This is a genomic window from Gammaproteobacteria bacterium, from assembly GCA_021648145.1.
Taxonomy (GTDB): domain Bacteria; phylum Pseudomonadota; class Gammaproteobacteria; order JAADGQ01; family JAADGQ01; genus S141-38.
Map to the genome: position 1 here is coordinate 1 of JAKITI010000011.1, position 110,153 is coordinate 110,153.

At 45.1% G+C, this 110,153-nt stretch carries 97 protein-coding genes, 1 tRNA gene, 1 other RNA gene and 2 pseudogenes; 86 read left to right on the forward strand and 15 right to left on the reverse strand.

Translation table 11 applies throughout. From position 1 onward, the window contains the following. The 4 genes and pseudogenes from L3J70_08205 to L3J70_08220 all read left to right on the forward strand — a co-directional run. A partial coding sequence (locus L3J70_08205; protein ID MCF6236333.1) for an ATP-binding cassette domain-containing protein occupies positions 1–356 on the forward strand: 356 nt, incomplete at its 5' end. A gap of 166 nt (positions 357–522) precedes the next feature. Continuing rightward, entirely contained in the window at positions 523–1,410 is an 888-nt protein-coding gene (locus L3J70_08210; protein MCF6236334.1) for a hypothetical protein, read from the forward strand. Between the two features lie 115 nt (positions 1,411–1,525). Next, on the forward strand, positions 1,526–1,819 hold the full coding sequence (locus L3J70_08215) for a transposase (GenBank protein ID MCF6236335.1): 294 nt from the start codon (positions 1,526–1,528) through the stop codon (positions 1,817–1,819). Between the two features lie 233 nt (positions 1,820–2,052). After that, a pseudogene (locus L3J70_08220) lies at positions 2,053–3,298 on the forward strand (IS256 family transposase). A 92-nt stretch (positions 3,299–3,390) separates the two neighbouring features. Here the strand turns inward: L3J70_08220 and L3J70_08225 are convergent. Together L3J70_08225 and L3J70_08230 are read right to left on the reverse strand one after the other, a co-directional pair. Beyond that, positions 3,391–4,452 carry a DUF4325 domain-containing protein gene (locus L3J70_08225; protein MCF6236336.1) on the reverse strand — a complete coding sequence of 354 codons (1,062 nt, stop codon included), beginning with the start codon at positions 4,450–4,452 and terminating at the stop codon, positions 3,391–3,393. A 464-nt stretch (positions 4,453–4,916) separates the two neighbouring features. Beyond that, a complete protein-coding gene (locus tag L3J70_08230; protein ID MCF6236337.1) occupies positions 4,917–7,406 on the reverse strand; it encodes a multicopper oxidase family protein in 2,490 nt (829 codons plus the stop codon). A gap of 316 nt (positions 7,407–7,722) precedes the next feature. Here L3J70_08230 and L3J70_08235 point away from each other — a divergent pair, with 316 nt between their 5' ends. The 20 genes from L3J70_08235 to L3J70_08330 all read left to right on the forward strand — a co-directional run bounded on the left by L3J70_08235 (position 7,723) and on the right by L3J70_08330 (position 22,537). Next, complete coding sequence (locus tag L3J70_08235) at positions 7,723–8,328, forward strand: DUF2231 domain-containing protein (GenBank protein MCF6236338.1); 606 nt, start codon at positions 7,723–7,725, stop codon at positions 8,326–8,328. A 130-nt stretch (positions 8,329–8,458) separates the two neighbouring features. Beyond that, entirely contained in the window at positions 8,459–8,998 is a 540-nt protein-coding gene (locus L3J70_08240) for an isoprenylcysteine carboxylmethyltransferase family protein (protein ID MCF6236339.1), read from the forward strand. 65 nt (positions 8,999–9,063) lie between these two features. Next, positions 9,064–9,354 carry a YHS domain-containing protein gene (locus L3J70_08245; GenBank protein ID MCF6236340.1) on the forward strand — a complete coding sequence of 97 codons (291 nt, stop codon included), beginning with the start codon at positions 9,064–9,066 and terminating at the stop codon, positions 9,352–9,354. Next, the gene (locus L3J70_08250) at positions 9,351–9,626 is read left to right on the forward strand and encodes a DUF5676 family membrane protein (protein MCF6236341.1); all 276 of its coding nucleotides are present in this window, start codon (positions 9,351–9,353) and stop codon (positions 9,624–9,626) included. Before L3J70_08245 ends, L3J70_08250 begins: the two co-directional genes overlap by 4 nt. An 8-nt stretch (positions 9,627–9,634) precedes the next feature. Further along, positions 9,635–11,098 (forward strand): cyclopropane-fatty-acyl-phospholipid synthase family protein, encoded by a 1,464-nt coding sequence (locus L3J70_08255; protein MCF6236342.1) that lies wholly within the window; start codon positions 9,635–9,637, stop codon positions 11,096–11,098. Beyond that, the gene (locus L3J70_08260; protein MCF6236343.1) at positions 11,091–12,341 is read left to right on the forward strand and encodes a hypothetical protein; all 1,251 of its coding nucleotides are present in this window, start codon (positions 11,091–11,093) and stop codon (positions 12,339–12,341) included. The genes L3J70_08255 and L3J70_08260 overlap by 8 nt, the downstream gene beginning before the upstream one ends. A gap of 28 nt (positions 12,342–12,369) precedes the next feature. Next, a complete protein-coding gene (locus L3J70_08265; GenBank protein MCF6236344.1) occupies positions 12,370–12,660 on the forward strand; it encodes a cytochrome c in 291 nt (96 codons plus the stop codon). A gap of 241 nt (positions 12,661–12,901) precedes the next feature. Next, on the forward strand, positions 12,902–13,327 hold the full coding sequence (locus L3J70_08270) for a hypothetical protein (protein ID MCF6236345.1): 426 nt from the start codon (positions 12,902–12,904) through the stop codon (positions 13,325–13,327). Continuing rightward, positions 13,314–13,901 (forward strand): 2-oxoacid:acceptor oxidoreductase family protein, encoded by a 588-nt coding sequence (locus tag L3J70_08275; GenBank protein MCF6236346.1) that lies wholly within the window; start codon positions 13,314–13,316, stop codon positions 13,899–13,901. The genes L3J70_08270 and L3J70_08275 overlap by 14 nt, the downstream gene beginning before the upstream one ends. Positions 13,902–13,945: 44 nt before the next feature. Then, positions 13,946–15,091 carry a pyruvate ferredoxin oxidoreductase gene (gene porA / locus L3J70_08280; protein ID MCF6236347.1) on the forward strand — a complete coding sequence of 382 codons (1,146 nt, stop codon included), beginning with the start codon at positions 13,946–13,948 and terminating at the stop codon, positions 15,089–15,091. Then, positions 15,084–16,061, forward strand: a complete 978-nt coding sequence (locus tag L3J70_08285; protein ID MCF6236348.1) for a thiamine pyrophosphate-dependent enzyme — start codon at positions 15,084–15,086, stop codon at positions 16,059–16,061. Before porA ends, L3J70_08285 begins: the two co-directional genes overlap by 8 nt. Next, positions 16,054–17,658, forward strand: a complete 1,605-nt coding sequence (locus L3J70_08290) for an FAD-dependent oxidoreductase (GenBank protein ID MCF6236349.1) — start codon at positions 16,054–16,056, stop codon at positions 17,656–17,658. The genes L3J70_08285 and L3J70_08290 overlap by 8 nt, the downstream gene beginning before the upstream one ends. Positions 17,659–17,710: 52 nt before the next feature. Beyond that, the gene (locus L3J70_08295) at positions 17,711–17,818 is read left to right on the forward strand and encodes a DUF2933 domain-containing protein (protein ID MCF6236350.1); all 108 of its coding nucleotides are present in this window, start codon (positions 17,711–17,713) and stop codon (positions 17,816–17,818) included. Between the two features lie 15 nt (positions 17,819–17,833). Then, positions 17,834–18,967: an NAD(P)/FAD-dependent oxidoreductase gene (locus L3J70_08300; protein ID MCF6236351.1), complete on the forward strand. Its 1,134-nt coding sequence runs from the start codon at positions 17,834–17,836 to the stop codon at positions 18,965–18,967. Between the two features lie 15 nt (positions 18,968–18,982). Further along, positions 18,983–19,333 (forward strand): P-II family nitrogen regulator, encoded by a 351-nt coding sequence (locus tag L3J70_08305; GenBank protein ID MCF6236352.1) that lies wholly within the window; start codon positions 18,983–18,985, stop codon positions 19,331–19,333. Then, positions 19,330–19,956, forward strand: coding sequence for a CBS domain-containing protein (locus tag L3J70_08310; GenBank protein MCF6236353.1), 627 nt, complete (start codon positions 19,330–19,332; stop codon positions 19,954–19,956). Before L3J70_08305 ends, L3J70_08310 begins: the two co-directional genes overlap by 4 nt. Before the next feature lie 25 nt (positions 19,957–19,981). Beyond that, complete coding sequence (locus tag L3J70_08315; GenBank protein ID MCF6236354.1) at positions 19,982–20,635, forward strand: methyltransferase domain-containing protein; 654 nt, start codon at positions 19,982–19,984, stop codon at positions 20,633–20,635. A 3-nt stretch (positions 20,636–20,638) separates the two neighbouring features. After that, positions 20,639–21,565, forward strand: coding sequence for a patatin-like phospholipase family protein (locus L3J70_08320; GenBank protein MCF6236355.1), 927 nt, complete (start codon positions 20,639–20,641; stop codon positions 21,563–21,565). A gap of 55 nt (positions 21,566–21,620) precedes the next feature. After that, positions 21,621–21,824, forward strand: a complete 204-nt coding sequence (locus tag L3J70_08325; protein ID MCF6236356.1) for a Na+/H+ antiporter NhaA — start codon at positions 21,621–21,623, stop codon at positions 21,822–21,824. A gap of 5 nt (positions 21,825–21,829) precedes the next feature. Continuing rightward, positions 21,830–22,537 carry a lycopene cyclase domain-containing protein gene (locus L3J70_08330; GenBank protein MCF6236357.1) on the forward strand — a complete coding sequence of 236 codons (708 nt, stop codon included), beginning with the start codon at positions 21,830–21,832 and terminating at the stop codon, positions 22,535–22,537. A gap of 45 nt (positions 22,538–22,582) precedes the next feature. Here the strand turns inward: L3J70_08330 and L3J70_08335 are convergent, their stop codons facing one another. Together L3J70_08335 and L3J70_08340 are read right to left on the reverse strand one after the other, a co-directional pair. Beyond that, positions 22,583–24,997, reverse strand: coding sequence for a fatty acid cis/trans isomerase (locus L3J70_08335; GenBank protein ID MCF6236358.1), 2,415 nt, complete (start codon positions 24,995–24,997; stop codon positions 22,583–22,585). Between the two features lie 10 nt (positions 24,998–25,007). Then, complete coding sequence (locus tag L3J70_08340; GenBank protein ID MCF6236359.1) at positions 25,008–26,366, reverse strand: DASS family sodium-coupled anion symporter; 1,359 nt, start codon at positions 26,364–26,366, stop codon at positions 25,008–25,010. A gap of 194 nt (positions 26,367–26,560) precedes the next feature. On the opposite strand from L3J70_08340, the gene L3J70_08345 reads away from it, so the two are divergent. Next, the gene (locus L3J70_08345; protein MCF6236360.1) at positions 26,561–27,745 is read left to right on the forward strand and encodes a hypothetical protein; all 1,185 of its coding nucleotides are present in this window, start codon (positions 26,561–26,563) and stop codon (positions 27,743–27,745) included. 3 nt (positions 27,746–27,748) lie between these two features. Here L3J70_08345 and L3J70_08350 read toward each other — a convergent pair whose 3' ends face one another. Then, the gene (locus L3J70_08350; GenBank protein MCF6236361.1) at positions 27,749–28,579 is read right to left on the reverse strand and encodes a zinc-dependent peptidase; all 831 of its coding nucleotides are present in this window, start codon (positions 28,577–28,579) and stop codon (positions 27,749–27,751) included. Between the two features lie 316 nt (positions 28,580–28,895). Between L3J70_08350 and L3J70_08355 the strand changes: the two genes are divergently transcribed. The 12 genes from L3J70_08355 to L3J70_08410 all read left to right on the forward strand — a co-directional run bounded on the left by L3J70_08355 (position 28,896) and on the right by L3J70_08410 (position 44,127). After that, entirely contained in the window at positions 28,896–30,581 is a 1,686-nt protein-coding gene (locus tag L3J70_08355; protein MCF6236362.1) for a copper resistance system multicopper oxidase, read from the forward strand. A gap of 34 nt (positions 30,582–30,615) precedes the next feature. Beyond that, positions 30,616–31,518 (forward strand): copper resistance protein B, encoded by a 903-nt coding sequence (locus L3J70_08360; protein MCF6236363.1) that lies wholly within the window; start codon positions 30,616–30,618, stop codon positions 31,516–31,518. A gap of 26 nt (positions 31,519–31,544) precedes the next feature. Beyond that, positions 31,545–32,033: a hypothetical protein gene (locus L3J70_08365; protein ID MCF6236364.1), complete on the forward strand. Its 489-nt coding sequence runs from the start codon at positions 31,545–31,547 to the stop codon at positions 32,031–32,033. Positions 32,034–32,109: 76 nt separating this feature from the next. Next, a complete protein-coding gene (locus tag L3J70_08370) occupies positions 32,110–32,520 on the forward strand; it encodes a MerR family transcriptional regulator (protein MCF6236365.1) in 411 nt (136 codons plus the stop codon). A gap of 31 nt (positions 32,521–32,551) precedes the next feature. After that, positions 32,552–35,128, forward strand: a complete 2,577-nt coding sequence (locus L3J70_08375) for a heavy metal translocating P-type ATPase (protein ID MCF6236366.1) — start codon at positions 32,552–32,554, stop codon at positions 35,126–35,128. 79 nt (positions 35,129–35,207) lie between these two features. After that, positions 35,208–35,648 carry a hypothetical protein gene (locus L3J70_08380; protein MCF6236367.1) on the forward strand — a complete coding sequence of 147 codons (441 nt, stop codon included), beginning with the start codon at positions 35,208–35,210 and terminating at the stop codon, positions 35,646–35,648. Positions 35,649–35,897: 249 nt separating this feature from the next. After that, positions 35,898–40,001, forward strand: coding sequence for a hypothetical protein (locus L3J70_08385; GenBank protein MCF6236368.1), 4,104 nt, complete (start codon positions 35,898–35,900; stop codon positions 39,999–40,001). Positions 40,002–40,113: 112 nt separating this feature from the next. Beyond that, positions 40,114–40,896: an inositol-1-monophosphatase gene (gene suhB / locus L3J70_08390; protein ID MCF6236369.1), complete on the forward strand. Its 783-nt coding sequence runs from the start codon at positions 40,114–40,116 to the stop codon at positions 40,894–40,896. Between the two features lie 50 nt (positions 40,897–40,946). Beyond that, positions 40,947–41,909, forward strand: a complete 963-nt coding sequence (locus L3J70_08395) for a paraslipin (GenBank protein MCF6236370.1) — start codon at positions 40,947–40,949, stop codon at positions 41,907–41,909. Next, complete coding sequence (locus tag L3J70_08400; GenBank protein ID MCF6236371.1) at positions 41,906–42,391, forward strand: NfeD family protein; 486 nt, start codon at positions 41,906–41,908, stop codon at positions 42,389–42,391. Before L3J70_08395 ends, L3J70_08400 begins: the two co-directional genes overlap by 4 nt. Positions 42,392–42,458: 67 nt before the next feature. Next, complete coding sequence (locus L3J70_08405) at positions 42,459–43,736, forward strand: DEAD/DEAH box helicase (protein ID MCF6236372.1); 1,278 nt, start codon at positions 42,459–42,461, stop codon at positions 43,734–43,736. Positions 43,737–43,866: 130 nt separating this feature from the next. Continuing rightward, entirely contained in the window at positions 43,867–44,127 is a 261-nt protein-coding gene (locus L3J70_08410) for an RNA-binding protein (protein ID MCF6236373.1), read from the forward strand. Positions 44,128–44,174: 47 nt separating this feature from the next. On the opposite strand, the gene L3J70_08415 is transcribed toward L3J70_08410, so the two are convergent. Genes L3J70_08415 through L3J70_08430 form a run of 4 tightly spaced genes read right to left on the reverse strand, consistent with a single transcriptional unit; the run spans position 44,175 to position 47,524 of the window. Further along, the gene (locus L3J70_08415; protein MCF6236374.1) at positions 44,175–45,467 is read right to left on the reverse strand and encodes an ATP-binding protein; all 1,293 of its coding nucleotides are present in this window, start codon (positions 45,465–45,467) and stop codon (positions 44,175–44,177) included. After that, entirely contained in the window at positions 45,460–46,170 is a 711-nt protein-coding gene (locus tag L3J70_08420; GenBank protein ID MCF6236375.1) for a response regulator transcription factor, read from the reverse strand. The genes L3J70_08415 and L3J70_08420 overlap by 8 nt, the downstream gene beginning before the upstream one ends. A 5-nt stretch (positions 46,171–46,175) precedes the next feature. Then, complete coding sequence (locus L3J70_08425) at positions 46,176–46,583, reverse strand: DUF3019 domain-containing protein (GenBank protein MCF6236376.1); 408 nt, start codon at positions 46,581–46,583, stop codon at positions 46,176–46,178. Positions 46,584–46,585: 2 nt separating this feature from the next. Further along, positions 46,586–47,524 carry a MipA/OmpV family protein gene (locus L3J70_08430; protein ID MCF6236377.1) on the reverse strand — a complete coding sequence of 313 codons (939 nt, stop codon included), beginning with the start codon at positions 47,522–47,524 and terminating at the stop codon, positions 46,586–46,588. Between the two features lie 285 nt (positions 47,525–47,809). Here L3J70_08430 and L3J70_08435 point away from each other — a divergent pair, with 285 nt between their 5' ends. Beyond that, the gene (locus tag L3J70_08435; protein MCF6236378.1) at positions 47,810–49,723 is read left to right on the forward strand and encodes a hypothetical protein; all 1,914 of its coding nucleotides are present in this window, start codon (positions 47,810–47,812) and stop codon (positions 49,721–49,723) included. A gap of 48 nt (positions 49,724–49,771) precedes the next feature. Here L3J70_08435 and nfo read toward each other — a convergent pair whose 3' ends face one another. Continuing rightward, on the reverse strand, positions 49,772–50,623 hold the full coding sequence (gene nfo / locus L3J70_08440; protein MCF6236379.1) for a deoxyribonuclease IV: 852 nt from the start codon (positions 50,621–50,623) through the stop codon (positions 49,772–49,774). A gap of 276 nt (positions 50,624–50,899) precedes the next feature. On the opposite strand from nfo, the gene L3J70_08445 reads away from it, so the two are divergent. From L3J70_08445 to L3J70_08605, 33 genes are all read left to right on the forward strand, one after another. Further along, positions 50,900–51,736 carry a cytochrome c3 family protein gene (locus L3J70_08445; GenBank protein MCF6236380.1) on the forward strand — a complete coding sequence of 279 codons (837 nt, stop codon included), beginning with the start codon at positions 50,900–50,902 and terminating at the stop codon, positions 51,734–51,736. Positions 51,737–51,763: 27 nt separating this feature from the next. Next, entirely contained in the window at positions 51,764–52,729 is a 966-nt protein-coding gene (locus L3J70_08450) for a peptidylprolyl isomerase (GenBank protein MCF6236381.1), read from the forward strand. A gap of 8 nt (positions 52,730–52,737) precedes the next feature. Then, positions 52,738–54,534: a hypothetical protein gene (locus tag L3J70_08455; protein MCF6236382.1), complete on the forward strand. Its 1,797-nt coding sequence runs from the start codon at positions 52,738–52,740 to the stop codon at positions 54,532–54,534. Between the two features lie 266 nt (positions 54,535–54,800). Beyond that, positions 54,801–55,157, forward strand: coding sequence for a hypothetical protein (locus tag L3J70_08460; protein MCF6236383.1), 357 nt, complete (start codon positions 54,801–54,803; stop codon positions 55,155–55,157). Between the two features lie 11 nt (positions 55,158–55,168). Further along, complete coding sequence (locus L3J70_08465; protein MCF6236384.1) at positions 55,169–55,828, forward strand: cytochrome c, class I; 660 nt, start codon at positions 55,169–55,171, stop codon at positions 55,826–55,828. Positions 55,829–55,996: 168 nt separating this feature from the next. After that, complete coding sequence (locus L3J70_08470; GenBank protein MCF6236385.1) at positions 55,997–57,454, forward strand: hypothetical protein; 1,458 nt, start codon at positions 55,997–55,999, stop codon at positions 57,452–57,454. Positions 57,455–57,500: 46 nt separating this feature from the next. Next, positions 57,501–58,115: a cytochrome c3 family protein gene (locus tag L3J70_08475; GenBank protein MCF6236386.1), complete on the forward strand. Its 615-nt coding sequence runs from the start codon at positions 57,501–57,503 to the stop codon at positions 58,113–58,115. Then, complete coding sequence (locus L3J70_08480; protein ID MCF6236387.1) at positions 58,076–59,200, forward strand: hypothetical protein; 1,125 nt, start codon at positions 58,076–58,078, stop codon at positions 59,198–59,200. The genes L3J70_08475 and L3J70_08480 overlap by 40 nt, the downstream gene beginning before the upstream one ends. After that, positions 59,200–60,294, forward strand: coding sequence for an SMP-30/gluconolactonase/LRE family protein (locus L3J70_08485; GenBank protein MCF6236388.1), 1,095 nt, complete (start codon positions 59,200–59,202; stop codon positions 60,292–60,294). The genes L3J70_08480 and L3J70_08485 overlap by 1 nt, the downstream gene beginning before the upstream one ends. Positions 60,295–60,330: 36 nt before the next feature. Then, complete coding sequence (locus L3J70_08490) at positions 60,331–62,940, forward strand: cytochrome c3 family protein (GenBank protein ID MCF6236389.1); 2,610 nt, start codon at positions 60,331–60,333, stop codon at positions 62,938–62,940. Next, positions 62,937–63,893 carry a cytochrome c biogenesis protein ResB gene (locus L3J70_08495; GenBank protein MCF6236390.1) on the forward strand — a complete coding sequence of 319 codons (957 nt, stop codon included), beginning with the start codon at positions 62,937–62,939 and terminating at the stop codon, positions 63,891–63,893. The genes L3J70_08490 and L3J70_08495 overlap by 4 nt, the downstream gene beginning before the upstream one ends. Beyond that, a complete protein-coding gene (ccsA, locus tag L3J70_08500; GenBank protein MCF6236391.1) occupies positions 63,890–64,729 on the forward strand; it encodes a cytochrome c biogenesis protein CcsA in 840 nt (279 codons plus the stop codon). Before L3J70_08495 ends, ccsA begins: the two co-directional genes overlap by 4 nt. A gap of 4 nt (positions 64,730–64,733) precedes the next feature. Then, positions 64,734–65,384 carry a tetratricopeptide repeat protein gene (locus L3J70_08505; protein MCF6236392.1) on the forward strand — a complete coding sequence of 217 codons (651 nt, stop codon included), beginning with the start codon at positions 64,734–64,736 and terminating at the stop codon, positions 65,382–65,384. Between the two features lie 53 nt (positions 65,385–65,437). Further along, positions 65,438–66,481: a type IV pilus twitching motility protein PilT gene (locus tag L3J70_08510; GenBank protein MCF6236393.1), complete on the forward strand. Its 1,044-nt coding sequence runs from the start codon at positions 65,438–65,440 to the stop codon at positions 66,479–66,481. 49 nt (positions 66,482–66,530) lie between these two features. Further along, complete coding sequence (locus tag L3J70_08515) at positions 66,531–67,808, forward strand: diguanylate cyclase (GenBank protein ID MCF6236394.1); 1,278 nt, start codon at positions 66,531–66,533, stop codon at positions 67,806–67,808. Positions 67,809–67,831: 23 nt separating this feature from the next. Beyond that, on the forward strand, positions 67,832–69,043 hold the full coding sequence (locus tag L3J70_08520; GenBank protein ID MCF6236395.1) for a diguanylate cyclase: 1,212 nt from the start codon (positions 67,832–67,834) through the stop codon (positions 69,041–69,043). A 60-nt stretch (positions 69,044–69,103) separates the two neighbouring features. After that, positions 69,104–69,445: a hypothetical protein gene (locus L3J70_08525; protein MCF6236396.1), complete on the forward strand. Its 342-nt coding sequence runs from the start codon at positions 69,104–69,106 to the stop codon at positions 69,443–69,445. 67 nt (positions 69,446–69,512) lie between these two features. Then, entirely contained in the window at positions 69,513–70,532 is a 1,020-nt protein-coding gene (queA, locus tag L3J70_08530) for a tRNA preQ1(34) S-adenosylmethionine ribosyltransferase-isomerase QueA (GenBank protein ID MCF6236397.1), read from the forward strand. A 15-nt stretch (positions 70,533–70,547) separates the two neighbouring features. Then, a complete protein-coding gene (gene tgt, locus L3J70_08535) occupies positions 70,548–71,663 on the forward strand; it encodes a tRNA guanosine(34) transglycosylase Tgt (GenBank protein ID MCF6236398.1) in 1,116 nt (371 codons plus the stop codon). An 87-nt stretch (positions 71,664–71,750) separates the two neighbouring features. Further along, positions 71,751–72,098 (forward strand): preprotein translocase subunit YajC, encoded by a 348-nt coding sequence (gene yajC / locus L3J70_08540; GenBank protein ID MCF6236399.1) that lies wholly within the window; start codon positions 71,751–71,753, stop codon positions 72,096–72,098. 63 nt (positions 72,099–72,161) lie between these two features. After that, positions 72,162–74,018, forward strand: a complete 1,857-nt coding sequence (secD, locus tag L3J70_08545) for a protein translocase subunit SecD (protein ID MCF6236400.1) — start codon at positions 72,162–72,164, stop codon at positions 74,016–74,018. Positions 74,019–74,037: 19 nt separating this feature from the next. After that, positions 74,038–74,973 carry a protein translocase subunit SecF gene (gene secF, locus L3J70_08550; GenBank protein MCF6236401.1) on the forward strand — a complete coding sequence of 312 codons (936 nt, stop codon included), beginning with the start codon at positions 74,038–74,040 and terminating at the stop codon, positions 74,971–74,973. A gap of 88 nt (positions 74,974–75,061) precedes the next feature. Continuing rightward, a complete protein-coding gene (locus L3J70_08555) occupies positions 75,062–76,315 on the forward strand; it encodes a YncE family protein (protein MCF6236402.1) in 1,254 nt (417 codons plus the stop codon). Positions 76,316–76,347: 32 nt separating this feature from the next. Next, positions 76,348–77,736 carry an OmpA family protein gene (locus L3J70_08560; GenBank protein MCF6236403.1) on the forward strand — a complete coding sequence of 463 codons (1,389 nt, stop codon included), beginning with the start codon at positions 76,348–76,350 and terminating at the stop codon, positions 77,734–77,736. 76 nt (positions 77,737–77,812) lie between these two features. After that, complete coding sequence (locus L3J70_08565; protein MCF6236404.1) at positions 77,813–78,610, forward strand: DUF481 domain-containing protein; 798 nt, start codon at positions 77,813–77,815, stop codon at positions 78,608–78,610. Positions 78,611–78,702: 92 nt separating this feature from the next. After that, positions 78,703–82,569, forward strand: a complete 3,867-nt coding sequence (hrpA, locus tag L3J70_08570; GenBank protein ID MCF6236405.1) for an ATP-dependent RNA helicase HrpA — start codon at positions 78,703–78,705, stop codon at positions 82,567–82,569. A 54-nt stretch (positions 82,570–82,623) separates the two neighbouring features. Next, positions 82,624–82,699 (forward strand) — tRNA-Lys (locus L3J70_08575). Positions 82,700–82,880: 181 nt separating this feature from the next. After that, positions 82,881–84,251, forward strand: a complete 1,371-nt coding sequence (locus L3J70_08580; GenBank protein MCF6236406.1) for an insulinase family protein — start codon at positions 82,881–82,883, stop codon at positions 84,249–84,251. Positions 84,252–84,340: 89 nt separating this feature from the next. Then, complete coding sequence (locus L3J70_08585) at positions 84,341–85,636, forward strand: insulinase family protein (GenBank protein MCF6236407.1); 1,296 nt, start codon at positions 84,341–84,343, stop codon at positions 85,634–85,636. Beyond that, complete coding sequence (rsmD, locus tag L3J70_08590) at positions 85,623–86,201, forward strand: 16S rRNA (guanine(966)-N(2))-methyltransferase RsmD (protein MCF6236408.1); 579 nt, start codon at positions 85,623–85,625, stop codon at positions 86,199–86,201. Before L3J70_08585 ends, rsmD begins: the two co-directional genes overlap by 14 nt. A 15-nt stretch (positions 86,202–86,216) precedes the next feature. Continuing rightward, the gene (coaD, locus tag L3J70_08595; GenBank protein ID MCF6236409.1) at positions 86,217–86,720 is read left to right on the forward strand and encodes a pantetheine-phosphate adenylyltransferase; all 504 of its coding nucleotides are present in this window, start codon (positions 86,217–86,219) and stop codon (positions 86,718–86,720) included. A gap of 3 nt (positions 86,721–86,723) precedes the next feature. Beyond that, positions 86,724–86,975, forward strand: coding sequence for a YfhL family 4Fe-4S dicluster ferredoxin (locus L3J70_08600; protein ID MCF6236410.1), 252 nt, complete (start codon positions 86,724–86,726; stop codon positions 86,973–86,975). 6 nt (positions 86,976–86,981) lie between these two features. Then, a complete protein-coding gene (locus L3J70_08605; protein ID MCF6236411.1) occupies positions 86,982–88,727 on the forward strand; it encodes a gamma-glutamyltransferase family protein in 1,746 nt (581 codons plus the stop codon). Here the strand turns inward: L3J70_08605 and L3J70_08610 are convergent. Both L3J70_08610 and aqpZ read right to left on the reverse strand, forming a co-directional pair. Continuing rightward, positions 88,724–88,930: a zinc-finger domain-containing protein gene (locus L3J70_08610; protein MCF6236412.1), complete on the reverse strand. Its 207-nt coding sequence runs from the start codon at positions 88,928–88,930 to the stop codon at positions 88,724–88,726. The genes L3J70_08605 and L3J70_08610 overlap by 4 nt on opposite strands. 168 nt (positions 88,931–89,098) lie before the next feature. Then, on the reverse strand, positions 89,099–89,812 hold the full coding sequence (gene aqpZ / locus L3J70_08615; GenBank protein ID MCF6236413.1) for an aquaporin Z: 714 nt from the start codon (positions 89,810–89,812) through the stop codon (positions 89,099–89,101). A gap of 237 nt (positions 89,813–90,049) precedes the next feature. Between aqpZ and L3J70_08620 the strand changes: the two genes are divergently transcribed. The 14 genes and pseudogenes from L3J70_08620 to L3J70_08685 all read left to right on the forward strand — a co-directional run bounded on the left by L3J70_08620 (position 90,050) and on the right by L3J70_08685 (position 105,936). Continuing rightward, positions 90,050–91,051, forward strand: a complete 1,002-nt coding sequence (locus L3J70_08620; protein ID MCF6236414.1) for an extracellular solute-binding protein — start codon at positions 90,050–90,052, stop codon at positions 91,049–91,051. Positions 91,052–91,076: 25 nt separating this feature from the next. Beyond that, positions 91,077–92,639: an iron ABC transporter permease gene (locus L3J70_08625; GenBank protein MCF6236415.1), complete on the forward strand. Its 1,563-nt coding sequence runs from the start codon at positions 91,077–91,079 to the stop codon at positions 92,637–92,639. Positions 92,640–92,684: 45 nt separating this feature from the next. Then, positions 92,685–93,056: RNase P RNA component class A (rnpB, locus tag L3J70_08630), an RNA gene on the forward strand. A gap of 458 nt (positions 93,057–93,514) precedes the next feature. Continuing rightward, positions 93,515–94,642 (forward strand): photosynthetic protein synthase I, encoded by a 1,128-nt coding sequence (locus tag L3J70_08635; protein ID MCF6236416.1) that lies wholly within the window; start codon positions 93,515–93,517, stop codon positions 94,640–94,642. A gap of 89 nt (positions 94,643–94,731) precedes the next feature. Continuing rightward, entirely contained in the window at positions 94,732–95,823 is a 1,092-nt protein-coding gene (locus L3J70_08640; GenBank protein ID MCF6236417.1) for a cytochrome-c peroxidase, read from the forward strand. Then, on the forward strand, positions 95,820–96,395 hold the full coding sequence (locus L3J70_08645) for an arsenate reductase (azurin) small subunit (protein MCF6236418.1): 576 nt from the start codon (positions 95,820–95,822) through the stop codon (positions 96,393–96,395). Before L3J70_08640 ends, L3J70_08645 begins: the two co-directional genes overlap by 4 nt. Positions 96,396–96,408: 13 nt before the next feature. Next, entirely contained in the window at positions 96,409–99,117 is a 2,709-nt protein-coding gene (locus L3J70_08650; protein ID MCF6236419.1) for an arsenate reductase (azurin) large subunit, read from the forward strand. A gap of 80 nt (positions 99,118–99,197) precedes the next feature. Continuing rightward, positions 99,198–99,344 (forward strand): annotated as a pseudogene (gene tatA, locus L3J70_08655) (twin-arginine translocase TatA/TatE family subunit). Positions 99,345–99,431: 87 nt separating this feature from the next. After that, entirely contained in the window at positions 99,432–99,737 is a 306-nt protein-coding gene (gene tatB, locus L3J70_08660) for a Sec-independent protein translocase protein TatB (protein ID MCF6236420.1), read from the forward strand. Positions 99,738–99,760: 23 nt separating this feature from the next. Then, the gene (locus L3J70_08665) at positions 99,761–101,032 is read left to right on the forward strand and encodes an aspartate aminotransferase family protein (protein ID MCF6236421.1); all 1,272 of its coding nucleotides are present in this window, start codon (positions 99,761–99,763) and stop codon (positions 101,030–101,032) included. Between the two features lie 272 nt (positions 101,033–101,304). After that, positions 101,305–102,177, forward strand: a complete 873-nt coding sequence (locus tag L3J70_08670) for a hypothetical protein (GenBank protein MCF6236422.1) — start codon at positions 101,305–101,307, stop codon at positions 102,175–102,177. 48 nt (positions 102,178–102,225) lie between these two features. Beyond that, entirely contained in the window at positions 102,226–104,097 is a 1,872-nt protein-coding gene (locus L3J70_08675) for a peptide-binding protein (GenBank protein ID MCF6236423.1), read from the forward strand. Between the two features lie 32 nt (positions 104,098–104,129). Next, the gene (locus tag L3J70_08680) at positions 104,130–104,960 is read left to right on the forward strand and encodes an N-acetylmuramoyl-L-alanine amidase (protein MCF6236424.1); all 831 of its coding nucleotides are present in this window, start codon (positions 104,130–104,132) and stop codon (positions 104,958–104,960) included. 7 nt (positions 104,961–104,967) lie between these two features. Then, positions 104,968–105,936, forward strand: coding sequence for a phosphotransferase (locus L3J70_08685; GenBank protein ID MCF6236425.1), 969 nt, complete (start codon positions 104,968–104,970; stop codon positions 105,934–105,936). Here L3J70_08685 and L3J70_08690 read toward each other — a convergent pair. Genes L3J70_08690 through L3J70_08700 form a run of 3 tightly spaced genes read right to left on the reverse strand, consistent with a single transcriptional unit; the run spans position 105,901 to position 109,189 of the window. Next, on the reverse strand, positions 105,901–107,184 hold the full coding sequence (locus L3J70_08690; protein ID MCF6236426.1) for a VTT domain-containing protein: 1,284 nt from the start codon (positions 107,182–107,184) through the stop codon (positions 105,901–105,903). The two genes, L3J70_08685 and L3J70_08690, sit on opposite strands and share 36 nt — an antisense overlap. Before the next feature lie 6 nt (positions 107,185–107,190). After that, on the reverse strand, positions 107,191–108,519 hold the full coding sequence (locus L3J70_08695) for a TolC family outer membrane protein (protein ID MCF6236427.1): 1,329 nt from the start codon (positions 108,517–108,519) through the stop codon (positions 107,191–107,193). Between the two features lie 13 nt (positions 108,520–108,532). Beyond that, the gene (locus L3J70_08700; GenBank protein ID MCF6236428.1) at positions 108,533–109,189 is read right to left on the reverse strand and encodes a protein-L-isoaspartate O-methyltransferase; all 657 of its coding nucleotides are present in this window, start codon (positions 109,187–109,189) and stop codon (positions 108,533–108,535) included. A 222-nt stretch (positions 109,190–109,411) separates the two neighbouring features. Here L3J70_08700 and L3J70_08705 point away from each other — a divergent pair, with 222 nt between their 5' ends. After that, positions 109,412–109,651 (forward strand): helix-turn-helix transcriptional regulator, encoded by a 240-nt coding sequence (locus tag L3J70_08705; GenBank protein MCF6236429.1) that lies wholly within the window; start codon positions 109,412–109,414, stop codon positions 109,649–109,651. The last annotated feature ends 502 nt before the right edge of the window (positions 109,652–110,153 follow it).

Consider the following 110,153-nt stretch of genomic DNA (forward strand, 5'->3'; position numbering starts at 1 on the left):
TACCTCAAGGAATTAATACCATATTAGGGCAAGATGGTAAGCTGCTTAGTGGCGGGCAGAGGCAGCGCATTGGTATCGCACGAGCGCTTTACCATGATACAAAAGTATTGGTGCTTGATGAACCAACAAGTGCGCTTGATATTCATTCAGAGCATGATTTTATGCAATGTTTGAATGATCTTAAACATAAATATTTAATTATTTTAATATCGCATAGTCCTTCTGCAATAAAGTTGTCAGATAACATATATTTAATGGATGCTGGTAAATTAAAAGCAAATGGAAGTTATGGCAAGTTAATGGGCAACTCTCCTAGTTTTTTCGAAATGATGAATAAAGCAGACAGTAGTTTATAGTCTTGATTGTGATGTTTTGAACACTTTTAACTTTTGGTGCTTGTAAAATCTGTAATTATAATTTAGGTTGTATTAATAGTTCTGTATTGGCTTCAATTCCTTTGCGCAAAGTCTCACTTTTAAATGGGCGACTTTCCTTGAGGGGCTTTATTAATAAGGATTTGTCATGATGAAATTTATATCGATTTTTTTTGTAGCAGTGGGCATGTGCCTAATAACTTTGAACTCATTCGCAGCTACAAAGCTAGTTAATCCAGAGTGGGAGTTTTTCGATGATTTTGAGGGAGCTAGTGATAGCAGTTTTTGGAGTAATCCGGGTACTTCCTTAAATTATGGCGTAAACCGCCCCAGTGCAGATAGCAAAGTATTAGAAATGAAGTTTATACCTAACAGTGAAGGCGGCGGTGATTCTTGGTCAGAATATGACTTTGAACTTGGTATTCAAGCTGTTCAGGTAGAAGTTAGCTTTAAAATGTTCACGCCTAGCGATTACGTACCTGTTGAAAATAACGATAAGTTCTTTTATTTGTTTTCTGGTAAATACGGTCACTCTTATGCAAATATTGTTGTCAACAGCGAGGGGTGGGGGTCGGCATTGGGTGCAATGCCATCAATTAATGTGGGTGTTGACCAAAAGAACTTTGGACATTTCATGGTCTCAAAAGCAGAAAGGTTGCCTGTATGGAAAACAAGAGAAGGTAAGTGGTCAAACATTCAAATATTTTTAGAATTAGCTACTGAAGAAGGTGATTATGGCTATTATGAAATTTTTAAAGATGGTGTGCTATTAACCGCAACCTATTCTAAAAATTTAATCACCCCCTACAGTAGTGCTCCGGATTCTGATAAATTAATTAAATATTCTCAAATGGGCAATTTTATTGACCAAGGCACCTTGTTGGGTTGGGCGAACGGTGCATCTAATGGTGGTTTTCGTGTCGATACCAACTTTCTGATTGATGACTTTAGAATCCGTGCTAATTCTAAGCATGGTGAAGTAGAAGGAGCAGATAAAATTCCTCCAGGCAAAGTAAAAAATATAATAATCAAATAATACCGGTAGGATTTTTTATTGTTTTTCCTTAAATTAGGCTCTAGTTCTTATTAATATAATTGTAGTGGTCTAATAGAACAGAACACATTAATGAGAGACAATTAAGAGTCTAACATTGAGGTGTTTCGGATGGGATAAAAAAGAGACGTACAGCAAAGAGTTTAAAGAAGAAGCAGTAGCGCTGGTGCATGATCAAGGGTGTTCGGTTACGGATGCAGCAAAATCATTGGGTATTGCCTCGAATATTCTCTATCGCTGGAAACAGAATATTGAAGATAAGAAGCAGGGTGAAGATGAACGTGAAGAGCTCAAAAGCTTGCATAAAGAATTTACGAATGGAGAAAGAAATACTACTTGCGCCCTGTGGGTAAAAAAGGCCAGCGCCTTCTTTGCGAAAGAAATGAAATAAAGTATGGCTTCATTCAAGCACAAGAAGGCTTTCCGATTAAGACGCTTGCTAGGTGATGGAAGTGCGCCCATCTGGTTATTACACCTGGATAAAATGCCCAGCCGTACTGATTTCAGCCGATGATCTGCGGTTATACCGGAGGTATGATCATTTCTGGTGTATGAGGAAAAGAAGTAGCAGCGTATCCTGTTGATTGATCTTGACGGATCAACAACCAACAAGGATTACACTGCATGACTGATAGTAATGTTTCCCAACTGCATAAACCAGAACCGATTGACGTTTGTGCAACATGTATTAAAGCAAGGTGCGCAGCAGCTACTTGCGAAGGCAATAGAGGCTGAAGTTCAACTGCTCCTTGAAAGCAATCGTTCATTAACAAGTGATGACGGTAAAGCGGGTTTAGTACGCAATGGCTACTTGCCAGAGCGCACCATTCAAACCGGCCTTGGTGACATCACCGTGAAGATTCCTAAGGTGCGAGACCGAACAGGGCGAGGTGTAAAGTTCAATAGCTCACTGGTGCCGCCCTATTTGAAGCGCAGCCAAACGATTGAAGAGTTTTTGCCTTGGTTATATTTACGCGGCATCTCTACCGGTGACTTTAGTGAATCGCTTAAGCACTTATTAGGCGACCAAGCCAAAGGGCTATCTGCGGGCACCATTAGCCGATTAAAAGCGACCTGGGAAGATGACTTCATACTTTGGCAAAAGCGTGACTTGAGTAAAAAGCGTTACGTTTATGTTTGGGCTGACGACGTTTATTGCAACGTCCGCATGGACGATAAGATTTGCCTGCTGGTGATCATAGGCTCCGATGAGGCGGGTAATAAAGAGCTTATCGCCGTCAGCGACGGCTATAGGGAGTCCGAAGCAAGTTGGTCTGATGTGTTGCTGGACTTAAAGCAACGCGGGCTAAAATCAGACCCTAAAGTCGCTGTTGGTGATGGCGCGTTAGGCTTCTGGAAAGCGGTAGCTAAATACTGGCCAGAAACGAAAGGGCAGCGATGCTGGGTGCATAAAACGGCCAACGTATTGGCAAAACTACCGAAGGCCATACAGCCAAAAGTGAAAGCCTTGTTGCATGAGATTTGGTTGTCGGAAACAAAGGATCAGGCCAACAGTGCGATGGATGATTGCATTTTTCGGTATGAAGCCAAGTATCCAAAGGCCACAAAATGCCTGGAAAAAGATAGAGCAGCCTTGCTCACCTTTTATGATTACCCCGCCGAGCACTGGGGGCATTTGCGGACATCGAACCCCATTGAGTCCGTGTTCGCCACAGTAAGGCTGAGAACAACAAAAAGTAAAAACTGTGGTAGTCGAGCTACCACATTAGCGATGGTATTAAAGCTAATGGAGACCGCTCAAAAGCGCTGGCACAGATTACGAGGGTATAGTTTACTAGCGGATGTTATTACTGGGGTGAAATTCAGTGATGGCATCAAACAAGAACAACAGGATCGTGATGCTGCTTGATGACCCATACACCAGATTTGACTATAGCTCCTATTTTTACACTGGGCTTGTTCAACAAACGGTTCAGATTTGCGGCTTCGCGCGATCTAACCTTATTCGTTAGATTTATTTTTTAAATCAAGCGCTGAAATTGCTTTATTAACCATTCGTTTTACATCATTTGTCATATTGACAGGTGTAAGAATTATTTCTGAATGTCTTTGAGCATACACTCTAAAAATTTCATCAGCAAATGCTTGGCCAACCGCTTTTACTTCCGCAAAATCAAAGATTACGTTCTCAAATTTTTCTACCCTAGTTAGCACCCTCTTAGCTTGCGACCTAGATACAAGTTTTTCATTTTTGTACTGTGCTAACCTAACGGGTACTACTGTTTTATTAAACTTAAAGTCTTCTGGTCCTTCTGTGTATTCAGAAAATACATTTTGTATTTCTCGTTTAGAGTTTCGTTTAATCACCATAAAAACCATAGTTCCAATTGTCTCTATAGGTATATCAGAATCCAAAAGATAATCATATTCATCAGTATGGTCATGGCTAAATTCAATTCCCTTTGAATCAATATCAAACTTATCAAATACTCTAGACGTAAAAAATATACCTTCACCAGTATGGTTATCTGGATCAGTAGTTAACTTACCTTTTGATAGTTCTAGTAGCGCTTGCCTTTCGTCCGACAAATTACATAATCTTTTAATTCGTTTAAAAATCCCTTCTCCATTGTCTATAACGATGATTATTATGTGATCTTTTCCTCTTAAAACCGTTATGTATACTGTTGTGCCACCAGAATGATCAATAACATTATTAACCATTTCAGTAAAACCGTAGTGACATATATCAACTAAGTTTTCTGAAAGTTCTTCAAATATAAACGAATAGTAATCTCTCCAAATTTTATCTTCAGCTACATCATCATTTAATGTGAATGAGGATCTAACTTCTCGCACGTCACCAAGAAAATACTTTTTTCCTTTGCCTATCCCTGTAGATGATATCCAATCACCCTTTTCTAATCGTTTGATATGACTATTTACTGCTTGGGGGGTAATCGAGAATGTCTTTGCAATATGTTTTGATATGTCATTTGGATGATATTTTATATCTCGGAGAATTTGTTGCCTTATTCTCTCACCTCTTTCTTTATTATTCACAGCTTGTCCTTTAAGAAACTAACTTTCTTAAAGGATAGCGGTATTTTTCTTAAATGACAATAGAATTATTTCAAAAAGTGACATGGAGTAAGTTGCTGGGTAATGGGTCGAATTTGTAGTTATTCTGTATAATCTGAATTTATGACCTGTTATCAAGAAATAAGTTGCCCAAAGTGCAGCAGTATAAAAATCACAAGATCTGGGACGAATGGTAAAGGAAAGCAACGTTACTATTGTCGTAATTCAGAGTGTAAAACTAAAACATTCATGCTTAACAACAAATTCGACCGCCACCAAATAGATAATTCTTTAGGAATATCTGAACAAGTTTGCTAATGAAACTCCTAGTATCCAGAAGGCTTTGGACTCCGATCCATTGGTCGCATACTAAGTCTGTAGTATTAAGAGAGAGCAACATCAATTGATGTTGCTTTCTTGCTTTTTAATATTGGTTTTTCAGTGATCTATTGTACTTCAAACGTCCCCATCATGCCTGCATCTTCATGCTCCAAAATATGGCAATGATACATGTATTTACCTTTGTTGATGATCGGGTCAAAGCGACCGATAAAGCGCACAGTTTCACCAGGTTGCACCAGTACCGTATCTTTCCAGCCCAAATCCACGCCGCTGGCTGGAGTGTTGTCACGATCCAGTATTTGCCATTGAATTGCGTGAGCATGGAAAGGGTGAGCCATGGGGGATGTGTTACTGATTGCCCAGATTTCAGTGGCCCCTTCTTTGACCAACTCATCAACTCGATCCATATCAAAGGTTTTGTCATTGATGAGGAAAGTCATGCCGCCGCCATTCATATTACCCATGCCCATAGACATGACGAAGTTGCGCTGCTCAGTCGCATCGGCTTCTGTTAAACGGGTATGAATTTCAGCAGTTTCAGGTAGGCGGTCATAAAGTGTGATTTCATCGCTAGCTTCTGTGGTGATATCAAAGCGCATGATGTCAAAACGCTGACCATTACGCATCATATCAGCCATTCCATCCATGTTTTCCATACCACCAGACCCCATATCACCAGATCCCATACCACCAGAGTTATGAACCATGCGTGTCATACCTCCCATGTTATTTCCACCCATACCCATCATCTGATTACCGTTAAATTTACGACTGACTAGCATCACTTTGTCATCAACGCTATAGGCACCAAAATCAATAACAATTTCAGCGCGTTCAGCCGCACCTAGTAACACATGGTCAGTTTCTACAGGCTCAGGCAACAGACCACCATCGGTGCCGACAACATGGAATTTTGCACCATTGCTCAGAGCGATATCCATGGTTCTGGCATTGGAGGTGTTATAGATTCTGAAGCGATATTGGCGACTTTCAACAGCAAGTTTTGGTAATTCAATGCCATTGACCAGTACAACATCACCAAGATTGCCATCTTCATCTTCGTTACGTGTTTTGTAGGCCAGTTCACGCACGCCGCCATTGTCCTCTTTAAATCGACGATCCTGGATTAATAGTGGAATATCATAATCACCCGCTGGTAACTGTTTGTCGGTTTCCAGTTTGCGACTGATTTCATCATCAATTAAAAACAGGCCAGCCAGGCCGAAATAAACCTGTTCGGCTGTTTTTTCGTGAGGGTGAGGGTGAAACCAGAGTGAGGCCGCAGGCTGGTTGATCGTAAAGCTATAAGTGCGCGACTCATTGGCAGCGATAGGAAAGTCTGGGCCTCCATCCTCTTCACCCGGTATTTTGAAACCATGCCAGTGAATGGTGGTCTCCTCATCAAGATTGTTGGTGATAGGCAAGGTCATTTTATCACCACGGCTGGCTCGAATAACAGGAGGCAGCTCTTTCCCGTTATAACGCAGCATAGGGGTTGTCCAGCTTTCGCCTGGTGTCCTCACGGGCACCTGAACATTAGGTTCTGGATTAAGCGTATATGTGCCAAAGGCATCATCAGGGTTGCCATCTTCATCAGTCATCACAGACAAGTGAATAAAGTCGGGCAAGTTGGTGGCGATCAGGTTGGCGGCGGTCTCTTCGGTGGCATCGTTGCTCTGTTGTTGCATCTGCTCAAATGGGGCTAAATCCATTCCCATATTTTCGAGCTCAGCTTTTTCATCATCGCTGATGTTACCCGCCATAAAACGATCCATAGTGTTGTTAAACAGTTTGGCGCGAGCCTGGTAGTAGCTATTTTTTTGGTCGTGTGTTTTGAGTTCAATAACACGGCCATCTCGGTCAGTGATCTGGAGTGGCCTATCGTTTTGCTGGCCATCAAGCTTGCCATCTTCTAAGTCCATGACCCGTGTATCAATCAGCTCAAATATTTGCCCTGGTTTAAGGTTCATGCTTTGGGCTTCATAGGAAAAACTGATCGCACGGTTACGTGCCAGTGCTTCTTTTTGATTGGCGGGCAGGGTCGAAGTCAAATTCCCGGTGCGTAAAATTTCGTCACCAGAGCTGACGGGAAGGGGCGTTGTTCCATCAATTAACTTGGCCTGGATGAGCGTGCTGGATTTCTGGATTGCATCACGGATCTCTCCACCTTTGGCCAACTCTTGTTTAACCATTTTTGCCAGCAAGGTGGTTTCGGGTGTCATGGCAATGTGCTGTTTGCCTTTAATGATGCTGTTTAGTTCTTCGGTTGTGAATACCGTCATCAGCCCCGTTGTGGCATTGGGGTTGACGGTTTCACCTGAGGCTTCATCGGTATAGCTTCCCCCCAGACTTTCAATGAAAACAACTTTGCCTTCCAGATCAGGAATTTCCATCTGAAACAGGCCTGCGTTACTGCCGCCACTGGCTAAAACAGTGCCATTCGTGTCAGTCATGCGAATAGTTGCATTATCAATGGGGCCTTTAAATACACTGCCTGATAAGGTTTGGGCTTGACTACCATCACCACCACAACCTGCCAAAGTGGTGAGTGCAATACTCACACTGAGAGCTAAAACTGTTTTTTTTATTTTCATTGATCACTCCTGTTTTAATTGAAAAATATTCCGTGTAGAGAGTTCTAAGCATAGTGACGAAGTTTTGAGTGGTTGACAAGTGTGTGATGGTGAAAAAATTTCAGGTCATGCTGAAGTATATAGTTGACTATTTTGGTTATTTATTTCTCAGATAAAATCAGAGCACATTACAAAACTGTAATGCAAGTGTCACTTGATGGACAGGTGTCAGCCGTTACTCTTTAACTAATTGGTGCGGTTGATCGTCACTCTTTTGCGTCACAACTAGCATAGATAAAAAAATGAACGGCCTATTTATTAAACCAAGGAGCACTAAATGCCTGAAATAATTCCTAATTTGCACCCCATATTTGTCCACTTTACGGTGGCTTTGTTGTCACTGTCTGTTGGGCTTTTTGTTGTAACACTATTTGTTAAGTCACCACTGAAAGAGCAATGGCAAACGGTTGCTCGTTGGACGTTGTGGTTTGGTGCAGGAATTACGATTATTACTGGCCTTACAGGTCTTGAAGCTTATAACACGGTGGCTCATGACACTCCTTCCCATCTGGCGATGACCGATCACCGTAATTGGGCAGTGGTCACCATTGTACTGTTTCTGGTGTTGGCTTCATGGTCTATCTTATGGATACGCAAAGGCAAACATTTAGGCGCTGCCTTTGTGGTGTGTATGGTCATCGCAGGCGGTATTTTAGGCTCTACTGCATGGCATGGAGGTGAGTTAGTTTATCGCTACGGTCTCGGCGTGATGTCACTGCCTCAATCTGAAGGTGAAGGCCATTCTCATTCACACGGAGAAGGTGGCGGGCATGGGCATGGCGGGGATCAAGCCGCTGACCATGATGATGGAATGATGGATTTTGGTGGCATGGATGAAATGATAATGGAAGGTGAAAGTGATGGCCATGATCACGCACATTGATTAGAGGTGAAAAATGCTTGACCTATGTGTCGCACTCAGGCTTTACGCTTATGCAGGAGAAGCGTAAATTTGGTGGGCTACGCCAATAAAGAGGAGTTAACCCACCCTATATTTTAGAGGAGAGTTAAACATGCACGGTGGAGACGAATATGCTTACGGCATGTGGATAGTGGCGGCTTTTAACGTTGGGCTATTTCTCTTTTTTATGCTGAGCTTTCTCAAGCCGAGAGGCAGTCAGGAGTGGCGCGGTATGGGTGTCGTGGGCGCTTTTCTGGTGGCTCTCTTCGCCGAGATGTATGGTTTTCCTTTGACCATCTATCTGCTGACGGGGTGGCTGGGCGATGCTTATCCGGCTCTGCAACCCTTCAATCACAAACTAGGTCACCTTTGGGTGGTGGTGTTCGGTGGTTCAACCATGGCATGGGTAATTGTGATGGCTTTGAGTTTAGTATTTATGCTCATGGGATATGTGCTGCTTTCAAAAGGCTGGACACAAATTCACGCCGCTCGCGGTGGCTTGGTGACCGACGGCATCTACTCCTATGCGCGTCATCCGCAATATACAGGATTGATCCTGGTTATTATTGGCTTTCTGGTGAAGTGTATAACGAATATGTGCGCAAAACACCGGCGTTCTTTCCGCCTCTCAAACAATGGAAGGCGTTTCTGACGGTAGAAGTTCATGAAAAAAATATTCAGTAGCAAGTATTTTGGAATTCAAACAGGAGGTGACGTATGGAAGGCTTAGGTTCGTTTCTGATTTTTGCGGTTCTGTTTTATCTCTTGATGCGTTATGGCTGCGGAGCTCACATGATGCATGGTCATGGTAGCCATGGTGATTCTCATGACGATGGCAAAGGTGCCAAATACATTGATCCCGTTTGTGATAAAGAAGTCGAGACCGAGCAGGGTTACGGCAAAATGTACCAAGAGACGCTCTATCGTTTTTGCTCCAGAAAGTGTCTTGATAAGTTTGATGCCGATCCTGAGCTTTACCTCAATAAAGAACGAGGAGAAATATCATGACATGTAATCATCATAAACAGGGCATTTCATTGTTGGGTGTAGGCCACGCCACCAGCCTGTTACTGGCGATCAGTTTTTTACTCTGCGTCGGTTTCGATCTATTTTTTCCAGAGCATGCAATGTACGAAACCTGGCAAAAATTGCTGCCCGGTTTTGAGTGGATTAGCTGGAAAAGCCTTTTTTTAGGATTGATTGAAGCCTACGGCTACGGCTGGTTTTTCGCTCTGATCTGGGTGCCTATTTATAACTTCGTTGTGCTTCGTGGCGGGTAAGAGAAACATTGCGATGGATAACACTGTGGCTTTCAGGAGGTGCGTGGAAAGCACAAATTTGCCGTAAACGGCTTATTGAAGGAGTACTGAGAATGATGCAGAAAAAAGCAATAAAAAAAGAGTTTTCAGAGCATTCGTTAAATATTGACCTGGATACCCTGGATGACGCGGAGATTGTTGCGGCACGGGAAATCCTGCAGCGTTTCCTGGCAGGCTATGATGGGTCGGTTGCGGTGCGCCTGTGGAGTGGTGAGCGCATCTACGGCGATGTCAATGCGCCTTGCACAGTGGTTATCCACCAGCCGTCGGTGCTGCGCCACCTGGTGTTGCACCAGGATCTGATTCGCCTTGCTGAGTCCTATATGGCTGGAGATCTGGATGTGGAAGGTGATATGGAGAGTCTGTTTGACCTGACGCAACATGCCCGTGAACTGCATTTTTCCTGGCCGGACAAATGGCGGGTGCTACTACAGGCATTGCGGTTGCCAAAGCATCGGATGTCAGGCTCTCTTGTCGTTCGGGATAAAAAAGCAGCGCAACACCGCAATACCAAAGAGAGTATCGCTTACCACTATGATGTCAGCAATGACTTTTATCGTCTGTGGCTGGATCCTGAGATGGTCTATTCATGCGCCTATTTTCGTGACCCCGATCAAACACTGGCCAATGCCCAGCAGGATAAACTGGATCATATCTGCCGCAAACTGCGCCTGAAGCCAGGCCAGCAGCTGCTCGATATCGGTTGTGGCTGGGGCGCTCTGGCGATCTGGGCTGCACGCCATTATGACGTGCAGGTGCATGGCATCACCCTGAGTGAGCAGCAATACCGTTATGCCATTGAGCGGGTGCGTAATGAGGGGATGGAAGAGCAGGTTCGTATTGAACTGCGTGATTACCGCGACCTGCCCGAAGAGGCCGGTTACGATCGAATTGTCAGTGTGGGCATGTTTGAGCACATCGGGGTAGCCAATTTTCCACGCTATTTCAATACCGTCAAGCGTGTACTCAAGTCGGGCGGGCTGTTTCTCAATCACGGTATTACTAATGATACCGGATGGCAGGATACGCCGATCACCCGTTTCATGAATCGTTATGTCTTTCCTGATGGTGAACTGGCGCGTATCAGCGATGTACAGGATGCCATGGAGCAGGCCGGTTTCGAGATCATTGACGTGGAAGGGCTGCGTCGCCACTACGCCCTGACTCTGCGTCACTGGGTAGAGGCTCTGGAGAAATATCGTGAACAGGCAGTAGCAATGGTGGGCGAAGCTACCTACCGGATTTGGCGTCTGTACATGGCGGGTTGCGCCTATTACTTTGAAGAGGGCAGCACCAACGTTTATCAGGTATTGGCTGGTTCTGTTCATCAGCCATTGGCCACACCGCTGCGGCGCGATGATCTTTACAAAAAGGGTTGTGTAAAAAAAACGTGTGAATGTGATGACAGCAAGGAGAAAAGTAGTGATGGATAAAAAATGTATTTGTCAGGAGACTCAACGCCATTTTCTCAATTTGGCGTTTAATCGACTCAGGTTGGAAGAGACGCAGCGCGAGCTATTGCTCTCTTCGTTCAGGGAGACACGGGTGACGATACCGGTGACCTTGCGTCATAACGGCGAAAGCAGACTGCACACCTTTCAGGGTTACCGTGTGCAACACAACCATGCACGTGGGCCGTTCAAAGGCGGCCTGCGTTTTCATCCCGATGTCAATATGGGAGAAATACAGGCACTGGCACAGTTGATGACCTGGAAGACAGCATTGGTGGATATCCCCTTCGGTGGTGCTAAAGGCGGCATTGCTGTTGACCCCGGACAGTTGAACGAGACCGAGCTGGAAGAGCTTACCAAACGTTTTTGTCAGAAGCTGGCACCCATCATCGGTGTACATGACGACATCCCTGCACCTGATATCGGTACGAACCCCCAGGTCATGGCGTGGATACTGGATGAATACAGCAAAACCCACGGTTACAGAACGGCCGTTGTCACGGGGAAACCTGTAGAACTGGGCGGTTGCGCTGGACGGTTAGAGGCCACTGGCCACGGTGTCGCTCACCTGACCGATAAAGCGGCGGCAGAGATGTCACTGACACCTGAGCAGAGCCGAGTCGTTATTCAGGGTTTTGGCAATGTCGGTTCCCATGCGGCCATCACCTTGGCGAATAAGGGCTATAAAATCATTGCACTCTCCGATGTTCATGGCGGAGTCTATTCCGAGAAAGGGATTGATATCAGCCTCGCGTTGGCGCATTTGCATGAAACGGGTGCGCTTTCAGGCTTGGCAGGCACTTCGCCCGTCAGTAACGACGAACTGCTTGAACTGCCCTGTGAAATTCTGATTCCTGCCGCACTGGAAGCCACCATCACCTGTGATAATGCCGATGCCATCCAGGCCAAATTGGTTGTGGAGGCGGCCAATATGCCGGTGACACATCGGGCTAATGATCAGTTGCTACAGCGTGGTATCACCGTCGTGCCGGATCTGCTGGCTAACGTGGGCGGCGTGCTGGCCTCTTATTATGAGTGGGTACAAAACCTTCAGCAATTTCCGTGGGAACGGGAATTGGTGTTGAGCCGTTTGGAAAAACGACTCTCCAGCACCTACGATACTGTGCGTGATCTGGCACAAGAACAACAAATTGATATGCGTAGCGCGGCTTACGAACTGGCGATCAAACGGGTTGAACGAGCGATTCGATTGCGAGGATTTTAAATTCAATTTAAACAAAGAGGAATCCAGTATGACTAACAATCAGAACAGATTATTTTTTATTGCTCTATTTTTTGCTCCAGCACTCGCAGTCTCTGCTGCTGAGCAGCCAGATGCAGAACAACTTTTCAAACAGAAGTGTTCTCTCTGCCACGCCATTGACAAAAAAAAGCTGGGGCCCGCAATCAATACCATGAGCAACAACGAGGAAGTCTTACGTCAAATCACCACCAAGGGCAAAAACGCTATGCCTGCTTATGAAGATAAACTGACTGGCGCGCAGATAGATGCGTTAGTTGAATATCTGTTAGCAAACCAATGAGATATTAGATGTCATCACAGCAGTGTAAAAATAGCGAGTCATGTTCAGGTGTTTGGTGTCGTTTTCGCGATGGTCAACCAGAATATCTGGTGCGCCATTACTGGTGGGCTTATCTATGGCGCTGGGGTGTCTGGTTTTTTGATCATCAACCGATCATTAACGCCATTCTTTTTGGCCAGTACAAAACACTCTCCCATCGGGCGCTGCGTGATTGGAGGAGTATGAAGGTCTCATCAAACCGATGTTCGACGAACGCTGTGTGGCGTGTCACAGTGCGGGTTCTGGTTTACAGATTCCTGATCTCTCCACCTACGAAGGGGTCAAGCAGGTGGCCAATGTTGATACCGGCATCTCGTTGCATAGCTTGATGAAGGTGTCACATATCCACCTGTTTGGTATCGCCTTGGTTGCGCTTGGTATTGGCTTGGTATTTCGCTTCGCCCTGCTACCGGCATGGTTCCAGTACACTCTGACCTTGTTACCATTTATCGCTATTTTTGTCGATATTTCCGCCTGGTTTCTCACCAAGTGGGATCCGACTTACGCTTATACCGTGATTTTCGCCGGGGGTCTGCTGGGGCTGTCGTGGGCGTTACAAATTCTCATTTCACTCTATCAAATCTGGTTTTTGCGTTGTCGTGTGGAGGTTTCAAGTGAAGAACAGTGAGACCACAATTGCCGATTTCCACGAAATTCGCTTACACGGTCGCGGTGGTCAAGGCACCGTCTCCGCTGCTGCGTTGTTGGCGCTGGCGGCGTTTGAAGATGGCTTTGAAAGTCAGGCATTTCCTAAGTTTGGTTCTGAACGGCGTGGTGCGCCGGTAGAAGCCTATGTGCGCATTAGCCGTGCTGTTATTCGCGCCCATAATCAGGTCTACAAACCCGATGCGGTGGTGATTCAAGATGCCGGTCTGCTGCGCTCAGAGCCGTTGCTACAGGGATTAAATCTGGGTGGGCTTATTGTATTGAACGCCGCTGAAAAGCCAGCAGATACTGATAACGGTTTTCGCTGGGTCTGTCTACCCGCCAGCCAGATTGGTGAGCGCCATATTGGCCGCCCGTTACCCAATACTGTTTTATTGGGTGCGTTGGCGGCAGCGACAGAATGGGTGAGTCTGGCGGCACTGGAGCAGGCGATAAACAACCATCTAGCAAGCAAAGGCGAGGCAGTCGTGAAAGCGAATATCGACGCGGTACGTGAAGGTTATCAATTCGTGGCAGAGCCGGAGGGGGTTACATGAAACAGCTATTAGAGGGTTCACAAGCCGTGGCCGAGGCGGTGCGTTTGTGTCAGCCGCAGGTGGTGGCGGCCTATCCCATCACCCCTCAGACCCACATCATTGAACGGCTAGCGCAGCATGTGGCTGATGGCGAATTGAAGGCCGAGTTCATCAATGCCGAAAGTGAGTTCGGTGCTGCTTCTATTGTTCTGGGGGCAGTCGCTGCCGGAGCGAGATCGTTTACTGCCACTGCTTCACAAGGTCTGCTGCTAATGACCGAAGTGCTCTACAACATTGCTGGTTTACGTCTGCCGGTAGTGATGGTCTGTGCCAATCGGGCAGTGGGTGCGCCGATCAATATTTTTAGTGACCATCAAGATAGCATGTCGGTGCGTGATGCCGGTTGGGTTCAGCTCTATGTCGAAACCAATCAGGAGGCTGTGGATACCTTGATTCAAGCCTATCGCATTGCCGAGGCGTGCGGTCTGCCGGTGATGGTTTGCATGGATGGCTTTTTACTGACGCATACTTTTGAGCCAGTGGACCTGCCAACACAAGCGATGGTGGATAATTTTCTTCCATCATTCCAATTTTCCCGCACCCTTGACCCGACCCGTCCAATGACATTGGGTGGCGCTAGCGAAGCGGATAATTTTCAGGAATATCGTGCCGCCCAGCAGAGCGCGATGGAAGATGCCGCGCCAGTGATCGAAGCATTTGATGCGGAATTTAACGAGCAGTTTGGCCGATCACATGGCGGTTTGCTTCAGCCCTACCAACTGGATGGGGCAGAGACGGTGTTACTGGGCATGGGTTCTTTGATGGGCGCGGTGTGTGATGTGGTTGATAAGCTGCGCGACCAAGGTCAGGCGGTGGGTGCGCTACGCCTACGTTGTTTTCGCCCTTTTCCGGTGCAAGCTTTGGTCGAACATCTGGGCGGTGCGAAACGAATTATCGTGCTGGAGAAAGCGATCAGTATCGGTGCAGGCGGTATCGTGGCTGCCGAGCTGCGAGCCGCTTTGCATCAAGCGGGCATCATGACACCCGTGGAGAGTGTGATTGGTGGTCTGGGTGGGCGTGATTTGACCCCGGATGTGATCGAAGCACTGTTTCAGGAATCGAGCATAAATGAGGTAGGTACAACGTTTCAGTTTGCGCCCGACCACGTATCCCTCCCTCAGAAAAATATGGAGGCCACGAACAATGGATAATCGCGATTCCTTTCGTCACAACGTCCTCACCTCCGGCCATCGCGCCTGCTCCGGTTGTGGTGAAGCGATGGCGGCACGCATGGTCAGTGATCTGATCGGTCCCGATGCGATCTACATCAATGCTACTGGCTGTCTGCAAGTCTTCACGACCCATAACCAACAGTCCGCCTGGCAGGCACCGTGGATTCACTCGGTATTTGCCAATGCGGCCGCCGTGGCTTCGGGCGTTGAAGCGGCTCTGCGTATCAAGGGCAAGAGTACGCCAGTGGTGGTGCAGGCTGGAGACGGCGGTACTTTTGATATCGGTTTGCAATGCCTCTCCGGCATGATTGAACGTGGCCACGATGTGCTTTTTGTCTGCTACGACAACGAGGCTTATATGAATACCGGCGTACAGCGTTCTGGCTCCACGCCCCATGCGGTGCGCACCAGCACCTCACCACCGGGGCAGTTTAGCCAAGGTAAGAAGGAGATTAAAAAAGATGTGATCTCCATTATCGCGGCTCACAACATGCCTTACGCAGCCACAGCAACGATTGCCTACTTTCCTGATCTTAAAGCCAAAGTCGAGAAGGCGATGCGCATTAAGGGGCCACGCTTTCTTCAAATTTTATCACCCTGCCCGTTGGGCTGGGTGCATGACAGCGCGCTGTCGGTAAGCGTCGCGCGGCTGGCGGTGGAGACGGGACTATTTCCATTAGTGGAGCTGGAACACGGTGAACTCACCGGCGTGATGCGCCTGGCCGAGCAGAAACCCGTGGAGGAATATTTACGCCCACAGGGACGTTTCAAACATCTGTTTGCTAACAAAGCGGGCGCGGTGGAACTGCGCCACCTGCAAGCGCTGGCCGATGCGCGTATTCACCGTTACGGCCTGCTTGATGCCGATACGCAATGGGATACCGAGACGGCGATGCAGAGTGAACGCAATGGCCGAGGTGGTTACTGGGAGGAGAGGGAACATGGCTAATCTCGAAATCGAACCGGGTAGTAGTACCGCTTATCACACCGGTGACTGGCGTACCCAGCAGCCTGTCTACCTCGATAAATGGCCGCCCTGCAGTCAGGTCTGTCCTGCTTCTGAAGATATTCAGGCTTGGCTGGCGCTGGCGAGTGAAAAGCAGTGGCAAGCCGCCTGGCGCAAGCTCACCGAGCGCAATCCGTTTCCGTCGACCATGGGGCGTATCTGTTATCACGCCTGTGAATCGGCTTGTAATCGAAAGCATCTCGATAGTGCGGTCAACATCCATGCGATGGAGCGTTATCTTGGCGACATGGCGATTGCTCAGGGTTGGCGGCATGAATCGATGGACGCTCAACCCCAAACACAGCGCGTGGCGATTGTGGGTGCAGGCCCGGCGGGTCTCTCTTGCGCCTTTCAACTGGCGCGGCACGGCTATTCGGTCACTATTTTCGACGCGCAAGATGCGCCTGGCGGCACATTGCATAGCGCCGTGCCGGATTACCGTCTGCCCAAGTCGGTGTTAGCAAAAGAGATCAATGCGATTCTCGATCTGGGAATCACACTGCGCCTTAATACCCGTGTCAATGAAGACGAGCTGCGCGATCAATTTGATCTGGTTTTTATCGCCATCGGCACGCAGCAGCCGCGTCAATATCGTGGAGACAACTCTAACCACAGCGTCATGAGTGGTCTTGATTTTCTGAGTCGCCTCAATCGTGGCGAGCCGGTATCACTGCCCAAACAGGTCGCGATCATCGGCGGTGGTAATACTGCTATTGATGTGGCGCGTTGCGTTCGTCGTCTGGGAGCCAATGCCGTGGTGGTTTGCGCGCAAGACCCGCACGCCAGTCATCACCGCGAGTTGGGTACAGAAATGCCCGCTTCATTAACCGAGGTCATCGAGGCAGAGGCCGAAGGGGTTCAGTTGATTTACCGTGTCGGCGTGCGCCATTTGGTGCGTAGTGGCGAGCATTTGTCAGGCGTTGAAATCGCCCACGTGGAGCATGTGCATGACCGGCAGGGTAATTTTAACCCCAAGTTTTTTGATGGTACGGAAGAGTTTATCGCTGCCGGTCTGGTGGTCTTTGCCATTGGTCAGGAGGTGGATTGGCAGGGATTGGAGGGGTTGAGCCAAGCTAACGAATCAGAACGTGTTTGGTTTGGTGGTGATGCGGTGAGTAAGTCAAAGCTGGCTGTCACCGCCGTGGGTAGTGGTTATCAGGCTGCGATGTCGATGATGGCGAATTTAAGGGAAGAGGCACCCGTTCATAAGGATCATAAAAAGGCAAAAATTACTTATCGACAAATGCAGTTGCATTACTACTCCAAGCAACCGCGTCGCGAAGGTGAAACCCGAGAACAGCGGTTTGATGGCTTTAACGAAGTTGTTACTGGGCTGGCTGACGATGATGCAGTGCAGGAGGCAAAGCGCTGCCTGAGTTGTGGTGTCTGTTTTGAGTGTGACAACTGCTGGCACTTCTGCCCTGATGCGGCAGTGATTAAAAAAGAGGGCGGTTATACCATTGATTACGACTACTGCAAGGGGTGTGGGATTTGTGCGCAGGAGTGCCCGTGTGGGCACATTGATATGGAAAAAATATGAGCAGAATTTTTAATTTTACACACCAGCTAAAGCTCTTCAGAGGAGAGATATTATGGAATGGTTAGCGGCAAACTGGTTAATACTTTTGTTAGTGGCGTGTTGTGTGGCGATGATGGCTTTTATGCACGGTGGGCACAATAAATCAGACGATGATAAATAAACGGGGGTTTATTTAATGAAACACTCTAAAGCACCCGTAGAAATCGCTGGTGCTGGTCCAGCCGGATTGGCTGCGGCAATTACCTTGGCCCATGCGGGTCGCCAGGTGGTGGTGCATGAAACGCACAAAGAGGTGGGCCACCGTTTCGGCGGTGATTTCCAGGGGCTGGAAAACTGGACCACCGAAGAAGATGTACTCAAAGTGTTCGAATCTTTGGGTTTAACGACAGATTTTACCGCCATGCCCGGCCGCAACGGCACGGCGTTTGACCCTGCCCGAAATGCCTATGAGATCAAAAGTGATGAACCTCTTTTTTATCTCATCGAACGCGGCTCTGACTCCGGCACACTCGATAGCGCGTTATTGCAGCAAGCGCAATCTTTGGGGGTGGAGGTGCGTTTTAATAGCCGCCTGCGCCACATGGCGGGTGAGGGCATCCTTGCCGCTGGGCCGCGTGCCGCCGATGCCATCGCCGTCGGCTATCACTTTGAGACGAATATGGTGGATGGTTACTGGGTCATTTGTGACGATGAACTCGCGCCACAGGGCTACGCTTATCTATTGGTCATGAACGGCAAGGGTACCGTCAAAAGCTGTATGTTTTCCGGTTTTAAACAGGAGAAAATTTACGTAAAACGAACCATAGAGGCGTTTGAAAAGTTGGTTGGTCTGGAGATGAAAAACCCCAAGCCCCACGGCGGCAGCGGCAATTTTTATATTCCGGCCAGTGCTTACAGCGGTTCTCACCCGCGAGTAGGTGAGCAGGCCGGCTTTCAGGATACGCTGTGGGGTTTTGGTATGCGGCTGGCGATTCACTCTGGTGTATTGGCAGCGCGAAGTCTATTAAATGGAGAAAACTACGACACCCTCTGGCAGCGAGAGCTGCGACCACAGATGCAGACCTCAGTGGTCAACCGCGCCTTTTTTTCCTTGCTGGGTAATCGTGGTTACGGCTGGTTTTTACGCAATCACCTCGCCAAACCAAGTTTGCGTCAGTCACTGCGAAGCCAGTATCAGCCTTCATTGTTTAAACGTCTGCTTGGCCCCTGGGCTAATCGCCGCTTTGAAAGTCGTCGCAAAGATATCACCTGTGATCACATCGATTGCCACTGCATCTGGTGTCGAGGCAAGTGTTGTGATCATGAATAACCTGGAGAAAATACAATGAACTATCGAAAAGTAACGGCAATATTTCGCGTTGAATTATTGGAAAAAGTAGAACGAAAATTACAGGATTTTGGGGTTAAAGGTCTCAGTGTTACCAAGGTAAAAGGTTACGGTGAATACGCCGATTTTTATGCCAAGGACTGGCTGACAGATTATGCACGCATCGAACTTTTTACTGAGGTATGCGATGCCGAAGCTATTGCAAAAGAAATTATGGATGCTGCCAGTCTTGATATGGAAGGCGATGGCATTGTTGCGATACTGCCAGTGGAGAAGCTTTATCGCATCAGAACCAAGGCGGAGGTGGATAGATTGCCTCCTTGTGATAAAAATGAAATTAAACCATGACATTTCATATACAAGGGCTGAGTGCCCATGAACAGATGCCACTGAATGAAGTCTTTAAAAAATCGGGTGTTGAGAAAACGGCAGCGGTGACTCCTGTGCGGTCTTTTGATGAAAAAGAGCATCGTGAGCACGCTGGAGAACAGAGTGGTGCGGAGGCTTATCAATCCATCAGTGAGTTGCCGCAGGCCACTGACGTTGTAGTGGCCGAGAAAGTTATGCGTTCACCAGTGGTGACTTTATCCTCTCAGGCTGTCGTTGCCGATGCCTTGGTGTTATTCCAGGAGAAACAGATTCGTCACCTGCCTATCGTTTCGTCTGCAGGTGAATTGCTTGGTATGGTGTCAGAACGGGATGTGTTGCGCCACCTAAGTGGTGTAACAGAAAATTATCAACAACAGGTATCACATAATAATAGTAGAAATGCACGAATAGGCGAGTTGATGAAATTGCCGGTATTGACGGCCAGTGTTGATACAGATATTCGCTACGTTGCCCGCCTGTTTGTTGAGCAGCGTATCGGGGCGCTGCCGATTGTCACAGATGGTGAGTTAAAGGGCATTATCACCCGCAGCGATGTGTTGAGTGCTGTGATGCGTCATTTTGTATTGGAGTTGTGGGCGTAATGGGTATGCCTTGCGGTCGATGGTTATGAAACATACTGGTTTGAAAAATGATCATGAAAACCCTGTGCAAAAAGAGTACGCCCATTTGGCAGAGGAATATGATGAGAGGTGGCACTTTTATGTTGAAGCAACGCTCAAACAGACATTGAAACGTGTTGATCTTCAGGCGGGGGAACGTTTGCTTGATATTGGCTGTGGCACAGGTGCGCTGCTGGCGGCGCTGGAAAAGCGCCACCCCAATGCTATTTTGGCAGGAGTTGACCCAACTCGGGGTATGCTTGATCTCGCTGAGAAACGCTTGTCGAAAAAAGTTCATATAGAGCAAAGTTGGGCTGAAAAATTGCCATTTGAAGATGAGGCATTTGATGTCATTGTCTCTTGTAGCATGTTTCACTATATTCGCGAACCGATGGTGGCGCTCAAAGAGATGATGCGCGTCTTGAAACCGGCAGGAAGTTTGGTGATTACTGATTGGTGTGGTGATTATATGCTCTGTAAAATATATGGCCTGTTTCTTCGGGTTTTTAATAAAGCCCATTTCAAAACATATGGAAAAAAAGAGTGTTACAAGCTTCTGTTTTTGTCAGAGTTTGATGATATAAAAATTGATCGCTACAAAATCAACTGGTTCTGGGGGATGATGACAGCAACAGCGAGCAAGAGAGTAATCGTAGGCTGATTGATGGCAAAGACAAAGAAAATTGGTGTGGTGTTGAGTTCCGGGGGAGGGCGAGGAGTGTTCGCTCATACCGGTTTTTTGCTTGCATTGGAACAAATGGGTATAGAAATCGGTGCTATTGCTGGTTGCAGCGCGGGTGCTCTGGTGGGCGGTGTCTATGCCAGTGGTACTGATCTACAGCAATGGGCGGAGCGTCTTGCCAGTGTAGAGACACGGGAGTATTGGACTCCCGACTCATGGTCGCGTTTTATTTGGCAGATGGCAGTGCACAAGGGGAGGGGTTACACGGGTATTTCAGGGAGCAGTGCGGCCATTGATTTCATCCGTAATAACCTCGCCACACAGACCTTCGAAACCTGCCCAATTCCGTTTTATTCCCTTGCGACCAATCTAACGCAAGGCAGTAAAACCCTTTTTTCGTCAGGCGACTTGGCACCTCGTATTATGGCCAGTGCCGCCATGCCGGTGCTGTATCGTCCAGTGGAAATCGACGGAGAGTTGTTCAGTGATGGTGCGACCATCGAATTGGCTTCGACCGAAGCGATCTGTTGCCGCCACAAACTTGATGCCTTGATCGTTCACCACGCATCAGTGTGTCGTGAAGGATCGGAAGGGATGGCTCATGCGTTGCAACAACCGTGGTCATTGGTAGAAATTCTCTATCTATTACTTTATCGCAAACGCCCTTGGTATCTGAGCGATAAAGCAATTGATTTTCGTCAATGTCGGTGTGGTTGTGGTGCGCCAGTTGTGGTAATTGAGCCCGACCTTCCTGAAATTACCTGGCCGCTCAGTAAGGGCGGGGCACAGGTGCAGATGGCTGCCAAACAGCAGGCTGAAGCGTTGCTGGAACCCTATTTACCTATCACTGGCAGCACGACCCATAAATTACGCACGCTGTTTACTCCATGGCGGCACTGTGATCCTTAGGAGGTTATATATGATTAAAATGACTTTTTTTCTATTTCTTTAGGTTGGTAGCGTGATGTTGTCTGGTTGTGATATGCCGCCGATTACCGGTATTGGTTTTACCATGAGCCTTTTTATTACCTTATTGGCTTTTGTTGATGCTGAGTTATTAGCGGAGGCACGTCTTTCCATTATTGTGGGTTCACTCATGTCGGCGGCGGTCGGAATGTTTGTGTTATACCGAAGTTGTGATAATTATTCTAAGAAAAAAGAGAGATAAATATGATGTCTGATCAATATGTCTGGTTACTCTGGTCGAGTGCATTTCTGATTCCCTGGGGGCTGGTCTATTGGCGCTTTCCTGCTCAGCGGCGGGCGATGCTGTGGGCAAGCTTGTTTACTATGCCGTTTGGTTTGACTGAACCGCTGTTTGTGCCGGAATACTGGATGCCACCGAGTCTGTTTGATCTGGCCGAGAATACCGGCTTTGATATCGAAAGCCTGATTTTCTGTTTTGGAATTGGGGGCATTGGTTCGGTATTTTATAATCTTCTGAGTAAAAAGGTTCCTCAAGCTGTGGGGGGCTGTGTGCGTCATCACGGTCAGCATCGTTACCATTACCTCGCTCTCTCAGCACCGTTTATTGTTTTTATTGCACTTTATTACTTTCCCTGGAATCCGATTTACCCCTCTATTCTCGCCATGTTTGCGGGAGCGTGGGCAACGATGCGTTGTCGGCCAGACCTGAAACGAAAAACCTGGATCGGTGGTCTGCTGTTTTTGGTCTATTACGCAATCTTTTTGGCAGGTCTGGAGTGGAGTGCGCCAGGTTATATTGATCGTGTCTGGAACATGGAAGTGTTGTCAGGTGTCACGGTGTGGTTTATGCCGATTGAAGAGTTGCTGTTTGCCATCGGCTTTGGTATGTACTGGTCTGGAGTTTATGAGCACTTTACCTGGCGAAAATTGATGGATAGCGATCAGGGTAAATGAATAGCTTTCGGACTCCCAGGGGCTGATCTATTAGCGTTTTCCTGCTCAGCGATTATGATAACGATTCAAATCAAACAATCCCGCCTGAACAAGTTTGTTCTTTGCTGATTCACCCTGAAACCAATCGGCCATCTGCCAGAATTCAGGGTTTGTTCGCCTCACGCCATAGCGATCAACAAACTTCTTATAGTCCGCCTGATTACGAATAGCCGCACAATGTTTGGCAAATTCATCAATCTCGGATAAGGCGACCGAAAAAAAGAAATTGGGATAGGAACCCTCCAGCCACTTCACTACGGTCATTGAATCAGAGTCAATATCAGCGCGGTTGCGCTCATGTTCATCGGCTAGAAAAGAGGTGACATTTTTATAAGCTTTATTGCGGATCAATGTATAGCCAAAATCTTCTTTCGGCTGATCCATTTTGATTCGTACAAAAGCAACATCAGGAAATGTTTCCAGGTTTTTCCCTTGTAGTTTCGCAATTTTCACCATTGCAATACCTGTCTTTATTCGTGCATCTTTTGCTACGTTTTCTTCACACCTGAGACGACCGCAACGGTTCATTGCCTCTGCCTGTTGCTCCACAGTTGCGAGCCTGGCTTTAATATTTTGATACAACTCCTGTTGAGGGTTATCAGTCTGATAGTCAGTCACTGACTCGGTGCTTAACCACGCTTGTGGCGCAGAAAATAGCTCATCAATCGTGCTGCGCTGTCCCACATACCAAGAGTCACGTATCGCCTTGCGCCGACTGGCTGGGAGAAAAGCGAGAAAATAATCCTCTCCTTCCATGCGCAAAAAGTCCATATAGATTCGGGTACTCATTCGATGGCCCAAGTTGCCATAAACATCAAACCCGGCGACCAGTAGATAATGAATACGCTCAAACAGCGGATAATCAATCACCCAGGCAGTTTCCGGCTCACTCCCTACCAAACCGTATGTCACCGAGCCACTGTCAAAGTGCCTGAAAACGGTCAGCGCAGCATTGGGGTTTTTACCATCACCGTCCCAAATAAAATTCATCGCATGATCCAGATCGTGAGTACCAACAGTCTTGAACCAATCCTGTTTTTTCTCCATGTAGCGCCGCTGACCTTTCCAGTAGTCTGTCCAAATACGCAGTAATTCCAGGTTACTGCCGCCATCAGAAGGCACTTGAAGTTCGTCCGCCATCTCATCAATGAACTGAGCGCTATTAGTCATCACCAGCTGGTTTGGGTCAAAAAACATGATCCAAAAACGATCTTCAATTACATCCAGTGCAATCTGCCCACGGCAAACCGGCCCTTTGATAAACCCTTCAATAAAAAAATGTGCATCGTCTAACAAAAATCGGTAACGTGATGTTGTCGGTATCGCAGCAAATGTTTTGAATGGATTGGCCGCCATCTTCGGCTCATAAGAAGGCAGTTGAGTCACCTCATAATCCACTGCAAAAAAAAGTTCACGATAACGCTGCATACGCTGCTTTGAAAACTCATAGACGATATGATTTTTGGCTACGATAGAGGGCTGGTATATCAAAAGGCGGTAATAAAAAGGTGCAGTGCCGGGGTCATCATAGGGACGCAAAGTCGGGATTTCATCAATCGTTTCACCCGCTGGCGTGGTGGAACGCACTAAACGATAAAATTCCCGCACAGGTGATCCTGAAAAATGGATATGGGCATGAAACAGGTGTTCATACAGGTAGCGGCTCACCAGCCGCTGCTTGTTGGACGGTTGGTTTAAAAAATCCTCCCACTCTTTTATCTGTGGTAGCACTGTAATCGAAGGGGTTGCAGGCGCTGAGGTCGGTGAACCCTGAGCTAGCCAGGAGACCAAAGTTCGGTACTCTTTCTCTGAAAGATTGGGCATCGCATAGGGCATACCCCACAGCGGATTTTTCTGGGAAAACTCATCAATTTCTTCCAGCGTTGGGCAACTCTCCTCCCGATCAAGCCCAAGAGTAAAACTTTCTGGCAGTTGATCTTGATTCGGTTGCGGGTGCTGTTGTTTTAAACGCAAAAGATGGTACAGCACTGAATTTTTTAAATTGTTTTCTGGCGTTTGTTCAGCCTCATTCAGCACTGGAGTAAATCCACGCACACGCCACTGGTCTGTTGTTTTGGCATCAATATACAGACGTGTCGGCTCCATGGTAGTCATACGTTTAGGTTCGTAGATACGCTCTTCATTGGCACCGCGCTGCAAACCTTCAATAGAAGAGAGTTTCAATTGACAAGGCGCATCGTAACAACCGTGGCAAACCACACAGCGTCGTTCCAAAATAGGTTTGACCTGTTGCTCATACTTCACCGGACCATTCAGCAACGCCGATGCTGAAGCCAGTTCAAGATCGTTATCCATCAAGTGCGGGGCTTGCTGTGTAGCGTAAGCAAAAATAGCGGACAACAAGGTCACCAATAAAATAATCTGGAACCGTTTGTTAATGACCCACTTTATGATGTTCATAGGGGTGATTTTAACCTAAAGAAAACACCCACGGTAAAAATCTAACAATAAAAAGTGTGATTAATAGACTGCCAAGAATGTTCAATAAAAATCCTGTTTTAGCCATCTGCTGGATCGTTACAAACCGGCTGCTGTAAACAATGGCATTCGGTGGTGTCGCAACGGGCAACATAAAGGCACATGACGCAGATATAGCAACGGTGGCCATAAGATACATCGGCGGTAACTGCATGACTTCAGACAATCCCACCATGATTGGAATTAATAGACTGGCTGTTGCCGTATTGGATGTGACTTCGGTTAGAAAAATGACCAAAAGTGACACGGCCAATATGATGAATAGGATATTCACATCTGCCAGAAAATTTAACTGGCCTCCAATCCAGGTCGTTAAACCTGTTTCACTAAAACCTGAGGCCAGCGCAAAACCACCTCCAAACAGAAGCAAAATATCCCACGGTAATTTTTTTGCGGTATCCCAATCCATTAATCGTGTTGATCGGTTTTTAGCGGGAATGATAAATAGTAGAATGGCCCCAAAGATGGCAATCGTTGAGTCTTTGATCTGTTTGAAGAATTCAATGTCAATTAAGCCTCGGGCGATCCATGCCAGCGCCACCAAAATAAACACTCCAAGTATTTTTTTCTCTTCAGGTGTTATTTGGCCTAACTTGGCAAGCTCATCTTTGATTACGGCCTTGTCCAGTGGCTTGATGTGAATATGTTCTTTTTTTTGCAAGTAACACAGGTAGACCCAGGTCAATGCCAGAAAAATCAAAGATAGAGGCAGTGCAAACACAAGCCAGTCAAAAAAACTGATACTAATATTGAGTTGCTGCTCAAGCACACCTGCAAGTATCGCGTTAGGTGGCGTTCCGATCAAAGTAGAAACACCACCGATTGAGGCGGAATAAGCAACACCTAACATCAACGTCATACCAAAAATAGACTCTCCTGATTCATCAATCTTTTTTATGACGGCAACAACAACGGGGATCATCATCAGTGTCGTTGCTGTATTTGACACCCACATTGATAACAGTGCCGTCGCCAACATGAACCCCAGCAATATTCTTTTCTGGCTGTTACCGACAATGGAAATCACATACAGGGCAATGCGTTTATGCAGATTCCATCGCTCAAAACAGAGCGCGATAATAAAACCACCCAGAAAAAGAAAGATAATATGATTGGCATAATTACTGGTGACTTGATGAACACTCATCACATCAAATGTTGGGAACAGGGCGATGGGTATCAAAGCTGTGATGGGAATAGGGACGGGCTCTGTCACCCACCAGACGGCCATTAGAGTAGCAATCGCCGCAACATGCAAAGCAGCAGGTGTGAGTGACTCTGATGTGGGCATAAATGAGATCACTAGGAATAATAGTATCCCACCGAAAAATCCCATGTTTTGTCGTGATTGCAGTAAATGTTTCATTTTTATGTTGTTTTTAGGATAGACATACAAGTCACCCCATTAAAGTACAAATAGCATTCCGGCAAGAAGGTGGCTTATACTTTCCGCCCTTCCAGGAACCCAATAAAAGGACAGGGAATATGCCCCCAAAACTACCGTGTAGCGATTCTGTTTGCAAGCTAAAAACAGATCACGTACCCGTGGGCCAGATTATCCCTGCAATGAGCACTCCGTTGGCTTCAATTTTTGGCAGCGGCTTTCTTGTTGTTGTCCCCGTTTTGGCCAGCGCCGTAGGGCCTTATGCGCTACTGGCAATGATCGTCGTCGCGTTTATCGCCTTTTTGGTGGGCAGCATCGTCAGGCACAATATACTTTGTGCGGAACCTGTATTGGCGAGAGGAAGCAATTCAGTCACACTCTTTGCAGAAAAACTCTCTTCTTTTGCGCTTGTCGCAGCTTATGTGGTTTCGGTCTGTTTATATATTCATATCCTCTCTTCGTTTGTATTGGCCAGCTTTGATTTAGACACGGCCTTTAATAAAAATCTGATGACCACGCTCATTATTGGTGTAATTACCGTCATTGGTCTTTTTGGCGGCCTAAAACCTTTGGAGAAACTTGAGCGTTGGGCACTCTATGTGACCATCGTTATCCTCGGACTGTTGCTTTTTATGTTTGCAGCTTATGACTTCAATCAATACATCACACTCAAACAATTCACACTGCCAGAAATTCCTGATCGAACGGCCTGGGAAGTGATTACCATCATTGCAGGTACACTTATTATCGTTCAGGGGTTTGAGACCACCCGTTATCTGGGTGAGGAGTTTGATGCAGCAACTCGTATCGAAGCCTCTCGTTGGTCGCAATATTTTTCCCTCGGTATTTACGTGCTTTTTGTTGCCTTGGCACTCCCGATTGTATCGGCACTCAATGGTGTTTATGACGACAACAGCCTGATTACTCTGGCAGCGACAGCATCCCTGCTGCTCCCCATTCCTTTGATTATTGCAGCAGGCATGTCGCAGTTCTCAGCCGCTGTGGCTGATACGCTGGCTGCGGCGGCGAATCTAAAAGAGACCACCCAGCAACGCATCAGTACACGCTGGGGTTATCTGTTCGTCGGCGTGGCTGCGATGCTTCTGGCCTGGACGAGTTCTACGTTCGAAATCATCGCGCTGGCATCACGGGCATTTGCTTTTTATTATCTGTTGCAATGTATTGTCGCTTTTTCGGTTTGTAACAATACCAGTAAGCGTATTTTATTCGTTTTTATCGGCGCTATTTTAGCGTTTGTTCTGATTTTTGCAGTGCCTGCGGGTTGATCTTTATAAGAGCTTAGAAATAGACCCTTCGTTATCAAAATCGCTAAGGTTTTTCTGTTTTTGGCGAGCGAGCGGGTCTTGGCGATAAAATTGTACCAACTGTTGGTATACCTCGGGGCAGTGGTGATTAAGAATGGTTGGTGCGGCAAAAAAATATTCGCTGACGACGGCAAAAAACTCGGCGGGTGTTGTGGCTGCATAAGCGTTAATACGTGTTCGATGGTGGTGGGCGACCTGCTGGCGTAAAACGTCGTAAGCAGTGCTGAGTACGTCTGCCCACTGTTTGATTTTCATTGTCGGGTGAAGTGGCGGCAGGCCATCGGCGCTGCCATCCAGCATGTCGAGCTTGTGTGCGAACTCATGTATCACCACGTTATGTCCTAGGTGGGGTGCATGTAGATCGTGTTCAATATCCTCCCAGGAGAGAATCACCGGGCCACGTAACCAGGCTTCTCCACTCAAGGTGTTCATTTCGTTTGAACTCAACCCGTTGGGGTCAATATTGTTATGGCTGACACGAAAAGCACCCGGATAGATAATCACCTCAACCCAATTGCTGTAGTAGTTCAGCCCAAGTTTCAAAATGGGCAGTGCGGCCTGAGCCGCGATCACGACAAGCATCTCATCGGTGAGTTTAAAGCCGCGCGCACCGTTGATTGCTTTGTGATAAAGAAACAGCGTGGCTAACCTTCGCAATCGAGCCTTTTCTACCGAACTCAGGTCGTGTAGAAGTGCGGCTTTGCGAAGCGATTTTTTCCACAAAGAGTAGGGGATTGAGTGGTGCTTGAGGGTATGACGAGTACGCTGACGTTTAACCCATTTTATTATATTCATAGCAATCTTTTGTGTGAATAGGGCTTGACATATGTGTAACCCATAGCTGTTACGCTGCAAATTTAAACTTGAGTGATCAATATCATATATCTGAAGAGGTGACTACCATGACAAAGAAAAAGAGTCCATCTGGAAAAAAGGCACAAGCTGAAACAATGTCGATGCCAGGCTTGCGGCAAGTAAAACTATGGCCTGATTATTGCCGTGACCGTTCCTAAGTACATTACAAAATTGTAATGCAATGGTCACATGATAGACATAGATCAAGCGTTATTCTCTAAGCTTAAATATTTAGAGAGTGAGGCTCATGAAAGCAATGAAACATTCGACTCCAGAGTCGCTGGCACTTCCCAATTTACCGCGCCGACAATTTGTACAAGGTCTTGCTGCAGGTGGGGCTTTGCTGGGTTTGTCTACATGGTTAAAACCCGCTTGGGCCGAGCAATCTAATGCGACAACAACGGGTGCAGCACCGATACTGAGTGGCACCGAGTTTGATCTCACAATTACGGAGATGCCGGTTAATTTTACGGGCAGCCCTCGTATGGCAACAACGATTAACGGCTCAATCCCTGCACCGACCTTGCGTTGGCGTGAGGGTGAAACGGTGACCATTCGTGTCACCAATCGCATGAGCGTATCGACTTCAATACACTGGCACGGAATTCTCTTGCCATATCAGATGGATGGTGTGCCGGGTATCAGTTTTCCAGGTATTGCACCCGGGGAAACGTTTACTTATCGTTTTAAAGTGGAACAGTATGGAACATATTGGTATCACTCCCATTCAGGATTTCAGGAACAAACTGGAATGTATGGCGCCATTATTATTGATCCGGCAGCAGGTGATTCTATTCATGCTGACCGTGATCATGTGGTCGTGCTTTCTGACTGGACGGATGAAGACCCAATGGCCGTTTTCAAAAAGTTGAAAAAACAGAGCGATTATTACAATTTCAATGAGCCGACGGTGGTCGATTTTTTTCGTGATGTCTCCTCTGACGGATTTGCCAGCGCAATGAAAAAGAGGCACATGTGGAATAAAATGCGGATGAGTCCCACCGATCTGGCGGATGTCTCTGCTTACACCTACACCTACCTCATGAATGGAATGACTCCGGCGGGTAACTGGACAGGTCTATTCAAACCTGGCGAACGGGTTCGACTACGTTTCATCAGTGCTGGCACCCAAAGTTACTTTGATGTACGCATACCTGGCTTGAAGATGACGGTGGTGCATGTAGACGGGCAAGATGTTGAGCCGATAACGGTAGACGAATTCCGTTGCGGACCGGGTGAAACCTACGATGTAATAGTGACTCCTGAGGATGAGGCCTACACCATCTTTTCACAATCTACGGAACGCACCGGATATGCGCGTGGCACCTTGGCGACTAAAGCGGGTCTTAGCGCAGCAGTGCCGGAGGTCGATGAGCCACAGTGGTTAGGCATGGCCGATATGAGCGGTGGCATGGCCGCTGTCGCGGTACGTCATGCTAAAACAGAATATGGCCCCAGTGTTGATATGCGGGTCGACAAGCCGCGCACCAACCTGGATGACCCGGGTATTGGTTTGCGGAATAATGGTCGCCGAGTGCTGACCTACGCTGATCTGCACACCATTGGTGGGCCACTCGATCCGCGTGGAGCGGAGCGAGAAATTGAACTGCATCTCACCGGTAATATGGAACGTTACGCCTGGTCTATTGATGGTTTATCGTTTGGTCAGTCAACCCCTATTCATTTTCGCCATAACGAACGTCTGCGAGTGATCTTGCACAATGACACCATGATGGCTCACCCGATGCATCTGCACGGCATGTGGAGTGAGCTGGAATCTCCCAACGGTGAGTTTATGGCACGCCGTCATACCATAAGTGTGCAACCGGCGCAGCGTATCAGCTTTCTGGTCACTGCCGATGCTCTTGGCCGCTGGGCATGGCATTGCCACCTGCTTTACCACATGTATGCGGGAATGTTCCGTGAAGTGGTGGTGAAGTGAATTCGGGATTAACGAAGAGATTAAGGTGAGCAAAATGAGCAGAACATTGATATTGATTATTACAGTATTGGCAGTCGGTAGCAGTGCTTCATCCGTGTGGGCGGCGGGTGAAAGCATGCGGGAAAATACAGGAATGGAAATGGGTAGTGGAGTGAATCATGGTGCTATGCCAGGAATGGATCATGGCAAAAATTCAGGTATGGCAATGGGTAAGATGCAAGGTGGATCGGCCCCAGACGATGCTCGTGATCCCCATGCCTATTCCGGTGGACTCGATTTTGCTCCGATGCGACCCTACCTTGCAGATGAAAGCAACTTTGGATCGTTGTTGGTTGATCGGCTTGAGGCAGTGCGTAACTCAGGTGACAACAGTATGGCCTACGATATGCAGGCTTGGTTTGGGCGTGATTTTAATCGAGCTGTGCTCAAGCTTGAAGGTGAATATGCTGATGGTGCGTTTGAAGAGGTGAGTACCGAATTGTTATGGGGTCATGCTGTTGCAACGTTTTGGGATCTGCAACTTGGTTTGCGCCATGATAGTGGTGCAGGCTCGGATCAAAGCTGGTTGGCCTTCGGCTTTCAGGGCTTGGCTCCCTACTGGTTTGAGCTGGATGTCACTGCATATCTGGGTGAGGGTGGCCGCAGTGCATTGGGATTTGAAGCTGAGTACGAACTGTTATTTACCCAAAAACTGATTCTGCAACCCCGCCTGGAAATGGCTGTTTACGGCAAGGAGAGTCCAGAGCTTGCGCTGGGTTCCGGCCTTTCTGATATGACGGCAGGCCTGCGGTTGCGTTACGAAATACGCCGCGAATTTGCGCCCTATATCGGCATTGAACGGGCAGTACAGTTTGGTGATACTAAAGATTACGCCAGAATCGCAGGACAATCTCAGAGTGATACACGATTCGTCGCTGGAGTGCGCTTTTGGTTTTGATCGTTAGAAAGAGAGGAGGTGAGGTGATGACAGAACTGAGTGATATTTGCCCCGTGTGTGGTATGGCAGTGAATGTTGAAGTGCCAGTACTGGAGCATCACAAAATGCACTTTTATTTCTGCTCGACGCAATGCAGAGAAACATTTGCAGTGCACCCGAGCCTGTATAGCTCCAAAGCGGGAAAAGAGAAAAATGTAGTTTTAAAGCAACGAACGATGTCTGTCTCCGAACCATTGTCTGATGAGGTGACTGAGCTGCTCATACCCTATTTAATGGAAGTAATGGGTGTGAAAAAAGTGACTGTAGAGGGCGGCAAAGTAAATATTATCTACGATCTGTTGCAGGTGACAGAGCTGCAAATAGAAAAGGTGTTGGTCGATGTTGGTGTTGAGCTGGGGAGTGGTTGGTTGGAGCGCCTGTGTCGTGCCTGGGTGCATAACAGTGAAGAAAACGAGCTGGAAAATCTGGCTCCAGCGGCCGCACCTTGTTGTAATAAGCCACCACCACGAATTTGAGATAAAGAGTTGACCTACGTGCAACACATAGGGTTTACACTCAGGATTATATAGGCGTAAAGCGATTGATGAGGTGATGAATATGCTAACGGTCAGTGAGCTATCAAAAGTAGCAAAAATAACACCCGATGCGGTACGTCACTATGTGCGCATCGGCCTTTTAACGCCATCACGTGATCCGGCTAACAGCTATAAACTTTTTAGTGATTATGATATTAAAAAAGCAAAATTCATTTACCGTGCCAAAGGGCTTGGTTTTTCGTTGCGAGATATCAAAACTATTTTTGATCACAGCAGTGATGGGCAATCACCTTGTCCAGCCGTGCGAGAGATGATTCAGCGACGCATCAATGACAATAGTGATAAGTTGCTTGAATTGAACAAATTACAACAGCGCATGGGCGATGCCTTGGGAAAATGGAAATCAATGCCTAATGGCGAACCTGATGGTGAGGCGATCTGCTACCTGATCGAATCTATAGAGTGAAATTTTTAACTAATTGCAAAGGATGAGAGTTATGAAAAATGATCCGGTATGCGGAATGAGTGTGACGGAAGAGTCAAAATATCATGTCGAACATCAGGGGCAGCGCTACCACTTTTGCAGTGAGGGTTGTTTGAATAAGTTTTCAGCCTCTCCAGAGCAATACTTGACGCAACAGAAGAGTGAAGAGAAAGACGGCGGCTGTTGCAGTAGCAAAAAAGCCACCGCTACGGAACCTGCGACAAAGGCGCACAGTTGCTGCGGTGGTGGAAAAGCGGCGGCATCGCCACAATCAAAACAGGAGAAAAAATCTGATAGCTGCTGTGGTAGTGGCAAACAGCATGGCCATCACGCGGCAAAAACATCCGACCAGCCCGTGGATGAATCAGGCATCTACACCTGCCCCATGCACCCAGAAGTCGAGCAACAAGGCCCAGGCAGTTGCCCCAAGTGCGGTATGGCGCTGGAACCGAAGGGGGTGCCGCTTGTCGCCACTAAAACACAATACACCTGTCCCATGCATCCTGAAATCATTCAGGATCAGCCCGGTTCCTGCCCCAAATGTGGCATGGCACTGGAGGCCATGACGGTAGAGGTGGAAGAGGACACCAGTGAGCTGGATTACATGAGCCGTCGTTTCTGGATCAGTGCGATTTTTGCCATTCCGGTTTTTTTCAGCGCCATGGCCGCCGAGTTCTGGCCTGAGGCGATGGCCGAGTTGATCGACCCCAACCTGCGCCAGTGGATTGAAATGTTTTTATCCGCGCCGGTGGTGATCTGGGGCGGCTGGATATTTTACGTGCGTGCTATTCAGTCGGTGGTGACCCGCAACCTTAATATGTTTACTCTGATTGGACTCGGCGTCTCGGTGGCCTGGACCTACAGTGTTATTGCCACGGTTTTCCCCGGCATTTTCCCTCCAGAGGTTTTCAATGCGGTGGGTGTTGTACCTGCCTATTTTGAGGCCGCTGCGGTCATTACCGTGTTGATATTGCTGGGGCAGGTACTGGAGCTGCGGGCGCGCAGCCAGACCAATGCCGCCATCAAACTGTTATTGGGGCTGGCACCCAAGACGGCGCGTATCGTGCGCGAGGATGGCAGCGAAGAAGACATTCCCATGGAGCATGTGCAGGTGGGTGACACCTTGCGAGTGCGTCCCGGGGAAAAAATTCCTGTGGATGGCACGGCAATTGATGGTGAAAGCAATGTTGATGAGTCGATGGTCACCGGTGAACCACTGCCCGTTGCCAAGACGGCGGGGGAGCGCTTAATTGGTGCTACCGTCAACGGTACTGGTAGCTTATTGATGCGCGCCGAAAAAGTGGGCGCAGACACCCTGTTGTCACAGATCGTTAATATGGTTGCCGAAGCTCAGCGCTCCCGCGCGCCTATCCAGCGACTGGTCGATACGGTGTCTGGTTATTTTGTTCCGGTTGTGGTGGTCATTGCCGTGCTGACCTTCATCATCTGGAGTGTGTGGGGGCCAGAACCCGCGATTGCTTATGCCGTGATCAATGCCGTGGCGGTACTGATTATCGCTTGCCCCTGTGCGTTGGGTCTGGCAACACCGATGTCGATCATGGTCGGCACTGGCAAAGGGGCAATGATGGGCGTGTTGTTCAAAAATGCCGAAGCGTTAGAAGTCTTGCGCAAAGTTGATATCCTGGTGGTCGATAAAACTGGCACGCTCACCGAAGGCAAACCCAAACTGGTCTCGGTGATGGCAACGGCGGGTTTTCAGGAGGATGGCAACCTTCGTCTTGCCGCCAGTCTGGAGCGTGCCAGCGAACACCCCTTGGCCGAAGCAATTGTGCAAGGCGCTGAAGCACGAGGTGTGACATTAACCCAGGCAGACGATTTTCAGTCAATCACCGGCATGGGAGTCACCGGCAGGGTGGATGGTCGCAAAGTGGCGCTGGGCAACATCAAACTGCTGGAGAGTCTAGCGATCGACGTGGGTGATCTTCCCCAAAAGGCAGACAGCCAACGCGCCGAAGGCCAGACCGTGATGTTACTCGCCATTGATGGCAAAGCTGCGGGTTTGATCGGTGTGGCCGATCCCATCAAAGAGACCACGCCTGAAGCGATTCGTGATCTGCACGGCGAAGGCATCAAAGTTGTGATGCTGACGGGTGACAGCCGCAAGACGGCCGAAGCAGTCGCCGCCAAGCTCGATATTGACCAAGTGCAAGCCGAAGTGTTGCCAGAACAAAAAGCCGAAGTGGTCAAGCAGCTTCAGGCCGAAGGGCATATCGTCGCCATGGCCGGTGACGGCATCAACGATGCCCCAGCATTAGCACAAGCCCATGTCGGTATCGCCATGGGGACGGGGACTGATGTGGCCATGGAGAGTGCGGGTGTCACTCTGGTCAAAGGCGATTTGCGCGGCATCGTGCGGGCAAGACGCTTGAGCCATGCCACCATGCGCAATATCCGCCAAAACCTTTTCTTTGCTTTTATCTATAACGCCGCTGGGGTGCCGGTTGCGGCGGGGATACTTTACCCCGTATTTGGTCTGTTGCTTTCGCCCATTATTGCGGCGGCGGCAATGGGGTTCAGCTCTGTATCGGTGATTAGTAATGCACTTAGACTAAAAAGGGTCAAGTTGTAGGGCGTTGTCCGGGTTGAACTCAACCCAGATAACATATAGCCGTAATTAAGCGGCGAAAAATAAGAGGAGAGTTAAGACAATGTTATATAAAAAACTGTCTATTTTTGTTTGTTTGTTGTTTGTGGTCACTCTATCCGTGGCTGATGACTCGAAGCGCCATCAGTTGGTGGATGGTATGAGTGTTTATCTGGGTGTTATTCCTGCACAACTCACCCAGAAAGAACATCCTGGTATGCATGGAGGGAGTGACAAAGAGCACCGTTATCATGTGATGGTGGCGTTGTTTGATGCTAAATCAGGGGAACGCATTGAGGATGCCAGAGTGACGGCCACTGTTGCAGTACTTGGTCTCGGCGGGCATACAAAAGATCTGGAGTCCATGCTTGGTGGTGCATTGAGCTATGGTAACTATTTCGTTATGCACAAGCCGGAGATGTATCGCATTCTTGTCGAGATCAAGCGTGGTAAAAATAAAAATAAATCCACAGCAAATTTTGTTTATGAGCGACCCAAAGATTAGGGTCGTGAGTTTTATGGCTAGAGGGTAAAGCAGTGCCTGACACAATATGCCTGATTCCCCTCTAGTTTATGCCAATTAGTTTTGACAATATGGCAGTAAATAGCCAATAGAAATTTTTCCTTTAAATTACTGCAAGTTTCTAAGCGGACACTACTGAATTAGAATGCGATGGTGGCTGCGGTGAGATAGACTGATGATGTGACGAATGACACTTTTCTCTGACTCCAGTTAAATTAAAGGCAAACACCTATGGTTATCCGTATTATTGGATTAATTTTCTTATTTATCACCTCTTGGGCTCACGCTGCACAGGATGAGATTGCGATTCCTGATGAGTTAAAAAATTGGGTGCCGTGGGTGCTGGAAGGTAAAGAGGGGGCGAACTGTCCTTTTGAGTATACGAATTCAAAAAATCACCATTGCGCCTGGCCTGAAAAACTATCACTGGATGTGCATGCGCGAGGCGGTCTGTTCAGTCAAAACTGGATAATTTACGAAGAGAGCTGGATCGCTTTACCTGGCAATAAAAAGCATTGGCCGCAGAGTGTCACGGTTAATGAAAAATCCGTTGTGGTGAGTGATAAAAAGGGTCGACCTTATGTCCAGCTGAAAAAGGGAAGCTATCAAGTTGCGGGCAATTTTATATGGAGTGAGTTGCCCGAATTTATTGATTTGCCTAAAACGACAGGGTTGGTCAATATTTCTATAGACAAAAAACAGATTGAGTTCCCCCATTTTGAAGCCAGTGGCAGATTGTGGCTAAACGAATCAACCTCACAGGCTTCGGTGACTGATGAAGATCGGTTGCAAGTCGATGTTTTTCGTCGTGTGATTGATGATGTTCCCCTTAGAGTTGTGACGCGTCTGGATCTGAATGTTGTCGGGCAAGCTCGTGAAATTGTATTGGGACCACTGTTTTCAGATGAATATGTGCCTTTGTCAGTTAGGGGGGCATTGCCTATGCGTCTGGAAGTCGATGGTAAATTACGTATGCAGGCCAGACCAGGGCGCTGGACGATTCAAGTCGAAGCGCGGCATAAAAAATCGGTTGATTTATTGTCTCTGAATGCCTCTGATTTACCGGATTCAGAGGTCTGGGTGTTTGATGCTAGACCCTCTCTGCGTCTGGTTGAAATTGATGGAGTCTCTTCTGTTGACCCTAGGCAAACACGCCTTCCAGGCGAATGGCAAAACTTGCCGGCTTATCGTGTATCAAAAGCCGATGCTTTTAAAATCATCACCAAACGCCGTGGTGACCCCAATCCCGCCGCCAATGAGCTGACGATGCAGCGCCATCTTTGGCTTGATTTTGATGGAAGTGGTTATACTTTTCAGGATCAAATCAGGGGGCAGATGCGTCAAGGGTGGCGCTTAAGTATGTCGCCAGAAATGATGTTGGGACGCGTGGTGGTCAATGGTGTTGACCAGTTGGTTACTCGCCTGGAAGGCGGGGCAGAGCAGGGCGTTGAAGTGAGGCAGGGTGAAATTTCAATACAAGCGGATGGACGCTATCAAGGTGATATTTCTGAAGTTCCGGCCATCGGCTGGCTGGATAATTTCACACAGGTTCAGGCCACTCTGCACTTGCCACCAGGTTGGCGATTGTTTGCAGCTTCTGGTGCAGATTCGGTCGGCGGTAGCAGTTGGCTTGATCGCTGGAGTTTGCTGGATATCTTTCTTGTTTTGATTACTGCACTGGCTGTCTACCATCTGTTTGGAAAAATGTGGGGCGCTATTGCTTTGGCCTGTTTTGTTATCTCCTGGCATGAGAGTGGTGCGCCTCAATATATTTGGTTGTTGGTGATTGTGGCGCTGGCTCTGATGCGCGTCGCTCCCGAAGGGAAGCTCCGAAAAAGCATGGGGGTGGTACGTTACTTGAGTCTGCTGGGGCTTCTTTTCATTGCAATTCCTTATATGATTGATACAGTACGAACGGCTATATATCCGCAATTGGAGCAGCCCACGGTCATATCCAGTTACTCTGCAAGTATACCCGTAGAGCAAGATGAAGCTCTACTCATAGAGTCCAAGGCCATTTCGATGGAAAATGCGGTCACTGAAAGTTTTTATGCTGAAAAATCCTCAATGGATAAGGTGTATCAGCCATCGCCTATCTCTATACACAGTGAGCGTATTGACCCCCATGCCAAAGTACAAACAGGGCCAGGTTTGCCAAGCTGGAAGTGGTCATCAGTGCCTATTCAATGGAGTGGGCCTGTACATGAAGGCCAGATACTGGGGTTAACGCTCATTCCTCCAGCCTTGACCACTTTGATTAAACTGGTTTGTGTGATTTTGGTGCTTTTGTTGGGATTAAGGTTGGCCGGTATCTCGTTAAAAGCTCGACGAATAACGATGGAATTCGCCAAGCTTGGAGTCATGAGTCTGTTTGTTGGTAATGCTCTACTGTTTGTACCCAGTGATGCCTCAGCGGATATTCCGTCCTCCAACCTATTGAACGAGCTACAAAGTCGTTTGCTGACACCAGCGGAATGTCTACCGCAATGTGCGCAAATATCTCGAATGAAACTCGACGTGCAGCCCGACTTAATTCGAATTCTGTTAGAGGTTCATGCCAGTGAAGATGTTGCAGTGCCCATACCTGGTGAGATCAATGGCTGGCTTGCTGAGCGCGTTACTTTAAATGGTCAGCAGAGTCAGGCTATTCGTGGAGCCAATAACGCTTTGTGGGTTTATGTACCCAAAGGTAAACACAAAATTCAGATTGCCGGTTCGATCAGGTCGGTGCGTGTGTTGCAGTTACCACTGCCACTTCAACCCAAACTTATTGATGTTGATGCCAAGGGCTGGATCGTCAAGGGCGTACATAAAGATGGCAGTATCGAAAAAGCACTGCAGCTCGAACGCAAAATAGCAGAAGGAGAAAAAGCCAAGGTGCTGGAACAAACGGTATTGCCTCCTTTTGTGACAGTGACTCGTACGCTTCGCCTGGGTCTTGAGTGGCAAGTCGAAACAGAGGTCAAGCGTATATCCCCTGAGGGCAGCGCGATTGCTTTAGAAGTTCCGCTGATCTCAAACGAATCGGTTACTACGGATGGGGTTCGTGTGACGGATGGTAAGGCCGTGATTCAATTTGCACCGCAGCAACGTATTGTACGCTGGAGTTCTGTTTTGGAACCCTCAGAATCTATTTTGCTACGGGCGACAGAGACTCTGAATTGGGCCGAGCAGTGGCGTTTGGATGTAAGCCCGATCTGGCACGCAACATTAAGTGGTATTCCTCAAATTCATCACCAGAGTCATCAAGGAACGTGGTTTCCAAAGTGGCACCCATGGCCTGGAGAAGAGCTCACCATCAGCGTATCAAAACCCATCGGTGTTGAAGGGAAAACAATCACTATTGATGATACGCAGCTCACTGTTAAACCCGGCCAGCGTGCGACCGATGTGGTTTTGAATATGCGATTGCGGAGCAGTCATGCGGGTCAGCATATTGTGAAGCTGCCTGAAAATGTTGCATTGGGTGTGGTTGAAATCAATGGCAAATCGCAACCCATTCGTCAGGAGGAGGGAGGGATTGTGCGTTTACCGATTGCACCCGGTGAACAGCAGATCATACTGAATTGGCAAGAAGCCAATGGAGTGAGTAGTTTGTTGAGTACACCCCAAGTAGATTTAGGAGTCGAAAGTGTCAATGCCAATATTGATATTCAGGTGCCGAGAGGTCGCTGGACGCTATTGACCTTTGGCCCGCAGCTAGGCCCTGCCGTACTCTTTTGGGGTGTGTTAATCGTTATTATAGTCATCGCCATTGGTCTGGGTCGTACCCATCAAACACCGCTAAAAACATATCAATGGTTATTGCTAGGCATCGGCTTATCACAAGCGAGTGTTGGCATTGCAGTATTGATTGTGGGGTGGTTATTTGCGATGGGATATCGTCAAAAAAGCTTAACTCATACCGTTAAACCACAAATATTTAATCTGATACAAGTTGGCCTTGGAATGTTAACCGTCATTGCCTTGCTTGGATTAGTTGGAGCCGTAAGCACGGGCTTGTTGGGTCACCCTGATATGCAGATCAGTGGTAATGGCTCAAGTGCGTATTATTTGAAATGGTATTCAGACCATTCCAACGAACTTCTGCCCGCAGCAACAGTGGTATCAGCACCAATGTGGCTGTACCGTGTGCTGATGCTGGCCTGGAGCCTTTGGCTTGCTTTCGCCTTACTGGGGTGGCTCAAATGGTCATGGCAGTGCTTTACTACAAATGGCCTTTGGAAGCATTTGCCGGTAAAAATTAAGAATAAAACTAAGGGCAAAAAACTAAATAAAGATGAGAAACCTAAATCTGACGAAGAGCTTTTGTTAGATTTTAAAGATGATAAATGATTTTCTGGATTAAGTAATTGACCGTCATTGAATCTACATCTCTTCAGGGTTTCAGTATTTTTAATACTGAAAAGTGGTATCCTTATGTGTTTTTGTTGACTGAATTATCTAAATGAATCCGACTCTGAATATTGCCATCCGTGCTGCTCGTAAAGCGGGGGATACTATTTCCCGTGCTGTTGATCGAACTGATCGACTGAAAATTACTATGAAAGATCAAAATGATTTTGTTTCGGAGATTGATAATAAAGCTGAATCACAAATCATTGATGTGATTAAAAAAGCCTATCCGGATCATGCCATTCTGGCAGAGGAGAGTGGTAGCCACTCGGGTGATGACTATCTGTGGGTTATTGATCCATTGGATGGTACAACCAATTTTATCCATGGGTTTCCACAATTTGCTGTTTCAATTGCACTTCAATATAAAGGCCGTCTAGAAGTGGCAGTGGTTTATGATCCTATGCGACAAGAGCTATTTACTGCAACTCGAGGGGGTGGTGCTCATATGAATGAGCGACGCATTAGGGTGAGTGGCCATCGCAATTTATCCGGTTCGTTGCTGGGCACAGGCTTTCCCTATAAGAATTTTAGTCGTCTTGATAGCTATTTAGGCATGCTTAAGTCATTTATTACTCAAACATCGGGTATTCGTCGTCCAGGCTCTGCCGCATTAGATTTGGCTTATGTTGCTGCGGGTCGTTTAGATGGTTTTTGGGAAATGGGCTTGCAACCTTGGGATATTGCTGCGGGTGTATTGATTGTGCAGGAAGCGGGTGGTTTAATCACAGATTTACATGGCGGCCACGACTTTATGGAGTCGGGCGATATTGTTGCAGGAAATGCCAAAATGCTTAAAGGGATGTTGCAAACGATTCATCCGCATATGAAGTAATGCTGGTTTTTTATATTGACACTATCGACTCTATAAAATAGGAGAGAAAAATGGATTCATTTACTTTTTTGATTGGCTTGGCAGTCATCATTATTATTCTGCTGAAAACATCCATTAAATTTGTTCCACAAAATCGAGCCCTTGTTGTCGAGAGGTTTGGTAAATACAATAGAACCCTGATTGCGGGGCTCAATTTTATCATTCCATTTATTGATAAGGTTGCCTATAACCGAACACTGAAAGAGCAGGCGATTGATGTGCCTGGTCAATCGGCGATTACCAAAGATAATATTGGTTTGAAAGTAGATGGTGTTTTGTATCTAAAAGTGCTTGATCCTTATAAAGCCAGTTACGGTGTGGATCACTACACATTTGCAGTGATTCAATTGGCACAAACCACCATGCGCTCTGAGCTTGGCAAAATGGAGCTGGATAAAACTTTTGAAGAGAGAGATAAATTAAACGTTGCCATTGTAAATGCGATCAATGAAGCCGCTGAGCCTTGGGGTGTTCAAGTGCTTCGTTATGAAATTAAAGACTTGGTGCCACCACGAAGTGTATTGGAAGCGATGGAACGGCAGATGAAAGCAGAGCGCGACAAACGGGCAACAATATTGGAATCTGAAGGTGAGCGCCAATCGGCTATTAATGTGGCGGAAGGTGATAAGCGCTCAAAAGTATTGGCAGCAGAAGCCGATCGAGCCGAGCAAATACTTATGGCTGAAGGTGAGGCCAGGGCGATTGAACTGGTGGCTGAAGCGAAGGCGATGGAGTTGCGTACCATCGGAGCAGCGGCTGATTCTGCTTCCGGCCAAAAAGCTGTGCAACTGGATCTGGCAACGTTGGCAATTGAAGCTAAAAAAGAGATCGCAAAAGAATCAACCGTTGTATTGATGGATGGAAAGTCCGGTGAAACAGGCTCTACAGTGGCAGAAGCTGTGGCGATAGTCAGTGCTATGAATCAAAGCAAAGCTTTTTCTTCTTACTCAAGTTCAAATGAGCCTTCATCATGATCGAGTTTTTTGACAAGAATATTGATGATTTTTGGTTTATTCTAGGTTTCATTTTGCTGGCAGTGGAAGCATTGGCGCTTGGATTTTCAACCGGCTTTGTACTATTTGTTGGTTTTGCAGCCCTAGTAACGGGTGGGGCGGTTTGGTTTGGAATCGTTCCTGGAACGTGGGTTGCAACGACTGCGACCTTTGTGGTGAGCTCGGTGGTTATTTCAGTTGCGCTTTGGAAGCCTTTTATGAAATTACAAAATAATAGCAAGGCTCCTGAGAAAGATAATACCAGTGATCTGATCGGTTTAAAGTTTCGCTTGGATGAGGGTGTTAGTACGACGCTACCTGGAAAAACGCGTTACTCAGGAATTGAGTGGAAAGTGGAACTTGATTTCGATTCAGATGTAGAAGAACTACTTAAGGGAACGGCTGTGGTTGTGACGTCTGTTGATGCGGGTAAGTTTAAGGTAAAAAAGCACATTAAAACGTGATTGTTTTATGATCATTTCTTGCTGTTTCTGCTAAGGTAGCGACACATTTTATCGCAGAGGTTCACCGTTGTTTTCTCATTTTTCTCTTCATCGTCTTCTTCGCAAAGCACTTAAAGACCTGAATTTTAACCAGCCGACACCGGTTCAGATTGCGGCAGTTCCATTGGCCATGGAAGGGTTTGATTTGCAGGTTTGCTCTGAGACCGGTAGTGGTAAAACGGTCGCTTATCTGCTGCCCGTGTTGCACCATCTTTTGAGTAAATCAAGCCCTGATGCTGGTTGTCGAGCGCTCATCTTACTGCCCACTCGTGAATTGGCACAGCAAGTGTTTGAAAGTTGTCAGGCACTCTGTCAACACACCAAATTGAGTGCTTCTTTGATTTGTGGTGGAGGTAGTATTGATACACAGCTCGAACAATTACTTGATAACCCAGAGATTATTGTTGCGACGACGGGACGTTTAATGGAGCATATGGAGCAAGGCACGGTTGATTTTTCAGCGCTGGATCTATTGGTTCTGGATGAAGCGGATCGTATGCTGGATATGGGCTTTAGTGATGATGTGTTGAATGTTGTTAAGGCTTCTAACCCGAACCGTCAGACGTTACTTTTTTCTGCGACACTCAATAATAGATGGCTGCCTTCGGTTGCGAAACAGATGTTACGTGAGCCTGAAATATTGAACGTGAGCGGTGGGCGAAGCGCCCATAGCAATATCTGTGAACAGGTGATTTTGGCGGATGATGATAGTCATAAGTTGAGGTTGGTATTATGGCTGTTGGCTCATGAAACCTTTGATAAGGCTCTGATTTTTGTTAATAGCCGCATTCATGCGGATAAACTCAGTGGTAATATGATTCGTCTGAAGCGGCATGTTGCTGTGCTTCACGGTGATGTCGATCAGGTGAAGCGTAACCGTGTGATGTCGATGCTACGGGATGGTAAAGTCGATGTATTGGTTGCGACGGATCTTGCGGCTCGTGGTTTGGATATTGAAGGGGTTGACCTTGTCATCAACTTTGATTTGGCGCGGCGCGGTGATGAGTATGTTCATCGTATTGGACGTACCGGTCGGGGTGGAAATAAAGGTTTAGCTATCACGCTGATCAAATCCACTGAATGGAATTTGAAGGCGAGTATTGAGCGTTATCTAAAACATCAATTTGAACCCAGAGTGATTGAAGGGCTGAAAGCAGCGTATACTGGGCCGAAGAAGCTTAAAGCGTCTGGTCAGGCAGCAAAACCTAAAAAAAACAAGGTGAAAAAAACAGCTGCAGATAAAAAAAAGAAGCTACGTAAACGTAATAAAAAAGCAGTAGGAAAACGCCGAAATTCTTCTTCTTGATCACGAGTTGGATTTAACCTCTTATTATTTGATAGACTAATACACATATGCAAAACCCCGTCTTGGCGGGGTTATTTGTTTTTGGCTTGGTGGTCATCGCTAAACCTTATTTTTATGAAGGGAAATTAAGTTGAAAAAATTATTTATTGGAAGTTTGCCAGCGAGTACGACTGAAAAAGAGCTTGAAGCTCTATTCTCTGAGTTTGGAACTGTACGCTCACTAAAGCTTGTTACTGATGTTTTTTCTGGGCAGTGCAAGGGTTTTGGTTTTATTGAAATGGAAGGTCATGAGGCACGCGCAGCGATTGCAGGCCTTAATGGAAAAGACTTTAATGGCAAGCCTATAAAGGTGAACTTTGAGTCTCCTAAAGTAGGGCGTAGAGGCCGTTAAAATTTAACCTGTTGGGCTGCTCTCCCCCGCAGCTCGCTGCGGGGAAGTCACTTTTGAGTGTGAGTGGTCTGAATCGGAAATGTGGTTTCAATTCTAGCGCCGCCTAATTTTTTTGAGTTTAATATCACTAATTTACCTCCATGCCATTCAGTAATCCGTTTGGAAATGGCTAAACCCATCCCATATCCTTGATTGGTTTTAGCAAGGCTTCCACGAACAAACGGCTTAAGAACTTGCGCCCGTTCACTTTCCAGAATGCCTTCACCATCATCATCGACCGCTAACAGAGTGTGATCTTTTCTAACTGTTATTGAAATAAGAATATGGTGATCAGCATATTGGAGTGCATTCTGGATAATATTGTTGATTAGCATGGAGAGGTAGCGTTCATTGCCGACAATAGTCACTACTTTAGCGGGATGCTCAAACTCTATTTTTTTTGATTGGCTCGCCACCTTGCTAAGGCAAGAATTTATGGTTGTTTCAAGGTTTAGCTCGGTTTTTTCCAGCTTAACCATTGATTGATCCAGTTTGGTGTAGTCGAGCAGTGTTTCAACCAGAGACTCCATCTCATCAACATCTTGACTGATACGTTGCTGATATTTTTTTCTTGTTTTTGGGTCGTCAACCTCTGATAAAACATCAATGCCAAATCGAAGTCGTGCTAAAGGTGTGCGTAAATCGTGGGAGACTGCGCTGCCTAATAGTTTGTTGTCACTGATCAATGTTTGGATCTGTCCAGCCATGCGATTAAATTCAATTTCGATTTCTGAAATATAGGAGATTGAATTTGTTGAAATGCGTTGATCAAGGTCGCCTTTGCCAAAGGCTTTTGCGGCTTCTTTGAGTTTGATGAGATGGTTCACTAATGGATATAACCAAAGTAGTAGTAGCATCAGAGTACCCACGTAAAAAATTACGGTAAAAAACAAGCGAAGTGGCTTTTCATTGGAGGTTTGTGATGTTGCGGGGAGTGCTATCGTGAAAACTTGTTGTTTTTTTGGTAGATAGAAATTCAATGTCAAACTATCGTCAGATTCCAGTGTAAGTGGCCGTCCCTGAGTAAACTCAGTACTGATTTCTGAGGGTAGCAAAAATTCTGAAAATGGTTTCACTGAAAACTCAAGGTGATGATCAGAATTGATCTGTTCAATGGCTTGTTTTGAGTTTTTATGAAGATCAATCATTTTTGCCAAGCTGATCCCGGTCTCACGGTAAGGGGTAAGGTCATCTTCTTGTGAGTGATTTGAATAGCGTTCAAACAGGCCATCTAATGCCCAACCTAGACCCAGAGTTGCGATAATGGCGACCATCAACAGTGATAAAGTAAGTTTATGCATCGTCCCAGGCATCGGTTGCAAACAGGTAGCCTTTGCCTCTTATTGTTTTTATTCGACTGGGTTTAGAGGGGTCGTCATTAAGTTTCTTCCGTAATCTTGAAATCATCAAGTCAATGGCTCGATTGACTCCATCGTACTCCAGTTTTAACAGGCTTTGCATCAGGTGGTCTCGGCTGACTATTTCACCTGCATTTGAAGCCAAGAGCCAGAGCGCTTCAAATTCATTGGAGGAGAGATCCAGTCGTTCACCCATAAAAATGACAGTTCTTGAAGTGGCATCAATTTTTAAATGGCCAAACTGGAGAACTTGCAAAACCTCTTGATTCAGTTCGTCACGTTTTAATAACCTTCTGATTCTGGCTAATAAAATACGTGGTTTAACGGGCTTTGACAGGTAGTCATCAGCGCCGAGATCAAACCCTAATAATTCGTCTGTCTCTTCTGTGCGAGCGGTGAGTATCAGGATCGGATTCTGATAGAAATCGCGCACCTGTTTGCAGACCTCAAACCCATCCAGCTCGGGTAGCATGACATCAAGAAGCACTAAATCGGGTATGTCATCCTTAATCAAACGAACGGCTTCATCGCCACGATCTGTAAAGCTGACTTTGTAACCTTGAGATGCAAGATAGTCACCAATCCATTCGCTGAGCGATGGGTCATCTTCAACCACTAAAATATGTGGTATATCGTTTTCTGTCATGGGTTTCAAAATAGCCTCCACCCTCTTTTTTGTCTTTTGGTTGATTTGTACACCCAGTGAATGGATAGAGATGAAGTTGCGAAAGGTGAATGTTCACCCTGACGGCGCAGCTCATAATCAATGGGTTTGGTTGACTGAATATCTATTTTAAGTTCACCGTTGCTGGATGCTTTCCAGCATTGTAATGGTGAAACAATCCCTTTCTGAAACAGGCAATAATCGGCTTGGATGGCAGATTGCCAATGGATTGTAATTTTTTGATAGCAAGTTTGGCCTTTATGCAGACTAATGCAGCGATCAGGCGTTATTTTCAAAGAAGGTTTGATGTCGGCCGCGTGAGTTTTTATTGATACACAACATATCAGTATTGCACTTAAGATTGTCGATCGGGTTATTCGTTTAATCATCGACATGATTAAAAAACATAGCTGATTGATGTGGAGAGAGATGTGCCACGACGGGTCGTGATCATGGGGCTTTGGAAAAAACTTTCGGAAAGTGCTTTATATTCTAGTGAACATCTAAACAGCCAGTTTTCAGTTAACGGATGAGCTGCACCTACCTTCAATGCCAATATGGATGCTCTATTTTTAGAATAAAATGTTTCGGTCTTTTTTTGCGGATCGTTCAGATCCAGATAGTAGTTAATAACTTTATAAGTATTATAGCGAACACGGCCTAGTGTGTATAAGTTCCAGTTACGTATTTGCCAGCTTCGTCCTGCCTCTATTGAAGTGACAATATCGTTACGTCGACTGCTTATGTCTGTGAGTAATCCGAATTGGAAAATATAGTTTCCATAATAGGCGGTAGCTCTGCCTCCGACTAAGAAACCACTGTTCCTGTCACGCAAGTTTTTAAAACGATCAACAAGGGTTTCGTCAGTGAATAAGTTAGATTCTATAATTTCAGTTGAACTTTGAGTGCCATCAATCTCTTCCTCTGGTGGCCCACCTTCAAATTCAAATATTTCAATTTTTTTGAAGCTGCTATACTCTATATCGTCATCATAAATTTGGCTTACAACAATATCGAGCGACCAGTAGTTATTATTCCAAGCGTTGTACCCTGCGGTGAAAAGTGTTGAAGAGTCTTCAATCACTTCAATGAATAGCCCTCTCCATTGAAAACTGCCGTCAAGTAATAATGAGAATCCAGCTTGATCGCCTTCAGCCTCTATCGGGTTACGCTTTGTCGATGCCTTCAAACCAATTTCGATAAATCCGCCACTTTCTGTATGGGGAGGAGTTTCCGTGCTTCGTACATCATGGGCGATATCTGCTGCTATGAGATATGAGGTGGCAAATAGGCAAACAAGAAATACGATGGAACGTATCCCAATAAAAACTTTCATACTTTAATAATATCCAGGTGAATGGTGTATTCCTATTTTGACGCAACTCAATTTACCAGTTTGTATCAGAGTGTATCAATTCCTCAAAACTACATAGTGATACATTTTTTCAATGGACTTGCATCCCTTGGAGCGACTAGAGTGAAAGTGTACTGGAAACAGTGCGATATGACATATTATTGAAATGGATGAATTTGTAGAATTGAAGCGAAGTGATGCTGTTGTATTCATTACATGAAGGTGATTTTAAATATTTTTTCGTTATTGAATAGAAAGGGTTTGATTATGAGTAAAATAAAATTAAAAAAGACCATCTTGGTCAGTTCTATTGCACTCGCGCTCAGCGCATGCGGTGGGAATTCTGATTCACCTGGGGAGAATAATGTTGAGGCTTACCAGTTAAAGAATTTACCTGTCCAAAGAAGTATTGATATTCCCAAGTCACTGCTCACAAAGAAAACTGACTCAAATGTACGTGCATTGAACGGTTCTGTGGTGATGATGCCTGTTGAATCTGATGGAGGTATTGGGGATGGAGCTGGTCCAATTCCTCTTGGTTCTGATGGACAAGGGCAAGGGGTCAGCTTTGGTTACTTGATGATTAAAGACTCTGCATTTTCTGTTGAACGGAGTCGTTTGGAGCAAGAACGTGAAGTTTTGATGCTGGATGCCGTTTGGGATGATATTAAATCCCGTTGTGACGGAACAGCGTTGGGTGAAGCATGTTCGATTCCAAAAAATAAAATATCACTCAAAGTAACCGAAGCATTGGTGAAAGCGAATGATGAAATTAATAGACGCATTGATGATTTATATGATAACCAATACGGTGATATTTATGGCGGTGCTCTTTATGGTCCTGACCTTGTTTCAAGTGGGAGTTCGGGTGTAAGCACTGCGGCAGTCGATCCGCAGACAGTGCCAGAGCCTCATTTGGTCGACGATGGTTCGCAGGGCGACTATCAAGTCATGCCTGAGCCGCAAGGTGAAGATTATCCAGTTGTCGGTGAACCTCAGCCCGATTTTGTTGTGGGTGATGTAATTCCTCTGGGTTCAATTAGCTATACTCAGTATGGTGCGGATGAAGAGTTTCAATACGAAGTTGAGATAGAGCCCACTTATATGGAGCCTATATCTACAACTATGGAAAGTGTTGATGGAGAGCTTGTTGAGTTCATTGGTTCTGTTGTTGAATCCGAACGTTTCTTTGTGATTTGGTCTTCTGATGAAAAACGTGTGAAAAGTGGTTTTCGTTATGAAGATGATCAATCAAGCTATTCGTATACTTTTAGTTATTTAGATCAAGGCGGTGAAAAAATAGTCACGATTCGTGATGAAAGTAGTTTTGATATGGGTGAAGAGTTTGGTAAAGGCGGATTTTTATCAACGATCTCTTTGAGTGAAAAAGAGAGCGATCCAGAGGGCACAGTTAATATCAGTTTTGATAAGAATGATTTCATGCCGGAATTTACGATGAAAATGTCTTCAAAAGGGCGTGCCAGTGATAGTGGCGGCTTTTTGAGAACAGAGAGTTTGTTGTTTACAAGTGCACTTGTGGAAGAAGAGACGGAAGAGAAGAAAGAGTTCGTATTTAATACTGAAGAAATTTTTGATGGTAAAGGTAACATGTTGAAGTATCGATGGTGTGATACAGCTTGTGATCAAGAGGAGAATTGGAATGAAGGTGTTAGTGATATGACACTTTTGCCTATGCCAATGGACGAGCCAATTACAGACTTTACCTTTGAAGAGAACGAGTTCTATATGGACGATGATGAGCTTGAGCTGATTGAAAATTCATTTTTTGAAGTTGCTATTACGGTGTCAGGCTTGGTGAATGAGGGCGAGTACATCATCGTTTCTGAGGCGATTTCTGGAAATGAAATTCATGAAGTGTTTGACAATATGATTGGCGGTGGAATGGTTGATGGTGAAAATTCAAATTTTCATTATTGGGGTGAGGAGAGTCAGCTTGATACAGCAATGGTATATCTCATTGCTTTTGAAGAGGGGAGCTCTACCTTTCAGTATGAAGAGATTACTGAAGCTGAAATCATGGTGGTGGGTTATAGTTCAGAGCCATCAGTGATGATGCCGGTTGAGCCTGATAATGGTATCGGTGATGGCGCAGGCCCGATTCCAGTGATGGATGATAGCTCAAATTCTGAAACACCGATGGTGCTGCCGAATATGATGTAGTTTTTTTCTAAAGTATAGTAAGCCCCCTTTGTTGGGGGCTTATTTATGTTATTTTTCTGGTTTCATCATGCTATAAAGCAGTTCAATTTCTTGTGGCCAGATATCGGCGTTAATGGTTTCAAGTATTAATGGCATGTCATCCATGCGTGGGTCGTTCATAATAAACCTGAAAGGCTCAACTCCTATTTTTCCTTCACCGATACTGTGGTGCCGATCGACTCTGCTGCCAAGATCGGGTTTTGAGTCATTGATATGCATCCCTTTCAGGTATTGAAAACCAACAATCTCTTCAAATGCATTCATTGTTTCATCATAAGATGCGCGGGTACGAAGGTCATAACCAGCCGTGAAGGTGTGACAAGTATCGAGGCACACACCGATGCGGCTTTTATCTTCCACTTTGTTGATGATATGTGCGAGGTGTTCGAAGCGATAGCCCAGGTTTGAACCCTGCCCTGATGTATTTTCGATGACCGCTATGGTGTTAGTGGTTACATCAATGGCTCGGTTGATCGACTCTGCAATGAAGTCAAGGCACGCTTCTTCTGATATTTTTCGGAGGTGACTGCCAGGGTGAAAATTGAGGTAGGGCAGGCTGAGCTGTTCACAACGTTCCAATTCGTCAATAAATGCATTCAGTGATTTTTCGCGTGCAACCTCATCGGGGTGCCCTAGGTTGATCAGGTAACTGTCATGTGGCAATACGTCCTGCGGATGAAATCCACCGGCTTCCATATTTATGTTAAATTGATCAATTTGCTCGTGAGTTAATGGTTTGGCCGCCCACTGACGCTGGTTTTTTGTAAACAGCGCAAAGGCTTTTGCACCAATTTTACTTGCATTCAGAGGTGCATTTTGCACTCCGCCTGAAGCACTGACATGTGCGCCAATTTTTTTCATTGTGGTGACCCTGTATTAAAATATAATGATTTTTTGTGTAGCAAATTATAGCTGAAAAACTTTGGATTTTTCAGGAATTCCCGATAATGTCAGGAAGATTGTCAGTGAGAGTCGATAGAAATAGATACTTTTCACTTAATTTGTATTGAAAAAAAAACATGGATACGGTAGAGTTTTTACGATGTATGGCACAGAAGTTTAATGGGCAATCAGCGTGCTTTGCGCAGGGTCGTTTGCCGTAAAACATTCATAGTTTAACTTTTAAGGTGTGTTGGATTGCGGATAGATCAAATTATTAAGCCACAAAAAAAAGCTTCCTTTTTGTTATTTGGGGTCATGCTTGCTTCGAGTCACCTGAGTAGTGCGGGTGTTGCGAATACCAAGCACAACTTAGGTAGCACGGGCATTAGTGGCTCAAGTAACTTTAGTGGCACAGCTGAAGTTTGTGTGTTTTGTCATACACCTCACGCGGGTAATAGTGAGGCAGCCGTTCCTTTGTGGAATCGTAATTTAACAAATTCGGGTGCTTTTGCTACATACGATCAAATGGGAACCACAACACTTGATGGTGGTATCGAGGCCATTGGCTCAGTCTCTTTGGCGTGTCTGTCTTGTCATGATGGTTCTCAAGCGATGGATTCTGTGATCAATGAACCTGGTTCTGGTCTGGATGTACCTGCCTACTCTGTTGGGTCGTGGAGCGGTTTGGCTGGAAGTACAAATGGTACAATTCCTGTTGATGTCGTAACAAATCTGGGTAAAGATTTAACCAACGACCACCCAGTGGGTGTGCAGTATGCCGGAGGTGGGTACTCGAATGCGAATCCGCAAGGCCCAGGCGTTGATGGCGATTTTAATCCCCCAGTTACAAAAATAAGTGGTACGACACGTGTTTGGTGGGTGAACACTTCAACAGAAGGTGGTACGAGTGAGTATGAAAAAACGGATATGAAACTCTATACGCGCGTAGGGACTCGTGGTAGAGGGTTTGGTGAGCCGCAGCCATATGTCGAGTGTGCTTCTTGTCATGATCCTCATGTTGATGAAAATCCAACTTTTTTACGCATTACTCCTTCAGGTAGTGCAGTCTGTTTGGCTTGTCACGTTAAATAACTTATGAAACTACTTTCAAGAAAATTGATGCGATCTTTTGTAGGCATCCTTGTCGTATTTTTTTTAAATACTAATGGAGTCACTGCCAATGCGGGTATCAGTGAAGCATCGGTGGTTGCAACGGTAGGTAGCGAAAAAATTACAGTCTCACAGTTTCAGGCCTCTTTTCGTGCTGAGCTTCGCCAAAAATTTTACCATGGTTCAGTCTCTCCAGAGAAAAAAATAGCTCTGCGTCAGGAGGTGTTGGCCGATATGGTGGATAACAAGTTATTGCTTCAAGAGGCAATTAAACGTGATCTGGCTCCAGACGAAAGCTGGATCAAGAGTGAAATTCAGCAGTGGAAAAAGCGCATTGAGGCTCGGGGCTGGCAATCGGAGAGTGACGTATGGTTAAAATCAGTCGCTCAAGAACTTAAAGAGAAGAGTTTGATTGAGCAGCTAAGCTTGAAAATTAAGGATGGTGTCGTTGCAAAAGAGAGTGATGTTCTGCGCTATTACGAACAAAATGCCGATAAATTTACAACGCCAGAGCAATTTCATATTTCATTAATTTTGTTGAAGGTTGCACCTTCATCAAAAGGCGAGGTATGGGACGCGGCATTTTCAAAAGTTGAATCTCTGGTTTCTGAAGTTAAAGGTGGGGCTAGTTTTGCAGATATAGCTCGTCGCGACTCTAACCATGAGTCAGCGTCCAGTGGCGGAGATTTGGGATATATACATAAAGGGATGTTGGCACCACAAGCTCAGAAAGTGCTGGATGGGTTGGTTCATGGTGCTGTGTCAAAGCCTGTAGTTTTGTTGCAAGGGGTGGCCATTATGAAGTTGCTTGATAAGCGTTCATCCAAATTGAATAAATTTGTGGACGTTAAAGAGCGGGCAAGTGATTTATGGTTGCGCGAGCATCGTGCGCTTGCGTATCGCGAATTTATTAATAAGTTGCGTACTGCAACGCCAGTCACGACGAATGAAGTGGTTTTGGCGAGTATAGAATAAATGACTGTATGGCAATCAACTCAATAATAAACAGGAAAACATTTCAGTCATTATTGAGTGGTGCGGCTCTACTATCTGTTTTGTTGTTTACTATTTTATGGGGTCGTTTGGCCATAGGAAGTGCGCCATTGAATTTGTCTGGCAGCGTTGGTTACAATTATCGCTCTTCTGATCAAGTTGATCGAGATAAAGTGGTCAGTAGTCAGTTGGATGGCACAATAAAAGCCTCATCGTATTTGTGGCAACCCTGGTTTGCTACGGTGGGTGGGCGATTGAGCGTGACACTTGATAGTAAGGAGTTTGATTATAGTGTTGGGCAGCAAAGTAAGGATGCAAAAATTATAACAGGAGAGTTTAATTTGAATGTTTTACCACGGAGCAAAGTCCCTTTTTCGTTGATTTTTCATGCAAGTGATAGCCGAGTGGATACCCGAAGTGATAATAATTTACTGACTGACTCAGGGCAGGATTATCAAACAACCCGTCTCGACCTTCGCCAATCATGGCTTACAGCAGGGAATCATCGTTTTCAAGGGCGCTTCAGTAAGGGGCAGTGGACTTCGGATAGAAACCGCTTTGATGATCAAAATGTAGGGTTAGAAGCAAGATTACGCTTTCCAAACCAGACATTAACCACAACACTTAACAGTCAAACGACAAGTTTTTTGCAAACAAAAGAAAGAAATACAGAGAATCGTTTGCTTGATGTCGATCATTTCTGGCGTCCTACAGAGTCATTGACGATTGATTCAATGTTTAGCCTATCTAATGTTGATACCTCCTTGCAGCAGCCGACATTGATTGACCCTGACGAATCAACTGTGAATACCATGCAGATGTCCAGTTTTGCGTTATGGCGTTCAAAAAGCCGTTTGCTTACCGTAAGTGGTGGAGTGAGAGTTGCCGATATCGATACGGAAATAACTGATAATGCGGGCGGTGTTTTTTCGACAAGTGCTCGTGGGGGTGCAAATTACCAGTTTACTAAAAATTTCAGGGGCGACATTAGTGTTAGCCTGGGAGCGAATGATGACGGCTTGAGTCAAGGTGATTTTAATAGTTTACGTGTGGGTGGGTTATACCAGTCTGATTTATATGATCTTTTTTCTAATGCGGCTTATCAGTGGTTTGCTTCGGGTTCAATGCAGCGAAATGAAGAGAGTAATGTTGACGAAAATTATGGTGTTGACGAAAATCGTCTTGTTGGGCGTGTCGGGCACAATTTAAAAAAATCATGGATTGCGCCCATGTCATCCAATCTTAATCTGAATTTGAGTCAGACACTCAATCAAAACCAGCAATTTGGTGATCAAGATGATGCAATAACACAGGTTGATCATTCGGTCAGCCTTGGCTGGAATAAATCGGCCACATGGATGACAGCATATGCGCGACTGTTTGCAGAAGATCGACGTGATATTGATGATCAAGGCAATGCGCAGCAGCTATTTAACTTTCAACTATCTGGAATGCTCCCATTGAATCGTCGGAGTGAGTTTAATGCTGCGATGACCACACAGTATACGTATTATGATAAGTATTACGGTGATTTTGAGAATATAGCGACAACATCAGGTCAAATCGGTTATTATCACCAACGCATTTTTGGAGTAACCAATTTAGGGTTTCGCTCTGATCTGAATATTTCAAAGGTGTCATTAAGTAATGGTGTGGATCGTTCAGAGTGGGATAACCGCCTGGATTACAGCATCGGTTTGCTTGATTGTAGTTTAAGTTACCGAATTATTGATCGCGAAGGCGATCGTAGCAATTTAATGCTGGTTCGGTTAGCTCGACGGTTTTAACTGGAAGGTAATTCTGGTTGAAAAAAGCTTTTACAGCAGGGAACAGTGAGTGTTCTGAAAGGCTTTCAAATTATGGGGTATCTTTTTTCATAATCTGACAGCTTTTTATAGAGAAGAAGTGTTTGGTAGGCTGTTTGTAAAAGGTAAGTGTAGTTTTAATTGTATTTTTTATTTTGTTGACGAGGAGGTGTTCAATGATACTTAATCCCTTGCGCAAATTTATGAGTAAATTTGCTTTTGTCGGGGTATTTGCAGGGTTGGTTCTGATGTTAGGTTCTCAGAATGTCCATGCTGAATATGGCGATGTGGTTATAAATAACTATTCTGATGCAGCGGGTATGCGCCCTGCTGTTTTTCCTCACTGGTTTCATCGTATTCGTTTTCGTTGCAAAGTATGTCATGCCGATTTAGGGTTTGAATTTAAAGCGGGTGGCAACAAAATTACAATGGCGAAGATTATTGACGGTCAGTTCTGCGGAGCTTGTCACAATGGTGAAGTCGCGTGGTCTGTAGAAAACTGTAATATGTGTCACTCGGGCAACCCTGGTACACCAACACATTTTCATGGCAGCACAGTGCAGCGTTTAGTTGCGCCTGCGTATAAATCGCTAGAAAGCAAATAAAGGAGAGGATTATGAATTTTCAAACAAAATCGATTTCTCTGGCTTTCGCTTTAGCAGTGATTGCTCCATTAAGTTACGTTCAAGCAGAAAGTGTGGATCAGGCTGATGCAACCAAAGTCGCCGCTGTGAGTGCAGTTAATACATTTAACCGCAATCTTAAAAAAGAGGCAAATGTTAATGCAGCGCCGCCAGAAGATGGTATCCATGATCCTGCAAATGACAGTACGCATGTTTTGCAACCACCTAAAGAAGCTTTCAGTGGTTTCATAACGAGTAAATTCGGAAATCATGTGGATTGGGTGAAAACTTTGGAAGAAGGGAAAATTAATCCTCGTTGGGATCGAATTAACCCTGCAGAAGAAGCGTTTGTGATGGATATGGATATTGTGCGCGAAGTTAAATCTTCAGTGCCTGACGTTATCTTTCCTCATCGTCAGCATACCGAATGGCTGGCTTGTGCGAACTGTCACCCAACAATTTTTATTCCTCAGCAAAATGCAAATCAGTTTAATATGTCTTCCATTTTGTTGGGTAAAGATTGTGGTGTATGCCATGGTAAAGTGTCTTTTCCAATTACCACGCAATCATGCAGCTTATGCCACTCAAAACCAAAACCTGCAGATTGGGAGCCACCCATGAGTCAGGCTTCACTCAAAAACCCCTGGAAATAATTTTCATTCGGGTTTGAAATTGAGATCAATACATGAGTTAAGTCTAGGTTGATTTAACTCATGTGTTGAAAGATTAAAATGGATCATAATTAAAACTTTAAAATTACAGATGGTTAAGCATGGATCGTTGTAGTGAGCTATGTCTGACTCATTTGGAGGCGGGAACTAATGAATAAAAAACTGTTGCAAAAGAGTGTCTTGGTAGCGATGGCTTTTAGTGTGGCGGCGTGTGGTTCTGGCATCAAGGAAACCAAAGAAGTGCTGCCTGATATGAGTAGTAATTTAAAGGATAAAGTAGGTGATGTTGTTGAAAAAACAGAGCCCCAGATAGAAGAAAAAGTAGATGCAGAAGTCAAAGAAGTTGTAGTGATTCCGCTGAAGGATACAACAATAAAGGCTGAAACGATTATACAGCCTGCCAATAAAAATACATTTATTGTTCGTTCAACGAAAAAAGACTCCAGTCACCCAAAATATCAACAAGGAACGGATATAGGCTTCACTGTAAATGGTGTTCCGGGAAAAGACTTTGTTGTTGAGCGTGGTCAAACTTACACTTTTGATATTGATACAGGAATGACCCACGATTTTTATTTGACGACAAACCCAAAAGGGTGGGGTACAGGCGCGATTGCAGAAAAAGAGGGTGTGACAGGTCAATTTACTTATAAAGGCCAAGTGAGCTTGACACCCAATGAAAAAACACCTGATGTACTTTATTACCAATGTGTCAACCATAAATATATGGGAGGCAAAATTTATGTGGCTGATAAGGGCGAAAAAATTGATGTTGATGCTTTGTCAGAACGTAAAAGCTCTGTTGTTAGCAAGCCAACAAAAAAATCTGTTTCTTCCAATCAGGTTGAACAAAAAATTAATTTTGCAAACATGATGTTGAGTGACTCCTCTAAATCTGTTAAACGCATTGCAGCAAGTGGCCATGGTGAGGCAAAAGGTCTCATGAAAAATGCGCGTGACTATCTGGCCGAATCCCGTTCTTTGTTGAAATCAGGTAAAAACTCTGAAGCACTGGATAAAGTTGATCTGTCATTGCGTACAATGAATGATGCAACGCGTATGGTGCCAAGCACCGAGTCTGTTATTGACCAGGAAGCACGGTATGCAGAGCTTCTGGATGAAGTGGATAAATATGAAAAAACCTATAAAACTCATGTTAAAGGTGCCAAAAGCGGCGATAAAATGAATGAAGGCCAGTTCTCTGGATTAGTGAGTAAAGCGAAGACACTGGCTAATTCAGGTGATTATACTGCGGCGAATAAAGATTTGCAGAAAGCCCAGCAATTAATCGCGGGCTCTCTCAATAAAATACTCCACGCTAAAACAGTGACATACGATAAAAACTTTGAAACACCTCAAGAAGAGTATGAGTATGAGCTGGCACGTCACCAAAGTTATGAAGAGCTTATTCCATTAGGAATTGATCAAAAACAGCCTGCCGCAGGTACTTTGAAATTGATGGATAATTTTGTGAAAAAAAGTACCTCCATAAAAGGGGAAGCGGTTGCGCTTGGTAAAAAAGGTGACTATAAAAATGGCGTTCTTGCTTTACAAGCGGCAACAGATAATTTAATACGTGCATTACGGATGATTGGAGTTGGTACATAGTTTGTACCGAGTCTACGAGTCAATAAAGTTCAGAGTGAATTTTCAGATGAAATATGACCTTCAACGAAGTCTCGGAAAGTTTGTATCCAGTGTTCTTTTAGCAAATATTGCTATTTTTTCAGGTGGCTTCGCTGCTGCTGATGAAAAGGGCAAACTGGTGCCTGTGCTGCCAGAGCGTGGCTCTCATTTTCAAACGGAAGCTGAAATTGTTCCTGTGGCAAAAGATGGTATTCATGACCCCTCGAATAGTGCAGTAAAAAACTTGCAAGCGCCTGTCGAAGCAATGGAAGACTTTCCAAGAGATTCGGTTGGAATTACTGACTGGGTACAGGCTGTTGAAAAAGGGCTTATTAACCCACGAATGGGGCTGGATGGTTCCGGTAAAGAAAAAATGACGGTAGTCGACTTTGACGTTATTTTTAGTAAAACAGGATCCATGCCATTTGTACGTTATCCACATAAACAGCATACAGAGTGGCTGACTTGTGCAAATTGCCACCCCAAAATATTTATTCCTGAAAAAGGTGCAAACCCAGTGACAATGTCTGCAATTATGCAAGGGAAGTACTGTGGGGTGTGTCATGGTAAAGTTGCTTTTCCACCAACAATGAATTGTGGGCGATGTCATTCCGAACCTCGAAAAACCAAATTGCTACGCTAGGCAAGGAGTTGTTTCGCTTTAGCGCTTTGTTTGCTACTCTGCTTTTTTTTGCAGGGTGTGCGTCCGAACCTAAGCCGCCCCCCGCATGGGCTATTGCTGCCGCACCAGAATCTGTGCCGGCACCTTCACGTTCTGATGTGCTTGATAAACTGGCGGATTCATCTTCTGACCTGTTATTGAATGATGAAGATAGTTTAGGGCTCTCTTCTTTAGCGAATGAGTCAATCCTGATCAATTGGGCGACCATTGATGGAGGAAGTGCTGGAAATAGATTAACAGGGTTAGCAGAGCAACTGCTTAAAAATCCTGTAGCAGCGGCTGCACGGGGCAAATATGTTTATATTGTTGATGAAGCAGATAAAGCCGTTTACCTCTATGATAATGATCTGGATCGGCTTCAGCTTATTCCTAGTGTAAGCAAGCATATTAAACATGAAATTGCTGATATTTATGTGGCACCCGATCTCTCTTTTTACCTCACAGATTCCAGTGCAGGTCGCGTTTTGCACTTTACTCAATCGGGCCAGTTGATTCAGGTATTTGAAGACTATTTGAATATGTCACGTCCGGTCGGCATCGCCGTTGATGAATATCGAGGTTTTGTGCTGATTGCTGATGGTTCATATGATTATGTTCTGGTTTTTGATCGGCAGGGAATATTGATTGATGCGATCGGTGCCCGTGGAGATCGGGAAGGAGAGTTTAGAGGATTGACTTCTGTTGCTTTAGGCAATGAAGGTGTTTTTGTGACTTCGCGTATGGGCATAAGAGCGCAAGTTGTCAATCTGGATAGTCGCTTTCGTTATGCTTTTCAAAAAAATACACTGGTATTTCCAACGGCTGTTGTTGTTGATGAGGATAATCAGACCTTTGTCAGCGACTCATTTGATAACACAATAAAAATTTATAGAAAAGGTGAGTTGATTTCTACCTTTGGTGGAACAGGTAATGGCCCAAGCCAATTTAACAGAATTACTGATATGTGGTTGGATGAAGGTTTTTTGTATGTAACAGATAGTTTAAACAGACGTATTCAAGTCCTGCGTATTGTTCCTGAAGGATTACTGGAGCCTTTAGCTGAATAATGAAACTTTTTGAAAAACAGTTGATCATTCTTGTCACATTTATAAGCATCTTATTGATATCTGGGTGTGCAACAGCGCCCGCAACCTTGTCTTTTATTCAACCAGATGGTGCCACTTCACAAGTTTGGCCCGCTAAGCCTGAAACCGCACGCTATCGTTATATTGGCGAGTTGATTGGCGAAGAAAATTTTCAGTCTGCAAGTGAGGATGGGCAGAACTTTGCGGTACAGGCTTTTAAATGGCTGGTGGGATTAACATCTCGAAAGTACCAACCTAAAGTGCTCCAACGGCCACAAAATGGACTGGTTGATAGTGACGGGCGAATATTGGTCACTGATGTCAGTCGCCAGGCCATTTATGTTTTTGATAAAATAGCTGGCAAGCTGGATGTATGGGAAATGGCAGAGAAAAATCGTCGCTTCATTGCCCCTTCTGCAATTGTTGAAGACGGTCAAGGGGGGTTTCTGGTCACAGATGCTGAGCTTGGCATGATTGTTCGCCTGGATCATGAGGGTCGTCCACAAGAAGTTTTTGCTGATGAAGTTCTCGTTCGCCCTGTGGGCATGGCTCGCCATGTTAAAACGGGTCGAATTTATGTAGCCGATGTGCGCGAACATAAAATTAAAGTGCTGGACTCTGATGGCGTACTTCTTGAAACATGGGGAGAACACGGTGAAACGATTGATGCACTCAATACACCCACTTATCTCTCTCTTGTCAATGATCAGCTCTATATCACCGATACATTCAATTCACGAGTCAAGGTGCTTGATCTTAATGGTAAAGTGCTTAAAATTATTGGCAAACGCGGCCTCTATGTAGGCGATCTTCCGCGCCCTAAGGGTGTGGCAGTCGATACCAAAGGGCATATTTATGTGATGGAGTCTTATTATGACCACTTGCTGATCTATAATCAGGAAGGTGACCTGCTATTGCCCATTGGAGGCAGTGGCCATGGAGTCGGGCAGTTTTATCTGCCTGCGGGTGTCTGGACAGGTCAGGGAAACAGAATTTATATAGCAGATATGTTTAACGGTCGCGTTGTTATTTTTCAATACTTGGAAGAAGATAATATTGCTGGATATACTCAGTAGTGCCATAAACCATGAAAAGTCTGGATGAGCAAGTCAGTGAACAAAAGAAATTATGATTCATTTTACAGTCAATTCAACCCTTTTTTTACAGTGACAATGAAAAGGGTGCTGTTACTGGTCGCGCTTCTTTTTAGCGCTTCATCCCAGGCTGAAATTATTTCAGATGTCAGTAATACCAAGCATAATTTTTCGGCATCAACCATCCCTGGATTGCCCGGTAATGAAGAGCGAAGCATGAAGGCAACGAGCGAGTCTCAGGTCTGTGTGTTCTGTCATACTCCTCATGGCGCATCTGATTTGCCTAAAGCGCCACTGTGGAATCGCTCGCTATCCACCAGCTCTTATATACCTTATAGCTCAAGCTCTCTGGATGCGACTGATTTAGGTCAGCCAGAAGGTAAGTCAAAACTCTGCTTGTCATGTCATGATGGTACGATTGCAATAGGTTCTGTTAATGTGCTCAACCGCAAAGAAAACCCAACGATTTCTTTTACCGGAACGGAGTCTGATGGGTCGATTGACGAAAGTGATCAAGGCAGTCGCAGTGGTTATACGCGTCGCTTGGGTGTCGATCTTTCAAATGATCACCCGATCTCTTTTACATATGATAGTGCATTGAGCCTGAGAGATGGTGAATTACGTGCTCCTAATGAACCGGGTCAGTCGGTTGCTGAACGTAGCCCCGGAAACCACGCTAAGTTGCCGTTAGAAGATGGCCAGGTGGAGTGTATTAGTTGTCATGACCCACATGTCACTGATGATGCTTCTGAAGTCAGTATCAAATTTTTGCGAGCCAATCGTTTTCAACAAGTACCGCCAACCGAAGGTGCTTTTAATGAGAGTGGTGATATTATCTGTCTGGGTTGCCATAAAAAGGAAGGTTGGGTGAATTCAGCGCATGCTAATCCTCTGGTTGCGGATGAACTTTATGAACGTTCAGCCGCAGAATTACGGGAGTTTCCTCAAGGTATGCCGGTGTGGCAAGGGGCTTGCGTGAACTGCCATGATCCACATGCTGTTGAAGGTTCTCGTCGTCTTTTACGTGAAGGGTCGGATGGACAGGAGCAAATTGCCTTTAATGGGGCGAAATATAAGCAGGGTGGTGGCCCAGCGATTGAAGAAACATGTTATATGTGTCACTCGAAAGATGGCGGTGTTTTGCAAGGCCAGGGAAGCACGGGCTTTCAAGTGCCTGATGTCAAAACAGATTTTACAACGATGTTGCGTCGAATGCCGATTGCAACGATTGATCAGCCCGCTGGAGTGGAAGTTCATTCCATTGGTACAGGAAACGGAACTCAGCTAGGTAAAGACTTTGTAGAGTCACGCGAATTATTAGGGCATGGTGATCTAAGTAACCGCCATGCAGAGTGCACCGATTGTCATAATCCACATCGTGTTATGAAAAAACGTAAATTTAATGATGATGGTGCTATTCCTGATGAAGGGGGTACACATATTGCGCCTACTAATATTGCATCAGGTGTGTTGCGTGGCGTGTTCGGTGTGGAGCCTAAATATGGTAATACTGCATTTGGTTCACTTGCAACAGGTTATGATGTGAAGCGAGGTGATGGAGGTATTGGAGCCAGCGAAGCTGTTGAGTCTGAGCATTTAACTCGCGAGTATCAACTCTGTTTGAAGTGCCATTCAAATTATGCTTATGATACTCCACCGATGTTAGGTGGGCGCTATCGTGGGGGAACACCACCAGGTACAAACGCAATGGAGCAATATACGGATCAAGCAATGGAGTATCAGTCACCGGATGACCATAAAGGCGAAGGTACCTCTCCAACACCTACAGGCGCTCATCCCGATTATGCAGACAATAATCATCGTTCATGGCACCCTGTTGTCAATGACACTGGAAGAACGCCTGAAGTTCGTAAAGCGGACAAAGATAACTGGTTACCCCCTTTTAATCAGAATGTGGGGAATCAAAATATGTACTGTACCGATTGCCACGGTTCAGATACACCGCCAGGTTCAATTGAACCAATGGGCGGGGAAAACGGTTTTGCCTGGGGACCACATGGCTCGAATAATAACTTTATATTGAAAGGCGCATGGGATGACCGAACTGGAGGGGATGGCGCGAATGGTGGCACGCCTAATGCACTCTGTTTCAAATGCCATGACTATAATGATTATGGAAAATTCGTAGATCTGTCCAGTGGAGAGATGTCCGGCGAAAGCGGTTTTCAGGTTCAATCACCTTCAATTACTGGTTCTCAATGTATCGACTTTGCTTTTCAAAATAAAAATTTGCACAGTGGGCATGTGCAAGCATTGACTGGTGTGACTAATTTTCGTTGCTCTTTATGCCATGTTGCCGTGCCACATGGCTGGAAAAACAAAACATTCCTTGCAAATTTGAATGATGTGGGGCCAGAGGCGGGCTTGGCACCGGGCACTCAGGTAAGAAATAATAAAGAAGATCGCTATTACCAAGGCCCTTATTACAATGGCGCTGTGCTAAAAGTGAAAAATTTCGCACGAAGTGGTGAGTGGCTGCCTGAAAACTGTGGCTCAGTCGGTGTGCCAGGCAACAGTGAATCTGGATTGAACTGGATGACGGGGCAAAAAGGCAGCCCAAATCAATTTTCTGACCCCAATAGCGAGGGATGTAACGCAATTCCATGATTAAGATACTGGCCTCTTCCCGCTTGACGTTGGTGGGAATGCTACTTCTTGGTGGGGGGGCAATTCTCAGCTACGGTAATCCTGTCGACATGCCCGTATGGGTGCTGGTTATTCCAATGGCATTTTTGGCATTGAATCTGGTTTGTGCCATGATCAGCAACCCTCGAATCAATCGTCGCTACGGTCTGCTGGTATTTCACGCAGGCCTATTAAGTGTAGTCATTCTTGCGGCCATCGGTCGTTTGACCCACTTTGATGCACATGTTGAAATGCTCAATGGCGCAGCATTTGACTCTAAAGATTTAATCAACATCCGCCAGGGTCCTTTACATAACAGCAGTGCTCTGGAAACTGTTCAATTTGTTCAGGGCGATTACACCATCAGCTACTCTCCAGGTATTGCACGCGGCCCAACACATAATCAAGTCACATTACCCACTAATGATGGTGAAGGGCAGCCGGTGATATTTGGGGATGCTGTTCCATTAGTGATTCAAGGTTACCGTTTTTATACCAGTTTCCATAAAGGTTTTGCCCCAATTATGACCTGGATTCCTAATCAAGGCGCAAAAATCACAGGTACAGTGCATATGCCGCCTTATCCACTTTATGATTATCGACAAGCAAATCGCTGGCAGCCCCCCGGAGCGCAGGAAATTAAATTCTGGTTACGACTGGGTACCGGGATTGATGCCAACAGTGATTGGGTATTGGATGCTAAAAAAGCAACAGGGATATTGGTTGTGAATAGTGGCGAGCGGCGTATTGAGTTGCAACCAGGAGAAATGGCACAGTTACCTGGCGGTCAATTACGCTATGAATACATGACCAGCTGGATGGGCTATAAAGTATTCTATGATCCCACGTTACATTGGCTATTTTTTACATCAGTGATTGGAGTGATAGGATTGCTGTTTCATTTTTGGCAAAAGGTTAATAAAAAATTAATATGATTGGATATGCAGGCGAACTTCCGTGGTTATGGGCAGGGCTGGCGGCTTATGCAGTCGCAACATTTATGGCCATTTATTCTGTGGTTTTTCGTCCACAAATGATCGCCAGCCAGCGTGATGAAATGATCGTGCTGGGATCCATTACAGCAGGCGTTGTATTGCTCGTGATCGCAATGGCAGTGCGTTGGATACATTTAGGGCACGGCCCTTTTGTGAACTTGTTTGAATTGCTCGTGAGTCAGTTATTCAGCTTGGGGCTGATTTATGCCTTGATATATTGGCGCTTTCCAATATTACGCTCCAGTGCCGTTGTGGTGTTGCCCATCATGTGGGTGCTGGGTACTTGGGTGCTCACGCTAGAGCCGAGACCGAGTAATTTTCCCCCTACATTTGATACTCCCTGGTTATGGGTTCACATTGGTTTTGGTAAGGTGTTTTTATCCTTTTGCCTGATTGCGACAGGTCTGGCCGGAATCATTTTACTTCGAAATATTTCAGCGTTAAAAGCACGACTGCAATCGTTGCCATCGAATGAAGTGCTGGATCGTTACGCCTGGCGCTTTATGATTCTGGCAATGGCATTTGATAGCTTGATGTTGATTGCCGGTGCAGTGTGGGCGCAAGATGCGTGGGGGCGTTACTGGGCGTGGGATACACTGGAAACATTATCATTTATTAACTGGTTGATGTTAGGGCTAGCTATTCATATACGTTTAACCTGGAACCTCCCTATGAATGTTACTGCGACAGCGGTTGTTCTAATTTTTGTATTTGCATTTTTCACCTATTTTGGAACGCCGTTTTACAGCATTGCTGCTCATAAAGGAGTGATATAGCTTTATGGCTGAAAAAAAAATAGCTCTGGTCTTGGTGATAGGTCTTATTTTTTTAACTTTTTTTCTATCGGATTTTAATAAAAAAGATGATTTAAAGTCGGAGAATATGCTCGTTGAAAAATCAGGTTTGAAGGGCAATGTAGACAAACCTGAAGATGAATTACAGCAACAATTTCAAAAAGCGGCCAAGCAGCTCAATGCTAGACAGTATGATGATGCGCTTAAAACATTGCATCGTGTACTGGAGTTAGCCCCGGATATGCCAGAAGCTCATTCCAATATGGGCTATATCTTATTGGGTATGGAGCGTTATGATATTGCTAGAGATTATTTTCTATCGGCTATTGATCTAAATGGTTATCAAGAAAATGCCTATTGGGGTTTGGCTGTCGCTTACGAAAAGCTTGATGACCTACCTGCGGCGATGGGCGCAATGCGCAGTTACATTCACATGGCACCAAAGGATGATCCCTTTGTGCGCCGTGCACGTTCAGCGCTTTGGGAGTGGGAAACAGCGCTTGTACGCGGCCCCTTGCCTGAAGCAGAACAAGAGTGGTTGGATCGTAATCAAAAGTTGTGGGAAGAGCGCAACAGTGCGACGGTTGATGGCGTAGAGAAACCCGAAACTGAGGTAATTTTATCACCGATTAAATAGCATGTTGTCGAATGCCGTTAAAAAACTTGTTCATACAACAAAAGGATATTGTTTTGGAAAGTTTAAGTATTACCGAGTTACTCGCATTCAGCTTCAAAAATGGTGCCTCTGACCTGCATTTGTCGGCGGGTTTACCTCCCATGATTCGTGTCGATGGCGATGTTCGTCGGGTGAATGTTCCTGCACTCGATCATAAAACAGTGCAAGGCTTGTTGTATGACATTATGAATGATCAACAACGCAAGTTGTTTGAAGAACATCTGGAAACAGATTTTTCATTTGAAGTGCCTGGGCTGGCGCGTTTTCGTGTCAATGTATTCAATCATGACCGAGGTGCTGCCGGTGTTTTTCGTACCATTCCATCAGAGATTCTTTCACTGGAAGATCTGAAATGTCCTGATATATTTAAAACAATCGCTGACAATGTTCGTGGGTTGGTGCTAGTCACAGGGCCGACAGGTTCAGGTAAATCGACAACGTTGGCGGCGATGGTCGACTACCTGAATAAAAAAGATTACGGACATATATTAACGATTGAAGATCCAATCGAATTTGTTCATCAATCTAAAAAATGTTTAATCAATCAGCGTGAAGTTCATCGTGATACCAAAGGTTTTAGCGAAGCGCTTAGGTCGGCATTGCGTGAAGACCCGGATATTATACTCGTGGGTGAGATGCGAGACCCCGAAACAATTGGTTTGGCATTAACCGCGGCTGAAACAGGGCACCTGGTTTTTGGTACATTGCATACCAGTTCGGCGGCTAAAACAATTGACCGAATTATTGATGTATTTCCAGCCGCTGAAAAAGATATGGTGCGCTCAATGCTCTCTGAATCTTTGCGAGCTGTCATTAGCCAGACTTTATTGAAAAAGACTGGCGGCGGGCGTGTTGCAGCACATGAAATCATGATTGCAACTCCAGCGATACGTAATTTGATTCGTGAAGCTAAAGTTCCGCAAATGTATTCCGCGATTCAAACAGGTCAAGCTGTGGGAATGAAAACACTGGACCAATCACTATTGGAATTGGTAAGTTCTGGCATCATTGGTAAAGCGACTGCACGTACAATGGCCATGAATAAAGATCAGTTTTGAGTGTGAAAATGCATTTGTTAACAGGTGAACGTTGGGATGGTATTTGCTAATGCGTCATCTTATGATTCCTTCGTTAGTTGTGTTTTCTTGTTTGATTGTATTGTTGATTTATTTTGGCATGAAAGCGCAATCGTACGAAGAGTCAAAATATAATAAAGCGATTGCCTTTGTCTGGAAAGTAAAGCAGCATAATACTGAAAGTAATACGATCCCCATTGAGTACTTGGTTGAGTACCAAAAATATAATGAATCACTAAAACAAGATAGAAAAAAGTATCAATCTATAATGTTGATAGCATCTATTTGTTTTATTTTACTGTTTGCCTGTTTTATGTTCATCATGAGTCGTAATTCAGTGGTGTTGTTTAGAGAAAAAGCAAGATCAAAGACGGCTCTATCATCCATTAATGACGGTGTTATCGTAATAAATGAAAGTGGCTTGATTGAGTTTATTAATCCGGCAGCAGAAAAGTTGACAGAACATAAAAATGAAAAAGTTGTCGGGCAGCCTATTGAGCACGTATTTAATCTGGTTAATGAAAAAACGCACCAACCGGTAGAAAATAGTGTCCGCTCTTGTTTACGTAACAGCGAAGTAATATCAGAGGGAGAGCATACCGCATTAGTGACATCAACCAATGAACCTATCGCAATTAAGCATTCAGTGGCTCCCATACTGGATCATAATCAGCAGCTTTCAGGTGCGGTGTTGGTGTTTGAAGATGTGACCATCAGTCGGCGTATGGCGCGTGAGTTGGAGTGGGCGGCGACGCATGATTCGTTGACAGGCTTGGTGAATCGTCGAGAATTTGGAAACCGCATTGTTGAGGCTTTGATTACCGCACAGCTGGATAAACAAAACCATGCATTGCTTTATATGGATCTGGATAAATTTAAAGCAGTGAATGATGCAGGGGGGCATGCGGCGGGTGATGCTTTATTAATTCAGGTGGTGAAAAGTATTCGCAGTGTTTTACGTTCAAGCGATACTTTTGCCCGTTTAGGGGGCGATGAGTTTGCTGTGTTATTGACTTACTGTCCATTAATCAACTCGGTACAGGTTGCGAATAAAATTATCAAAGTTGTTCAAGAGTTGGATTTTGAGTGGAAAGATCAGGGGTTTAATGTTGGGGTCAGTCTTGGTGTGACCGGTATTGATCAATATAGTAAAAGCGACTCTTCAGTGATGAGTCTGGCAGATGATGCTTGTTATATCGCTAAAAATGATGGGCGTAATTGCATACGTGTCATTGAAATTAAGAAAGGCGTTGTGCGCAAACGTTACACTGGCGAGGATGTATTAAAAGCAGACTTTAAACTACATTAGGAAATAATTAGGATGGGTTGTTAATGCGATTTTTAATATGGCCTGTAGTTATTGGTATGGTGACTCTGACTCTGATGTTGTTTCTTCACTCCAGGGTGATATTGAACTTTATAGATGTCAATATGATTGTTTCCGATAGCCTTATTTCTTTAATGGGTCAAAATATACAGACACTATTAACTGGTTTGCCTTCGTATTACGAAGGGTTGGCAAAAGATTCGTTAAAAAGTCATAGTATAATCATCTTGTCGATGATTGTGTTTGTTGTTTTTTTTATTTATTCGTTACTGGCTTTAAGTCGAAATACAGCCTTGTTGTTTCAGGAAAAAGCACGTTCAAAAACGATGCTTGCATCCATTCATGATGGTCTGTTTGTGACTGATGATAAAGGGGTCGTTGAGTTTATTAATCCAGCGGCTGAACGGTTGCTTGAGTGTGAAAAAAGTGAGGTGCTGGGACGACCGATTGAAGAAGTATTCAAGCTGGTATATTCAGGCACACTCACGCCCGTTGATAACGGTGTGCGTCGTTGTTTAAGTGGTGGTGAGTCCTATTCTTTTAAAAGAGGTAACACATCAATAATAACATCCCGTCAAAACCAAATTGATGTTGAATATGAAGCGGCACCAATCAAAGGTCGCAATGATCGTGTGACGGGAGTGGTGATGGTGTTTGAAGATGTAACACATCGCAGGCGCATTACTCGTGAGCTTGAATGGGCCGCGGCACATGATCCATTAACTGGATTGCTTAATCGGCGGGAGTTTGGTAATCGTATTGTGGATGCATTAGTGGCGGTACAGATGGATAAAAAGAATCACACGTTGCTCTGTATGGATCTTGATAGGTTTAAATCAGTTAATGATCAAGGGGGGCATGCTGCAGGTGATGCGCTATTGAAGCGGGTTGTTGAGGAAATTAAAAAGGTGTTGCGCTCGGGCGATGTTTTTTCTCGATTGGGGGGGGATGAATTTGCGGTGTTACTCATGTATTGTCCTATGAATAAGGCGATACACTTGTCACATGAAATTATTGATGCGGTTAAAGCGCTTAATTTTGATTGGCAAGGGCATGTATTTAAAATTGGCGTGAGTATTGGGGTTGTCGAAGTCAATAAAAACAGTAAAAATGACTCTTGTGCATTGAGTTTGGCGGATGAGGCGTGTTACGCCGCAAAAGAAGATGGGAGAAACTGTGTCAGGGCTATTTCTCCAGAAGGTGTGATGCTGAAGTGAGTATACTTCCTGATACATAATATCAAGTTGTTTCGTGAACGTTCCTCAGGGGGAGTAATAATGAAAAATATAATAATATTTGGAATCGTGGTTTTATTTGTTGCTATATCGGGCTGCACTCAGGAGATGCAAAACAAGGTCAGTCGGGCTGTTCAGAATTATACGGGCACGGATGGCGTGCTGGATGTTTATGCAGGTGATAAGCTTGTTAAACGTTTTATTGGAATCGATAAAATTACAACGGCAGTGAGTACCAGTGGTAATACTTCAAGGCCTTATCGCTACGGTTATGGCATTTGGGATAAAAATCAAAACTACCAAAAAGATGTGGGTGAGAAAAAAGTCTATTTTGAGTTCAGTGATTACTCAACAAGTTATATTTTTTATGAAAATCCAGATTAATAATATAATTCATATTTTTATACATGAAAAAATTTCTCTTTATTAACCAGTAACGATCTGTCGAAGAATGCGCCGTAGCGATTTTTATTACGATTTACCTGATGAGTTGATTGCACAATTCCCATTAAAAGAGCGTAGCGCCAGTCGTTTACTTTGTTTGGATGGGGCGCGTGGCAGCACCAATGATCGAATGTTTAAAGATTTACCTTCTTGTTTGAATGAAGGTGATTTGCTGGTATTTAATGACACGCGTGTATTGCGTGCCCGTCTATTGGGTCAGAAATCAACTGGAGGGCGTGTTGAGGTGTTGGTGGAGCGAGTACTGGATGAACATCGGGTTTTAGCTCATGTTCGAGCCAGCAAATCTCCCCGACCAGGAGCACGTTTGATACTGGCTGAGCATGTCAATGTGGACGTGACCGCTCGCTCGGGAGATCTGTTCGAGCTATGCTTTATTGATGGGCCTGTATTAGATGCTTTGGAACAATATGGTCATTTACCCTTGCCGCCTTATATAAAACGTGACAATGATGCTTCTGATGAATCACGCTATCAAACTGTTTATGCGCAAAAATCAGGTGCCGTGGCCGCGCCCACGGCAGGCTTACATTTTGATGATAAAATGTTGGCAATTTTGCAGGCACTGGGCATTCAAAAAGCCTTTGTGACATTGCATGTGGGTGCCGGTACGTTTCAGCCTGTGCGTGCTGACAATATTAAAGATCATCATATGCACTCTGAATACACCGAAGTCTCTGAAACTGTGTGTCGTCAGGTGCGTGAAACGCGTGAGCGAGGGGGGCGTATTGTCGCCGTAGGGACAACGTCGGTGCGGTGTCTGGAAAGTGCTTCCCAAGGGGGTGATATTGAACCATTTCAAGGTGATACTGATATTTTTATCTATCCAGGTTATGAATTTAAAAGCGTTGATGCATTGCTGACAAATTTTCACTTGCCTGAATCAACACTGCTGATGCTGGTTTCAGCTATGGCGGGTTATTCAGAGGTGATGGCAGCCTATCAGCACGCGGTGGCTGAAAAATATCGTTTTTTCAGCTATGGCGATGCGATGTTTATAACAAAGTAATTTTACGAGTATTTCATGAAGTTCAAGCTGATAAATAGCGACCAATCGGCGCGTCGTGGCCGTTTGACTTTTCCCCGTGGCACTGTCGAAACGCCTGCTTTTATGCCCGTTGGTACTTACGGTACAGTCAAAGCCATGACTCCAGAAGAGTTGCAGGAAACGGGTGCAGAAATCATTTTGGGGAATACATTTCATTTGATGTTGCGTCCCGGTGTTGATGTAGTGAAGGTGCATGGTGATCTACACGATTTTATGCATTGGCAAGGACCCGTTCTGACAGATTCTGGGGGGTTTCAGGTTTTTAGTTTGGGCGAAATGCGAAAGATTACCGAAAAGGGTGTCACGTTTCGTTCTCCCGTTGATGGCAGTAAAGTTTTTTTAGGGCCGGAAGAGTCAATGGCAGTTCAGCAAGCACTGGGCGCTGATATTGTGATGATATTTGATGAGTGCACACCGTACCCAGCCACCCAAAAACAAGCCAAAGATTCGATGGAGTTATCACTGCGATGGGCCGCACGCAGTAAAGAGGCGCATACTGGAAACGGGGCGGCACTGTTTGGTATTATTCAAGGAGGCATGTACCCTGATTTGCGTGAGCAATCTTTAAAAGGTTTGCTGGATATTGGTTTTGATGGTTATGCGATCGGTGGGCTTTCAGTAGGTGAGCCTAAAGAACAAATGCTTAAAGTATTGAACGGGTTGAACCCTCATATGCCAGAGCAATCACCCCGTTATTTAATGGGCGTAGGGACACCATCGGATATTGTCGAAGCCGTGCGCTTGGGGGTCGATATGTTTGATTGCGTGATGCCTACACGTAATGCACGCAACGGCCACCTGTTTACCCAGTATGGTGATGTGCGTATTCGCAACGCTTCTCATCAGTATGATTCCCGTCCCGTTGACAAAAATTGTGGATGTTATACCTGCAAAAATTATAGCCGTGCTTACTTGCGCCATCTGGATAAAACGCGTGAAATTTTAGGGTCTCGTTTGAATACTATTCATAACTTATACTATTACCAGCAGTTGATGCGTGAAATTCGAGTAGCGATTGAAATGGGCGAGTTTGCGCTATTTTGTCAGAAATTTTATGCCAAGCGCGGTCAAACGTCGCCAACTGTGGCATAATCCGCCACTGGCAAAAGTTCGAGTCATAATATAAGTATTGGCTGTTTCAGTCGTTTTTGTTTTAGAAGATAAGTTTTGGGGGATATTATGGAAGCAATTTTAAGTTTGTTTGTTTCAAATGCGTGGGCAGAAGGCGGGGCATCACAAGACCCTGGTTTTCTAGGATTTTTACCACTGATTATTCTGTTCGTTGTGTTTTATTTTTTGTTGATTCGTCCTCAAATGAAGCGAGCAAAAGAGCATAAAACTCTGGTTGGAGGCTTGAGTGTGGGCGATGAGGTTATTACCAATGGTGGAATTATGGGGAAAATTCGTCAGATTGATGACGGTACAATCTCTCTTGAAGTGGCTGATGGTGTAGAGATAAAACTCCAACGCAACTCTATTGCTTCCTCTGTACCCAAAGGAAGTTTGTCGACAAAAGAAGACAAATAGCCTGGTTTTTTCACTCATGAGGTACTTTGATTGTGAAGTGCCTCCTTTCAGAATAAGAACATTATGTTAAACCGATATCCTCTCTGGAAATACCTGCTTATTATCGTTGTGATTGTGGTGGGTTTTATTTATGCGCTGCCAAATCTTTATGATAAAAACCCATCCGTACAAATTTCGTCATCCAGTGAGCCGATGGATGATGAAACACAAAATAAAATTGTAGCGCTACTTGAAAGAAATAATTTAACGCATAAAGCTCTGGAAGTGAGTGATAGTGGTTTTTTGGTGCGTTTTGATGAGATCGGTGAACAGCTCAAAGCGAAAGATATCATTACAAGTTCACTCGGTAATGGTTATGTCGTCGCGCTTAATTTAGCTCCAGCAACACCGGATTGGTTGGCCTCTTTAAAGGCTGACCCAATGTTTCTTGGCCTTGATTTACGCGGTGGCGTACACTTTTTGATGGAAGTGGACATGCAATCGGCACTTGAGCAAGCAGAGCGGCGCTATCATGCTGATATTCGTGCTTTGCTACGCAGCAATAAAGTTCGCTACCTCAGCATTAAATATATCAAATCTGTGGGTGTGGAAGTGAAGTTTCGTGATGATGAAAAACGTCAGCAAGCGTTTGAATTGATCGAAAAAGAGTTTAATGGTCTGGAGCAAAAAGAAGTGACTCGTGAGGGTGATTTTTATCTGGATATCAAACTGGGTGAACAGGAAGCCAAGGAGATCCAGGAATTCGCACTTCAACAAAACATTACGACCTTGCGTAACCGTGTGAATGAGCTGGGTGTATCAGAGCCTATTGTTCAGCGGCAGGGTGAAAGCCGCATTGTTGTTCAACTTCCCGGTATTCAAGATACTGCGCGTGCAAAAGAGATACTGGGTGCAACGGCAACATTGGAATACCGTCTTGCGGATACCACAAATGATGTGGAGGATGCGGTTAATGGACGCGTTCCTGTTAGCTCCAGGCTCTATTATGAGCGAAATGGTGACCCTGTTTTATTGAAAAAAGAGGTAATTATTACGGGGGATCAAGTCATTGATGCATCATCCGGCCTTGATCAGGATTCAGGTTCACCTGCGGTATTTGTGACCTTGAATAGCAAAGGGGCTAAAAAAATGGGTGAAAACACCAAAAATAATTTAGGCCAACCCATGGCCGTGGTGTTTATAGAGCATAAAGTGGAAACTCGGATGGTTGACGGTGAGCTTGTAAAAGTTCGCCGTAAAATAGAAGAGGTGATCAGTGTCGCCAATATTCGCGGAGTTTTTAGCAAACGCTTTCAAACAACGGGTCTGGATGGTTTTGAAGAGGCGCGTGATTTAGCACTATTACTACGTGCAGGCGCGTTATCGACTCCCATTGAAATTGTTGAGGAGCGTACAATTGGCCCAAGCCTGGGGCAAGATAATATTGATCAGGGGTTTCAATCTGTTGTGATTGGCTTTGTTTTAGTGCTGATTTTCATGGCCGTCTGGTATCGAGTCTTTGGTTTGGTCGCCAATTTAGCATTGGCATTGAATTTGGTTTTAATCATCGCGGTACTCTCTATGTTGCAAGCAACACTGACTTTGCCGGGTATTGCAGGGATTGTTTTAACCGTGGGTATGGCCGTGGATGCTAATGTACTCATTTTTGAGCGCATTCGTGAAGAGATCAAAGTAGGCAACACGCCCCAGGCGAGTATCAACGCAGGTTATGAAAAAGCCGTAGCAACCATCGCGGATGCCAATATCACCACGTTGATTGCCGCAACCGTACTGTATGCATTTGGTACAGGACCCATCAAGGGGTTTGCGGTCACTCTCTCTATTGGTATTCTTTGTTCTATGTTTACAGCCATCATGGGAACACGCGCAGTGATTAATCTCATCTATGGTGGGCGTAAAGTAAAAAGACTCTCTATTTAACAGGTTTGATTTAATAGATATGAAAAAAATAACATTGGATTTCATGGGAAAGCGACGTTTTGCTGTGGCTTTTTCTTTGGTATTAATAGGTATCTCGCTGGTTTCATTGTTTACCCGTGGCCTGGAGCTTGGTATTGATTTTACTGGTGGAACGCTCATTGAAGTGGGTTATGACGCACCCGTTGAATTACGTGGGGTACGGGATACGTTGGATGCCGCAGGCTTTGATGATGCGATTGTTCAGCACTTTGGTTCATCCACGGATGTATTGATTCGCTTGGCACCGCGTGAATCCATGAATGACACTGAAGTCAGTACACAAGTACTTAGAGCGCTGCATCAAGCTTATCCTGATGAGGTTGAGATGCGCCGTGTTGAATTTGTCGGTCCGCAGGTGGGTGAAGAGCTTACAGAGGATGGCGGGCTTGCAATGATTTGGGCGTTGGCGGGAATTCTGATTTATGTTGCGTTTCGTTTTGAGTGGCGATTTGCTGTGGGTTCAGTATTAGCATTGATTCATGACGTAGTGATTACGCTTGGCATTTTTTCTATTTTTAAGTTTGAATTCAACTTGACGGTATTGGCAGCGATTTTAGCGGTGATCGGTTATTCACTGAATGACACGATTGTTGTGTATGACCGAATTCGTGAAAATTTTCGGAAGATGCGTAAAGGGACTTCAGAGATGATTGTCAATACGTCATTAAACCATACGCTTTCTAGAACATTGGTAACATCTTTGACGACAATATTGGTTTTGGCAACATTGTTTGTTTTAGGAGGGGAGATTATTCACGGCTTTGCACTGGCTTTGTTGGTGGGTGTGATTGTGGGTACTTACTCTTCGATCTATGTTGCAAGCAGCAGTATATTGATGATGGGGATCAGTAAAGAAGATCTGATGCCTGTGAAAAAAGAGGGTGAAGACCAGGATGACTTGCTGGAAACACCATAATGATACTCACGTTCTGACCTGTTATCTTTTCACAGGTCAGGACGTTGTTGAGTATACCCATGTATTAATAAGTTAGGATATACAAGAGATGGTAGGTGAGCAAGGCTGGGTTTTAGTGAGTCATATAGGCGATGGTTCAGAGGGAATGGTCTCTATTGTCAAACAATCAGGCGACGAATTTATTGCAATAAAGGTGCCTGTGACTATGTCACCAAAAGCTGCAATTTTTCTAGGTATGGATGGCTCTGGAAATGTAACTTTAATGGATCCTGTATCCAAAGAGATTACATCACAAAAATCTTTACCTATGGATGCTTTTCCCGCTTATGCTTATCGTGATACGGATGGTCAGCGTATCTGGTTTATGAATGATGGCGATAAAAAAAGCGGTTGTGATGAAATTAATTGTGGTTTGAGTGGTTCCAGCGTTACAGTAATACAGCAAGCTGATGACAGTCCAGCTCTGGAAAAAGTAATTTGTGTTGGGCGAGGGCATCATGTGACCGCTTTTACAGCGCCCTCTGAATCAGCCCCTGATGTGCCCCGACATGCTTTTGTCAGCAACCTTAAAGATGGCACTATCTCCGTGCTGGGTCACGATCCGAAAGATGGCGAGCGATGGCTCAAAGTCATCAATACGATCAATTTGTATGATGCATCCTATGATGAAGGTGGGTCTGGTCTGCCTAATGGTGCTTTTCCACATGGCATGGAATACTCATCTGCCACAGGTAAGTTGTATTGTCTGAATAATGGTTACGCTACAATTTCAGTGATTGATCCTGTGCAAAATAAAATAGAAAGCACGATCGAAATGTCGGTGAGCAGTAATCTGTTGCTGAGTCCAGACGGTCATTTTATTATTGGTAAAGGTGCCGATCGAAAAGCGGATAACCAACATGTAATTGGACGGTTATCTGTCGTTGATGTGGTCAGTCAAAAAGTAATCAGTGTGCTGGATTTGCCCGATATTTATCCGAGTACTTACCGCTTTAACCCCGATGGATCAAAGCTTTATGTGACAACGGCGGCCACGGGAAAAGGTGAACAGCGAGATAACCTTAAAAAATCTCAGCTGTTGATATTTGATACATCAAATTTGCCAGAGATGAAATTGATCAAAGAAGTTGATGTGGGTGAGGCCGATTGTGGTCGTCGTCCGATCTCTTTTTTGAAAGATAATAACCGTGCTAAATATGTTTTTGTACCGAATCCAACAGATGGTACTTTAACCATTTTAAGTGGTGCTGATGACACTGTATTGTCTACTGTGAGCCTAGGAAAAAAAGGAGCAGAGTTTAGTTTTTCTTTTTTTGGGGAAGATCGTGTATACGGTGCATGATTTCCACTTGAAGAAAAAAATGGAGATCATGGATGAATACTTTTTCCAAAATATTAGTCATGTTTTGTCTGATACTGCCTTATGGATGGGGTGTTGCAGATGAACTGGGTGAACGTTGGTACTTAGCGCCTTCGATCTTTTATATTGCGCCCGCTGATGATCGGCAAGCTAAAAATGGTTTTGGTTCAAGCGTTACGCTAGGAAAACCATTGATCGGTCGGATTGATCTGGAAGTTGGCTTTTTTGCAGATAATATCAAACGACAAGAAGTGGCGGGGCGATTTAATCATCTTGGTTTGATACTTGATGGACTCTATTACTTCACTAGAGACTCCAGTTTTGCGCCCTATTTGGTTGTGGGCGGAGGCATTGCCCGTACAAAATTAAATAATAATTATTCAACAAACACACTGGGTCACGCAGGTTTTGGTTTTACAACCAAAATTACTAAAAGTGCGATCAAACTGCGCAGTGATATTCGTTATCGAATGGATGAAGACGGTAACAGCATATCAGGAGTGGGGCAATTTGGAGATTGGATTTTTAATATTGGTCTGAGTGTGCCGATCGGAGATCCCCCTCCACTGCCTGTTTATGATGCCGATGGAGATAGCGTTTGGGATGATCTTGATCGTTGCTCGTCAACATTAAAAGGTGTTGCGGTTGATATATGGGGTTGTGAACTCGACAGTGACCATGATGGTATTGTTGACCGTTCTGATCTGTGTCCAGGTACATTGAATGCTACAGTTGTTGGATCGAATGGTTGCTTGGCTGATCACGACAATGATGGTGTGACTGATACTCAGGATCAATGTCCGAATACGCCAGATGACAGCGAAGTTGATAAAAATGGCTGTGAACTTGATAGTGATGGAGATAAAGTACCGAACTCTGTTGATCAATGCCCAAACACCCCAGTTGGAATTAAGGTTAACCTTGATGGGTGTGAATTAGATCAAGACGGAGATGGAGTCAATGACAGCCATGATCAATGCCCCGCCACAAAGAGAGGCTTGAGTGTTGATAATAAGGGCTGCAAAATTCCACAGCCAAAAGTCGTTCCGCCTTTACCCTCTAAAGTCACCGTGCTTGATGGTGTCTATTTTACCCCAGGCTCTGATCAATTAAAGGCCGCCTCTAAAGCATCATTAAGACGAGTCGCAAATCAACTGATGCAGCACCCCGATATGCGGATGAAAATTATAGGTTATACCGACAATAGTGGCGTACGTGACTTAAATATTCATCTGTCACGCACTCGTGCCTATGCTGTGATGAATTATCTTGTAGAGCAAGGTGTTAATGAGGATAATGTCAGCGCTGATGGGGCTGGCCCAGCCAACCCTGTTGCTGATAATGGTACATCAAAAGGGCGCGCATTGAATCGACGTGTGGAACTTCACATGTTTGAGCGGTAGTAGGCGTGTGCTGATGCATCTGAGTCTTGGTCGAATGATCTTTTAATTCATAATTCAATTTAGAGACGGAGCAAAAATGAAAAAACTAAAAAAATTGACAGTTGCAGTAGGTTTGGGAATGGGGTCTATTGTGACAGGCGTGGCTATTGCTGCGGATGAAAATGGATTAATTGACGGTAACGAAATGGCTCCTACTGTAGACCTTACAGAATTTAATGCTGAAGATACAGGATGGAAAGGTCAGGTTGAATTGGGTGTGCTTTTGACGGGTGGAAATACTGAAAACCGTTCAATCAATGCCAGAGCAGGTATTAACCGTGAGGTTGAAAAGTGGCGCACATCCGCTGAAATTGCAGCGTTGAACACTGCGGATAAGGTGAACACAACGGCTGAAAAATATGGATTGCTGGGTAAAGTTGACTATAAGCTTGACCAAAAAAGCTATCTGTTTGGTGTGCTCACTTATGAAGATGACCGGTTCAGTGGTTATGAATACCAAGCCACTGAAAGTGTCGGCTATGGTTACCGTGTGATTGATAATAGAACCGTCGTGCTGGATTTTGAAGTGGGCCCAGGTGCACGTCAAAGCAAGTTTGATATTGCGGGTAGCAAATCTGAAAATGAAGCTATTTTACGTTTGGGTGGACGATTGCTCTGGAAGATTTCTGAAAAAACATTATTCTCACAAAGCCTCGTCAGCGATATTGGAAAAGATTTGACAGTGACCAAATCCATCAGCGCATTGCAAGCACAGGTTGCTGGAAATCTTGCAATGAAAACTTCGTTAACTTTGAATAATAACTCTGTAATTCCAGCGAATGTGACGGATAAAACCAACAGTGAATTAGCTGTAACGCTGGTTTATGGCTTCTAATTTTCAGAAAGCCTTAAAGTAAGCCGTGTTATAAAGGCGCATTGGTGAAATAATCACCGATGCGCTTTTTTATTATTTAGGTGTTAAGAATATTGCAATACTCCCTAAACACACTTTTTGATCAGTTATCACAATGCCGTTCCTCACAAAAACCTGTCTTTTTTCGTCGTTTACGTCAACTGCGCAAACGACCTAAAGATCCAGATTTCATTGATGCTATCAATCAATTAGCACAAGATTTACAAGCCTCGATTCTCGATGTTCAGCAGCGTATTGAGCAACGCCCTGTTTTAAATTACCCCGAAGAGCTGCCCATTTGCCAAAGTCGAGATAGAATTCTGGAAGCGATAAAAAGCCACCAAGTGGTGGTGTTGTGTGGTGAAACAGGTTCAGGAAAAACCACTCAACTTCCCAAAATCTGCCTGGAACTGGGGCGTGGTACGCGAGGCTTGATTGGCCACACACAACCACGGCGCTTAGCCGCGCGTGCGGTCGCCAGCCGTATCGCAGAAGAGCTGCAAAGCGAAGTCGGGGAGGCTGTGGGTTATCGCGTGCGCTTTACAGATAAAGTCAGCGAACGCAGTTATATCAAATTGATGACGGACGGTATTCTTCTGGCCGAAATTCAGAGCAGTCGTTTTCTTGACCAATACGATACGCTGATTATTGACGAAGCGCATGAGCGTAGCCTTAATATTGACTTCCTATTGGGCTATCTAAAACAACTTTTACCAAAACGCCCTGATCTCAAACTGATTATCACATCGGCGACGATTGATCCGAGCCGTTTTTCACGTCATTTTGATAATGCGCCTGTGATTGAGGTTTCAGGGCGAACCTATCCTGTTGAAGTGCAATATCAGCCGCCACAGGATCGCGATGAAGAAAATCAACAAGAAATTGACCTTCAGCAAGGCATCATTAATGCAGTCAAAACACTCTCCAAACTGGAACGTGGTGACATCCTGGTTTTTTTAAGCGGTGAACGTGAAATTCGTAAAACGGCTGAGTCACTGCAAAAAGAGAATTTTTCTAATACTGAAATTTTACCCTTGTTGGCACGCCTATCAGCGCAAGAGCAAAACCGTATTTTTCATTCAGGAAATCAGCGTCGTATTATTTTGGCCACCAATGTTGCTGAAACTTCTCTGACCGTGCCAGGCATTAAATATGTGATTGATAGCGGTGTGGCGCGTATTTCTCGTTATTCGTTTCGCAGTAAAGTACAGCGCTTGCCGATTGAAAAGGTATCTCAAGCTTCAGCTGATCAGCGTAAAGGGCGCTGTGGTCGCGTGAGTGCGGGCGTTTGCATTCGTCTTTATGCAGAAGATGATTTTCTGAATCGCCCAGAATTCAGCGAGCCTGAAATATTACGCACAAACCTAGCCTCAGTAATTTTGAAAATGGAGCAACTGCGCCTTGGCCATATTGATGACTTTCCATTTGTTGAAGTGCCCGACCAGCGTTTAATAAAAGATGGCTACGCACTGTTGTTTGAGTTAGGTGCAATGAATGAGCGCCATCAGATAACAAATACAGGAAGGCAGCTCTCTCGTCTGCCACTTGATCCACGTTTGGGGCGGATGCTGCTGGCTGCGAATGAAGAAGGTTTTATCGCCGAAGTATTGATTATTACCGCAATGCTTGCCGTGCAAGATCCACGAGAAAGACCGATGGATCGCCAGCAAGCAGCCGATGAAGCGCATCGCCGCCATCATGATCCACGCTCAGATTTTATCGCAATACTTAATTTGTGGCGTGCTTTTGAGTCACAGCAAAAGCAGTTGAGCCAGAATAAATTGAGACGCTGGTGTCGTGAAAATTTTATCTCTTATTTACGAATGCGCGAATGGCAGGATATTCAAAAACAAGTCAAAGAAGTGGTGCGTAGTTTGGGGATGCGACTGAATCAGCAGGAAGCCGATTTTAATAGCATTCATCGCGCACTGCTTTGTGGTCTGTTGGGTAATCTCGGCTTTAAAACCGAAACACGCGAATACCTGGGCGCACGCAATCGCAAGTTCCACCTGTTTCCAGGTTCGGCGCTATTTTCCAAAAGCCCTAAATGGGTGATGGTCGCAGAGATGGTAGAGACCAGCCGTCTCTATGCGCGCACCAATGCCAAAATTGACCCGCAGTGGATCGAGCAAAAAGCCAAACATCTATTAAAACGCAGCCACACAGAGCCACGTTGGGAAAAACGTCGCGCCCAAGTGTCCGCCAATGAAAAAACGACACTGTACGGTTTAGTGATAAACCCACAAAGAAAAGTAAATTACGGCTCGATTAACCCAGAAGAGTCTCGTGAAATTTTTATTCGTTCAGCGCTGGTTGAAGGTGAGTATCTGACCGATGCCAAGTTCTTTCTTCACAACCAAAGTTTAATTGAAGATCTCGAAGGTCTGGAAGCCAAATCACGTCGGCAAGATATTATAGTTGATGAAGAGGAGCTGTACGCCTTTTATGATAAACGCATTCCTGCTGGAATTTACAGCGGTCCGTTGTTCGAAAAGTGGCGCAAGCAGGCCGAGAAAGAGAGCCCTAACTGTTTGGTGATGAAACGTCAGGATTTGATGCGGCATGATGCTAATCAGATTACAACTGAACTCTTTCCTGATCATCTCTCTATGAATGGAGCCATTTTCCCACTGGAATATCACTTTGATCCCGTCAGTCAGAGTGATGGTATTACACTGTTGGTACCACTGGCTGCTCTGAATATGGTCAATGCTTCACGTATCGATTGGTTGGTGCCTGGCTTGCTGTATGAAAAAGTAGTGGCACTAATCAAGTCACTGCCAAAATCCATTCGTCGTAACTTCGTACCTGCCCCCAATTTTGCAGATGCTTGTATGCAAGTGCTCACGCCTTGCGAGCAGTCGTTAAGTGAATCCATCGCTGTGGCATTGAAAAAAATCACAGGGATTGAAATCAACCCCGATGCCTGGCAGCGAGAGTTGTTGCCCTCTCATCTTGTGATGAATTTTCGAGTGCTGGATCGACAAGGAAAAGTGCTGGGTGAGGGAAGGGATTTGGAGGCGCTGAAAGCACAGTTTTCTGGCCAGGCTGATACACATTTTGAAACGCAAACTCAGCACAGCATTGAGCGAGATGAAGTGACCGAGTGGGATTTTGGTGAACTTCCAGAATCTGTCGAGCTTGAAGTGAATGGAATGACACTGAAAGCTTATCCAGCCTTGGTTGTTGACAAGAAAAAAGTGACGTTGCGCTTGAAAGACCATCAAGGTATCGCAGAGGCAGCGACGCGAAAAGGGTTGCGCCAACTGGTGATCAATGTATTGGCAGATGAAGTGAATCAGCTCAAAGCACAGCTACCCGATATCCAGCAGCTCAGCTTGATGTATGCAAACATGGGTCGCAGTGAGGCGCTTAAAAGTGATCTGATTTCGGCGGTGATTGATTCGCTGTTTGTATTTGAACAGCCTAGAACAGAAGAGGTTTTCAATAAACTATTAGCCGAACGGCGTGGCCAGCTTCACAGCGCCGCTGTGAAATTATGCAAGCAGTTGAAGGAAATTTTAACGGACTATCGCCAGATTCAAAAACGGCTGAAAAATCCGCCACTGGCTTGCATGGACGCGATGGCAGATATGCAAGATCAACTGAACCATCTGGTTTACCCCCATTTCATCACCGAAATACCGGAGTCACAGCTCCAGCACTATCCACGCTACCTGCAAGCGATATTAAAACGCTTAGAAAAACTGGCGATAAATGTCACTAAAGATCGTTCTCTGCACCTAGAAGTTATCCCTTTTTGGTCAGATTACAAAGCGTTAGAAAAAAATAAAACCACAGAAAAAAAAGTGGGTGCTGTGATAGAGTATCGTTGGGCGATTGAAGAGTTTCGGGTTTCATTATTTGCTCAAACACTCAAAACGGCTTATCCGATATCGAGTAAACGGTTAAAGGTTTTACAGCGTGGTGCAAAACTATAAAAAAGGTCTTGTTCTTTATTGATTTGCAGGTATAATGCGCAGCTTCTTATTTATGGGTCGTTAGCTCAGTTGGTAGAGCACCGGACTTTTAATCCGATGGTCCCGAGTTCGAATCTCGGACGACCCACCATCCCTTTCCTCTGTATGCATCTGAAAAATATCCACTCTGAAGTAATGTAAACGGCTAGCAAATATAAATTTGTAGGTCGTATCGAGAATGTAGTGAAAAAAAGATCGTATTACTCTATTATTCCGGATGCTTTCGGTCGTGATAAAATAATAAATACTATAATTTAACTAAAGGTTAAAGCATGTTAATGCGCATTTGTCTTATTTTGGGTTTTGTTTTTTCCTTACTATCGCCCTCTTATGCGGGGGAATCCCCCCACGAATTTTTACTGGATAATGGGCTTAAGCTTATTGTTAAAAAAGATGTGCGAGCCCCTGTCGTCGTATCACAGGTGTGGTACAAAGTGGGTAGCAGTTACGAATATAATGGTATTACGGGTGTTTCTCATGTGCTCGAACACATGATGTTCAAGGGGACTGATCAGTATGCACCTGGTGAGTTTTCACGAATCATTGCCGCGAATGGTGGACGTGAAAATGCATTTACGGGTCGTGATTATACTGCTTACTTTCAGCAGTTGGAAAAGAGCCGCCTGGAGATTAGTTTTAAAATGGAATCGGATCGAATGCGGGGGTTGCTGTTGCCTGAAGAGGAGTTTGCTAAAGAGGTTAAGGTGGTGATGGAGGAGCGCCGTATGCGTACGGAGGATAATCCGCAAGCTCTGACGCGTGAACAATTTTATGCAACAGCCTTTACGAGCAACCCCTATCGGAACCCGATTGTCGGTTGGATGGGTGATTTGAAGTCAATGGCCGTGTCTGATTTACGTGTTTGGTATCAGCGTTGGTATGCGCCTAATAATGCAGTTGTTGTCGTTGTTGGAGATGTTGATCCACAAGCGGTATTAGCTTTAGCTAAAAAATACTTTGAGCCCCTTAAACCCAGTGAAATTATCTCAAGCAAACCACGCGTTGATGCACCTCAATTGGGTGAAAAACGTATTACAGTGAAAGCGCCCGCAAAACTTCCTTACTTGATGATGGGATATCACACCCCTGTACTGAAATTTGCGGATAAGTCGTGGGAGCCGTATGCACTTGAAGTATTGGCGGGGGTGTTGGATGGGGGAAGCAGTGCCCGTTTAACAAAAGAGTTGGTTCGAGGCAAAGAAGTTGCCGCCGCTGCGGGTGTGGGCTATAGCATGATCGGTTTACATAACGATCTTTTTTCTTTGAGCGGAACACCGACAGAGGCACATAACATCGAAACATTGGAAACTGAATTTTTGGCGCAAATTGAAGCGTTGAAGAATACTCTGGTGGATGAAAGTGAGCTTGCGCGAGTGAAAGCACAAGTGGTCGCGAGTAATGTTTATGAATTGGATTCGGTATTTTATCAGGCGATGCAGATCGGTATGCTGGAGACGATTGGGTTGGGGTGGCCGATGCTGGATGAATATGTTGACAAAGTTCGTGCCGTGACGGCTGAGCAGGTGCGGTCGGTTGCGCGTAAATATCTGCTAAAAGATCAATTGACGGTGGCCGTGCTTGAGCCTACCTCTACGGAATTGAATATAGAGCCGTCTCATCATACTGGAGGGTTAGTGCATTGATTCATCTTATTCACAAAAAAATAAAAATTAACTTGGTTTTAATTCCACAACTCCTGCTTTTAACTTTAATTTTTTCTGGTTGTAGCACCATGGTACCTGCACCCATTGCAACGGATGTTGAGCCGATTGTCACAAAAAAAATACAGCACTGGACAACAAATAATGGCGCACGAGTCTATTTCGTGCCCGCGCCAGAAATACCGATGCTGGATGTGAGTATCACATTTGATGGTGGCAGCGCACGTGACGGTGAGCAGGCAGGGCTTGCCTTGTTGACCAACGGTTTGCTTGATGATGGTGCCGGTACTTTGAGTACCGATCAAATTGCACAGCGTTTTGAAGGTGTAGGTGCTCAGTTTGGACTGGCTGCACATCGTGATATGGCGACCTTGACGCTGCGTAGTTTGAGCGATGTAGAGCTATTGCAGCCTGCGCTATCAATGGTGGCTCATCTGCTTCATACACCCACATTTCCACAAGAAGCATTTGAACGCGAACGCAAACAGATGATGATTGCACTACGTGCGGGGGAGCAATCCCCCGCAGTACTTGCTGAAAAAGCATTTTATACCGCGATTTATGGTGACCATCCTTATGCCTCGCCCTCTTTGGGAACTCAGAAGAGTCTGGCCGCATTGACGCTGGATGATGTTCATCGGTTTCATGAAAAATATTATGTTGCACGTAATGCTGTAATTGCAATAACGGGTGATGTGGATCGTAAGGCGGCTGAAAAAATAGCTGAAAACCTGATCTCTCCACTGCCTGCGGGGGAGGCTGCTGCGCCTCTTCCTCCCGTTAAAGCGTTGACGGAGTCAGTTGAAATCAAGATTGATTACCCTTCCAGTCAAACTCATATTCTTATAGGGCAACCTGGTATGCACCGTGGTGACCCTGATTATTTTACACTGTATGTGGGTAATCACATTTTGGGTGGCAGTGGATTAACTTCTCGCATTAGTGAAGAGATTCGAGAGAAGCGCGGGCTCTCTTACAGTGCTTACAGCTATTTCAGCCCAATGCGCCGTGATGGTCCTTTTATAATTGGGTTGCAAACACAAAATAGCCAAGCGGCAGAGGCGTTGCAAGTCGCGAAAAATACGGTACGTGGTTTTGTGGCGAATGGCCCGACATCGGATGAACTTGTTGCTTCGAAGAAAAATATTATGGGTGGTTTCCCACTGCGTATTGCCAGTAACAGTAAAATTTCTGGGTATCTAGGTATGATCGGCTTTTACAATTTACCACTAGATTATCTTGATCAATTTAACCCTACTGTAAAAGGTGTCGCGCTGGATGATATTAAAAAGGCATTCAAATTACGTATTAATCCAGATAAAATGGTTACGGTGATTGTTGGCGGAAACGCACTTGAAAGTGAGTAAAGTCAGGAGTGTCAGTCGTAATCAACTTCGTATTATCGGTGGGCAGTGGCGGGGTCGGAAATTAGTATTCCCGGATGTGTATGGTTTGCGACCAACAACAGACCGTGTTCGGGAAACATTGTTTAACTGGTTAAACCCAGTGATTTGTGGCTCGCGTTGCCTGGATCTTTTTGCTGGCAGCGGTGCTTTGGGTCTGGAGGCATTATCACGAGGTGCTGCCCATGTCGTGATGGTGGATCGCCAGCCTTGTGTGATTGAACAACTTAAAAAACATGTCATACAGCTTGAGGCTCAAGGTGCATATTGTATTCAGGCGGATGGTTTGAGTTTTCTGACTGAATCTAATGAGTCGTATAATATCGTTTTTCTTGATCCTCCATTTCAGGATGATTTATTAAAGGATTGTATTCAGATGTTACAAAAAAAAAGCACCTTGGTGACAGGGGCACAGGTTTATATTGAACACGATAATAAAAAAATGTTGCCTGAAACTCCTTCAAACTGGCAGTTGAGTCGTAGCAAAAAAGCGGGTCAGGTCGGCTACCATCTTTTTAAGGTTTTGTGATAAATTGCCGATCTCATGAAAGTATCAGCAGTTTACCCCGGCACATTTGACCCCATCACAAATGGCCATAGTGATTTGATTGAACGCGCATCGGGCTTGTTTGATCGTGTTGTTGTGGCTGTTGCGGCAAATCCAGGAAAAACACCAACATTTACAGTGGATGAACGTGTGAACCTGGCACGAACCGTGTTGTCCCACTTAAAGAATGTAGAAGTATGCAGCTTTGAAACCTTACTTGTTGACTTTGTAGAGCAGAGTGGTGCACGGGTTATTTTGCGGGGGCTCAGAGCCGTTTCTGATTTTGAGTTTGAATTTCAATTGGCGGGGATGAATCGCAAGTTGTCACCAGAGATTGAAACACTTTTTTTAATGCCAGCAGAACAATATTCATATGTTTCTTCAAGTATCGTCAAGGAAGTGGCAGCATTAGGTGGTAATATTTCAGAGTTTGTGCATGAAGATGTTAACGATGCTCTGCAGCGCAAAAAACAGTTAACCCAATTAGACAGGAGAATTTAATTTATGGCATTGTTGATTACTGATGAATGCATTAATTGTGATGTGTGTGAACCAGAGTGCCCTAATGAAGCGATTTCACAAGGGGATGAGATCTATGTAATTGACCCTGCTTTGTGCACGGAGTGTATAGGTCACTATGATGAGCCTCAGTGTGTTGAAGTTTGCCCTGTCGATTGTATCCCAAAAGATCCTGATCATGTCGAGGATAAGGAAACTTTGATGGAAAAGTATAAAATTTTGACGGGTAAAGATTAAATTTTTATGAAAGCCGGGTTGTTTTTATTGTTGTTATTGGCGTTTATGCCACTGGCAGCTTCAGAGAAGCCGCCCTCAGCTGCTATTGCATCGGCACACCCACTGGCGACACAGGCAGGTTTTGAAGTTTTGAATGCTGGGGGCAATGCATTTGATGCCGCTGTAGCCATTACTGCTGCGCTTGCTGTTGTAGAGCCTTATGGTTCTGGATTAGGTGGCGGCGGTTTTTGGTTGCTACACCGTGCCAGTGATGGTTTTGAAACCATGCTTGATGGCCGTGAGCGTGCCCCACTGGCGGCTCACCGAGATATGTATCTGGACGAAAAGTCTCAGGTTATTAGAGAGCTTTCATTAAATGGGCCTCTGGCCGCCGCAATCCCTGGTGTGCCTGCCGCATTGGCACATCTGGCTGATAATTATGGTCAACTTCCTTTAAATCAAAGTTTATCTGCGGCCATTCAGTATGCTGAAGAAGGCGTTACTGTAGGTAACTCTTATCGTCGCATGGCTGGTTTTCGGTTGAATGCATTGCGAGATTCAGCGAGTGCCAGTGCGATATTTTTGCAAAATGGTAACGTGCCTGATGAATATTTGTCACAGCAAAAATCAGTATTTAAAAGAATACAGCGGGTTATTACCGAGTTTTTTCAGCAGGATGAAGAGCCATATGAACGTTTTATACTGAAACAACCCGAGCTTGCAGAAACACTACGGACGATTGCGGGTCAAGGTAAAAAAGGTTTTTATCAAGGTGAAATCGGAAAAAAATTAGTCGATGGGGTTCGGCGAGCGGGCGGTATCTGGACGCTAGAAGATTTGAAAAAGTATCAGGTGGTCGAACGTAAGCCTGTGTATGGTTATTATCATGGCACAAAAATAACCTCGGCAGCACCGCCCTCTTCAGGGGGAGTGGCTTTGATTACGATGCTGAATATTTTATCAGGTTATGATCTGAACTCACTGGAACCTGCACAGCAAAAACACCTTATTATTGAAGCAATGCGCCGTGCTTATCGTGATAGAGCACTTTATTTGGGTGACCCTGACTTTTTTGATGTGCCGTTAGAGCAGCTCATGAGTCAGCCATATGCGGCAGGTTTGCGTGCCTCGATTCATTCTGAAAAAGCCACTCCAAGTTTAATGTTGTCAGGCGGTTTAGACGAAAGCTCTGGCTTTCATACCACACATTTTTCTGTATTAGATAAAGAGGGGAACCGAGTCTCTGCAACCTTAAGTATCAACTATCCTTTTGGAGCCGCATTTGTAGTGCCTGGTACCGGTGTGCTTCTGAATGATGAAATGGATGATTTTTCTGCTAAACCTGATGTGCCAAATGCTTATGGTCTGGTGGGTGGTGAAGCCAATGCAATTGCAGCAGGTAAGCGCCCTTTATCTAGCATGACACCAACATTTCTGGAAAATAAGGATGGGATTGCAATCTTGGGTACTCCGGGTGGTAGTCGGATTATCACCATGGTGCTGCTTGCTGCGCTTGATTTTATGGAGGGAAACCATCCTGAGTCATGGGTGAAACTTAAACGCTATCACCATCAATACCTTCCGGATGAAGTTCAGTACGAAGTTGATGCACTTGATCAAAATTCACTCGAATCTTTAAAGTCGGCAGGGCATCATTTCAAGCCGCGAGATCGTACTTATGGAAATATGCAGGCCATATTGTGGGATTTAAAGAGCAACCAAGTCAAAGCTGCCAGCGATCCGCGCGGTGAAGGGTTGGCGGAAGTACGCTAGCTATTTTCTTGCTTGTCTGTTGCCTCTTTTTCAACAAGCACATACTCGTTACCGCAATAAGGACACTTTCCGGGTTTATCAGCGGTAACACCAATAAAGACACGAGGGTGCGAGTTCCAGTGAGTCATATTGTCCATTGGGCACTGTATCGGTAAATCTTTTGTAGTAATTTCATAACGATTGTTTGTCTCTTTATTCGGCATACGGCTTGATCCTTAAGTTCTTGCTTTATGGCGTTGCTAAGTATATCACTTGCATGATTTAGGTCATATACGATTCGCGCCGTTCAAAATGCAATTTTTATGAAACAAACACTGGTGTTCAGATTGAAATATTTTGGTGCGTTTAACGCAGCCTAACAAGCTCGCTCTTTATTGCGTTTCTTCGGTGTTTTTCTCAGTCTCAAACCATCGATAAACAATTCCAGCTAAAATAGCGCCGACAATAGGTGCAAGCCAAAAAAGCCATAATTGAGATACTGCCCAGTCTCCCTGGAATATTGCAACGCCAGTGCTTCTCGCTGGATTAACTGATGTATTGCTAACGGGAATGCTTATAAGATGAATAAGAGTGAGGCCAAAACCGATAGCTATAGGAGCAAAACCTTGTGGAGCACGTTTATCTGTTGCACCTAAAATTATCATTAGAAACATAAATGTCATAACTACTTCAGTTACTAATACAGCGGTCATACTATACCCACCAGGAGAATGCTCTCCATAGCCATTCGATGCAAAGCCAGCTGTTACATCAAAGCCTGCTTGTCCAGTAGCAATAACATATAATACTGCTGCTCCAGCAAGACCGCCTGCTATTTGCACAATGATATAGGGACCAAGTTCAGCAGTTGAAAATCTTCCACTTGACCAAAGGCCAATTGAAACAGCAGGATTAAGGTGACATCCAGATATATGGCCAATGGCATACGCCATAGTCAACACGGTAAGCCCGAAAGCGAATGAGACTCCCAATAAACCTATACCTACATCTGGAAATCCAGCCGCCAGAACAGCGCTACCGCACCCACCTAGCACAAGCCAAAATGTACCAATAAATTCTGCACCTAGTTTTTTTGTTAATGGCACTATCTTATTCTCCTTTACTTATGTAATCGAACTGAAAATTGATCTTAATCTAATTGTCATTCATTAACTGCCAGTGATTCCTTCACATAGTACAGACCTCATCTGGGTGGATAACTATATTTTTCAACAGTGTATCAAAAATTATGATTTTCAGCATTTTCTTTTCCTTGCGCCTTTTAATAAGAATGATTATCATTAGCGAAAATGTTTGTTGAATTCTATTTTAGGTGAGTGACTATGCGCAATTTATTTTTAGCTATGTTGGTTTTATTCTCGGTTTTTTTAGGTAGTTATGTTCACAGCGAAGAGTTAGTGGTTTATTCAGGCCGTAGCGATAAGTTTGTAAAGCCAGTGACAAAGGCTTTCACCGAAAAAACAGGAATTAAAGTCGTTTTGTATAGTGCAAAGTCAACGGCGTTAGTGAATAAGTTACGAGTCGAAAAAGAGCGTACCTTAGCTGATCTTTTTTTAAGTAATGATGCCGGAAATTTACAGGTAGGGAGTGATTTTGGATTATTTCAGCCTGTTTCAAAACAGGTGGCTGAGGTGATTCCTGAAAATTTACGCGCGTCGGATAATAGCTGGGTTGGCTTGTCTGCACGTGCACGAGTGCTCGTGGTGAATACGAATGTTAAGGGTTTGGAGTTTGTGGATTCGGTCTTTGATCTTGCCGACCCCCGTCTCAAAAATCGCTTGGCGATCACCAATAGCACAAATGGAAGTTTTATTGCAGGTACAACAGTTTATATGGATGAGTTGGGAAAAGAAAAAGTAGCAAGCTGGCTGAAAGGTATTAAGGCGAATGCGGGTGATGGTGTGTTTAATAAGCATAGTAAAGTGGTTAAAGCGGTCGCCTCTGGGAAACGAGACGTAGGGTTGGTGAATCATTATTATATTTATCGTCATTTAGTGAAACATCCCGATGCTCCGATTCGCATTGTTATTCCTGATCAGGGTGAAAGTGACATTGGAGTTGCGTGGAATGTCGCGGGTGTTGCGATCAGTAAATTTACTGATCAGAAGGCGATGGCTGAAAAATTTGTTGAATTTCTGGTTTCCGAGGAAGGTCAGAAATTGTTTGCCGAGGTGAATATGGAGTATCCAGCGCGTATTGGTGTGCCCGCTGCGGCTGCAATACCTGCTTTAAGTCAACAGAAAATAGCAGATGTTCCTATGTCTGAACTGGGTAAACAGCGTAATGCAACGATTGATTTGATTGAAGAGGTGGGAATGTACTGAATCAATCGAAATGGTATCGTTTCTGATGAAAAGAGGTGGAGCTCAAGGGGCTCTTGTCGGGGTGATTGTTTTTATTGCGATCATCCCTTTGTTGTTTGTGCTCTATAACAGCGCGTTGTTGTCACTGGATCAGTGGCGTGGGCTTTGGAGTCAGCGCCTACCCCAATTGTTGTGGAATACATTTAGCCTTGCAATATTGGTTGCCGTGGGCTGTTTTTTGTTGGGTGTATCATCCGCATGGTTGATTGCCCGTCGCCAATTTACGGGGCGTACGCTGGCGATTTGGCTGATGGTATTGCCATTGGCAATACCGACTTATGTGTTTGCTCACATCTATACCTCATTGCTGGAAAATGATGGCTGGCTGGGGCGTTTATGGTTGTATCTGTCAGGTGGGTCGACGGTTCCTGATCTGTATAACGTTTGGGGTGTGGCTCTTATTCTGTCATTGGCAGGATTTTCTTATGTATTTTTACTGGTTCGCAGCGCGTTGATGCATTCGAACCAGAGTCTGGAAGAGGTGGCTCGTCTTCAGGGTGCAGGTTCACGCGGGGTATTCTTTAGGGTGACATTACCCTTGTTGAGACCTGCTGTAGCTGCGAGTTTGGCATTAGTTGTACTGCATGTGTTGTCTGATTTTGGGGCTGTGAGCATGTTGCGCTACCAGACATTTACATTGAGCATTTACTTGCAAATGAGTGGGCGTTTTGATTATCAGGCCGCCGCAGGTTTGAGTTTTGTTCTGGTGTTGATGAGCGTTAGTTTCCTTGTTCTGGAACGCTTTTTTCGTCATCGCCAACGTTACTATTCGAATAGCCAAAGTCGTTTGGTTCAAGCGAGGCAAGCGAGTCGTGCTGAGCTTTTTATGATCTGGGCCTGGTTGGGGTTGATTTCACTGTTTTCATTTGTTTTGCCTCTGCTCTGGATGATGGTTTGGAGTTGGGATGCCTGGTTTCAGGGCGTGGTTGATTCAGTATTTTGGGGTTACGTATGGAATTCAATAATTATTGCACTTATTGCGGCATCGGTCGCAGTGATAATGAGTTTGCCTGTGGGTCTCTATCATGCACGTCGACAAACAGTTTTAAGCCACACTTTTTTGCAGCTTTCCAGTGTTGGCTTTGCTCTTCCAGGCCCTGTTATTGCTTTAGGAGTGATGGTTTTTGCATTAGCTTTTATGCCCTTTCTTTATGGCAGCCTGGCGCTTTTAATTTTAGCTGTCGTGATTCGTTTTTTACCTTTGGCTGTGCAAGCTCAGGAATCTGCAATGCAACAAATTACGCCATCTGTTGAACAGGCAGGGCGTATTTTAGGAGCGGGATATTGGGAAAATTTATGGCGAGTGACATTGCCAATGATTCGAGGCGGAATGGTGACCGCATGGGTTCTGGTTTTCATTGATACTTTAAAAGAGTTGCCAGCAACCTTACTGTTGCGCCCTGTGGGTTTTGATACGTTGCCGGTGCGTATCTGGATAGAGTCGAGTGAAGAGATGCTGGAGTTGGCAGCACCTGCAGCATTGATGTTGGTGGTGGCTACATTTCCAGCATTATGGATATTGATGCGCAGTGAAGTGAAAAAAAATTAAAATTTCACTTGTTTTTTGTGTGCTGAGTTTGTATCTTCCACCTCGGAAGTTGGTTGAGCAGTCGCTGTTTTAATATTATTTCGATAATAATTAAGGTGGAGGAAAGTCCGGGCTCCATAGAACAGAGTGCCAGGTAACGCCTGGGCGGTGTGAGCCGACGGAAAGTGCAGCAGAAAAAATACCGCCGATGATCCATGTTTTATGGAAACAGGTAAGGTTGAAATGGTGCGGTAAGAGCGCACCGCGCCGGTGGTAACATTCGGTGGCAAGGTAAACCCCACTCGGAGCAAGACCAAATAGGGGGACTATGGTGTGGTTCGCACTGTCCTCGGGTAGGTTGCTTGAGGTGCATGGTGACATGTTTCCCAGATGAATGGCTGTTTTTAACAGAACCCGGCTTATAGACCAACTTCCACCAAATTCAAAAAAACACTCATCACCAATAAAGCTGGTCATGCAGCTTTTGAGCTCACTATGCACGCCGATATCTTGTGTTTTTTTTTGCGTCCAACTGCTTTTTCTAGTTCAACCTAAAGCCGACCTGCTGTGGTGATAGCAAAACTCAGCCATTGTTTACTATTCACTGTAAATAGTTGTTGTCCTCCTCCCAGCTTCAATAGTATCTGAACGTTTTGTTTTATCTTTAGCATTACTTTTGTGAAAAACAAGTTGTTGTGTAACGAAATGTTCACACTATTTTGTTGGTGTTTATTGAATACTTTGTTGAATTTTAAAGAAATATTATAATTTCTGTGATTGGGCCTGCATTATGCATTGGTATTTCAAGTGTACGAATGAGTGCAAACAGTAGTTCCTCGCTATGCTGTTTTAAACAGTGTAGCGGTTTGAGTTTTCAATCCGGAGGAGGGGTCGATATGACCGATAGGGTGATTCAAAAGCAGCGTTCCAAGCTGCTCTATTTTATAACGGTGGCAGTGGGGTTAGGGGTTGCTTTGAGTGTGAGTGCTGCAAGCGTACCTGATATAGGCCCACTACCGAAGGTAAAAATTGATAAAGCAAAGGCGGAGCTGGGTAAACGACTATTTTTTGACAAACGGCTTTCAGGGGATGCAGCAATCTCTTGTGCCACATGCCATGATCCCAAGCATGGTTTTTCTCATCCAGATGCGCTTTCTCCTGGATATCCCGGCAATAAACATTTCCGTAATTCGCCGACCATGATCAATACAGTTCATAAAACAGTATGGAATCATGATGGCCGTATCGGTACCAATCTTAATGATGTGACTCGTGGAATGATCACCGAAGATTATATTATGAATATGGATATGCGCATCATGCAGGAGCGGCTCAAGCAGGACCCCGTTTATGTGAAGATGTTTAAAGATGCGGGATATGGTGAACCATCCAATGGTTCTACTCGCAAAGCCATTCCTGAATATCTGAAAACACTCACTTCTCGCAATGCTCCTTTTGATAGTGGAAAGATGTCGTCATCAGCTAAAAAAGGGATGAAGCTGTTTAAAGGCAAGGCGGGCTGTATACAGTGCCATAACGGAGCCAACTTTACTGATAACAAGGGTCATAACACAGGCGTACCAGAAAATTATGATGTGTTTATGGATACAGGCCGTCATCAGGCATTCATTGCTTATGCCAGTTTTATGGGTGTATCGAACTATATGAACCTGAAGCGTGACCCTGGAGCTTATGTGCAGACACATACGGCAGATGGTTCTGATATGGGTAAATTCATCACACCAACATTGCGTGAGCTGAAACATACCCCACCTTACATGCACAATGGCATGATCAAAACTCTGAAAGAGGTGGTGGCGTTCTATAACGGTGGTGGTGGCCCAGATAGTCATAAAGATCTGTTAGTCAAGCCGCTTGGTCTTTCCAGTAAAGAGCAAGGTGATCTGGTGGCGTTTCTTGAATCTCTGTCGGGTGATGCACTCATGGGAAGCGAATTCGTATGGGCTACAGCCTATCCGAAGGAGTACGAAGTGATCGCCGATTGGAACAACGTTCGTAATTAATTGAGGAGGCAGAGATGAATATAATAATATTTCGTATCAAACTGCTGGTGATGAGTATGGCTGTCGGGCTGCTCTGTGCGAGCCCCGCTATGGCGGCCAAGCCATCACTTGCATCACTGGATGCTGATCCACCGATTCCAGCGGATAACCCGATGTCAGATGCTAAAGTTGAACTGGGCAAACTACTCTTTTTTGATCCACGTCTGGGAGGCGATGCATCAATAAGTTGTGCAACCTGTCATGTACCTAATCAAGGCTGGTCATGGGCGGAGGATATCTCGCGTGGTTATCCCGGCACGGTGCATTGGCGTAACAATCAAACCATCATCAATGCCGCTTATTACGGCAAGCTCTTCTGGGCTGGTTCTGTGCCTTCGTTGGAAGCACAGGCTTCGTCAGCCGCTCGCGGGGGAGTTGCGGGTAACGGTGAACGTGATTTGATGGAGGCGCGTTTAAGATTGATACCAGATTACGTTAAACGTTTTAATGCAGTCTTTGGTCAACCTTGGCCTACCATCAAAAACGCATGGCGTGCTATTTCCGCTTTTGAACGGACGCTGATTCAAAAAGATACACCTCTGGATCAATATTTGCGAGGTGATAAAACAGCGCTGAGCGAAGAGCAGGTGCGTGGCAAAAAAATATTTGAAGGCAAGGCAGGCTGTGTGCAGTGTCACAACGGTCCGTTGGCGACAGATGAAAAGTACTATAACATCGGTATGCCACCCAGCCCTCGCTGGCAGGAAGATGGTCTGGCTCAGATCACTTACCGTTTTGAACTCTACGCCAAAGGTGCCTCTGAGGAGCTCTACCGTACATCGAAAGATGATCCTGGCCTCTATTTTCGTAATAAAAATAAGTGGTCTTTAGGGAAGTTCCGTACGCCTTCGTTGCGTTACACAGCGTACACAGCGCCTTATGGACATAACGGCCAGCTTTTTACCATGGAAGAGATGATAGATTTTTATGACCGTGGAGGCTTTACCGAAGATGGTCGTACGACTTCTTATAAAACCAAAAGCCCACTGATCAAAAAGTTAGGTCTGACGGATGAGGAGAAAGAAGACCTTGTTGCTTTTATAGAGGCGTTCTCGGGTGATGAAATTCACATGGCAAATCCAAAATTGCCTGATTATGCACCGCTGTTCACACTGGCGGAACTTAAGGGGGTTAAAAAATGACCACAGCAATTGAAAGAGAAGAGCGATCTGCAGAATCCCATGGTAACTGTATGGTCAATCGCCGCGATTTCCTGCTCTATTCGGGTGCGGGTATTACTGCGGCCAGTACGGTGACGCTGTTTCCTGGCACTGCTTTTGCGAGAGATGCTCAGGTCGCTAAGTATCCCCGCAAGTTGATCGGGAAATTGAGCAAGCTGCGTGACAACAAGCCGGTGAACTTTAACTACCCCGATAAATTGCCCAACTCTGATGCCATGCTGGTGAAGATGGGAGGAGTGGAGGCCGGTGGTGGCATTGGTAAGAAGCGCGATATCGTCGCCTTTAACTATTTATGCACACACCAAGGCGGCCCGATGCAGGGGAGTTATCGCGCGGTGGATAACCATCGTGTTTTAGGGCAATGCCCTCTGCACTTGTCAACCTACGATCTGACACGCCACGGCATTGTCATATCGGGGCAGGCATTTCAAAGCCTGCCGCAGGTACTACTGGAGCTTGACGGAGATAGTATATACGCCGTCGGCATGATAGGGCTGATCTTTGGCCGTCACAAAAACTTGATGCAATCATAAGGAGGGGGACAACATGGCAACTGAATATTACATCCCCGGGGATAGCACCCCGCTTCCACCTAAAAACGCAGACGTTCTAACGACAGCGTGCGACTACTGTATCGTCGCTTGTGGTTACAAGGTCTATCGCTGGCCATTGGGCAGCGGTGATGGCGGTCCCAAAGCGTCACAAAATGCTTTTGGTATCGATTTTCCCAGTGCAGCGCTTCAAGAGTGGGTGGCGCCGACGCAGCATAATGTGGTGATGCACAAAAACAAACCACACAATGTTGTGGTTCTTCCTGACCGGCAAACTAAAGCAGTTAACTTATTGGGTGATGCCAGCATTCGTGGGGGTTGTATTGCACAAAAATGCTATAACCCTGACAGTCCGACACGAGATCGTTTGAAAACACCGCTGATGCGTATCTTTGGCATCTTGCAGCCAGTATCGTGGGATTTTGCGTTGGAAGTGGCAGCGGAGGTGGCTAAGCATGTGGTGAAAGAGCATGGCGCGAACGCCTATTCCATTAAAACTTACTCTTACCAATACATGGAAAATACCTACGCAATTACCAAGTTTGGCGGCAAGGATATCAATACAGCGGCTTTTACCTGGCATGATACTCCGGCACGAGTGACCTCTACGCCCGGTTATCGTGATGCTGGCTTTGATAATTTCGGTCCTTCTTATGAAGATTGGGGTGCAGCTGATACGTTGGTGATATGTGGTACTGACCCTTATGAGACAAAAACCATTATCTATACTCAGTACATCAAACCAGGGATTGATCGTGGTATGAAGACGGTCTGGCTCAATCCACGCGAGACCGCAGGGCTGACTTATGCGCTGAAAACTGGCAAAGGCATACATCTGGACGTGATACCAGGCACTGATCTTCTGGTGGTGGGCGCAATTACGCGCATCATTCTGGAGAATGGCTGGGAAGATAAAAAGTGGCTTAAAAAGTGGGTCAACAACAAGTGGGAGTCGAACTCAGGTTTTGGTCAAGGTACTCGTAATACGCCGTGGCAATGGCGTACTACTTGGGGAAAATTCCAGGCCAATGGCTTTGAAGATTACAAAAAATGGTTGCTCTCTCAGGACGATTACAAGCTCAGTAATGCAGCCAAAATCTCGGGCGTTGATGCTAAAAAAATCAAGTTGGCAGCGGAGTGGATTGCTAAACCGAAAGCCGATGGCAGCCGGATTAAAGCCTCTTTTGGTATCGAAAAAGGCTTCTACTGGTCTAATAATACGGGCAATACCAACGCCATCGCTTCACTGGCCACCAGTTGTGGTGCAGGGGGGCGACCAGGGCAGGTGGTGGGTCGTTTTGGTGGCCATCAACGTGGTGGACAAAGTGGTGCGGCGCATCCACGCAATAAATCTCCAGAGAAAGTCCCAGGTCGTCGTAGAAGGGCGCTTGATACTGATCGCTGGTTACGTGCGGGTCATGTCCGTATGGCGCATGTTATTGGTACCACCTGGATTCAATCAATGCTGGGATCTGGACGTTTTGCACAGACTTTTGAAGAGTTGACGCTGAATAATCCTAATCAGGTGCGTTCGTGGGATAAGCAGGAAATTATCGATACGCTCAAGAAACGTGCCGACTCAGGCGGCATGGTGGTGATTGATCAGGATATCTATCTACGTTATCCGATTGGGGGGCGCTATTCCGATATTATCTTTCCAGCCTCGACATGGGGTGAAGAGGATTTTACTCGGGCTAATGGCGAGCGTCGTTTGCGTCTCTACAGTAAGTTTTATGATGCTCCGGGTGAGGCTAAACCTGATTGGTGGATTATCGGCCAGCTTGCTAAGCGTATGGGTTTTGATGGTTACGACTGGAAAAACTCTAACGATGTTGCTGAAGAGATGTCACGTTTCAGCCGTAAGGGGCGTAAAGCATTCCATATGGTGAAAGTGGCCGCGCATAAAGAAGGCAAAACACTTCATGAAAAAATGCGTGAACTGGGAACCGATGGTATTCAGGGGCCGACTTTCTATAATTACGATAACGGCACGCTGCATGGCACCAAACGTCTGCATGACACCACGTTAACGCAGGCGGATATGGATAAAAAATGGGGCAAAGATGGTCCTACAGGGGCTAACTTTCACAGTAAAAAATACACCCATTTTAATTCTCAAACCGGTAAAGTGAATATCCAGAAACATCCATGGGATCTTTTTTCAGACCTCTGGAATTGGCTCAATCCTAAGGATGATGAGCTGTGGCATACCAATGGCCGTATGAATGAAATCTGGCAATCAGGTTTCGATGATACAGAGCGACGTGCCTATATTGCACAACGCTTTCCATGGGATGCTCAATTTTTGGAAATACATCCAGAAGATGCCAAGAAACGCGGTATTGAATCCGGTGATATGGTGATGGCATGGAATGATCGAGTTCCCATTTTTAAAGATACCATTCTCGGTGTGGGCGGTAATGACTTCCAGTTCTCTGAACTGATGAAAAATGGTCATATCGAAATTTCCAAGGGTGCGTTTACAGCTGTTGCTGTAATCACCCCCGCCATCAAAAAAGGGGTGCTCTACAGTAACTTTCTCAATGTGGCACAATCATCTAACGCAGTTCAAGCGCGTGTGATTGATAATATCACGGGTAACTACAACTACAAGATGGGTATTGCTCGGGTGAAGAAAATTGGTGAGTCCAAATATAAACGGACTTTCCGTTCAATGTCTTTTGCACCACGCAATATCGCTTAAGGAGGCGATCATCTAAAATATCAGGGTACACAGCCGTTGGCCGTGTATCCTTTTTTGGTTTTAACTTGGGAGATAAAGTAATGGGTTTTAGTGGAATCAGTATCTGGCAGCTTTTGATCATACTGGCCATTGTCGCACTTATTTTTGGAACCAAAAAACTGCGAGGTATGGGTAACGATATGGGCGGTTTTTTAAATGGATTTAAGAAAGCGATGAGCGATGAAAAGGGTGATCGCAAAAGTGAAGAAGGGTCTGACGAACGGCCAGTGTTAAAAAGTGACAAAGCTCAGGTTTAATTCAATCGGAGATTATTCATGTTCGATATCGGTTTTTGGGAAATACTGTTAATTGGAATAGTGGCGCTGTTAGTGGTTGGGCCTGATCAGTTTCCGTCGCTGGTGCGTAACGTTATGGAATGGGTGCGTAAAGGAAGGCAGATGGTTCAGTCCGCCAAAGATAGTGTGAATGAAGAGCTGGAGCGAGTGGACAGCCTGAAAAATAGTATGGCAAAAGAAGCAGATCTCGCTGAACTGCACCGTCTGATTGATGAAACACGGGTGTCAGTCTCATCTAATATTAAGCAAGTTGAACGAAGTGTGAGTGAAGAACAGGTAAAATAATAAAATAATAAGGGAGAATTTTTTTGAAACATAAAACAGATTACATGGAAATGCTGAATAAATTTACAGTGCAACTGGATGCAAGGGAGCCAATAATATTTACACAAGGAAACGGGTGTTATGTCGAGGATACAACAGGCAAGAAGTACTTGGATCTGACATCTGGACAGGTTTGCTCAATTGTTGGGCATTGCCCTCCTGAACTGACTGATAGCATTTGCCAGCAATCAAAAAAACTTATTCATATTCATTCCGGATTTTACTGTGAAGAGGAGCTTCTGTTAGCCAAAAAGCTGGCTGAAATAAATGATGCTAGCCTGACCAGGTCAATATTTTTTAATACTGGCGGTGAGGCAATAGAGTTTGCTTTGAGAATATCAAAAGTTGTAACAGGGAAATTTGAATTTATTTCATTTGATAGAAGCTGGCATGGTATGACCAACGGTAGTGGTGCTTTGACAGGAATTCCTGATTACAAAAGGAATGGTGGGCCTTTTCCCGCAGGGTTCATCCACATTCCCACGCCTGACTCCTACAGGTGTGATGCCTCAGTTAATGAGTGTTTTGAACTGGCGCGCCAGACTATTTCTAACTCAAGCTCAGGGCAGGTAGCTGCAATGGTCTTTGAGCCTATTCTGGCAGGGGGAGGAATGCTGATGCCTCCGCGAGAATATTTTGAGAAAATGCGTGAATTATGTGATGAGTATGAGGCACTTTTTATATTTGATGAATGTCAGACTGGTTTAGGACGCACTGGAAGTATGTTTGCATACCAAGATATAGGTATTGTTCCAGATATTCTAGTAACTGCTAAGGGGCTCGGCTCGGGATTTCCTTTATCTGCTGTTATCGTTTCTGACCGAGTATCGGAGTTGGCGCAGAAAAAGGGATTTAAATATCTTACTTCGCATATGGGAGATCCCTTCGTCTGCAGAATGGGGCTGGAGACAATAAACTTAATTCAACGTAAAAACCTAGTGGAAAACGCCCGTAAAATGGGAGCGTTGTTTCTTACAAAATTGCGGGAATTGATGAAAAAGCACAAAGTGATAGGAGACGTGCGCGGACAGGGGTTGATGATTGGGGTGGAAATTGTTCAGAAAAATAGTAAGAAACCAGGTTTCAAGGAAGGTGAAATAATTAATAGAAAAGCCATGGAGCATGGTCTTATTATAAATCTGGTGGTTCCACATAATATACTAAGGATCGTCCCGCCTCTGAATATCAGTGAAGTAGAGATAGATCATGCCGTGACAACTCTCGACACTATTTTGGTTGATGCGTTTGGTGGCTAACGACATATGGCTATAGGTTAAGAAAGGTAAGGTATGCGAGTGAGGGCCTAAAAAAGCGGAGAGTTGACGAGCTTTTTAACCATTGTTTCTGTTGGTTGGAATACTGATGACTCTGTCACAATCTGACTCGAATTATATGAATGAAAATTATATGGTAGTAATATGTTCAGCGCAGGGAGGTTTTGAAGGCATATTTGCCATATTGAAGGGATAAATTTGAAAACTGCTGGATCGTAATTTTTTACGATCCAGCAAAATTAAAGAGTAATTTTATGCCTTTTAATAAGATTTTTGGTCGCATCATTTTTTCTATCTGTTTACTTATGGCCACCCCAAACTTGCTCTATGCAGCTCCAAGGGATGTCAGTGATACCACCAGCGCTGAACAGCGACTGGAATATCTCAAAAAAATGCTTGAATCACGTAGTGGAGAGCGGCTTGCTCAGCACAATAATGGTAAAACCAAGCAACAAATTAATCAGTTACTGGATCAAGCCAGAGAAGCCGTTTTAGACGGCAATGAAAAAAAAGCCGCGAGTATTACAAGAGAAGCAATAAAAACTTTCACGACTGCTGTCCGGGAGTTACCGGAAGGATCAGAAAAAGTGGCTCGTTTCAAAACACGTTATGAAGATATGCGACGTGGCCTGGAAAGGTTTATCAACGCCCAAAAAACGAATAAAGAGCGTTTTTCACAAGAGCAGAATGATGCCAAAGAGTACAATCAAACTGAGGTGAACAACCTGTTAACACAGGCGGATGTTGCTGCGGCTGAAGGTCGCTATGAAAAGGCTATTAACCACTTGGAGCAGGCGCAATCAATTGTAACGGCTTCGTTACAAGGTCTGCTTAATAATAAACAGTTGGTTATAGAGTTTGATATCAGTACGCCGGAAAAAGAGTATCTTTATGAGTTGCGTCGTTACCATGGTTATGAAGACTTGGTGCCAGTTGCTATTGATGTTAAAAAGCCCAGCAATATGACTCGAAATACTATGTTAGAGCTCGACAGTAAAGCCAAAAAAATGTTTGAATCTGCCAGTAGCAAAGCTTTAAACGGAGATTATCCGATTGCCATTCGTATGATGATGGATGCGACTAATGTGATCAGGCAGGCGCTAAAACTGGTGGATGCGGCGATATAATCTTAATGCTATAGTACGTTTCTATTTTGACGAGAAACAGGAGCGCGCATGGAAAGGCGTTTTACAGTAAAAGATTTTTTATTATTCCTTTCCATCGCTGCATTGGCGGGTTTGATTGTATTGGCGATGTATATGGTCGATCGTCAATGGTTAAAGCTGGAGCAGATGCAGCGCGTGATGGAGGAGCAGGCGGATGATTTGCGCGGGATGCGCGGTATAGTTAGATCATTAGAAGAAAATTTAGAGCAGGGTCAATTTGTTAACTCTTCCACAGGGCGCTCTTCGAACAACAATCATGCGGTTACTGCTTTTCAACGAGCCAAACAAGCGACTCGCCAACCTGATTATCAGTCCGGCGACTGGCGGGTTTTGGCATTCGGTACAGGCTTAAAAACCATCACACCGCTGGTCTCATCGGATGCTTACGCCTCAGAAGTTCAGGGTTATATTCAAGAGTCACTTATATTGCGTGACCCCGAAACATTAGAGTGGAAAGGGTTGATTGCCAAAAATTGGCAAGTGAGTGAAGACGGTCTGACTTTTACCTTTCAACTGCGTGATGACGTAAAATTTTCTGATGGCAAGCCTCTGACCGCAGAAGATGTTGCCTTCTCTTTTGATTTTCTTATGACGGATGCAATCGCCGCACCGCGCTCCCGTGCATACTTTGAAAAAATTGCCAGCGTGACGGCCACCAGCCAATATGAAGTAGTATTTCAATTCAAAGAGCCCTATTTCAACAGTTTGTCTTTGGCGGGTGGAATGTCGATCATGCCCAAGCACTTTTATGAACCTTATCTGAAAGAACCGCATACTTTCAATGAGTCTAAAGGACTATTAATGGGTTCAGGGCCGTATCGTCTGTCAGATCCAAAAGGCTGGACACCTGATTTAGGCATGGTTGAATTGGAGCGTAATCCGCGCTACTGGGGTGAAGTTCAGCCATCATTTGATAAATTATTATGGAAAGTGATTGAAAATGATAGCGCTCGTTTGACGACTTTTCGTAACGGCGATATTGATCTCTACAGCGCTCGCCCTAAAGAGTACCAAGGACTGCTGGATGACGAAGCGCTCTCAAAGCGTACTCAGAATCTGGAGTATATGAGTCCGACAGCGGGTTACAGCTATATCGGATGGAATCAGCAGCGTGATGGTCAACCGACTCGCTTTGCGGACAAACGTGTCAGACAGGCAATGACGTGGTTAACCGATCAAGCACGAATTATTGAGGATATTATGCTGGGTTATGCAGAGGCTGCCGTTAGTCCGTTTAGTCCACGCAGCGTTCAGCATAATCAGGAGTTGAATCCTTACCATTTTGATCTATCCAAGGCGCAAGCACTGTTGCTTGAAGCAGGGTATCAAGATAAGAATGGCGATGGTGTTTTGGAAAATAGCCAGGGTGAGCCATTTAAGTTTGAATTGGTCTATTTTCAAGACAATGAAGATACCAAGCGTATTGTGCTGTTTCTAAAAGACCTGTATGCAAGGGCAGGTATTCTGTTGCAACCTAAGCCGACTGAGTGGTCAGTGATGCTTGATGTACTGGATAAAAAGAACTTTGATGCGATTACACTGGGGTGGACCAGTGGTGTAGAGATCGACATTTACCAAATGTTTCACAGCAGTCAGGTTGAAGAGGGGGATAACTTTATTCACTATCAAAATGAAAATCTGGATCAATTGATTGATCAAGCACGTTCAACGGTGGATGAAGAAAAGCGTATGCCTCTATGGCAAGCCAGTGAACGCATATTATACGAAGATCAGCCTTATACCTTTCTGTTTCGTCGTAAATCAATGGTGTTTGTTGACCGGCGCATGAAAAATGTTCAGATAACACCGTTGGGTTTAAATCTTCATGCGACTCCAGTGGAATGGTATGTGCCGAGTATTGAGCAAAAATATTTGCGGTAATATTTACAATTATTTTTCAAGGAGCATGACTTATGTTTACCATTAAGAATCATCGCCTTTATCGAGATAATAAATCAGTTTCGTACACGCTGACTCCCAATCGGACAAAAAATTTCGTACTGAAACCCGAAGGTATTTTGCTGCATGACACAGCAGGACGTTTGGATGGTGATACCACAGTTGACTGGTTTTTAAATCCAGGTGCGAATGCATCAGCTCATCTGGTGGTGCATCGGGATGGTCGTGTGACTCAAATGGCAAGATTTAACATGAAAACGTGGCATGCAGGAAGGTCAAGCCTGGGGGGTCGCTCAGGAGTTAATAGCTTTTCCTTGGGTATTGAAATTGTTAATCCAGGAAAGCTCACTCCTCTTGGGGGAAGATATTATCAAGCATGGTTTGGTGAAATTTACAGTAATAATGATTACTCCATTATTGAAAAGTCTACATCAGAGCATGGTGCGGGTGGATGGATGGGGTATACACCTGAACAGTTGGAGGCTGTCGAACAGCTTTCAGTCGCACTATTTCAAAAATACGATCTTCAGTGGCTTTGGCCTCACTGGAAAGTGAGCCCTGGCCGAAAGGTTGATACCAACCCTCTTTTCCCTCTAGAGCATGTTCGATCAAAAGTGATTGGACGGCAGGAGGATGAAGGCAATTTTGGTATTATGATTGCCAATACCAATCAACGGCGTTGGCCCTCTTATCACGAAAATGTCATACAGGTGATTCCAGTCGGTACAAGGGTTGAAGTGATTCGATCTGGAAGGTATCAAAATGATAATGAATACACCGAGTGGTATTTGGTTGAATACAATGGGCATGAAGGTTGGGTTTATGGGGAGTTGATTGAGTTATGAATAGTTAATGGACACTCGATTAAAAGCCATTCAGCAGTGGTTGTTGGATGAGGTTAAGTTAAACCGTTTTGACCTGAAACCTGCCTCCAGTGATGCCAGCTTTCGGCGTTATTTTCGTGTTGATACAGGCACAGAAACGTTCATTGTGATGGATGCGCCCCCCGAAAAAGAAGATTGCCATCCTTTTGTAGATATTGCGAAGGTATTGGGGCAGGCAGGCTTGAATACACCGCGTATTATTGCACAAGATCTGCAGCAGGGTTTTTTGTTGCTGAGTGATCTGGGTTCACGCCTGTTTCTGGATGAGTTGAATGATGATTCGGTCGAATTACTTTACGGCGATGCACTGAGTTCACTTCATCAGTTACAGAAAATCCCACATAACAGTTTACCACTGCCGAGCTATTCAGAGGATCTGTTACAGCAAGAGATGATGTTGTTTCATGACTGGTTTCTGGAGCAACACCTTGCTATTAAACTAAGCACGAAAGATCAAACGGTTTTGTTTGATGCGTTTAAAATGCTGACCGAATCTGCACTCGAACAGCCTCAGGTTTGGGTGCATCGAGACTATCATTCACGTAACTTGATGGTGCTTGAAAAAGAGAGCCCAGGTATTCTGGATTTTCAGGATGCGGTGATCGGGCCGGTGACCTATGATTTGGTGTCGTTATTGCGAGATTGTTATATTGCTTGGCCGAGAGAACGGGTGGAAACATGGGTTGCAACGTATTATCAGCGTTGTGGTACTGATTTAGAAGATGTTTCTGAAGCACAATTTTTACGCTGGTTTGACCTTATGGGCGTACAGCGTCACTTAAAGGCAATCGGGATTTTTTCACGTTTAAATATTCGGGATGGAAAGCCCGGCTATCTTGGTGATATTCCACGAACATTAAATTATGTCAGAGATGTTTGTGAGCGTTATGAGGAGTTGAAACTATTTAGAAAACTCTTGAGTCAAATTCCAGAGTAGTGTGATTTCTTTATCATCTTTTTTAACTGTTTCGAACAAAATTTGATCAGATTCTATTTTAAATGGCTGAGTCTGTGAATCATTTAAAGGCAGATTAAGCACGGGCCAGATGGGGCGCAGAGTTTGAGATGAAATATTGCCCACCCAGAGAGTTTCTGTTTTTCCTGAAGGCATTGTAATAGTGGTTTGTGTCGGCCATAGTTGAAGTACTTGGCGTTGTTTGTTGATATCGTCTGCGTGCATTAAAATCAAAGGGGTCAGAATCGACTGGTCTGTGCTTACATGTATTGCTTGCTGGAATAGATGGATCAATCGACTCTGACCCTTTTGATTTAGTACCGGAAGTTCGCTGATCGGGCTGTCGTGCGCCATGAGCATAAGTACACTGGTCAAATTTAAGCTTTCTGGTGTCTGCCAGCCTGCTGCTTTTAATTTACTTTCTAAGTCTGTAGCCGACCCGACCCATTGAATATTTGTGACTGGTATCGTGACAGAAGGTGCATTTTGCCAAGTTGTAAAGCTGATGGTTTGTTTAATGGTGTCGGGTACTTTCGGTGATTCATACAAGGTGAATATCAGGCTTATTGAAACAACCAGGATAACAGCAGCGCTCATTACTCTTCGATTCTGTGGAATGGTAATAAACAGCTTTTTGATCAACCATGCAATAAGCCATATGAATAGTGCGATAATGATTAATAGAAAAATCAGGTGCATCATGACATCCGATGCAAGCTCCAAAGAAGTACCAAATGCAACGCCCGGCAATATATAAACTGGAGCCCAGGCAAGTGCGGATAGGATATTGATAATCGTAAAACGCAGTGGCGACATGGCCATCATGCCGGCAATCGTGGGAACAATGGCGCGTATGGGGCCGACAAACCGACCGAAAGCGATGCTTTTTCCACCGTGTTTATGAAAAAAAACTTCACCTCGACTGAAAAGTTTCGGGTGGTTTTTGAAAGGCCAGATATGGTGAAGTTGTTCACGGTAGTGATAACCCAGCCAGAAACTGATGCCATCGCCTACGATTGCGCCTGCGGCCGCCCATGCAAGTGTTGGCCAAAGCTCTAATGTGCCTGTGCCAATTAATGCACCCACACCAAATAGTAGCGCAGCCCCTGGCACCAGTACGCCGACAATTACGAGCGATTCGATCATTGCGATCAAAAAAACAATAAAGCCTGCTTGATTGGGGTGAAGGGCGACCCAGTCCATTAGGGGTTGTACAAATGTTTCAATCATGAAAAATTAGAGAAACCAGTGATTGATCTGTTCCAGATCCGAGGGCGAGAGGCTACCCGTGGCTTGTTTGAGGCGGAGTGTGTTGATGATGTAGTCATAGCGAGACCGAGACAGATCATATTGCGCACGATAAAGTTTTTTCGTGGCTTGTAAAAGATCAACGGTTGTTCGTGTGCCGACTTCCAGTCCAGTTTTAATTGCTTGCAATGCACTTTGATTGGAAATAACCGCTTGTGCAAGTGCCGTAGTTTGGCTGATGTTGCTGATTACACCTAAGTAAGCCTGGCGTGTCTGGCGTTTCACTGCACGTTGTTGTTGTTTTAATAACTGTCTGTTTTGCTCGAGTTGATCGTGAGCCTGGCGAGTTTGAGAGCTGATGGCTCCACCGAGATAGATGGGGACATTGAGCACTAAACCAACGGATGTATTATCAATGTCACTGGAGCCAAAGCCACCTCCAGCAGCCACACTCTTGGAGTGGTTGGCGACAATATCCAGAGTGGGGTAATGGCCGCCACGGAGCCGTTTGACTTCTTGGCGGAGCCGTTTGTTTTGTAGTTTTGTGGATTCAAGCTGGAGGTTTTGTTGCAAAGCCTGTTCAACCCATTGACGAGCATTGTTTGGTGTGGGTTCCACTTGCTTTGCAGTTGGGTCAAGCTTTGCAAGTTTGGTTTGAGGTTGGTCTGTAATCTCTTGTAATGCATCAAAGCTTAGAGTTAGAGCGTTTTCAGCAATAATCGTCTGTGTGACAGCAATATCAAAACCCGCCTGTGCCTCATGTACATCGGTGATGGCTATGAGTCCCACTTCAAATCGTTGCTTGGTCTGTTTGAGTTGTAGTTCGAGAGCCTGCTCTTCTGATTGGCTGAATCTAAGAAAATCCTGAGCGGCAAGTACATCAAAGTAGCGCGTCGCTAAACGAATGATGAGCGCTTGTTCAGCGCCACGCAGTGCAGTTTCAGTTTGTTGAATTTGAATGGAAGACTGGCGGTATTGCACCCATGCATTATGGCGGTAGATCGGTTGTGTTAAGTTCAGGCTGTATCCGTGGCTGTTATAACGGTCATCCGTCACAATATCTACCGCATTGAACTGCCCGACTTTTCCATTTTGTACGTTATATGTGGTGTTAGCAGAAAAATTAATTGATGGCAGTAGTTGAGAGCGGCTTTGAATTTTGCCTTCTTTAGCAATGTTCAGAGCAATTTGTGCCTGCCCCAGTTCTGGGTCATGTTGTATGGCTTGCTGATGCAAAGATAAAAGGTCATCAGCCAGTGCAGATGCGGGAAGTAAAAATAAAACAACTCCCGCATATACCCAGTAATTTAAGCGCATTTTTCTGGCGACTTTAAAATTTAAAACGTGACTCAGGTTGAGGTGCATTTTTGAGTGGTTTCAGTTCGGTTTCATACTGATCTTCACGTTCCCATTCATTTTCACCGGTGCGCGTAATGATGATGACTGTCATCACGGGTGCGTCACCGATGATAGCAAAGAGTCGTCCACCCACCTTCAGACGATCAGCATAGGCATGAGGGTAAAGTGGCAGTGAACCTGTAATTGCAATCACGTCATAGGGCGCGTTGGTATCCCAATCGGTGGCGGCATCACCCGTTTCTAAGGTCGCATTATTAATCGCCTGTTTTTGCAAACGATCAGCAGCGATTTCAGTAAATTCGGGGATGATATCAACACTTGTGACATGCTGGCCTGATTTAGCGAGCAGTGCGGTGACATAACCGCTGCCAGTACCGACTTCTAAAATATTATCGTTAAGCTGAATATCGAGTGCCTGTATCATGCGGGCTTCAACGCGAGGTGGCATCATCTCTTCACCATGGCCTAATGGCAAGCTGGTGTCTGTGTAGGCCAAAGCTTCATGTTCTTGTGAAACGAATAGTTCGCGTGGAGTGGTATCCAACAGATCCAGAACGGTAGGTTCAAGCACATGCCAGGGGCGGATCTGCTGTTCAATCATGTTATATCGGGCTTGAGCTAAACTCATGACTTTTCCGTGCCTCTGTCAATTATATCAAAAAGCCTAAAGGGTAAGCGCTTTGAACTGTGAAGGCAACTTCATCGTGTGACTCATTCTCTTATAGTATTGGAATGGGTTGAGTTAATACTCCTGATCGGGAATATTGTTTTGCAAAAAATAGTTTAAGAGGTTATATTTCCTGTACGGGAATAATTTTTGAGTGAGGCCATGAAGTCGAGTGATAAAGTACTGTACGGGAATATTTCATCTTCACAAGATTTGGGCTTTATCATACGTGAGGCTCGTAAACAGCAAGGTGCAACGCAGGCTGAATTTGCGGCACTTTGTGGCGTTGGGGTGCGTTTTGTTTCAGATTTGGAGAATGGCAAAGCAACCGCTGAGCTGGGTAAGGTGCTGAGTGTTATTCAATGTTTGGGTTTGGAACTGAGCTTGCAGCCTCGGGACTATAGAAACAAAGGTCAAGGATAATGGCTTTATCGGTATATCTGAATCATGATTCTGTGGGTCAACTACAACCGATGGAAAACAGGTTAGCCTGCCTCATGGCGGGTCGCCAAGCTCACATATTTTAAAGCCCGCCATTCGTGAATATCAAAATAGTACAATTAATGAAGCGTATTGCATGAGGTTGGCGCAGGCAGTGAGCTTATCTGTTCCCGAAGTAACATTACATCGCACTCAGCAGCAGTGGCTCTACTTGATTCGCCGTTATGATCGAGAGTTGGGCCATGACCAAAAAATAAAGCGTTTGCACCAGGAAGACTTTTGCCAAGCGTTGAGTATATTGCCTGAAATTAAGTATGAAAAAGAAGGTGGTGTTAGTTTTTCAGACTGTTTTAAATTGGGTCTATGCCAGATCGAGTGTAAATGGTACATTACCATCCTATTTTTCAGGTTAATAATATCATGAATAGCAGTGACATATTTGCCCTTGCCTTGGGATTAAATGACCCTTGGGAAATCACTAATG

Excerpts from the sequence above, each read along its gene's own strand:
- L3J70_08260 (MCF6236343.1), top strand. The coding sequence starts at position 11,091 with ATGGATAAAAAATGTATTTGTCAGGAGACTCAACGCCATTTTCTCAAT.
- L3J70_08640 (MCF6236417.1), top strand. The coding sequence starts at position 94,732 with ATGGCGGCCAAGCCATCACTTGCATCACTGGATGCTGATCCACCGATT.
- L3J70_08265 (MCF6236344.1), top strand. The coding sequence starts at position 12,370 with ATGACTAACAATCAGAACAGATTATTTTTTATTGCTCTATTTTTTGCT.
- L3J70_08400 (MCF6236371.1), top strand. The coding sequence starts at position 41,906 with ATGATCGAGTTTTTTGACAAGAATATTGATGATTTTTGGTTTATTCTA.
- L3J70_08355 (MCF6236362.1), top strand. The coding sequence starts at position 28,896 with ATGAAACATTCGACTCCAGAGTCGCTGGCACTTCCCAATTTACCGCGC.
- L3J70_08330 (MCF6236357.1), top strand. The coding sequence starts at position 21,830 with ATGTCTGATCAATATGTCTGGTTACTCTGGTCGAGTGCATTTCTGATT.
- L3J70_08485 (MCF6236388.1), top strand. The coding sequence starts at position 59,200 with ATGAAACTTTTTGAAAAACAGTTGATCATTCTTGTCACATTTATAAGC.
- L3J70_08245 (MCF6236340.1), top strand. The coding sequence starts at position 9,064 with ATGGAAGGCTTAGGTTCGTTTCTGATTTTTGCGGTTCTGTTTTATCTC.
- L3J70_08675 (MCF6236423.1), top strand. The coding sequence starts at position 102,226 with ATGGAAAGGCGTTTTACAGTAAAAGATTTTTTATTATTCCTTTCCATC.
- L3J70_08520 (MCF6236395.1), top strand. The coding sequence starts at position 67,832 with ATGCGATTTTTAATATGGCCTGTAGTTATTGGTATGGTGACTCTGACT.
- L3J70_08345 (MCF6236360.1), top strand. The coding sequence starts at position 26,561 with ATGCCCCCAAAACTACCGTGTAGCGATTCTGTTTGCAAGCTAAAAACA.
- L3J70_08620 (MCF6236414.1), top strand. The coding sequence starts at position 90,050 with ATGCGCAATTTATTTTTAGCTATGTTGGTTTTATTCTCGGTTTTTTTA.
- L3J70_08515 (MCF6236394.1), top strand. The coding sequence starts at position 66,531 with ATGCGTCATCTTATGATTCCTTCGTTAGTTGTGTTTTCTTGTTTGATT.
- L3J70_08240 (MCF6236339.1), top strand. The coding sequence starts at position 8,459 with ATGCACGGTGGAGACGAATATGCTTACGGCATGTGGATAGTGGCGGCT.
- tatB (MCF6236420.1), top strand. The coding sequence starts at position 99,432 with ATGTTCGATATCGGTTTTTGGGAAATACTGTTAATTGGAATAGTGGCG.
- L3J70_08455 (MCF6236382.1), top strand. The coding sequence starts at position 52,738 with ATGGCAATCAACTCAATAATAAACAGGAAAACATTTCAGTCATTATTG.
- L3J70_08285 (MCF6236348.1), top strand. The coding sequence starts at position 15,084 with ATGGATAATCGCGATTCCTTTCGTCACAACGTCCTCACCTCCGGCCAT.
- L3J70_08450 (MCF6236381.1), top strand. The coding sequence starts at position 51,764 with ATGCGATCTTTTGTAGGCATCCTTGTCGTATTTTTTTTAAATACTAAT.
- L3J70_08685 (MCF6236425.1), top strand. The coding sequence starts at position 104,968 with ATGGACACTCGATTAAAAGCCATTCAGCAGTGGTTGTTGGATGAGGTT.
- L3J70_08525 (MCF6236396.1), top strand. The coding sequence starts at position 69,104 with ATGAAAAATATAATAATATTTGGAATCGTGGTTTTATTTGTTGCTATA.
- queA (MCF6236397.1), top strand. The coding sequence starts at position 69,513 with ATGCGCCGTAGCGATTTTTATTACGATTTACCTGATGAGTTGATTGCA.
- L3J70_08350 (MCF6236361.1), bottom strand. The coding sequence starts at position 28,579 with ATGAATATAATAAAATGGGTTAAACGTCAGCGTACTCGTCATACCCTC.
- L3J70_08385 (MCF6236368.1), top strand. The coding sequence starts at position 35,898 with ATGGTTATCCGTATTATTGGATTAATTTTCTTATTTATCACCTCTTGG.
- L3J70_08305 (MCF6236352.1), top strand. The coding sequence starts at position 18,983 with ATGAACTATCGAAAAGTAACGGCAATATTTCGCGTTGAATTATTGGAA.
- L3J70_08340 (MCF6236359.1), bottom strand. The coding sequence starts at position 26,366 with ATGCCCACATCAGAGTCACTCACACCTGCTGCTTTGCATGTTGCGGCG.
- L3J70_08300 (MCF6236351.1), top strand. The coding sequence starts at position 17,834 with ATGAAACACTCTAAAGCACCCGTAGAAATCGCTGGTGCTGGTCCAGCC.
- secD (MCF6236400.1), top strand. The coding sequence starts at position 72,162 with ATGTTAAACCGATATCCTCTCTGGAAATACCTGCTTATTATCGTTGTG.
- L3J70_08250 (MCF6236341.1), top strand. The coding sequence starts at position 9,351 with ATGACATGTAATCATCATAAACAGGGCATTTCATTGTTGGGTGTAGGC.
- L3J70_08415 (MCF6236374.1), bottom strand. The coding sequence starts at position 45,467 with ATGCATAAACTTACTTTATCACTGTTGATGGTCGCCATTATCGCAACT.
- suhB (MCF6236369.1), top strand. The coding sequence starts at position 40,114 with ATGAATCCGACTCTGAATATTGCCATCCGTGCTGCTCGTAAAGCGGGG.
- L3J70_08690 (MCF6236426.1), bottom strand. The coding sequence starts at position 107,184 with ATGATTGAAACATTTGTACAACCCCTAATGGACTGGGTCGCCCTTCAC.
- L3J70_08560 (MCF6236403.1), top strand. The coding sequence starts at position 76,348 with ATGAATACTTTTTCCAAAATATTAGTCATGTTTTGTCTGATACTGCCT.
- L3J70_08460 (MCF6236383.1), top strand. The coding sequence starts at position 54,801 with ATGTTAGGTTCTCAGAATGTCCATGCTGAATATGGCGATGTGGTTATA.
- L3J70_08625 (MCF6236415.1), top strand. The coding sequence starts at position 91,077 with ATGAAAAGAGGTGGAGCTCAAGGGGCTCTTGTCGGGGTGATTGTTTTT.
- L3J70_08335 (MCF6236358.1), bottom strand. The coding sequence starts at position 24,997 with ATGAACATCATAAAGTGGGTCATTAACAAACGGTTCCAGATTATTTTA.
- ccsA (MCF6236391.1), top strand. The coding sequence starts at position 63,890 with ATGATTGGATATGCAGGCGAACTTCCGTGGTTATGGGCAGGGCTGGCG.
- L3J70_08370 (MCF6236365.1), top strand. The coding sequence starts at position 32,110 with ATGAATATGCTAACGGTCAGTGAGCTATCAAAAGTAGCAAAAATAACA.
- L3J70_08290 (MCF6236349.1), top strand. The coding sequence starts at position 16,054 with ATGGCTAATCTCGAAATCGAACCGGGTAGTAGTACCGCTTATCACACC.
- L3J70_08670 (MCF6236422.1), top strand. The coding sequence starts at position 101,305 with ATGCCTTTTAATAAGATTTTTGGTCGCATCATTTTTTCTATCTGTTTA.
- L3J70_08555 (MCF6236402.1), top strand. The coding sequence starts at position 75,062 with ATGGTAGGTGAGCAAGGCTGGGTTTTAGTGAGTCATATAGGCGATGGT.
- L3J70_08465 (MCF6236384.1), top strand. The coding sequence starts at position 55,169 with ATGAATTTTCAAACAAAATCGATTTCTCTGGCTTTCGCTTTAGCAGTG.
- L3J70_08645 (MCF6236418.1), top strand. The coding sequence starts at position 95,820 with ATGACCACAGCAATTGAAAGAGAAGAGCGATCTGCAGAATCCCATGGT.
- L3J70_08475 (MCF6236386.1), top strand. The coding sequence starts at position 57,501 with ATGAAATATGACCTTCAACGAAGTCTCGGAAAGTTTGTATCCAGTGTT.
- L3J70_08210 (MCF6236334.1), top strand. The coding sequence starts at position 523 with ATGATGAAATTTATATCGATTTTTTTTGTAGCAGTGGGCATGTGCCTA.
- L3J70_08610 (MCF6236412.1), bottom strand. The coding sequence starts at position 88,930 with ATGCCGAATAAAGAGACAAACAATCGTTATGAAATTACTACAAAAGAT.
- L3J70_08680 (MCF6236424.1), top strand. The coding sequence starts at position 104,130 with ATGTTTACCATTAAGAATCATCGCCTTTATCGAGATAATAAATCAGTT.
- L3J70_08495 (MCF6236390.1), top strand. The coding sequence starts at position 62,937 with ATGATTAAGATACTGGCCTCTTCCCGCTTGACGTTGGTGGGAATGCTA.
- L3J70_08320 (MCF6236355.1), top strand. The coding sequence starts at position 20,639 with ATGGCAAAGACAAAGAAAATTGGTGTGGTGTTGAGTTCCGGGGGAGGG.
- L3J70_08585 (MCF6236407.1), top strand. The coding sequence starts at position 84,341 with ATGGTACCTGCACCCATTGCAACGGATGTTGAGCCGATTGTCACAAAA.
- L3J70_08360 (MCF6236363.1), top strand. The coding sequence starts at position 30,616 with ATGAGCAGAACATTGATATTGATTATTACAGTATTGGCAGTCGGTAGC.
- L3J70_08375 (MCF6236366.1), top strand. The coding sequence starts at position 32,552 with ATGAAAAATGATCCGGTATGCGGAATGAGTGTGACGGAAGAGTCAAAA.
- L3J70_08230 (MCF6236337.1), bottom strand. The coding sequence starts at position 7,406 with ATGAAAATAAAAAAAACAGTTTTAGCTCTCAGTGTGAGTATTGCACTC.
- L3J70_08310 (MCF6236353.1), top strand. The coding sequence starts at position 19,330 with ATGACATTTCATATACAAGGGCTGAGTGCCCATGAACAGATGCCACTG.
- L3J70_08380 (MCF6236367.1), top strand. The coding sequence starts at position 35,208 with ATGTTATATAAAAAACTGTCTATTTTTGTTTGTTTGTTGTTTGTGGTC.
- L3J70_08505 (MCF6236392.1), top strand. The coding sequence starts at position 64,734 with ATGGCTGAAAAAAAAATAGCTCTGGTCTTGGTGATAGGTCTTATTTTT.
- coaD (MCF6236409.1), top strand. The coding sequence starts at position 86,217 with ATGAAAGTATCAGCAGTTTACCCCGGCACATTTGACCCCATCACAAAT.
- L3J70_08565 (MCF6236404.1), top strand. The coding sequence starts at position 77,813 with ATGAAAAAACTAAAAAAATTGACAGTTGCAGTAGGTTTGGGAATGGGG.
- L3J70_08580 (MCF6236406.1), top strand. The coding sequence starts at position 82,881 with ATGTTAATGCGCATTTGTCTTATTTTGGGTTTTGTTTTTTCCTTACTA.
- L3J70_08365 (MCF6236364.1), top strand. The coding sequence starts at position 31,545 with ATGACAGAACTGAGTGATATTTGCCCCGTGTGTGGTATGGCAGTGAAT.
- L3J70_08235 (MCF6236338.1), top strand. The coding sequence starts at position 7,723 with ATGCCTGAAATAATTCCTAATTTGCACCCCATATTTGTCCACTTTACG.
- yajC (MCF6236399.1), top strand. The coding sequence starts at position 71,751 with ATGGAAGCAATTTTAAGTTTGTTTGTTTCAAATGCGTGGGCAGAAGGC.
- L3J70_08605 (MCF6236411.1), top strand. The coding sequence starts at position 86,982 with ATGAAAGCCGGGTTGTTTTTATTGTTGTTATTGGCGTTTATGCCACTG.
- L3J70_08600 (MCF6236410.1), top strand. The coding sequence starts at position 86,724 with ATGGCATTGTTGATTACTGATGAATGCATTAATTGTGATGTGTGTGAA.
- L3J70_08420 (MCF6236375.1), bottom strand. The coding sequence starts at position 46,170 with ATGACAGAAAACGATATACCACATATTTTAGTGGTTGAAGATGACCCA.
- L3J70_08470 (MCF6236385.1), top strand. The coding sequence starts at position 55,997 with ATGAATAAAAAACTGTTGCAAAAGAGTGTCTTGGTAGCGATGGCTTTT.
- L3J70_08425 (MCF6236376.1), bottom strand. The coding sequence starts at position 46,583 with ATGTCGATGATTAAACGAATAACCCGATCGACAATCTTAAGTGCAATA.
- L3J70_08635 (MCF6236416.1), top strand. The coding sequence starts at position 93,515 with ATGACCGATAGGGTGATTCAAAAGCAGCGTTCCAAGCTGCTCTATTTT.
- L3J70_08700 (MCF6236428.1), bottom strand. The coding sequence starts at position 109,189 with ATGAGTTTAGCTCAAGCCCGATATAACATGATTGAACAGCAGATCCGC.
- L3J70_08695 (MCF6236427.1), bottom strand. The coding sequence starts at position 108,519 with ATGCGCTTAAATTACTGGGTATATGCGGGAGTTGTTTTATTTTTACTT.
- L3J70_08430 (MCF6236377.1), bottom strand. The coding sequence starts at position 47,524 with ATGAAAGTTTTTATTGGGATACGTTCCATCGTATTTCTTGTTTGCCTA.
- L3J70_08650 (MCF6236419.1), top strand. The coding sequence starts at position 96,409 with ATGGCAACTGAATATTACATCCCCGGGGATAGCACCCCGCTTCCACCT.
- L3J70_08270 (MCF6236345.1), top strand. The coding sequence starts at position 12,902 with ATGTTCGACGAACGCTGTGTGGCGTGTCACAGTGCGGGTTCTGGTTTA.
- tgt (MCF6236398.1), top strand. The coding sequence starts at position 70,548 with ATGAAGTTCAAGCTGATAAATAGCGACCAATCGGCGCGTCGTGGCCGT.
- L3J70_08435 (MCF6236378.1), top strand. The coding sequence starts at position 47,810 with ATGAGTAAAATAAAATTAAAAAAGACCATCTTGGTCAGTTCTATTGCA.
- L3J70_08395 (MCF6236370.1), top strand. The coding sequence starts at position 40,947 with ATGGATTCATTTACTTTTTTGATTGGCTTGGCAGTCATCATTATTATT.
- L3J70_08480 (MCF6236387.1), top strand. The coding sequence starts at position 58,076 with ATGTCATTCCGAACCTCGAAAAACCAAATTGCTACGCTAGGCAAGGAG.
- L3J70_08325 (MCF6236356.1), top strand. The coding sequence starts at position 21,621 with ATGTTGTCTGGTTGTGATATGCCGCCGATTACCGGTATTGGTTTTACC.
- secF (MCF6236401.1), top strand. The coding sequence starts at position 74,038 with ATGAAAAAAATAACATTGGATTTCATGGGAAAGCGACGTTTTGCTGTG.
- L3J70_08315 (MCF6236354.1), top strand. The coding sequence starts at position 19,982 with ATGAAACATACTGGTTTGAAAAATGATCATGAAAACCCTGTGCAAAAA.
- nfo (MCF6236379.1), bottom strand. The coding sequence starts at position 50,623 with ATGAAAAAAATTGGCGCACATGTCAGTGCTTCAGGCGGAGTGCAAAAT.
- L3J70_08295 (MCF6236350.1), top strand. The coding sequence starts at position 17,711 with ATGGAATGGTTAGCGGCAAACTGGTTAATACTTTTGTTAGTGGCGTGT.